At 71.3% G+C, this 112,199-nt stretch carries 106 protein-coding genes (1 of these 106 running past the window's edge); 63 read left to right on the forward strand and 43 right to left on the reverse strand.

Annotated elements, in window-relative coordinates:
* Positions 1–19: 19 nt before the first annotated feature.
* The 3 genes from KAG51_RS05085 to KAG51_RS05095 are packed head-to-tail and all read right to left on the reverse strand — an operon-like array spanning position 20 to position 2,551.
* The gene (locus KAG51_RS05085; RefSeq protein WP_290581312.1) at positions 20–604 is read right to left on the reverse strand and encodes a cob(I)yrinic acid a,c-diamide adenosyltransferase; all 585 of its coding nucleotides are present in this window, start codon (positions 602–604) and stop codon (positions 20–22) included.
* Positions 605–638: 34 nt separating this feature from the next.
* Positions 639–1,367, reverse strand: a complete 729-nt coding sequence (locus KAG51_RS05090) for a CbiX/SirB N-terminal domain-containing protein (RefSeq protein WP_290581314.1) — start codon at positions 1,365–1,367, stop codon at positions 639–641.
* Entirely contained in the window at positions 1,364–2,551 is a 1,188-nt protein-coding gene (locus tag KAG51_RS05095) for a uroporphyrinogen-III synthase (protein WP_290581316.1), read from the reverse strand. The genes KAG51_RS05090 and KAG51_RS05095 overlap by 4 nt, the downstream gene beginning before the upstream one ends.
* A 360-nt stretch (positions 2,552–2,911) precedes the next feature.
* Here KAG51_RS05095 and KAG51_RS05100 point away from each other — a divergent pair, with 360 nt between their 5' ends.
* On the forward strand, positions 2,912–4,885 hold the full coding sequence (locus KAG51_RS05100) for a methylmalonyl-CoA mutase family protein (protein ID WP_290581318.1): 1,974 nt from the start codon (positions 2,912–2,914) through the stop codon (positions 4,883–4,885).
* A 22-nt stretch (positions 4,886–4,907) separates the two neighbouring features.
* Here KAG51_RS05100 and KAG51_RS05105 read toward each other — a convergent pair whose 3' ends face one another.
* Both KAG51_RS05105 and KAG51_RS05110 read right to left on the reverse strand, forming a co-directional pair.
* Positions 4,908–5,684 (reverse strand): isocitrate lyase/phosphoenolpyruvate mutase family protein, encoded by a 777-nt coding sequence (locus KAG51_RS05105; protein WP_290581320.1) that lies wholly within the window; start codon positions 5,682–5,684, stop codon positions 4,908–4,910.
* 170 nt (positions 5,685–5,854) lie between these two features.
* Positions 5,855–6,046, reverse strand: coding sequence for a hypothetical protein (locus tag KAG51_RS05110; protein WP_290581321.1), 192 nt, complete (start codon positions 6,044–6,046; stop codon positions 5,855–5,857).
* Between the two features lie 56 nt (positions 6,047–6,102).
* Between KAG51_RS05110 and KAG51_RS05115 the strand changes: the two genes are divergently transcribed.
* Positions 6,103–6,627, forward strand: a complete 525-nt coding sequence (locus tag KAG51_RS05115) for a ferritin (RefSeq protein WP_290581323.1) — start codon at positions 6,103–6,105, stop codon at positions 6,625–6,627.
* Positions 6,628–6,720: 93 nt separating this feature from the next.
* Here KAG51_RS05115 and KAG51_RS05120 read toward each other — a convergent pair whose 3' ends face one another.
* Positions 6,721–7,164 (reverse strand): hypothetical protein, encoded by a 444-nt coding sequence (locus KAG51_RS05120; protein WP_290581325.1) that lies wholly within the window; start codon positions 7,162–7,164, stop codon positions 6,721–6,723.
* Positions 7,165–7,281: 117 nt separating this feature from the next.
* Between KAG51_RS05120 and KAG51_RS05125 the strand changes: the two genes are divergently transcribed.
* Positions 7,282–7,650 carry a DUF2834 domain-containing protein gene (locus KAG51_RS05125; RefSeq protein ID WP_290581327.1) on the forward strand — a complete coding sequence of 123 codons (369 nt, stop codon included), beginning with the start codon at positions 7,282–7,284 and terminating at the stop codon, positions 7,648–7,650.
* 33 nt (positions 7,651–7,683) lie between these two features.
* On the opposite strand, the gene nucS is transcribed toward KAG51_RS05125, so the two are convergent.
* Together nucS and KAG51_RS05135 are read right to left on the reverse strand one after the other, a co-directional pair.
* Complete coding sequence (nucS, locus tag KAG51_RS05130) at positions 7,684–8,361, reverse strand: endonuclease NucS (protein ID WP_290581328.1); 678 nt, start codon at positions 8,359–8,361, stop codon at positions 7,684–7,686.
* Between the two features lie 13 nt (positions 8,362–8,374).
* Positions 8,375–8,782, reverse strand: coding sequence for a hypothetical protein (locus KAG51_RS05135; protein WP_290581330.1), 408 nt, complete (start codon positions 8,780–8,782; stop codon positions 8,375–8,377).
* A gap of 97 nt (positions 8,783–8,879) precedes the next feature.
* On the opposite strand from KAG51_RS05135, the gene KAG51_RS05140 reads away from it, so the two are divergent.
* From KAG51_RS05140 to KAG51_RS05150, 3 genes are all read left to right on the forward strand, one after another.
* A complete protein-coding gene (locus KAG51_RS05140; RefSeq protein WP_290581332.1) occupies positions 8,880–10,052 on the forward strand; it encodes a 3-hydroxyacyl-CoA dehydrogenase family protein in 1,173 nt (390 codons plus the stop codon).
* Between the two features lie 87 nt (positions 10,053–10,139).
* Positions 10,140–10,517, forward strand: coding sequence for a hypothetical protein (locus tag KAG51_RS05145; RefSeq protein ID WP_290581334.1), 378 nt, complete (start codon positions 10,140–10,142; stop codon positions 10,515–10,517).
* A 9-nt stretch (positions 10,518–10,526) separates the two neighbouring features.
* A complete protein-coding gene (locus KAG51_RS05150; protein WP_290581336.1) occupies positions 10,527–10,790 on the forward strand; it encodes a hypothetical protein in 264 nt (87 codons plus the stop codon).
* Between the two features lie 25 nt (positions 10,791–10,815).
* Here the strand turns inward: KAG51_RS05150 and KAG51_RS05155 are convergent, their stop codons facing one another.
* The 3 genes from KAG51_RS05155 to mce all read right to left on the reverse strand — a co-directional run bounded on the left by KAG51_RS05155 (position 10,816) and on the right by mce (position 14,012).
* A complete protein-coding gene (locus tag KAG51_RS05155; protein WP_290581338.1) occupies positions 10,816–12,006 on the reverse strand; it encodes a DivIVA domain-containing protein in 1,191 nt (396 codons plus the stop codon).
* 115 nt (positions 12,007–12,121) lie between these two features.
* Positions 12,122–13,462 carry a crotonyl-CoA carboxylase/reductase gene (gene ccrA / locus KAG51_RS05160; protein WP_290581340.1) on the reverse strand — a complete coding sequence of 447 codons (1,341 nt, stop codon included), beginning with the start codon at positions 13,460–13,462 and terminating at the stop codon, positions 12,122–12,124.
* A gap of 94 nt (positions 13,463–13,556) precedes the next feature.
* The gene (mce, locus tag KAG51_RS05165) at positions 13,557–14,012 is read right to left on the reverse strand and encodes a methylmalonyl-CoA epimerase (RefSeq protein WP_290581342.1); all 456 of its coding nucleotides are present in this window, start codon (positions 14,010–14,012) and stop codon (positions 13,557–13,559) included.
* A gap of 176 nt (positions 14,013–14,188) precedes the next feature.
* Here mce and KAG51_RS05170 point away from each other — a divergent pair, with 176 nt between their 5' ends.
* The 7 genes from KAG51_RS05170 (at position 14,189) to KAG51_RS05200 (ending at position 20,104) form a co-directional block, all read left to right on the forward strand.
* Entirely contained in the window at positions 14,189–15,379 is a 1,191-nt protein-coding gene (locus tag KAG51_RS05170; RefSeq protein WP_290581344.1) for an acetyl-CoA C-acetyltransferase, read from the forward strand.
* A gap of 31 nt (positions 15,380–15,410) precedes the next feature.
* Positions 15,411–16,373 (forward strand): methylmalonyl Co-A mutase-associated GTPase MeaB, encoded by a 963-nt coding sequence (meaB, locus tag KAG51_RS05175; RefSeq protein ID WP_290581346.1) that lies wholly within the window; start codon positions 15,411–15,413, stop codon positions 16,371–16,373.
* A gap of 81 nt (positions 16,374–16,454) precedes the next feature.
* Positions 16,455–16,610, forward strand: a complete 156-nt coding sequence (locus KAG51_RS05180) for a hypothetical protein (RefSeq protein WP_290581348.1) — start codon at positions 16,455–16,457, stop codon at positions 16,608–16,610.
* Between the two features lie 10 nt (positions 16,611–16,620).
* The gene (locus tag KAG51_RS05185; protein WP_290581350.1) at positions 16,621–17,169 is read left to right on the forward strand and encodes a PH domain-containing protein; all 549 of its coding nucleotides are present in this window, start codon (positions 16,621–16,623) and stop codon (positions 17,167–17,169) included.
* Between the two features lie 9 nt (positions 17,170–17,178).
* Positions 17,179–18,081 (forward strand): tetratricopeptide repeat protein, encoded by a 903-nt coding sequence (locus KAG51_RS05190; RefSeq protein ID WP_290581351.1) that lies wholly within the window; start codon positions 17,179–17,181, stop codon positions 18,079–18,081.
* A gap of 122 nt (positions 18,082–18,203) precedes the next feature.
* Positions 18,204–19,169 carry a hypothetical protein gene (locus KAG51_RS05195; protein WP_290581353.1) on the forward strand — a complete coding sequence of 322 codons (966 nt, stop codon included), beginning with the start codon at positions 18,204–18,206 and terminating at the stop codon, positions 19,167–19,169.
* Positions 19,166–20,104 (forward strand): hypothetical protein, encoded by a 939-nt coding sequence (locus KAG51_RS05200; RefSeq protein WP_290581355.1) that lies wholly within the window; start codon positions 19,166–19,168, stop codon positions 20,102–20,104. The genes KAG51_RS05195 and KAG51_RS05200 overlap by 4 nt, the downstream gene beginning before the upstream one ends.
* 297 nt (positions 20,105–20,401) lie before the next feature.
* Here the strand turns inward: KAG51_RS05200 and KAG51_RS05205 are convergent, their stop codons facing one another.
* Positions 20,402–21,268: an NUDIX hydrolase gene (locus KAG51_RS05205; protein WP_290581357.1), complete on the reverse strand. Its 867-nt coding sequence runs from the start codon at positions 21,266–21,268 to the stop codon at positions 20,402–20,404.
* 150 nt (positions 21,269–21,418) lie between these two features.
* Here KAG51_RS05205 and KAG51_RS05210 point away from each other — a divergent pair, with 150 nt between their 5' ends.
* From KAG51_RS05210 to KAG51_RS05250, 9 genes are all read left to right on the forward strand, one after another.
* A complete protein-coding gene (locus KAG51_RS05210) occupies positions 21,419–22,198 on the forward strand; it encodes an enoyl-CoA hydratase-related protein (protein ID WP_290581359.1) in 780 nt (259 codons plus the stop codon).
* A 118-nt stretch (positions 22,199–22,316) separates the two neighbouring features.
* Complete coding sequence (locus KAG51_RS05215; protein ID WP_290581361.1) at positions 22,317–24,911, forward strand: hypothetical protein; 2,595 nt, start codon at positions 22,317–22,319, stop codon at positions 24,909–24,911.
* Positions 24,856–26,379, forward strand: coding sequence for a hypothetical protein (locus KAG51_RS05220; RefSeq protein ID WP_290581363.1), 1,524 nt, complete (start codon positions 24,856–24,858; stop codon positions 26,377–26,379). Before KAG51_RS05215 ends, KAG51_RS05220 begins: the two co-directional genes overlap by 56 nt.
* Positions 26,380–26,578: 199 nt before the next feature.
* The gene (locus KAG51_RS05225) at positions 26,579–27,358 is read left to right on the forward strand and encodes an electron transfer flavoprotein subunit beta/FixA family protein (RefSeq protein WP_290581365.1); all 780 of its coding nucleotides are present in this window, start codon (positions 26,579–26,581) and stop codon (positions 27,356–27,358) included.
* Positions 27,359–27,371: 13 nt separating this feature from the next.
* The gene (locus tag KAG51_RS05230) at positions 27,372–28,319 is read left to right on the forward strand and encodes an electron transfer flavoprotein subunit alpha/FixB family protein (protein ID WP_290581367.1); all 948 of its coding nucleotides are present in this window, start codon (positions 27,372–27,374) and stop codon (positions 28,317–28,319) included.
* Between the two features lie 227 nt (positions 28,320–28,546).
* Positions 28,547–30,169 carry an ABC transporter substrate-binding protein gene (locus tag KAG51_RS05235; RefSeq protein ID WP_290581369.1) on the forward strand — a complete coding sequence of 541 codons (1,623 nt, stop codon included), beginning with the start codon at positions 28,547–28,549 and terminating at the stop codon, positions 30,167–30,169.
* Positions 30,170–30,300: 131 nt separating this feature from the next.
* Positions 30,301–31,233 (forward strand): ABC transporter permease, encoded by a 933-nt coding sequence (locus KAG51_RS05240; protein WP_290581371.1) that lies wholly within the window; start codon positions 30,301–30,303, stop codon positions 31,231–31,233.
* On the forward strand, positions 31,226–32,218 hold the full coding sequence (locus KAG51_RS05245) for an ABC transporter permease (RefSeq protein WP_290581373.1): 993 nt from the start codon (positions 31,226–31,228) through the stop codon (positions 32,216–32,218). The genes KAG51_RS05240 and KAG51_RS05245 overlap by 8 nt, the downstream gene beginning before the upstream one ends.
* Positions 32,215–33,990, forward strand: a complete 1,776-nt coding sequence (locus KAG51_RS05250; protein ID WP_290581375.1) for an ABC transporter ATP-binding protein — start codon at positions 32,215–32,217, stop codon at positions 33,988–33,990. The genes KAG51_RS05245 and KAG51_RS05250 overlap by 4 nt, the downstream gene beginning before the upstream one ends.
* Before the next feature lie 75 nt (positions 33,991–34,065).
* Here KAG51_RS05250 and KAG51_RS05255 read toward each other — a convergent pair whose 3' ends face one another.
* Positions 34,066–35,766, reverse strand: a complete 1,701-nt coding sequence (locus tag KAG51_RS05255; RefSeq protein WP_290581377.1) for a BCCT family transporter — start codon at positions 35,764–35,766, stop codon at positions 34,066–34,068.
* A gap of 153 nt (positions 35,767–35,919) precedes the next feature.
* Here KAG51_RS05255 and KAG51_RS05260 point away from each other — a divergent pair, with 153 nt between their 5' ends.
* The 3 genes from KAG51_RS05260 to KAG51_RS05270 are packed head-to-tail and all read left to right on the forward strand — an operon-like array spanning position 35,920 to position 41,713.
* Positions 35,920–36,642 (forward strand): hypothetical protein, encoded by a 723-nt coding sequence (locus KAG51_RS05260; RefSeq protein WP_290581379.1) that lies wholly within the window; start codon positions 35,920–35,922, stop codon positions 36,640–36,642.
* The gene (locus KAG51_RS05265; protein WP_290581381.1) at positions 36,639–38,198 is read left to right on the forward strand and encodes a DNA polymerase Y family protein; all 1,560 of its coding nucleotides are present in this window, start codon (positions 36,639–36,641) and stop codon (positions 38,196–38,198) included. The genes KAG51_RS05260 and KAG51_RS05265 overlap by 4 nt, the downstream gene beginning before the upstream one ends.
* Before the next feature lie 29 nt (positions 38,199–38,227).
* A complete protein-coding gene (locus KAG51_RS05270; RefSeq protein WP_290581383.1) occupies positions 38,228–41,713 on the forward strand; it encodes an error-prone DNA polymerase in 3,486 nt (1,161 codons plus the stop codon).
* 116 nt (positions 41,714–41,829) lie between these two features.
* Here the strand turns inward: KAG51_RS05270 and KAG51_RS05275 are convergent, their stop codons facing one another.
* From KAG51_RS05275 to KAG51_RS05290, 4 genes are all read right to left on the reverse strand, one after another.
* Positions 41,830–42,969 (reverse strand): GNAT family N-acetyltransferase, encoded by a 1,140-nt coding sequence (locus tag KAG51_RS05275; protein ID WP_290581385.1) that lies wholly within the window; start codon positions 42,967–42,969, stop codon positions 41,830–41,832.
* Between the two features lie 70 nt (positions 42,970–43,039).
* Positions 43,040–44,671 (reverse strand): MFS transporter, encoded by a 1,632-nt coding sequence (locus KAG51_RS05280; protein WP_290581387.1) that lies wholly within the window; start codon positions 44,669–44,671, stop codon positions 43,040–43,042.
* Positions 44,668–45,282 (reverse strand): TetR/AcrR family transcriptional regulator, encoded by a 615-nt coding sequence (locus KAG51_RS05285; protein WP_290581389.1) that lies wholly within the window; start codon positions 45,280–45,282, stop codon positions 44,668–44,670. The genes KAG51_RS05280 and KAG51_RS05285 overlap by 4 nt, the downstream gene beginning before the upstream one ends.
* A gap of 146 nt (positions 45,283–45,428) precedes the next feature.
* A complete protein-coding gene (locus KAG51_RS05290; RefSeq protein ID WP_290581391.1) occupies positions 45,429–46,820 on the reverse strand; it encodes a metallophosphoesterase family protein in 1,392 nt (463 codons plus the stop codon).
* Between the two features lie 147 nt (positions 46,821–46,967).
* On the opposite strand from KAG51_RS05290, the gene KAG51_RS05295 reads away from it, so the two are divergent.
* The 13 genes from KAG51_RS05295 to KAG51_RS05355 all read left to right on the forward strand — a co-directional run bounded on the left by KAG51_RS05295 (position 46,968) and on the right by KAG51_RS05355 (position 60,652).
* Entirely contained in the window at positions 46,968–47,687 is a 720-nt protein-coding gene (locus KAG51_RS05295) for an NUDIX domain-containing protein (RefSeq protein ID WP_290581393.1), read from the forward strand.
* Positions 47,684–48,976 (forward strand): quinolinate synthase NadA, encoded by a 1,293-nt coding sequence (gene nadA, locus KAG51_RS05300; protein WP_290581396.1) that lies wholly within the window; start codon positions 47,684–47,686, stop codon positions 48,974–48,976. Before KAG51_RS05295 ends, nadA begins: the two co-directional genes overlap by 4 nt.
* Positions 48,977–48,985: 9 nt before the next feature.
* The gene (gene nadB / locus KAG51_RS05305) at positions 48,986–50,512 is read left to right on the forward strand and encodes an L-aspartate oxidase (RefSeq protein WP_290581397.1); all 1,527 of its coding nucleotides are present in this window, start codon (positions 48,986–48,988) and stop codon (positions 50,510–50,512) included.
* On the forward strand, positions 50,505–51,350 hold the full coding sequence (gene nadC, locus KAG51_RS05310; protein ID WP_290581399.1) for a carboxylating nicotinate-nucleotide diphosphorylase: 846 nt from the start codon (positions 50,505–50,507) through the stop codon (positions 51,348–51,350). Before nadB ends, nadC begins: the two co-directional genes overlap by 8 nt.
* A 33-nt stretch (positions 51,351–51,383) precedes the next feature.
* Positions 51,384–52,496, forward strand: a complete 1,113-nt coding sequence (locus tag KAG51_RS05315; RefSeq protein WP_290581400.1) for a cysteine desulfurase family protein — start codon at positions 51,384–51,386, stop codon at positions 52,494–52,496.
* A 38-nt stretch (positions 52,497–52,534) separates the two neighbouring features.
* Positions 52,535–53,758, forward strand: coding sequence for a cysteine desulfurase family protein (locus tag KAG51_RS05320; protein ID WP_290581401.1), 1,224 nt, complete (start codon positions 52,535–52,537; stop codon positions 53,756–53,758).
* 8 nt (positions 53,759–53,766) lie between these two features.
* Complete coding sequence (mnmA, locus tag KAG51_RS05325) at positions 53,767–54,861, forward strand: tRNA 2-thiouridine(34) synthase MnmA (RefSeq protein WP_290581650.1); 1,095 nt, start codon at positions 53,767–53,769, stop codon at positions 54,859–54,861.
* Positions 54,858–55,943 (forward strand): FAD-dependent oxidoreductase, encoded by a 1,086-nt coding sequence (locus KAG51_RS05330; RefSeq protein WP_290581402.1) that lies wholly within the window; start codon positions 54,858–54,860, stop codon positions 55,941–55,943. Before mnmA ends, KAG51_RS05330 begins: the two co-directional genes overlap by 4 nt.
* A gap of 62 nt (positions 55,944–56,005) precedes the next feature.
* Positions 56,006–56,971: a methionine synthase gene (locus tag KAG51_RS05335; RefSeq protein ID WP_290581403.1), complete on the forward strand. Its 966-nt coding sequence runs from the start codon at positions 56,006–56,008 to the stop codon at positions 56,969–56,971.
* 9 nt (positions 56,972–56,980) lie between these two features.
* Positions 56,981–59,389, forward strand: a complete 2,409-nt coding sequence (gene ligA, locus KAG51_RS05340) for an NAD-dependent DNA ligase LigA (RefSeq protein ID WP_290581404.1) — start codon at positions 56,981–56,983, stop codon at positions 59,387–59,389.
* A gap of 1 nt (position 59,390) precedes the next feature.
* On the forward strand, positions 59,391–59,633 hold the full coding sequence (locus KAG51_RS05345) for a DUF1272 domain-containing protein (protein ID WP_290581405.1): 243 nt from the start codon (positions 59,391–59,393) through the stop codon (positions 59,631–59,633).
* Positions 59,633–60,178, forward strand: coding sequence for a DinB family protein (locus KAG51_RS05350; RefSeq protein WP_290581406.1), 546 nt, complete (start codon positions 59,633–59,635; stop codon positions 60,176–60,178). Before KAG51_RS05345 ends, KAG51_RS05350 begins: the two co-directional genes overlap by 1 nt.
* A 42-nt stretch (positions 60,179–60,220) precedes the next feature.
* Positions 60,221–60,652 (forward strand): hypothetical protein, encoded by a 432-nt coding sequence (locus tag KAG51_RS05355; RefSeq protein ID WP_290581407.1) that lies wholly within the window; start codon positions 60,221–60,223, stop codon positions 60,650–60,652.
* A gap of 18 nt (positions 60,653–60,670) precedes the next feature.
* Here KAG51_RS05355 and ppk2 read toward each other — a convergent pair whose 3' ends face one another.
* Positions 60,671–61,567 carry a polyphosphate kinase 2 gene (ppk2, locus tag KAG51_RS05360; RefSeq protein ID WP_290581408.1) on the reverse strand — a complete coding sequence of 299 codons (897 nt, stop codon included), beginning with the start codon at positions 61,565–61,567 and terminating at the stop codon, positions 60,671–60,673.
* 103 nt (positions 61,568–61,670) lie between these two features.
* Between ppk2 and gatC the strand changes: the two genes are divergently transcribed.
* Genes gatC through gatB form a run of 3 tightly spaced genes read left to right on the forward strand, consistent with a single transcriptional unit; the run spans position 61,671 to position 64,959 of the window.
* Complete coding sequence (gene gatC, locus KAG51_RS05365) at positions 61,671–61,982, forward strand: Asp-tRNA(Asn)/Glu-tRNA(Gln) amidotransferase subunit GatC (RefSeq protein ID WP_290581409.1); 312 nt, start codon at positions 61,671–61,673, stop codon at positions 61,980–61,982.
* Positions 61,979–63,457, forward strand: a complete 1,479-nt coding sequence (gene gatA, locus KAG51_RS05370; RefSeq protein WP_290581410.1) for an Asp-tRNA(Asn)/Glu-tRNA(Gln) amidotransferase subunit GatA — start codon at positions 61,979–61,981, stop codon at positions 63,455–63,457. The genes gatC and gatA overlap by 4 nt, the downstream gene beginning before the upstream one ends.
* Positions 63,454–64,959, forward strand: coding sequence for an Asp-tRNA(Asn)/Glu-tRNA(Gln) amidotransferase subunit GatB (gatB, locus tag KAG51_RS05375; RefSeq protein WP_290581411.1), 1,506 nt, complete (start codon positions 63,454–63,456; stop codon positions 64,957–64,959). Before gatA ends, gatB begins: the two co-directional genes overlap by 4 nt.
* Here the strand turns inward: gatB and KAG51_RS05380 are convergent.
* A complete protein-coding gene (locus tag KAG51_RS05380; protein ID WP_290581412.1) occupies positions 64,952–65,830 on the reverse strand; it encodes an alpha/beta hydrolase in 879 nt (292 codons plus the stop codon). The two genes, gatB and KAG51_RS05380, sit on opposite strands and share 8 nt — an antisense overlap.
* A 52-nt stretch (positions 65,831–65,882) precedes the next feature.
* Here KAG51_RS05380 and KAG51_RS05385 point away from each other — a divergent pair, with 52 nt between their 5' ends.
* Positions 65,883–66,857, forward strand: coding sequence for a patatin-like phospholipase family protein (locus KAG51_RS05385; RefSeq protein WP_290581413.1), 975 nt, complete (start codon positions 65,883–65,885; stop codon positions 66,855–66,857).
* Between the two features lie 10 nt (positions 66,858–66,867).
* Here KAG51_RS05385 and KAG51_RS05390 read toward each other — a convergent pair whose 3' ends face one another.
* Positions 66,868–67,716 (reverse strand): hypothetical protein, encoded by an 849-nt coding sequence (locus KAG51_RS05390; RefSeq protein ID WP_290581414.1) that lies wholly within the window; start codon positions 67,714–67,716, stop codon positions 66,868–66,870.
* A 55-nt stretch (positions 67,717–67,771) separates the two neighbouring features.
* Between KAG51_RS05390 and KAG51_RS05395 the strand changes: the two genes are divergently transcribed.
* Positions 67,772–68,431 (forward strand): SatD family protein, encoded by a 660-nt coding sequence (locus KAG51_RS05395; RefSeq protein WP_290581415.1) that lies wholly within the window; start codon positions 67,772–67,774, stop codon positions 68,429–68,431.
* A 7-nt stretch (positions 68,432–68,438) separates the two neighbouring features.
* Here the strand turns inward: KAG51_RS05395 and KAG51_RS05400 are convergent, their stop codons facing one another.
* Positions 68,439–68,852 (reverse strand): Pycsar system effector family protein, encoded by a 414-nt coding sequence (locus KAG51_RS05400; protein ID WP_290581652.1) that lies wholly within the window; start codon positions 68,850–68,852, stop codon positions 68,439–68,441.
* A 207-nt stretch (positions 68,853–69,059) separates the two neighbouring features.
* On the opposite strand from KAG51_RS05400, the gene KAG51_RS05405 reads away from it, so the two are divergent.
* The 3 genes from KAG51_RS05405 to KAG51_RS05415 are packed head-to-tail and all read left to right on the forward strand — an operon-like array spanning position 69,060 to position 72,816.
* On the forward strand, positions 69,060–69,644 hold the full coding sequence (locus KAG51_RS05405) for a hypothetical protein (RefSeq protein WP_290581416.1): 585 nt from the start codon (positions 69,060–69,062) through the stop codon (positions 69,642–69,644).
* A 9-nt stretch (positions 69,645–69,653) separates the two neighbouring features.
* Entirely contained in the window at positions 69,654–71,354 is a 1,701-nt protein-coding gene (gene ilvD, locus KAG51_RS05410; protein WP_290581417.1) for a dihydroxy-acid dehydratase, read from the forward strand.
* Between the two features lie 34 nt (positions 71,355–71,388).
* Complete coding sequence (locus KAG51_RS05415) at positions 71,389–72,816, forward strand: SDR family NAD(P)-dependent oxidoreductase (protein ID WP_290581418.1); 1,428 nt, start codon at positions 71,389–71,391, stop codon at positions 72,814–72,816.
* A gap of 79 nt (positions 72,817–72,895) precedes the next feature.
* Here KAG51_RS05415 and KAG51_RS05420 read toward each other — a convergent pair whose 3' ends face one another.
* From KAG51_RS05420 to KAG51_RS05440, 5 genes are all read right to left on the reverse strand, one after another.
* Positions 72,896–73,204, reverse strand: a complete 309-nt coding sequence (locus KAG51_RS05420; protein ID WP_290581420.1) for a hypothetical protein — start codon at positions 73,202–73,204, stop codon at positions 72,896–72,898.
* A gap of 102 nt (positions 73,205–73,306) precedes the next feature.
* The gene (locus KAG51_RS05425; RefSeq protein WP_290581422.1) at positions 73,307–73,612 is read right to left on the reverse strand and encodes a hypothetical protein; all 306 of its coding nucleotides are present in this window, start codon (positions 73,610–73,612) and stop codon (positions 73,307–73,309) included.
* Positions 73,613–73,685: 73 nt separating this feature from the next.
* The gene (locus KAG51_RS05430) at positions 73,686–73,997 is read right to left on the reverse strand and encodes a hypothetical protein (protein ID WP_290581424.1); all 312 of its coding nucleotides are present in this window, start codon (positions 73,995–73,997) and stop codon (positions 73,686–73,688) included.
* 124 nt (positions 73,998–74,121) lie between these two features.
* Positions 74,122–74,427, reverse strand: a complete 306-nt coding sequence (locus tag KAG51_RS05435) for a hypothetical protein (protein ID WP_290581426.1) — start codon at positions 74,425–74,427, stop codon at positions 74,122–74,124.
* Between the two features lie 87 nt (positions 74,428–74,514).
* Positions 74,515–74,817 carry a hypothetical protein gene (locus KAG51_RS05440; protein WP_290581428.1) on the reverse strand — a complete coding sequence of 101 codons (303 nt, stop codon included), beginning with the start codon at positions 74,815–74,817 and terminating at the stop codon, positions 74,515–74,517.
* Between the two features lie 268 nt (positions 74,818–75,085).
* Here KAG51_RS05440 and KAG51_RS05445 point away from each other — a divergent pair, with 268 nt between their 5' ends.
* From KAG51_RS05445 to ilvC, 3 genes are read left to right on the forward strand one after another with little or no spacing between them, the layout of a single operon-like run.
* Positions 75,086–76,882 (forward strand): acetolactate synthase large subunit, encoded by a 1,797-nt coding sequence (locus KAG51_RS05445; RefSeq protein ID WP_290581430.1) that lies wholly within the window; start codon positions 75,086–75,088, stop codon positions 76,880–76,882.
* Positions 76,879–77,412 carry an acetolactate synthase small subunit gene (gene ilvN / locus KAG51_RS05450; protein ID WP_290581432.1) on the forward strand — a complete coding sequence of 178 codons (534 nt, stop codon included), beginning with the start codon at positions 76,879–76,881 and terminating at the stop codon, positions 77,410–77,412. The genes KAG51_RS05445 and ilvN overlap by 4 nt, the downstream gene beginning before the upstream one ends.
* Before the next feature lie 26 nt (positions 77,413–77,438).
* Positions 77,439–78,464 carry a ketol-acid reductoisomerase gene (ilvC, locus tag KAG51_RS05455; protein WP_290581434.1) on the forward strand — a complete coding sequence of 342 codons (1,026 nt, stop codon included), beginning with the start codon at positions 77,439–77,441 and terminating at the stop codon, positions 78,462–78,464.
* A gap of 225 nt (positions 78,465–78,689) precedes the next feature.
* Here the strand turns inward: ilvC and KAG51_RS05460 are convergent, their stop codons facing one another.
* Positions 78,690–80,132 carry a PLP-dependent aminotransferase family protein gene (locus KAG51_RS05460; protein ID WP_290581436.1) on the reverse strand — a complete coding sequence of 481 codons (1,443 nt, stop codon included), beginning with the start codon at positions 80,130–80,132 and terminating at the stop codon, positions 78,690–78,692.
* Between the two features lie 60 nt (positions 80,133–80,192).
* Here KAG51_RS05460 and KAG51_RS05465 point away from each other — a divergent pair, with 60 nt between their 5' ends.
* Positions 80,193–80,333 (forward strand): hypothetical protein, encoded by a 141-nt coding sequence (locus KAG51_RS05465; RefSeq protein ID WP_290581438.1) that lies wholly within the window; start codon positions 80,193–80,195, stop codon positions 80,331–80,333.
* Between the two features lie 590 nt (positions 80,334–80,923).
* Here the strand turns inward: KAG51_RS05465 and KAG51_RS05470 are convergent.
* Positions 80,924–81,487, reverse strand: coding sequence for a class I SAM-dependent methyltransferase (locus KAG51_RS05470; RefSeq protein WP_290581439.1), 564 nt, complete (start codon positions 81,485–81,487; stop codon positions 80,924–80,926).
* Positions 81,488–81,984: 497 nt separating this feature from the next.
* On the opposite strand from KAG51_RS05470, the gene KAG51_RS05475 reads away from it, so the two are divergent.
* Entirely contained in the window at positions 81,985–83,064 is a 1,080-nt protein-coding gene (locus KAG51_RS05475; protein WP_290581440.1) for a 3-isopropylmalate dehydrogenase, read from the forward strand.
* Positions 83,065–83,110: 46 nt separating this feature from the next.
* The gene (locus KAG51_RS05480) at positions 83,111–84,205 is read left to right on the forward strand and encodes a branched-chain amino acid aminotransferase (RefSeq protein ID WP_290581442.1); all 1,095 of its coding nucleotides are present in this window, start codon (positions 83,111–83,113) and stop codon (positions 84,203–84,205) included.
* An 18-nt stretch (positions 84,206–84,223) separates the two neighbouring features.
* Here the strand turns inward: KAG51_RS05480 and KAG51_RS05485 are convergent, their stop codons facing one another.
* Both KAG51_RS05485 and KAG51_RS05490 read right to left on the reverse strand, forming a co-directional pair.
* Positions 84,224–84,667: a hypothetical protein gene (locus KAG51_RS05485; protein ID WP_290581444.1), complete on the reverse strand. Its 444-nt coding sequence runs from the start codon at positions 84,665–84,667 to the stop codon at positions 84,224–84,226.
* Positions 84,668–84,694: 27 nt separating this feature from the next.
* Positions 84,695–85,705: a zinc-binding alcohol dehydrogenase family protein gene (locus tag KAG51_RS05490; RefSeq protein ID WP_290581446.1), complete on the reverse strand. Its 1,011-nt coding sequence runs from the start codon at positions 85,703–85,705 to the stop codon at positions 84,695–84,697.
* Positions 85,706–85,855: 150 nt separating this feature from the next.
* Here KAG51_RS05490 and aspA point away from each other — a divergent pair, with 150 nt between their 5' ends.
* Positions 85,856–87,289, forward strand: coding sequence for an aspartate ammonia-lyase (aspA, locus tag KAG51_RS05495; RefSeq protein WP_290581448.1), 1,434 nt, complete (start codon positions 85,856–85,858; stop codon positions 87,287–87,289).
* Here the strand turns inward: aspA and KAG51_RS05500 are convergent.
* Positions 87,282–87,977, reverse strand: coding sequence for a hypothetical protein (locus tag KAG51_RS05500; RefSeq protein WP_290581450.1), 696 nt, complete (start codon positions 87,975–87,977; stop codon positions 87,282–87,284). The two genes, aspA and KAG51_RS05500, sit on opposite strands and share 8 nt — an antisense overlap.
* A 174-nt stretch (positions 87,978–88,151) precedes the next feature.
* Between KAG51_RS05500 and cimA the strand changes: the two genes are divergently transcribed.
* From cimA to KAG51_RS05515, 3 genes are all read left to right on the forward strand, one after another.
* Positions 88,152–89,756 carry a citramalate synthase gene (gene cimA / locus KAG51_RS05505; protein ID WP_290581452.1) on the forward strand — a complete coding sequence of 535 codons (1,605 nt, stop codon included), beginning with the start codon at positions 88,152–88,154 and terminating at the stop codon, positions 89,754–89,756.
* 21 nt (positions 89,757–89,777) lie between these two features.
* Complete coding sequence (locus tag KAG51_RS05510; RefSeq protein WP_290581454.1) at positions 89,778–90,530, forward strand: hypothetical protein; 753 nt, start codon at positions 89,778–89,780, stop codon at positions 90,528–90,530.
* An 80-nt stretch (positions 90,531–90,610) separates the two neighbouring features.
* Positions 90,611–91,429 carry a hypothetical protein gene (locus tag KAG51_RS05515; RefSeq protein ID WP_290581456.1) on the forward strand — a complete coding sequence of 273 codons (819 nt, stop codon included), beginning with the start codon at positions 90,611–90,613 and terminating at the stop codon, positions 91,427–91,429.
* A gap of 5 nt (positions 91,430–91,434) precedes the next feature.
* On the opposite strand, the gene KAG51_RS05520 is transcribed toward KAG51_RS05515, so the two are convergent.
* From KAG51_RS05520 to KAG51_RS05550, 7 genes are all read right to left on the reverse strand, one after another.
* Complete coding sequence (locus KAG51_RS05520) at positions 91,435–91,872, reverse strand: GNAT family N-acetyltransferase (RefSeq protein ID WP_290581458.1); 438 nt, start codon at positions 91,870–91,872, stop codon at positions 91,435–91,437.
* A gap of 100 nt (positions 91,873–91,972) precedes the next feature.
* Positions 91,973–92,401 carry a hypothetical protein gene (locus KAG51_RS05525; RefSeq protein ID WP_290581460.1) on the reverse strand — a complete coding sequence of 143 codons (429 nt, stop codon included), beginning with the start codon at positions 92,399–92,401 and terminating at the stop codon, positions 91,973–91,975.
* 9 nt (positions 92,402–92,410) lie between these two features.
* The gene (locus tag KAG51_RS05530; protein ID WP_290581462.1) at positions 92,411–93,343 is read right to left on the reverse strand and encodes a 3-methyladenine DNA glycosylase; all 933 of its coding nucleotides are present in this window, start codon (positions 93,341–93,343) and stop codon (positions 92,411–92,413) included.
* A 10-nt stretch (positions 93,344–93,353) separates the two neighbouring features.
* Positions 93,354–93,743, reverse strand: a complete 390-nt coding sequence (locus KAG51_RS05535; protein ID WP_290581464.1) for a Fur family transcriptional regulator — start codon at positions 93,741–93,743, stop codon at positions 93,354–93,356.
* A gap of 14 nt (positions 93,744–93,757) precedes the next feature.
* Positions 93,758–94,600, reverse strand: coding sequence for a metal ABC transporter permease (locus KAG51_RS05540; protein WP_290581466.1), 843 nt, complete (start codon positions 94,598–94,600; stop codon positions 93,758–93,760).
* A complete protein-coding gene (locus KAG51_RS05545; protein WP_290581468.1) occupies positions 94,600–95,349 on the reverse strand; it encodes a metal ABC transporter ATP-binding protein in 750 nt (249 codons plus the stop codon). Before KAG51_RS05545 ends, KAG51_RS05540 begins: the two co-directional genes overlap by 1 nt.
* A 62-nt stretch (positions 95,350–95,411) precedes the next feature.
* Positions 95,412–96,386, reverse strand: coding sequence for a metal ABC transporter substrate-binding protein (locus KAG51_RS05550; RefSeq protein ID WP_290581470.1), 975 nt, complete (start codon positions 96,384–96,386; stop codon positions 95,412–95,414).
* Positions 96,387–96,537: 151 nt separating this feature from the next.
* Here KAG51_RS05550 and KAG51_RS05555 point away from each other — a divergent pair, with 151 nt between their 5' ends.
* From KAG51_RS05555 to dusB, 3 genes are read left to right on the forward strand one after another with little or no spacing between them, the layout of a single operon-like run.
* Positions 96,538–97,941: a glycine--tRNA ligase gene (locus tag KAG51_RS05555; protein WP_290581472.1), complete on the forward strand. Its 1,404-nt coding sequence runs from the start codon at positions 96,538–96,540 to the stop codon at positions 97,939–97,941.
* Between the two features lie 25 nt (positions 97,942–97,966).
* Positions 97,967–98,554 (forward strand): hypothetical protein, encoded by a 588-nt coding sequence (locus tag KAG51_RS05560; RefSeq protein WP_290581474.1) that lies wholly within the window; start codon positions 97,967–97,969, stop codon positions 98,552–98,554.
* A 45-nt stretch (positions 98,555–98,599) separates the two neighbouring features.
* The gene (dusB, locus tag KAG51_RS05565; RefSeq protein WP_290581476.1) at positions 98,600–99,742 is read left to right on the forward strand and encodes a tRNA dihydrouridine synthase DusB; all 1,143 of its coding nucleotides are present in this window, start codon (positions 98,600–98,602) and stop codon (positions 99,740–99,742) included.
* Positions 99,743–99,753: 11 nt separating this feature from the next.
* Here the strand turns inward: dusB and KAG51_RS05570 are convergent, their stop codons facing one another.
* The 5 genes from KAG51_RS05570 to KAG51_RS05590 are packed head-to-tail and all read right to left on the reverse strand — an operon-like array spanning position 99,754 to position 107,079.
* A complete protein-coding gene (locus tag KAG51_RS05570) occupies positions 99,754–100,245 on the reverse strand; it encodes a carbonic anhydrase (RefSeq protein WP_290581478.1) in 492 nt (163 codons plus the stop codon).
* Positions 100,246–100,278: 33 nt separating this feature from the next.
* Complete coding sequence (locus tag KAG51_RS05575; protein ID WP_290581480.1) at positions 100,279–102,138, reverse strand: LTA synthase family protein; 1,860 nt, start codon at positions 102,136–102,138, stop codon at positions 100,279–100,281.
* 10 nt (positions 102,139–102,148) lie between these two features.
* Complete coding sequence (locus KAG51_RS05580) at positions 102,149–103,891, reverse strand: MFS transporter (protein WP_290581482.1); 1,743 nt, start codon at positions 103,889–103,891, stop codon at positions 102,149–102,151.
* Between the two features lie 10 nt (positions 103,892–103,901).
* A complete protein-coding gene (locus KAG51_RS05585; RefSeq protein WP_290581484.1) occupies positions 103,902–104,612 on the reverse strand; it encodes an LppX_LprAFG lipoprotein in 711 nt (236 codons plus the stop codon).
* Between the two features lie 4 nt (positions 104,613–104,616).
* Positions 104,617–107,079 (reverse strand): DNA topoisomerase (ATP-hydrolyzing), encoded by a 2,463-nt coding sequence (locus KAG51_RS05590; RefSeq protein WP_290581486.1) that lies wholly within the window; start codon positions 107,077–107,079, stop codon positions 104,617–104,619.
* A gap of 136 nt (positions 107,080–107,215) precedes the next feature.
* Here KAG51_RS05590 and KAG51_RS05595 point away from each other — a divergent pair, with 136 nt between their 5' ends.
* The 4 genes in view from KAG51_RS05595 to KAG51_RS05610 are tightly spaced (at most 18 nt apart) and all read left to right on the forward strand, a layout consistent with a single transcriptional unit that may run on beyond the window.
* A complete protein-coding gene (locus KAG51_RS05595) occupies positions 107,216–109,924 on the forward strand; it encodes a bifunctional GNAT family N-acetyltransferase/acetate--CoA ligase family protein (RefSeq protein WP_290581488.1) in 2,709 nt (902 codons plus the stop codon).
* Positions 109,924–110,499 carry a DUF5998 family protein gene (locus KAG51_RS05600; protein WP_290581490.1) on the forward strand — a complete coding sequence of 192 codons (576 nt, stop codon included), beginning with the start codon at positions 109,924–109,926 and terminating at the stop codon, positions 110,497–110,499. Before KAG51_RS05595 ends, KAG51_RS05600 begins: the two co-directional genes overlap by 1 nt.
* Positions 110,500–110,517: 18 nt before the next feature.
* Entirely contained in the window at positions 110,518–111,591 is a 1,074-nt protein-coding gene (locus tag KAG51_RS05605) for a nucleotide pyrophosphatase/phosphodiesterase family protein (protein WP_290581493.1), read from the forward strand.
* 7 nt (positions 111,592–111,598) lie between these two features.
* Positions 111,599–112,199, forward strand: the 5' portion of a protein-coding gene (locus KAG51_RS05610) for a thymidine kinase (protein ID WP_290581495.1). The gene runs 53 nt beyond the window's last position; only the first 601 of its 654 coding nucleotides appear in the window; the start codon lies at positions 111,599–111,601; its stop codon lies beyond the right edge, outside the window.

Raw genomic sequence — 112,199 nt, forward strand, 5'->3', positions numbered from 1 at the left:
ACCTCATGACCGGTTACACCTAGGCCTGACGTTCACCACCGGGCACCCACAGCACGTCGCCCGTGCCCGCCGCGTGATTGGCGACGCGACCGAGGATGAACAGCAGGTCGCTCAGCCGGTTGAGGTATTTCGCCGTGAGCGCGTTCATCGTGTCGCCGTGCTGGTCGATCGCGGCCCACGCGGCGCGTTCGGCGCGGCGGGTCACGGTGCGGGCGACGTGCAGCTGAGCGGCCGCACGGGTGCCACCGGGCAGGATGAACGAGCGAAGCTTCTCGACCCGATCGTTGTACGTGTCGCACCACTGCTCGAGGCGCTCGACGTAGTCGGGCTCGATCCGCAGCGGCGGGTACTCGGGATCGTCGACGACGGGCGCGCCCAGGTCGGCGCCCACGTCGAACAGGTCGTTCTGCACGCGCGTCAGGACCGCCGTGACGTCCTCGGGCAGCTCGCCGAGCGAGAGCGCGACACCGATCTGGCTGTTGGCCTCGTCGACGTCGGCGTACGCCACCAGGCGCAGGTCGTTCTTCGAGGTGCGACTCATGTCGACCAGTGCGGTCGTGCCGTCGTCGCCGGTCCGGGTGTATATCCGCGTGAGGTTGACCATGGGGTGACTGTAGAGCGTCGATGCGCGAGCCGGCTCAGTGGCGGCGTGCACCCTTGAAGGTCGAGGGCGCCCCCCAGCTCAGCGTGCGTGCGGCTCGCTCGAAGCGCCGCACGACCAGGTCGACGACCTCGCGCTCGGGGGACGGACTGAGCAGGGGCGCCGTGACGAGATCAGCGCCCACGTCCTGCAACAGGTTCTGGAAGTACCCCGGCGCGAGCAGGTAGGACGCGACGACGACGCGGCGGGCGCCGTCGCGGCGCGCTGCCGCGACGACCTCGGCCGCGGGTGTGCCGAACCGGCCGAGGTGGCCGACCCGGACCGGCCCGTTCCAGTGGCGCCGCAGCAACGCGGCGGCTGCGTCGACGTCCTGCAGCGCCCGCGGGTCGCTCGAACCCGACCCGGCGAGCACGACGACGTCGTCCTGCGTGGCGCCGACGTCGCGCAGACGGCGCCCCCCGAGGTCCGCGAGCGTCGCCTCGGGCCCGAGCGGACGGGCCACGACGGCAGCCGGGTGCTCGGTGACGGCCTCGCTGATGTCATGGTGGAGGTGGTACCCGCCCGAGAGCAGCAACGGCACGACCACGGCGGGGCGACGCAGGCTGGCGAGCACCCGCCCGAGGCGGTGCTCCTCGACGTCGACGACGGACTCGTGCACCTCGAACGGACTGGCGGCCCTCCGCACGGCGGCGGCGACACGGCGGATGACCTCCTGGCCGGCCGGGTCGGCGGTCCCATGGCTGCACAGGACCAGGGCGGGGTTCATCGCGGCGTCTCCGCATCGAGCCCGGAGTCCGGCCCGGACTCGGGTCCGGCGTCGAGGACGTCGAGCCGGTAGCCGCGCTTGACGACGGTGCGGATGGGGGCGCCGGGGCCCATGGCCTCGCGCACCCGGGCGATCGCGACCTCGGCGTTGTGGGGGTCGATCGAGTCGCCCGGGAGGGCGGTCAGGATCTCGCCTCGCGACACGACGGCTCCCGGGTCTGCGCTGAGACGCCGCATGACGCACACGCCCGTGGGGGACAGCGGGACGAGCTCATGGTCGATCGTGACCGACGTGGCATGCACCCGGAGCCGTCCGGCGGGGGTGAGGACCCCGCTGCCCTCGTGGCCGAGGTGGACGATCATGGCGCGGACCAGGGCGCCCAGTCGCCCGCGATCCGGCACCAGGGGGGTGAACCCGGCACGCTGTAACGGCTCAGCCGTGACGGGGCCGACCGCCGCGAGCGACAACCGGCCCTCGCGGTGGAGAGCGATCGTGGCGTCCCGGGCGTCGAGATCGCGCACGGCCGAGAGCCAGGCCGACGCGCCAGGAGCGGACGTGAAAGCCACGGCGTCGTACGCGCCGCCCGCGGTGTCGCGCACCGCGCGCTCCACCGCGGCGGGATCCGGGGGCGGGCCCCAGCGGTAGATCACGAGGCTCGTGACCTGCGCGCCGCCCTCGACCAGCACGTCCTCGAGGCCGTCGTCGCCAGCGCCGTGGTGCTGGATCACGATCCGGGTGCCCTGGACGCCTTCGGCCCGGAGGAATTCGCCGATCTCCGCGGACGTCTCGGACTCGGCCACCCAGTCGGCGATCAGGCCCACGGTCTGGAGCGCCCCCCGTGCCTTCGGGCCGCGGGCGACCAGGCGCACCTGTCCCAGGGCCGCGAGCAGCTCCTCGGCGAGGTTGGCGGCCTCCGCGGTCTCCCACCAGCCGCGGAATCCGATACCGGTCGTGATGACGACGATGCCCGGCGGGTTCGCGATGAGCTCACGAGTGCGCGCGAGCAGCGTCTCCTCGTCGAAGTGGGACTGCACCCCGAGCGTCGCGGCGACGTCGACCTCGGCGCCCCGTCTCGCCAGGGCGAGCGCCAGGTCGGTCGCGCGGCGCTGGGCCGTCACGAGGATCCGGGTGCCAGTCAGCACCATGCCGCTCGGCGTGCTGGTGCGACTGCCGGAGTGGTTCATCGCGACCGCACCTCCACGATGTCGTCGATGGGGCGCGACTTCCGAGCGCCGAACGTCTCTCGAGGGTAGTCGAGCACCCGGTCGGCACCGCGCGACGCACAGCATCGCCCCCCAGAGCACGAGGACAAGGCGCAAGGCATCGGGGTCCTCCGCGAGTTCGGTTCAGCACGCGTCGCCGGGCAGCGACGGCCCCGACGTTAGGAGGGCCCCGTTACCGCGGGCGATCCGCGAGAGACGCGCTCCGTTACGTCCTTCTCTCAGCCCTGGAGGCTTCGTTGTGAGAAGTCGCAGACGGGGTGGGGTGACTGGCATCACGCGCGCCCGGTGTCCGTTCCGTTTACCGCGCGGTAATCTGCCCCCATGTCTGACAAGCCCTGGGTGATGCGCACCTACGCTGGCCACAGCTCCGCGGCCGAGTCCAACGCGCTGTATCGCAAGAACCTCGCCAAGGGGCAGACCGGGCTCTCGGTCGCCTTCGACCTGCCCACGCAGACCGGCTACGACCCCGACCACGAGCTCAGCCGTGGCGAGGTCGGCAAGGTCGGCGTGCCGATCCCGCACTTGGGCTCGATGCGCCGCCTCTTCCAGGACATTCCCCTGGAGGAGATGAACACCTCCATGACGATCAACGCCACCGCGATGTGGCTGCTCGCGATGTACCAGGTGGCCGCCGAGGAGCAGGGCGCTCCGCCGGAGAGCCTGGCCGGCACGACGCAGAACGACATCATCAAGGAGTACCTGTCGCGCGGCACCTACGTGTTCCCGCCGGAGGCCTCCCTGCGGCTCACGACCGACATGATCGCGTACACGGTCAACCACATCCCGAAGTGGAACCCGCTCAACATCTGCAGCTACCACCTGCAGGAGGCGGGCGCCACGCCCGTGCAGGAGCTCGCGTTCGCGCTGAGCACCGCGATCGCCGTGCTGGACTCGGTCAAGGACTCCGGGCAGGTCGACGAGGCCGACTTCGAGAAGGTCGTCGGCCGCATCTCGTTCTTCGTCAACGCCGGGGTGCGGTTCATCGAGGAGACGTGCAAGATGCGCGCCTTCGGACAGCTCTGGGAGGAGATCACGCGCGACCGCTACGGCGTGAGCGACCCCAAGATGCGCCGGTTCCGCTATGGCGTGCAGGTCAACTCGCTGGGTCTGACCGAGGCGCAGCCCGAGAACAACGTGCAGCGCATCGTGCTCGAGATGCTCGGCGTCACGCTCAGCAAGAACGCCCGCGCCCGCGCGGTCCAGCTGCCGGCCTGGAACGAGGCCCTCGGTCTGCCGCGCCCCTGGGACCAGCAGTGGTCGCTGCGCCTGCAGCAGGTCCTGGCCTTCGAGTCGGACCTGCTGGAGTACGAGGACATCTTCGAGGGCAGCCACGTCATCGAGGCCAAGGTCGCCGAGCTCGTCGAGGGCGCCAAGGCCGAGATCGACCGCGTCCAGGCCATGGGCGGCGCCGTCGCCGCGGTCGAGACCGGCTACATGAAGCAGGCCCTGGTCTCCTCGCACGCCGAGCGCCGCTCGCGCATCGAGGCCGGTGAGCTCAAGGTCGTCGGCGTCAACTCCTACACCGAGACCGAGCCCTCGCCGCTGACGGCCGACCTCGATGGCGCCATCATGGCCGCCGACCCGAAGGCCGAGGCCAATGCCGTCGCTGACGTCCAGCAGTGGCGCAGCGAGCAGGACCGTGCCGCGGTCGAGGAGGCCCTCGAGCGCCTGGCCGCCGAGGCCAAGACCACGACCAACCTGATGGAGGCCACGCTCGCCGCCGTGCGCGCGGGCGCGACGGTCGGGGAGTGGGCGCACACGCTCCGGGGCGTGTTCGGCGAGTACCGCGCCCCCACGGGAGTCTCGGGCGTCGTCGGCGTGGCCGAGGCTGGAGCCGAGCTCACAGCGGTCCGCGAGAAGGTCGCGCGCACGGGCGAGGAGCTGGGCGGTCGCCTGCGCTTCCTCGTCGGCAAGCCGGGCCTGGACGGCCACTCCAACGGCGCCGAGCAGGTCGCGGTCCGGGCGCGTGACGCGGGCTTCGAGGTCATCTACCAGGGCATCCGGCTGACGCCGTCGCAGATCGTGGCGGCCGCGGTGGCCGAGGACGTCGACGTCGTGGGCCTGTCGATCCTGTCGGGCTCGCACATGGAGCTCGTGCCCGACGTGCAGAAGGGCCTGGCGGAGGCGGGGCTGACCAACGTGCCGATCATCGTCGGTGGCATCATCCCGGACTCCGACGGGCGCCGGCTCGAGGAGTCCGGCATCGCCGCGGTCTTCACGCCCAAGGACTTCGGGATCACCGACATCATGGACCGTGTCGTGGACGAGATCCGCAAGGCCAACGGCCTCGACTGACCCCGCCCCCCGCCACGGCGGCTCAGTTCAGGACGCGGAAGTTCCCGGGCAGGCCGCCGCCGGCCACGACGTCCCTCGTCAGGTCCTGCAGCGCCATGAGCGCCACCGACTGCGAGAACGGGCCGTACGACACCCGGGCGACGCCCAGCTCGGCCTGGCGGGCCAGCGGGATGGATCCGGGGTAGCCGATCGTCGTGAGCCGCTGCGGGCCGTAGGCCTCCACGAGGCGGGAGACGTCGTCCTCCGACAGCGGGCCCGGCACGAACACGACCGGGGCGCCCACGTCGAGGAAGGCCTTGCCGCGCTCGATCGCGTCGGCGATGACCTCGTCGTGGTCGCGGTCGCCGGCCTTGGCCACGACGTCGGTCCGGGCGTTGAGCACGAAGGGGATGCCGGCGGCCTCGCCGGCCTTCACGACGGCCTCGACCGCGGCGACGGCCTCGGCCAGCGGCTTGACCTGGTCCTCCAGGTTGGCGCCGACGATGCCGACGTCGATGGCCTTGCGGGTCGTCTCACCCGGGTCGCCGTAGCCCGCCTCGAGGTCGGCCGTGACCGGCAGGTCGGTCGCCGCAGCGATGCGGCCCACGGCCTCGATCATCAGGTCGACGGGGATGTTCTCGCCGTCCTCGTAGCCGTACATCGCGGCGATCGAGTGGCTGGCGGTGGCGAGCGCCTCGATGCCGTCGACCTCGGACACGACCCGGGCCGAGATCGCGTCCCAGACGTTGACGACGGTCAGGAGCTCGGGGGAGGAGTGCAGGTCGAGGAGGCGGCGGGCGCTCGCGGCGATATCGGTCATGGCATGACGGTAACGCGGGCGACCACGCGCTGCACGGGACCGGCCAAGGCAAGCCGAACCTTCACGAGGTCAGCCATTCCTTGCTGGAATCGCAGGCTTCTGTCGGACTAGGCTCGACGTGTCGCCGAGTGCACGGCTGGCCGGCGGCCACGGGACGAGGAGGTGGACGATCAGGCAGCGAGCTTCGAGCCCGACGTGCGGGACTTGCCCTTCGAGACCTTGACGAGCTTGCGCTTCTTGACGGTGTAGCCCTCCGGGAGCGTGCCGTCCTTCATCATCTGGATCGGGCACCTCTTGCACCGCGGCTTGCTCACGCAGCACTTGTCCTTGGGCTTCTTGCCCTTCTTGCCCTTCTTCCCCACCGCCTCACCGTACACCGCACGGTCGAGGTCGAACCCCTTCGGAAAGGACCACGATCATGGCTTCTCCCGCCTTCGTCGCACGACTCAACGAGCAGCTCGGCTACGAGTTCGGTGCCCACCAGCAGTACGTCGCGATCGCCGCGTACTACGACGCGCTCACGATGCCCCAGATGGCCGGCCTCTTCTACCAGCAGGCCACCGAGGAGCGCGACCACGCGATGATGATGATCCAGTACCTGCTCGACGCCGACGCCGAGATCCGCATCCCGGCCCTGGAGGCGCCCGAGATGAGCTTCGCCGACGTCATCGCGCCCGTGAAGCTCGCGCTCGACCAGGAGAAGCGGGTCACCGACCAGATCAACGAGCTCACGCGCATCGCCCGGGACGAGAACGACTTCGCCTCGGACCAGTTCATGCAGTGGTTCGTCAAGGAGCAGGTCGAGGAGGTCGCGAAGATGAGCGATCTCCTGGCTGTCGTGACCCGTTCGGCGAGCGACTACGAGCGCATCGAGGACTGGGTCGCCCGCGAGGACAGCGGTGCCGGCGAGGACCCGACGGCGCCCCGCCGAGCCGGCGCCTGACCCACCCCGCCGCCGCGGGCGGTGACCTGGCGTCCGTTCCCGCCAGGGATTCGGACGCCAGGTCGCCGTCCGCGGGCGTGAACGGGCCGTATCTCACCGCTCAGGCGGGGCGAGGCGGTCGAACGTGAGGTCCATCCAGGAGAGCCACTCGCCCTCGACCTGACGCTCCCACCGTGCGCACATCTGGTCGGTGCCGTGATCGGTGCGCAGCCAGCTGCGCACCCCGACGCCGTGCACCAGGAGCAGGCCCGGCTCCTCCAGCGTCAGACGCATCGTGTTGGGCCTCGGCGCGGTCTCGAACGCGACCATCTGCCACCCGCCCTCAGCGTGCTCGCCCCCGATGACCTCGTGGGTCAGGGCCCGATGGTGCTCACCCATCGCGACGTCGACGTCGTGCGCGATCCATGTGCCGCCGGGCAGCAGCGTGTAGGTATCGGTGCCGGCGATCTCGACGACGACCGGTCCGTGCTCGTCGAGCACCTGCCCGGACGTGCGCCAGTGGCCCAGGACCGCGTGGAGGGGAGTCAGGTCGATCATGGCCCCAGACAACGCGATGCTCCGGACCCGCGCAACCGTCCTTCGCCGGAACCAGGACGGGGCGGAGGAGGCGAACTAGACTCCGGGCCCAGACCCAGCGATCACCCGGAGTGCACCATGGCCCCTGTCCGTGTCGGCTACACCCTCATCGCCGTCGTCGGCGTCGGCTTCGCCCTGGCGTTCGCCGGCATCGTCATCCCTGCTCTGGTCCGCGACGGTGGCGACGTCGTCGGCGGGCTGGCGGCCGGATTCGTCAACCCGTACTCGAGCGGGTACTCACTCGACGTCCTCTGCTGCTGGGCCGTGCTCGCGCTCTGGGTCCTCGTGGACCGCCGCGAGCTGCGGGTGCGGCACGGCTGGGTGTGCCTCGTCTTGGGCATCGTCCCCGGCGTCGCGACTGGTTTCGCGGCCTATCTGCTCCTGCGGCACTCCGCGTCGTCGGCTCGTGACCGTGGCGATTCCGCCCTCGACGCGTCTGCTGCCTGAGCCGAGCTCCGCCGGTCCGAGGGGCGCCCGCGCTCAGAACAGGCGAAGGCTCGGGTCGTCGATGCCGCGGAGGGCGTCGTAGTCGACGACGACGCACTCGATGCCGCGATCGGTCGCCAGGGTGCGGGCCTGGGGCTTGATCTCCTGCGCCGCGAAGATGCCGCGGACCGGCCGCAGCTGCGGGTCGCGGTTCATGAGCTCGAGGTAGCGCGTCAGCTGCTCGACGCCGTCGATGTCGCCGCGCCGTTTGATCTCGACCGCGACCGCTGCACCGCCCGCGTCGCGACACAGCAGGTCGACGGGTCCGATCGCCGTCATGAACTCCCGGCGCACGAGGCTCATGCCGTCGCCGAACGTGGTCGTGTGCTCGGCCAGGAGTTCCTGGAGGTGCTTCTCGACCCCGTCCTTCTGCAGACCCGGATCGATCCCGAGGTCGTGCGCGGAGTCGTGCAGGACCTCCTCGATGCGGATCCGCAGGGTGTCGTCGGACTTGGTGGCCGAGACGGTCCACTCCGCGACCCCGTCGTCGGCGACCCCCTCGCGCAACGAGCACGGAGGGCTCATCCAGTTGAGCGGCTTGTAGGAGCCGCCGTCGGAGTGGATCAGCACCGACCCGTCCGACTTGACCATGATGAGACGGGTGGCGAGCGGCAGGTGCGCGGTGAGGCGGCCGGCATAGTCGACCTGGCACCGCGCGACGACGAGTCGCATCAGGCGTCCCGCCTCACCTGCGGGTGAGCGTGCCGAGGTCGAACACGAGCCCCTCGGGGGTGACCTCGCCGACCAGGTCGTTGCCGTCCAGGCCCGCGAAGGTCACGACCCCGTCCTGCAGCGTGTAGGTGCCGGTGAGGAAGTCGACGTTGCCCTGGAAGTCCCAGGTGAAGGTGCCGTCGGCCTGGAAGTGGGCGGTCCAGTCGGCGGCGTCGTCGCGCCACGTGCCGACCAGGTCGGAGGCGGTCTCCGGGACGTCCGACGTCGGGCTCGCGGTGGGCGTGGGCTCGCCGGGCTCGGCCGACGTCGTCGCCGACGGGCTGGGCGTGGAGTCCGGCTCGGAGCCCTCCTCCCCGCACGCTGTCAGCACGAGGCACGCGGCCAGTGCCGCGCCGATGGTCCAGACCTGTGTTCGTGACAACTTCCGCTCCCTGTCGATCAGTACGTCGGCACCCTGTCCCTCAGGCCGAAAACACACGCTAGTGTGTCACGACCCCTCACGTTACCCAGGAGTAGACATGCAGGAGATCGTCGATCGTCTGACCGCCTCGGACCCCGGGTCCGAGACCGCGCGGACCCTCGTCCTTCCGTACCTCAACCACGCCGCGACGATGCTCGAGAGCGGCTACGCGACCCGCGCCGACATCGACGCCGGCATGCGCTTCGGCTGCGGCTACCCCGTCGGCCCCATCGCCCTGATCGAGGGTCTTGGCGCGCAGACCGTGATCGACGGGCTCACCGAGCTGCACGCGAAGACCGGCGATCCCCTGCACGTCCCCGCCCCGATCCTGTCGGACCTGGCGGGCGCCGCGGGCGAGGCCGAGACCACGCCGCAGCTGCGTCACGACGTCACGCGCATCGGCGTCGTCGGCACCGGCACGATGGCGTCCGGGATCGTGCAGGTCTTCGCGCAGGCCGGCTACGGCGTCACGTACGTGGGCCGCTCGCAGGACAAGCTCGACGCCGTCGTCGGGTACATCACCAAGAACCTCGACCGGGCCGTGGCCAAGGGCAAGCTCGACGAGGACGGCAAGTCGTCGGTGCTCGAGCGCCTGACCGGGTCGACCGAGCGCGAGGCGCTGGGGGGCGTCGACGTCGTGGTCGAGGCCATCGCCGAGGACCTCGAGATCAAGCGGGAGCTCTTCCGCGACCTCGACCGCATCGCCAAGCCCGGTGCGATCCTGGCCACCACGACGTCCTCGCTGTCGATCGCCGACCTGGCGGCCCAGACCGGTCGTCCGGGCGACGTCGTGGGCATCCACTTCTTCAATCCCGCGCCGATCATGAAGCTCGTCGAGGTCGTGTCGGCCGAGACGACCTCGCCCGAGGTCGCCGAGACGGCCAAGGCCCTGAGCCTGAACGTGGGCAAGCACCCGGTCTCCTGCGGCGACCGGGCCGGATTCATCGTCAACGCCCTGCTGTTCCCGTACCTCAACGACGCGATCAAGCTGCACGAGGACGGCGGCGGCTCGCTGGAAGAGATCGACACCGCGATCAAGGACAACGCGAAGCTCCCGATGGGGCCGTTCGAGCTGCTCGACGTCGTGGGCAACGACGTGTCCCTCGCGATCGAGCAGACGCTGTTCGGCGCGTTCGGTCACCAGGGCTGGGCGCCCGCGTCCACGCTGGAGAAGCTCGTCGCCGAGGGCAAGCTGGGTCGCAAGACCAAGGCGGGCTTCCACACGTACTGAGTCCAGCCGCGACACCCGCGACGAGGCCGGTAACCCCAGGGGTGCCGGCCTCGTTGTCGTGTCTGGGGGAGGACAGGACGGTGGCCGGTGTCGACGCTTCGCCGGATCGCGACGTGGGTACGTCGCGCGACCTGGGCGGTCACCGCCGCAGCGGTCGTGATCGCCGTCGCCGTCGCGATGTTCGACGCCGGGCGTCACTCGGCGGGCGACCGCGAGCTGACGGTCTCGCCGGCCGGTGACCGCGACCTCGTGGCGGCCGCCGTGGCCGACGTCGAGGCTCAGGGCCTGCGCTGTACGCGTGCTCCCTCGCTGGCCGACGGCATCGTGTTCGAGCGGCTCGACGGCACGGTCGCGCTGATCTCCTTCGACGAGGCGCTCGTCCAGGCGCGGTCCGGGGCTGGCTGGGTGCGCTGGTACTGCTCCTGGGCCGGGCAGGCCCCGGTGGGGCCGCAGGGCGCCGCCTAGGATCGAGAGGTGCCCCGTCGTCGCCCGCCCCGCCCCGTGGGACGTCGACTCGTGGTCGACCAGACGACCGAGGTGCGGGCCGGGCGCGAGTGGCACGTCCGGCGCCTGACCGGAGCGACCTCCGGCAAGACGTACACGTGCCCCGGGTGCCACCGCCCGGTGCCGGCCGGCACGGGCCACGTCGTGGTCTGGCCGGTCGTCGCGGCGCTTCTCAGCGCGTCCGCGCTCGACGAGCGCCGGCACTGGCACACCGCGTGCTGGGCGCGCGCCTGAGGCGCGCTCCCAGCACGGTGGGTCGTCAGTCCTGCTGCGCCTCGGGGCGGTCGGTCTCGGGATCGGCCACCTCGTCGACCGCGGCGACGTCGTCGCGGTCGCTGGTCTCGGAGACCGAGCCGTCGTCGGCACCGGACTGCTGCGACTCGGCCGCGTCCGACTCTGACGCCGCGGTCGCGGCCGAGGGCGCGAAGGTCGCGACGATGTCGCGCAGCTGACCCATCTGCGACACGATCCCGTCGCGCTTGCGCTCCAGGTCGGCGACCTCCTCGCGCAGCGAGCGGGTGTGGCGCTCGACCTCGGTCGTGGTCGTGACGCGCACGTTGTCGGCCTCGGCGGTCGCCTGCGCGACGATGTTGCCCGCCTCGGTGCGAGCGTTCTCGATGAGCTGGGCAGCCTCCCGGCTGGCGTCGTCACGCGACTTCGCGGCGTTGGCCAGCACCTCGCGGGAGCGGTCGTCGGCGGCCTGGGCCCGGGCCTCGGCGTCCGCGACGAGCTTGGACGTCTTGGCCACGGCGCTCTCGTGGTTCTCCGAGGCCTCGCGTGCCAGACGCTCCTTCTCGACCGCCAGCACGCGGCGTGCCTCGGAGACCTCACGGTCGGCGGCGGCCCGGGCCTGCTCGACCTCCCGGGTCGCGGTGAGGCGCATGGACTCGGCGTCCTGCTCGGCCGCGACGCGGAGCCGCTCGGCCTCGCGCTCGGCCTGGTCGCGCAGGTCGGCGGCGTAGGACTGGGCCTCGGCGTTCTTGGTCTCGGCCTCGTCGAGCAGCGCCTTGCGCTTGGTCTCGATCTCGCTGGTGGTGCGCGAGCGCAGCTCCTCGCTCTCCTGCTTGGCGGCGGCGACCATGAGGGTCGCGTCCTCGCGCGCCTTGGTGAGCGTCTCGTCGGCCTCGCGGCGGGCCTTGGCCCGGACCTCCTCGGCCTCCTGCTCGGCCAGGCCGAGCAGCTGCGCGGCGTGATTGCCCAGGCCCGTGTAGGTCGGGCGCTCGACAGCCTCCACACGGTCCTTGAGCTGCTCGAGCTGCTGGGTCAGCTCGGCGTTCTTGCGGTTGGCGTCCTGCACGGCCTTGGCGGCCTTGGACAGCTCGGCCGACTGCGAGCGCACCCACGCGTCGACGGCGTCCGGGTCGTACCCACCTCGTCGCGCGGGCGGGAACGAGGCCGACGACGGCGACTTGGCGGCATCGAAGATCGACAATCCGGACTGATCGGACATGGAAGTTCCTCGCAGGTGGGACGACAGGTGGCAGGCAGGTCCCACTCTACCGACGACGGAGGGCGTGGCCCACGGCCACGCCCTCCGACAAGAGCTGCTGGATCGAGCGTCTGGCTCAGATGCCCCGGAAGCGGTTGATCTCGGTCAGGTGCTTCTCGCGCATCTCCGTGTCGCGGACACCGAGGCCCTCCTCCGGGGCCAGGGCGAGCACGCCGACCTTGCCCTGGTGGAGGTTGTGGTGGACGTCGAGCGACGCCTGGCCGACGTCCTCCAGCTTGTACGTGCGCGAGAGCGTCGGGTGGATCTTGCCCTGCGCGATGAGGCGGTTGGCCTCGTAGGCCTCGCGGTAGTTCGCGAAGTGGCTCGAGACGATCCGCTTGAGGTTCATCCAGAGGTAGCGGTTGTCGTACTCGTGCATGAAGCCCGTGGTCGACGCGCAGGTCGTGATGGTGCCGCCCTTGCGAGTCACGTAGACCGAGGCGCCGAAGGTCTCGCGGCCCGGGTGCTCGAAGACGATGTCGATGTCCTCGCCGCCGGTGAGCTCACGGATCTTCTTGCCGAGACGCTGCCACTCCTTGGGGTTCTGCCGGGTGTTGTCCTCGTTCCAGAACTTCCAGTTCTCCTCGGAACGGTTGATGACGTGCTCGGCGCCCATGCTGCGGACGATCTTGGCCTTCTCCTCGTTGGAGACGACGCAGATCGGGTTGGCGCCTCCGTTGAGCGCGTACTGCGTGGCGAAGCCGCCCAGGCCGCCCGAGGCGCCCCAGATCAGGACGTTGTCGCCCTGCTTCATGTTGCCGCCGTTCTTCGACACGAGCTGGCGGTACGCGGTCGCGTTGACCAGGCCGGGGGAGGCGGCCTCCTCCCACGTGAGGTGGTCAGGCTTGGGCAGCAGCTGGTTCGCCTTGACCAGCGCGATGTGCGCGAGACCGCCGAAGTTGGTCTCGAAGCCCCAGATGCGCTGCTCGGTGTCCATCATGGTGTCGTCGTGACCGTCGGGCGACTCCAGCTCGACCGACAGGCAGTGCGCGACGACCTCCTGGCCCGGCTTCCACTTCGTGACGCCGTCACCGGTCTTGAGCACCACGCCGGCCAGATCGGATCCGACGACGTGGTACGGCAGGTCGTGGCGCTTCGTCAGCGGCGAGAGGCGGCCGTAACGCTCCAGGAAGCCGAACGTCGAGACGGGCTCGAAGATCGAGGTCCACACCGTGTTGTAGTTGATCGCGCTCGCCATGACCGCGACGTAGGCCTCGCCCGGGCCGAGCTCGGGCAGGGCGACGTCCTCGATGTGGATCGACTTGCGGGGGTCCTTGTCGCGCGAGGCGACACCCTCGAACATGTCGACCTCGTCCTTGTGGACGGTTGCGGCCTTGTAGTGGTCGGGAATCTCGAGGTTCGCGAAGTCGTCGGCCGCGGTGTCGCCGGCCATGATCGCGTCCAGGATGTGCTGCACGAAGAGCCTCCAAGGGTCGTGTAGGTCGCGGCGATGTTACCCGCGGGAAACATGGTGCGCCACGGAGTGAGGTGTGACGCGGGTCTCGCTGGGGTCAGTGACCGCCGTCGCCGGCAGGCTCGACGAGCTCGACGAGCACGCCACCGGCGTCCTTCGGGTGCACGAAGTTGACCCGGCTTCCGCCCGTGCCGTTGCGTGCCTCGTCGTACAGCAGGCGCGCGCCGCGCTCGCGGAGCGTGGCCGAGACGGCGTCGAGGTCGCTCACCCGGTAGGCGAGCTGCTGGATGCCCTGGCCGTTCTTGGCCAGGAACTTGCCGATCGTGGTGTCGGGGGACAGGGGCGAGAGCAGCTGGATGAAGGAGCCGGAGTCGCCGACGGCGAGCATCGCCTCGCGCACGCCCTGCTCCTCGTTGGTCTCCTCGTGGACGGACTCCAGCCCGAACAGCGAGGAGTAGAACGTGATCGCCTCGTCGAGGTCGGGCACGGCGATGCCGACGTGGTCGATCGCGATCAGCAGGTGTGCGGGGACAAGGGGGTCAGTCGCAGACATGGGGGCAGCGTAGAGCAGATCGTCGCGCCCGCCCGGAGGACCCTGGACCGGACGCGAGCCTCGCGTCGGGTGATCCGGGCCACGTCGGGGTCGACGGCACGTTACCTCTGGGTAAAGTGGCGGCACCGTCTCCCGGGACCGCCTCGCAGGGAGACCGCCTTCAAAGGAGCTCATCCATGACTCAGACCGTGATCGTCGCAGGGGCCCGCACCCCGATCGGCCGCCTCCTCGGCGGACTCAAGACCCTGTCCGGATCCGACCTCGGCGGCGTCGCCATCAAGGGCGCCCTGGAGAAGGCCGGCATCACCGGCGACCAGGTCGACTACGTCATCATGGGCCAGGTCCTGGGTGCCGGCGCCGGGCAGGTTCCCGCGCGCCAGGCGGCCGAGAAGGGCGGCATCCCGCTCGGCGTCCCCGCGCTCACGGTCAACAAGGTCTGCCTGTCGGGCATCCACGCCATCACGCTGGCCGACGCGCTGATCCAGTCGGGGCAGTACGACGTCATCGTGGCCGGTGGCCAGGAGTCCATGACGCAGGCGCCGCACCTCCTCACGGGCTCGCGCGAGGGCTTCAAGTACGGCAAGACCACGATGCTCGACCACATGGAGTACGACGGCCTGTGGGACGCCATCACCAACCAGGCGATGGGGTCGCTCACCGAGGAGCGCAACGCCGGTGTCGAGACGTTCTCGCGCGAGGAGCAGGACGCGTTCGGTGCGCGGTCGCACCAGCTCGCCGCCACGGCTCAGAAGAACGGCGTCTTCGACGACGAGATCGTTCCGGTCGAGATCCCGCAGCGCAAGGGTGACCCGGTCGTGGTCAGCGCCGACGAGGGCGTGCGCGGCGACACGACCGCCGAGTCGCTGGGCAAGCTGCGTCCGGCGTTCTCGAAGGAGGGCACCATCACGGCCGGCACCGCCAGCCAGATCTCCGACGGCGCCTGCGCGGTCGTGGTGATGAGCAAGGCCAAGGCCGAGGAGCTCGGCCTGCCGATCCTGGCCGAGATCGTGTCGCACGGCAACGTCGCCGGACCGGACTCGACGCTGCAGGACCAGCCGGCGAACGCGATCGCCGCGGCTCTGGAGAAGACCGACCTGTCGGCCTCGGACCTCGACCTCGTCGAGCTCAATGAGGCCTTCGCGGCGGTCGGCCTGGCCTCGACCAAGAAGCTCGGCGTCTCCGAGGACATCGTCAACGTCAACGGTGGTGCGATCTCCCTGGGCCACCCGATCGGCATGAGCGGCGCACGCGTGGTCCTGCACCTGGCGCTCGAGCTCAAGCGTCGCGGTGGCGGCGTCGGTGCGGCGGCCCTGTGCGGCGGCGGCGGTCAGGGCGACGCCCTGGTCATCCGCGTGCCGCAGTCCTGATCGCGCTGTCCTGACGTCGGTCGGTCGAAGCATGCGCCGTGACGACGACGTCTCCACGCTCGTCGAGGCGGCACGAGGCGACGGCCCGGGCAAGGCCCGGGCCGTCGCCCGCCTGATCTCGCTGGTCGAGGTCGACTCCCCGAAGCTCCGGGAGGTCGCCCGGCAGCTCGTGCCGCACACGGGCGCCGCCCACGTCGTGGGCCTGACGGGCTCTCCGGGCGTCGGCAAGTCGACCTCGACCTCGGCCCTGGTCACGGCACTGCGGGCCTCCGGGCGCACCGTGGGTGTCCTTGCGGTGGATCCGTCGTCGCCGTTCAGCGGCGGGGCGTTGCTGGGCGACCGCATCCGCATGTCCGACCACGCGACCGATCCGGGGGTCATGATCCGGTCGATGGCCAGCCGCGGACACCTGGGCGGTCTGGCCGCTGCCGCACCCCAGGCCCTGCGAGTCCTGGACGCGGCCGGGTGCGACGTCGTGCTGGTCGAGACCGTGGGGGTCGGTCAGTCGGAGGTCGAGATCGCCGGGCTGGCCGACACGTGCCTGGTCCTGCTCGCGCCCGGCATGGGCGACGGCATCCAGGCCGCCAAGGCCGGCATCCTGGAGATCGGCGACGTGTTCTGCGTCAACAAGGCCGACCGCGACGGCGCCACTACGACGCGTCGGGAGCTGCGCGGGATGCTGTCGATGACCGAGCGCGCCGACGGGGCCTGGAAGCCGCCCATCGTGCTCACGGTCGCCACGACCGGCGACGGTGTCGAGGAGCTGCTCGCCGAGGTCGACGGGCACCGCCGGCATCTCGAGACGTCGGGGGAGGGCCGGCGCCGACGCCTCGCCCGGGCCCGGCGCGAGATCGAGGCGATCGCCCTCGGCGAGGTCACCCGGCGTTTCGGGCACCTGTCGGGCGACGCCCGTCTCGACGGGCTCGCGGCCGACGTGCTTGGTGGCACGACCGACCCGTACCGCGCCGCTGAGGTCGTGCTCGACCAGATCTGAACCACACCCGGGCGTGGGCGGCCCCCGCTTCGGCGCGCCTCCCTCGTGCTCCTGCGCCGATGGCCTAGAAATGAGTCCGTGGTGAAGAAGGCACTGGTGCTGCTCGTCTGCGGGTTCGCGCTCTACTACCTGCTGACCGCGCCGGCCGAGGCGGCCGACGCGGTCGAGGGCGCGTTCAACGCCGTGATCGATGCCTTCGGCAACGTGGGGGTCTTCGTCCAGGAGCTCTTCGAGTAGCGGGCCGTCCATGATCCGAGCGCTGGCCGAGCGCGTCCCCGAGCAGCAGGTGGAGCGTCACCTGCTGGCCGACGAGGGTGAGCACATCGTCGACCTCGTCCGTCATCACGGCATCGTCTACGCCCTGCCGAGCGTCGAGCTGATCGGCGTCGCGACCCTCTGGCTGCTGGCCCTGTTCGGTCCCATCTCCTGGGGCTGGGTCTTCCTGCTGGCCTCGGTCGTCCTGCTGGCCCACGCGCTGTTCGTGACGGCCCGCGAGCGGCGTGACGTCTTCGTGATCACCAACATGCGCGTGTTCCGCGCCTCCGGCGTGTTCAACGTCAAGATCGCGACGATGCCGATCACGCGCATTCTGGACATCACGGTCGACAAGCCGCTGCTCGGGCGCCTGATGGGCTACGGCCACTTCGTGTTCGAGTCGGCCGCCCAGGCCCAGGGGCTGCGTGACATCCGGTTCATCGGCGACCCCGACGGCCGAGACCTGACGATCCAGCGGGTCGTGCAGCGAGCTGGCTTGCGAGGGCCGCGCGGCGGAGTGCCGCCTCACCACCTTCTCTAGGATGGAGGCATGAGCTTCTCTCGTCCAGGTGCCCTTGACCTGTCTGCCCTCGCCCGCCCCGCCGGTGGTGCGGCACCGGGTGCGTCGTCGACCGGTGGCTGGGTCGTCGACGCGACGGAGGCCGACTTCCAGCAGGTCGCCCTCGAGGCCTCGCTCCAGCACCTGGTGGTGCTGAGCCTGTGGTCGCCGCGGGCCCGCGAGAGCGCCGACTTCAACGCGCGGCTCGGCGCCGCGGCCAACGCCTACGACGGGCAGCTGCTGCTCGTGCAGGTCGACGTCGACGCGAACCCGGGCATCGCCCAGGCCCTCGGGGCCCAGGCGGTGCCGCTCGTGGTCGGACTGGTCAAGGGTCAGCCCGTGCCGCTGTTCCAGAGCGCGGTCCCCGACGACCAGATCCGTGGCTACTTCGACGAGCTCATCCGGCTGGGCGCCGAGCACGGGGTCACCGGGCGTGCGCCGGCCCCCGGTGACGCGGCCCCGGCGCCGGAGGAGCCCGAGGACGACCCGCGCTTCGCGCCGGCCGACGCCGCCTTCAACGCCGGCGACCTCGACGGGGCGATCGCGGCCTACGAGAAGCTCGCGGCGCAGAGCCCGGGCGACGCCGAGGTCGCCGAGCGGCTGGCCGGAGTGCGCCTCATGGCCCGCACCCAGGGTGTCGACCTGCAGCAGGCCCGTGCCGCGGCCGCCGATGCGCCCGCCGACGTCGAGGCCCAGCTGCTCGTCGCTGATCTCGACGTGAGCGGTGGGCACGTCGACGACGCCTTCGACCGGCTGATCCAGCTCGTGGCGCGCACGGCCGAGTCCGACCGGGACCGCGTGCGTGAGCGGCTTCTCGAGCTGTTCACCGTGGTCGGCGGCGACGACCCCCGCGTCGCGACGGCCCGGCGTCGCCTCGCGACCGCTCTGTACTGACCCTCGGACCGGCCGGTTCTCGGCGCGACCGCGAGTCGCCCGCCGCGGGGTCTGGACGCCGGTAGTGTCGGCCGGGCGGTCCAGCACGGGCGGACCGCGATGCGGGAGGGACGGTGCGCGCGATGCGGCGCAGGATCGGTGCGTGGGCACTCACGGTGCTCGGCGTGCTCGTGGCCCTCGTGGGTCTCGCGGTGATGGTCGTCCTCGGGCCCGACGGCCGGGTGACGACAGGCCCGCACGCGATCGACACCGACACCGCTGCCGTCGTGACCGCGCCGGGGGCCGTGCGGTTCGTCGGGGTGCAGGTCGACCTGCTCGTGGAGGTGCCGATCGACAAGCCCGTGTTCGTCGGTGTGGGTAACACCGTCGACGTCCAGGACTACCTCCAGGACACCGCGCGCGTCGAGATCACGTCCTACGCCGCGCCGTGGACGATCCAGACCCGGGACGTCGAGGGGGAGCCGAATCTCCCGTCGGCGCCCACGGCACTGGACTGGTGGGTCGTCTCGCAGGCGGGTCTCGGGGGAGCCGACATCAGCCTGACGCTGCCCGACGAGCCCGTCTCGGTCGCGGTGGTCGCGGTCGGTTCGACGAATCTCTCGGGGCTCGAGGTCACGATGGCCTACGGGATCCGCGGTGGGTTCGGGCGCGGCGCCGGGATCGCGCTGCTCGGGATCGGGCTGGCGTGGTTCGGTGTCCTGCTGCGCCGGCGGCACCTGTGGCGAGAGCCCGACCATGACGAGGACGCCGAGTTCGTGGAGGAGGTCGAGGTCTTCGTGTACGTCGACGAGCACGGCGTGGAGCACGAGATCGATCCCGCCGAGCTCGAGGGCTTCGAGATCGTCGACGAGGAAGAGATTCTGGAGGGGGCCGAGGCCGAGGCCGACGACGGTGCAGACGAGGCCGCTGACGTGGCCGTCGACGAGCCCGTCGACGAGCCCGCACCCGGAGGCGGAGCGTCGGCCGAGCTCCCTCGGCCGGTGTACGTCTGGATCGACGACGACGGGGTGGAGCACGAGGTGGGCGAGGACGAGCTGCACGAGTTCGAGATCGCCCCGGACGACGAGCCCGAGGACGGCCCGCGATGAGGCCGGTTCGTGTCGTGATGGCCCTCGTCGTGGGCCTCACCCTGGCGGCGTGCGCGATACCGCACCAGCGCGACGACACCGGTGCCAGCAAGCTGGCGATCGAGGAGGCGGGCGTCGACGCCGTCTACGCGCGCTATCGCGAGGTCTACAACGCCGCAGTCGACATCGACTCCGCGCAGCCGTTGTCGGTCGTGGAGCGCGGCAGCGTCCTGGACATCGACACCGCGGCCTTCCAGGTCGAGGGCGGTGCCGTCCGCACGACGCTGCGGGCGGACGAGGTCGCGATCCCGCGGTTCAAGGCCTACCCCCTCTGGTTCATGGCGGTCGCCTCGACCGAGGACGGCGCCGAGCGTCGGGTCCAGGTCTTCAGCCGCATGAGCTCGGTCGACACCTGGACGCTCGTCGCGAGCCCCCGGATCGTCGCCGAGGCCACGCTGCCGAAGCTGCGGGCCAGTGGTGACGCGAACGCGCTCGCCGTCGCCCCGGACGACGATCGCGGCATGGTCCTGTCTCCGCAAGCGGCGGTGGACGCGTACGTCGCGTCGCTCTCGGCGCTCCCGGAGGCGGCCGGTGACGACGTGGCGGGCGACGACGCCTTCCTGCAGCAGATGCGCGACGCGTTCGCGCAGAACCAGCAGCTCGCGGACGTCGAGTTCAGCCAGGCGTGGGGCGCCGATCCCGTGGAGCACGCGATCCGGACGTCCGACGGCGGTGCACTCGTGTTCGCGACGCTGCATCGCGCCGACCAGTTCCAGGTCACCCCAGGCCGCAGCGTGACCTATCCCGACGGGACGGTGCAGAGGGCGCTCGCGCCGGAGGGCATCGTCGGCAGCGGAACGGTCCGGTTCGACCACCAGGTGCTCCTGCTGGTGCCACCGGGCAACGGCGAGATCCGCGTCCTGGGTCAGTTCGGTGGTGTCGTGGCGGTGGAGTAGGGCGCGCGACTCGTTCCTCGTCGCTCCACCGGCTCGTTCCTCGCCGGTGCCGGGCTTCGCCCGGGCGCCTGCCTCGCTTCGCTCGGCACGTGGATCTGCGGGGGCCGGGCTTCGCCTGGGCGCCTGCCTCGCTTCGCTCGGCCCGTGGATCTGCGGGTGCCGGGCTACGCCCGGGCGCCTGCCTCGCTTCGCTCGGCCCGTGGATCTGCGGGTGCCGGGCTACGCCCGGGCGCCTGCCTCGCCTGCGGCTCGGCCCGTCGATCCACGGGTGGCCGGCAGTGTGTGCGCCTGACCGGCTCACTCGGGGGCCAGCGGTGCCTCGCGGTAGCTGGCGACTCCGGCGGCCACCGAGGCGAGCACCTCCGTGGCCGCAGCGGTGGCCTTCTCGCCGATCGTCGCGACGTCGCACCAGTGGACGCCCGCGATCTCGGTCGGCTGGAGGGTCATGTCCGACGTGATGGACTCGTCGGCGACCCCGAGGTCGAACAGGAAGATGCAGGCGTCGTCCCAGCCCCGCCAGGCGGGCAGCCAGCTCACCGTGACGAGGTCTCCGACCTCGACGTCGAGCCCGAGCTCCTCGAGCAGCTCGCGGCGCAGCCCGACCGCCGGGGACTCGCCGACCTCGACGACACCCCCGGGCAGGTCCCACTCCTGCTTGTAGGTCAGCTCGCACAACAGGACCCGGCCCTCCTGGTCGCGCCAGAGGCCCTGGGCGATGACGCGCTTGGTCGGCAGTCCGGCGTTCAGGATCGCGATGAAGCCGTCACGGGACCGCGCGGGCGGATCGGTGGCCAGTCGGGCCATCAGCACGCGGTCCGGCTCGCCGTGCGGGCCGCGCAGGAGCCCTTCGCGCCGTAGTCCGCAGATCGACGCCGCTCGCACGTCGGTGCTGCGCTCCACCGGGATCCGGGCCTCGACCCGCCCGGCCCCGAGCTCGCCGAGCACGTGGTCGACCGCCAGCCCGACGGCGTGCAGCGCCCACCGCAGGGCGGAGTCGCCGGAGCCGACGTTCCAGCGCACCGACCACGTCGAGCGCGACTCCTGGCGCAGCGCGACCGAGCCGACTCGTTCGCCGTCCGCCCACACGCTGTAGCCGTCGAACTCGGCCTGGGAGCGCTCAGGGCGCAGGGTGACGGTGTCGTCGGCGATCTCGCGTGCGTCCATGCCTGCCTCTCGTGCGGCCCCCCGGTCGCGGGCCCCGACCACCGTACGCGGTCACGTCGGTGCGCCCCTATGCTCGGCGACATCGACGAGGCGGGCCACCCGGGCCGCGACGTGAGAAGCGGCCAGAGGGCCGCGGGCGAGGAGACTGACGTGGGAGAGTTCGTGCGGCTCGAGGTTGCCGACGGGGTGGGGACGATCCGCCTGGACCGACCGAAGATGAATGCGCTCGACGCGCAGGTGCAGCGTGAGCTGATCGAGGTCAGCCGCGAGGCCGACACGCGCGACGACGTGGCCGCGGTGGTCCTCCACGGCGGCGAGCGGGTCTTCGCCGCCGGCGCCGACGTCAAGGAGATGGCGGAGATGTCCTACCAGGAGATGGTGCGACACGCCCACCTCCTGCAGGAGTTCACCCGAGCCGTCGCGGCCATCGGCAAGCCCACGGTCTCCGCGATCACGGGATTCGCCCTCGGCGGAGGCTGCGAGCTCGCCCTGGCGACCGATCTGCGCTTCGCTGCCGACGGCGCCAAGCTGGGTCAGCCCGAGATCCTGCTGGGGATCATCCCCGGCGCGGGGGGCACGCAGCGCCTGGCCCGCCTGGTGGGTCCTGCCACCGCCAAGGACCTGATCTACACGGGACGTTTCGTCGACGCCCAGGAGGCGCTCGCGATCGGCCTGGTCGATCGTGTGCTCCCCGCGGACGAGGTCTACTCCGCGGCGGTCGCGTGGGCGGCGCAGTTCGTGGGGGGCGCGTCCCTGGCCCTGCGCGCGGCCAAGGCGGCTGTCGATCGCGGGCTCGAGGTCGACCTGCAGTCGGGGCTGGAGATCGAACGCGTGGAGTTCACCGGCCTGTTCGCGACCGACGATCGCACGGCGGGAATGACCTCGTTCGTCGAGAATGGACCCGGGAAGGCGACTTTCACCGGCCGCTGAGCTGCGTCGACCGGCCCCGATGCGTCCGCGGTCTGCCTGAAATGTGCGTGGACGCTAGTGACACTTGAGGCATACTGATGCGGACGTGACCCATCATGGCCCGCGAGGAAAGGGAGTCATGAGCGACTCAGACGAGAAGCCGACCACCGGGAGTGCTCCCTCCGACCCCTTGCGGGTCGCGGCGGACATGATCGACGACTCCGGTGACGAACGTGCTTCCGCCGGCTCGTCGGGCTCCGACGGTCGGCCGATGACGGCGCGGGAGCGTCGTGCTGCGGCCAAGGCTGCGCGTCTGGAGGCGGCGAAGCGCCGTCGCGACGAGCGCGCGGCTCGCCGCTCGTCCGACGACGCGACCTCCGAGACCGCCGACGCGTCGGCACCGACCGAGGCCACCTCCGGCCGGCCCGAGGACGCCTCGGCCACCGCGGAGCCGCAGACCCTGGCCCAGAAGCTCGACGCCGCTCGACGGGCCGCAGCGGAGCGTGCTGAGGTGCCCGAGCGCAGCGACCAGGCAGAGCCCGGCGACGAGGCAGAGCGCGAGACCGTGGCTGAGCGCAGCGACGCGGGCGAGTCGACCCGCGAGCTGAGCCGCGACGAGATCGCCGAGGAGATCCAGCGAGGTCAGGAGCCCGAGGCGGCGACGTCTCGCGAAGCGGCGTCCGATCCGCTGGGGGATGCCGAAGAGCCGCGGGAGTCGGTCTTCGGTCGCCTGTGGAGCGCCGCCACGGCCGGCGAGCTCGCTGCCGACGACGCCAAGACCCCCGAGCCCGCGAAGACCGCCGAGCCTGAGCCTGAGCCGGTGGCTGAGGTCGCCCCTGAGCCTGAGCCGGTGGCTGAGTCCGTGCCGGAGCCTGAGCCGGAGTCCGTGCCCGAGCCGGTGGCTGAGGTCGCCCCTGAGCCTGAGCCTGAGCCGGTGGCCGAGGTCGCGCCCGAGCCGGAGCCGGAGTCCGAGCCCGAGCCGGTGGCTGAGGTCGCCCCTGAGCCTGAGCCTGCGCCGGTGGCCGAGGTCGCGCCCGACCCGGAGCCCGTGGCCGAGACGGCCGCTGCGTCGTTCGCGACGCCGGAGCCGGTGCCGACAGCGGTCAGCCAGACCTTCGCCGAGAAGCTTGCCGCCGCGAGTGCCGCGGCGCAGGGCCGGGTGGCCGCCGCGCGCGCCGAGGCCGCGCGCCTCATGGAGGAGGCCGCCCGTGAGCGCGCCGATCTCGAGGCGCGTCTGGAGGCCGACGAGACCCGGCAGCGCGAGATCGCCGCCCAGAAGCTGCAGGCTGCCGAGCAGGCTGCCGAGGAACGCGTCGCCGCGGCGCGCGCCGAGGCGGAGCGGGTCAACCGCGACATCCAGAGCGAACGTGCTGCGGCTGCCGCGCGCATCGCGCAGCTCCAGCGCGAGTCCGACGAACGTGTCGCCGCCGCCAAGGCCGACGCCGAACGCGCCGCTGCAGCCCGGATCGCCGAGGCCGAGGCCGAGGCTTACCGGCTCGTGCAGGCCGCCGAGGAGGAGGCGGCCCGCAACACCGAGAAGCGCATTGCCGAGGCCGAGGCCGAGGCCGAGCGTGCGGCGCAGGAGCGGCTCCAGGCGGCTGAGGCCGACGCCGAGCGGCGGATCCAGGCCGCTCAGGCCAAGGCCGACGACGTCGCACGTCAGGCGGCCCAGGAGCGCGAGGCAGCCAGGGCCCAGCTCGCGGCCGAGCGTGAGGACGCCGACCGGCGCCTGGCCGAGGTCAAGGCGGAGGCCGAGACGATCGTGCGCGACGCCGAGGAGACCTCGGCCAACCACATCGCTGCGGCCAAGGGTGAGGCCGAGAAGTACGCGCAGGAGGTCGCGGCCGAGCGGGTCGCGATCGCGGTTCGTGTGGCTGACGCGGAGCGCGCAGCCGAGGAGAAGCTCGTCGCGGCCAAGGTCGAGGCCGAGCGGCTCGCCTCGGAGGCGGCCGCGCGTCACGAGGCGGCGGCGGGCGAGCTCGCCCGCGAGCGCGACGAGGCCAAGGCTCTTGTCGCCTCGGCCGAGGCGCAGGCGCGTCGTCTGGCCGAGGAGGCCGAGGCCCAGCGGGTCGAGGCCGCCCAGCGTCTCGCCGATGCCGAGCGGGTCGCGGAGGAGCGGGTGCGCCTGGCGCAGGCCGAGGCCGAGCGGGTCGCCGCGGAGGCGGCCGAGGCCGCTCGGGTCGCGGCCCAGGCACGGGCCGAGGCCGAGCGGCAGCAGCAGCTCGCCGCCGAGGAGGCACGCCGGGACGCCGAGCACCAGGTCGCCGAGGCCGAGCGCTCCGCCGCCGAGAAGGTCGCTGCTGCCCAGGAGGAGGCGCGCCGTGTCGCGGCCGCGGCCGAGGCCGAGTCGCAGCGACGGATCGCCGAGGCGCAGGCGGAGGCCGAGCGGGTCACGGCGACGTCGAAGCGCGAGGCCCAGGAGCGGCTCAGCCAGGCCGTGGCCGCCGCCCGCGAGGCCGCCGAGCAGAAGCTGCAGGAGGCTGAGCGCACCGCGATGGAGTGGGTCGCCGCCGCCGAGGCCGAGGCCGAGCGAGTCGCCCAGGAGCACATCGTGATGGCGAACCAGGCCGCCAGAGGCACGCCACTCGCACCCTCCGCGCCGACGGCGTCAGAGTTCGTCGACGACGGCCAGGACGAAGCCGACGACGACTCGGACGAATCGCTCCAGGAGGTGAGCGGTGAGTCGGGAGCCCTTGCCTCCCCGACCAGAAAAAGAGTCGTCCGACGTAAGTGAGCAGGTTCGGGAACCGTCCGGCACGGGCGATCCCGAGCGACGGACCGCCGACCGCCCGGTCGTCGGCACGAGTCCGCTGCAGCGTGCTCTCGCCGGTCTGACGACCGCGGGGGAGTGGGCGGCGCAGGCCGAGGCCGAGGAGCGCGCGAACGCCGAGACAGAGGCCGACGCGGCCCCGGTCGAGCTCGAGCCGGATCTCGACGCCGACGCGGAGCAGGCGCAGGCGCAGGCGCAGCCCGACGAGGGCGACGGCCACGCCGACTCGTCGCCGCGCGAGCGCGCACGCCGGCTCAAGGCCGAGGCGCGCGCGGCGCGGCGGGCCGAGAAGCTGGAGCGTCGTGCTGCGCGCCGAGCGGCCACGCAGGCTCCGGAGGCGGAGGTCGAGCCCGCTGCGGGGAGCGGCGACGCACACCCCGAGGTGGTCCCGGTCGCCTCGGGCGACACCGAGCCGTCGCAGGGCGACGTGGACCCGGCGATCGGCGACGACACCGCGCCGCTCTCGCCCGCCGACGGTCGTACGGGCACCCGGTCGCGCCGGGCTGTGGCGAAGCAGGCGCGCCAGGCAGCGGCCTTGGAGCGCCGCCGCGCCCGGGCGGAGGCGAAGGCGCGGCGTGCCGGACGCGGCGAGGGCGCTCTCGAGGCGCCCCCCACGGACGTGTTCGAGGACCCGACCGCTCGGGACGCCGACGAGATCGACCGCGAGCTGGCTGACGACGAGGTCGTGACCGAGCTCGCCGCCGCGGCCGCGGCCGAGGAGCGGCTCGAGGCCGAGCAGCAGGAGGCTGAACGACTCGAGGCCGAGCGGCTGGAGGCCGAGCGACTCGAGGCCGAACGGCTCATCGCCGAGGAGCGTGCGGCCGAGCGCCGTGCCGCCGAGGAGGCCGAGATCGAGCGGGCCGAGGCCGAGCGGGCCGAGGCCGAGGAGCGACGCGCCGCGGAGCAGGCCGCCGACGACCCCGAGGTCGACTGGGAGGACGTCGAGCGACGCGCGACCGAGGCGGCCGTGGCCGTCTCGGCACGGGCGAGTGCGCGCGAGCGCAAGGCCCAGGACCGCCAGCGCAAGATCGAGGCCAAGGCGGCCGCCCGGGTCGAGAAGGACCGCGCGCGCCACGCGTCCCCCGACCTGGACGACGTGCCGGAGCCGCCCGACGTGGTCCGTTCCGCCGGGAAGGGATCGGTCCTGACCGTCGTGGCGGCGGTCGTGAGCGCAGCGGGCCTGATCCTGTCGGTCGTGCTCGCCGTGGGCGCCATGCTCGCCGCGCTCGGCATCGACTCCGGGACCCTGTACTCGATCGTCTCGGCGATCTGCGACGCGCTGACTGCCCCGCTGGCCGGGTTCGTCGACTTCTCGGGCTCCAACGCCGCCCAGAAGGAAGCGCTGGTCGCGTGGGGGCTCGGCTCGATCGTGTACCTGGCGATCGGGCTCGGCGCCCAGTCGCTGCTGCGTTCGCGCGCCGACGACGACTGAGCGCGGCGCTCGCGGTGTGACGCAGTCGATGCCGGTTCCCGGTCGCCCCGAATGCTACGAGTAGGTAACATGCAAGTTGCTGAGGGTCGCCTCACTGCAGCTCGTCGCGCAGTGGCACAGTGTCCTCAGGTGCCACCGAACGGTGGCCACGACGCCGATCCCGGCGCCGTGATTCCCGAACCTTCCAGGAGGGTCCCCCGTGACCAAGATCGTTGTTGCGGTCAAGTACGTCCCGGATGCGACGGCCGACCGCACCTTCACGTCCGACAACACCGTCGACCGTGAGGGTGTCGACGGGCTGTTGTCCGAGCTGGACGAGTACGCGGTCGAGCAGGCGCTGCAGGTCGTCGAGGCCGGCGAGGGCGAGGTCACGGTCGTGACCGTCGGCCCCGATGACGCCGCCGACGCCGTGCGCAAGGCGTTGCAGATGGGTGCCGACGCCGGCGTCCACGTCGTCGACGACTCCATCGCCGGGTCCGACGCGTTCGCGACGTCGCTCGTGCTCGCCAAGGCCATCGAGAAGCTCGAGTACGACCTGGTGTTCTTCGGCATGGCCTCCACCGACGCCGGCATGGGTGTCGTCCCGACGCTCGTGGCCGCGCGCCTCGGCCTGCCGGCCGTGACGTTCGCCTCCGAGGTCACGGTCGACGGCGACACCGTCAAGATCCGCCGCGACGGCGACGCCGCGACGCAGGAGATCGAGGCCACCGGCAAGATCGTCGTCTCGGTCACCGACCAGACCGGTGAGGCCCGCTACCCGTCCTTCAAGGGCATCATGGCGGCCAAGAAGAAGCCGATCGACGAGTGGTCGCTGGCCGACCTGGGCGTCGAGGCCTCCGAGGTCGGCCAGGACAACGCCTGGACCGCCGTGGAGTCCTACGAGCCCCGCCCGCCGCGCACCGCCGGCGAGATCGTGACCGACGAGGGCGACGGCGGCACCAAGCTCGTCGAGTTCCTCGCCTCCAAGAAGTTCGTCTGAAAGGGAACGGGACATGTCTGAAGTTCTCGTGCTGATCGACGCCCCCGAGGGCAAGGTCACCAAGCCGTCGCTGGAGCTCCTCACGCTGGCTCGCCGCATCGGTGAGCCGTCGGCCGTCGTGTTCGGCTCCGAGGTCCCCTCGCAGCTCGCCGAGTACGGCGCGGAGAAGGTCTACCAGCTCGACGACGCCGTCTACGGCGAGTACCTCGTGGCCCCCAAGGCCGAGGCGCTCACGCAGCTCGTCGCCGACAAGAGCCCGGCCGCGCTGCTCGTGCCCGCCACGACCGAGGGCAAGGAGATCGGCGCTCGCGTGGCGCTGGCCACCGAGTCCGGCCTGATCACCGACGCGGTCGACGTCACCGTCGCCGGCGACACGGTCACCACCACCCAGAGCGTCTTCGCCGGCAACTTCACCGTTGACGCGAAGGTCACCCAGGGTGCGCCGGTCATCGCCGTCAAGCCGAACTCGACCTCCCCGGAGGCCGCGTCGGCCGCCGGCACGGTCGAGGCCGTCTCGTTCGACGTCACCGACGCGGGCAAGGGTGCCAAGATCACCTCCAGCAAGCCCAAGGAGGCCTCGGGCCGTCCGGAGCTGACCGAGGCCGCGATCGTGGTCTCGGGCGGCCGTGGCACCGGTGGCGACTTCTCCGAGGTCGAGGCGCTCGCCGACAGCCTCGGTGCCGCCGTCGGCGCCTCGCGCGCCGCGGTCGACTCCGGCTGGTACCCGCACTCGTTCCAGGTGGGCCAGACCGGCAAGGTCGTCTCGCCGCAGCTGTACGTCGCCAACGGCATCTCCGGGGCGATCCAGCACCGCGCCGGCATGCAGACGTCCAAGACCATCGTCGCGGTCAACAAGGACGAGGAGGCGCCGATCTTCGAGCTCGTCGACTTCGGCGTCGTGGGTGACCTCAAGACGGTGCTGCCGCAGGCCACCGAGGCCATCGTCGCGCGCAAGGGCTGATCGGCCCGCCGACACCGCTCGATCCCCGACCCCCGGACCCTCGTGGTCCGGGGGTCGGGTCGTGTCCGGAGTGTGGCGAGGTCAGGCGATGGCCCCGGGTAGTTCGGTGTCGATTTGATGAAGTAGCCCGTCGGGACTATGGCTCGCTGGCTCCTTGGTGATACTCATGATGGATTCATCGGCTGTCCTGCGCTACCGCGCGGGTCACCCATCAACAGGAGGAATGGATGCGACTCACACGACGAGTTCGCCTCGCGGGCGTGGCACTGGCCGCAAGCGCGCTGGTGCTGTCCGCGTGCGGCGGTTCTGACGACGACAGTGGAGAGGCCACCGACGCGATCATCTCGGTCAACGGCTCTGAGCCGGAGAACCCGCTGATCCCGACGGCCACCAACGAGACCGGCGGCGGCAACCCGATCCAGAACCTCTTCGCGGGTCTGGTGTCCTACAACGCCGACGGCTCCACGACCAACGAGGTCGCCGAGTCGATCGAGAGCGACGACGCCACGCTCTGGACCGTCACGCTCAACGACGGCTGGACCTTCACCGACGGCTCGCCGGTCACCGCCGAGTCGTTCGTCAACGCGTGGAACTACGGCGCCGACCCGGCCAACGCTCAGCTCAACGCCTACTTCTTCTACCCGATCGAGGGCACCAACGACGAGGGCAACACCCCCGAGGGCGTCTCCACGATCTCGGGCCTGACGGTCGTCGACGACACGACCTTCACGATCAAGCTGAAGAAGCCGGAGTCGGACTTCCCGCTGCGCCTCGGCTACTCGGCCTACTTCCCGCTGCCCGAGGCGGCGTTCGGCCCCGACGGCAAGATCACGTCGGAGTACGGCGAGCGGCCCATCGGCAACGGCCCCTACATGCTGTCGGACTCGGGCTGGGAGCACGACGTCCAGATCTCGATGGTCACCAACCCCGACTACGACGGGGCGCGCAACCCGGCCAACGGTGGCCTGACCTTCAAGTTCTACGCCGACCTCGACGCGGCCTACACCGACCTCGTGGGCGGGGACCTCGACGTCCTGGACACCGTTCCGGACTCGGCGCTCGCGACCTTCGAGTCCGATGACGTCCAGGCGTTCAACGAGGCGGGCTCGGTCTTCCAGTCCTTCACGATCCCCGAGAGCCTCCCGCACTTCTCGGGCGAGGAGGGCAAGCTGCGCCGTCAGGCCATCTCCTACGCGATCAACCGTGAGGAAGTCACCGACAAGATCTTCGACGGCACCCGCACGCCGGCCGAGGACTTCACGGCGCCCGTGCTGGACGGCTGGACCGCAGACGTCGAGGGCAACGAGGTCCTGAGCTTCGACGAGACCAAGGCTCAGGAGCTGTGGGCCGAGGCCGACGCGATCAGCCCGTGGACCGGATCGTTCCAGATCGCGTACAACACCGACGGTGGCCACAAGGCCTGGGTCGACGCGACCACGAACCAGATCAAGAACGCCCTGGGCATCGACTCTTCCGGCGCCCCGTACGCGACGTTCGACGAGCTCCGCGCCAAGGTGAACGACAAGACGATCACCACGGCGTTCCGCACCGGTTGGCAGGCGGACTACCCGTCGATGCTGAACTACCTCGGGCCGCTGTACGGCACGGGCGCGGGTTCCAACGATGGCGACTACTCCAACCCGGAGTTCGACGCGACCATCGCCGACGCGGCCTCCACCGAGGGTGACGACCGCTACTCGCTGATCGAGGACGCGCAGGCGATCCTGTTCACCGACCTCCCGGCGATCCCGCTGTGGTACTCCAACATCGCGGCAGCGGCGGCCACGGACGTCGACAACGTCGAGTTCACCTGGCAGAACCTGCCCGACTACTACAAGATCACCAAGTAGTAGACCTGGCGACCCGGGCTTCCCGAGGGGCAGCGTCTCCGCTGCCCCCGGGAGGCCCGGGCGTCGTGTGCTGTGCCGATCGGTCTCGTCGAGCCGGTCGCCGTCGGTAGCTCTGGCCCTAGGGAGGCGCCATGGGGTGGTACATCCTCAAGCGGATCGTCCAGACGATCCCCGTCATCGTCTTTGCGACGCTGATCATCTATGCCTTGGTCTTCCTGCGCCCAGGCGATCCTGTCCTGAACCTGTTCGGTGACAAGCCGGTCTCGGAGGCCACCAGGGCCACGATCGAGTCGCAGTACAACCTCGACAAGCCGTTCATCGTGCAGTGGCTGCTCTTCCTCAAGGGGGCGGTGACCTTCGACTTCGGCACCTCCTTCTCCGGCCAGCCCGTCATCGACCAGATCCAGCGGGCCTTCCCCGTCTCGGTGACCCTGGCCCTCATGGCGGTCGCCTTCGAGGCGGTGTTCGCGATCATCATCGGCACCTACGCGGGAATTCGCCGCGGCGGCTGGTTCGACGGTGTCTCGCTCGTCGTGTCGCTCGTGATCGTCGCCGTGCCGATCTTCGTGATCGGCTTCCTGTTCCAGATCTTCATCGGCATCAAGGCCGGCATCGACTGGCTTCCCGCCACGGTCGGAGGCGACTGGACCGTCACGGACCTCATCATGCCAGCGATCGTCCTCGGGCTCACGTCCCTCGCGTTCGCGATGCGGCTGACCCGCGGTTCGGTGTCGGAGAACCTCGCGGCCGACCACGTGCGCACCGCTCGCGCCAAGGGGCTGTCGGAGGGCAAGGTCGTGCGCAACCACGTCCTGCGCAACTCCTTGATCCCGGTCGTGACCTTCCTGGGCGCCGACCTCGGCACCCTGATGGCCGGCGCCATCGTGACCGAGGGCATCTTCAACATTCCCGGCATCGGCGGGCTGGCCTACAGTGCGATCCTCAAGGGCGAGAGCCCGACGATCGTCTCGGTCGTGACCTTGATGGTGCTGATCTACGTCGTCATGAGCCTGCTCGTCGACCTCCTGTACGCCTGGCTCGATCCGAGGATCCGTTATGCCTGAGAACACTCCGCGCCGCTCCACGCCGCGTCCCGGTCAGGAGCGGTTCGTCGCTCCGGTCGAGGACACCCCGCTCGCGGCGATCGACAACGTCGACATCGACGTCGCCCCCGAGAGCCAGTGGAAGGAGGCCTGGAAGCGCATGCGGCGCAGTCCGTTGTTCTGGACCTCCTTGACCATCCTGGCCTTCTTGGCGGTCATGATCGCGTTCCCGCGGCTGTTCACCGACGCCGATCCGCGCTACGCGCAGCTCTCCGACAGCCTCGAGCCGGCTCGCCCGGGCCACCCGTTCGGCTTCACCAAGCAGGGAGCGGATGTCTGGGCCCGCACGGTGTACGGCGCGCGCGCGTCCGTCGCCGTCGGAGTGCTGACCACGATCATCTTCGTCCTGGTCGGCGTCGTCACCGGCGCGGTGGCCGCCTATTACGGCAAGTTCGCCGACACGGTCATCTCGCGTACGAGCGACATCTTCTTCTCGATCCCCCTGCTCCTGGGCTGCATCGTGGTCGTCTCGGTCATCAACAACACGTGGCCGGATCGTGGATTCTGGGGGGCGGTCATGGTCATCGTCCTGGCGTTGTCGTTGTTCGCCTGGCCCCAGATCACCCGCCAGATGCGTGCCGCAGTGCTCGAGGTCAAGAATCTCGAGTTCGTCGACGCCGCACGGGCCATCGGTGCTTCGAGCCGCGCCAACCTCATCCGCCACATCGTGCCGAACGCGATCGGCCCGGTCATCGTCACGGCCACGATCTCCCTGGGCGTGTTCATCGTCTCCGAGGCGACCCTGTCGTTCCTCGGACTTGGCCTTCCCGGGAGCGTCATGTCCTGGGGCAACGACATCGCCGCCGCGGAGGTGCAGATCCGCTCGGGCGAGCACCTGCGCGTGCTGGCCGTGCCGTCGGTGGCCCTGGCCGTCACGGTGCTCGGCTTCATCCTGCTCGGTGAGTCCGTGCGAGAGGCCCTCGACCCGAAGGCGAGGAAGAAGTGAACGCCGCCACCACCGCGGGGTCGGCCCCGCTGCTCCAGATCCGCGATCTCGACGTCGCATTCCGCAACGAGAAGAAGCAGCCCGTCCCGGCGGTCCGTGGGGCGAACCTCACGGTCTACGAGGGACAGACCGTCGCGATCGTCGGGGAGTCGGGGTCGGGCAAGTCGACCACGGCCCACGCGATCATCGGGCTCCTCCCCGGAACGGGCCACGTCACCGGGGGAGAGATCCTGTTCGAGGGCCAGGACATCGCCCAGGCGCGCAAGCAGGACATCGTCGCGCTGCGCGGCTCCTCGATCGGGCTCGTCCCGCAGGACCCGATGTCCAACCTCAACCCGCTCTGGAAGGTGGGACACCAGATCAAGGAGGCCCTCGTCGCCAACGGGGTCGCCACCGGCAAGGCCGCCGACGCCCGCGTCGTGGAGCTGCTCGAGGAGGCGGGCCTGCCCGACGCCGCGCGCCGGGCGCAGCAGTACCCGCACGAGTTCTCCGGCGGCATGCGCCAGCGCGCGCTGATCGCGATGGGCCTCGCTGCGCGCCCCAAGCTCCTGATCGCCGACGAGCCCACGAGCGCGCTCGACGTGACGGTCCAGAAGCAGATCCTCGACCACCTCGACACCCTGACCGACGAGCTCGGGGTCGCCGTGCTGCTCATCACCCACGACCTCGGGCTGGCGGCCGAGCGGGCCGACCACCTGGTCGTGATGTACAAGGGCCAGATCGTCGAGTCCGGTCCCGCACTCGAGATCCTCCAGGACCCGCACCACCCCTACACCCAGCGGCTGGTCGCCTCGGCTCCGTCCCTGGCCTCCCAGCGCCTGTCGTCGGGCAAGCAGCGCAGTGAGGTGCGCGAGGCCGCTCACAAGCAGGCCCGGCACGGTGGCGGCGAGTCGGCCGCGGTCCCGGCGGACGTCGGTCGGGCCAGCGACGACGTCATCGAGGTCGAGGGTCTCACCAAGGTCTTCACGTTGCCGGGCAAGGGACCGTTCGGCAAGACGGACTTCGTCGCCGTCGATGACCTGAGCTTCTCGCTCCGGCGTGGCACCACGACCGCCATCGTGGGCGAGTCCGGGTCCGGCAAGTCCACCGTGGCCCGCATGGTGCTCGGCCTGCTCGAGCCGACCTCGGGCACCGTGAAGCTCGATGGCGTCGACGTGGCGGGGGTGCGCCGCAAGGAGGATCGTCTCCGTCTGCGCCGCACGATGCAGCCGGTCTTCCAGAATCCGTACGCCTCACTGGACCCCTTGTTCACGATCTACCGCTCGATCGAGGAGCCACTGCGGGTCCACGGGATCGGTACCGAGAAGGAGCGCGAGGGCCGGATCCGCGACCTGCTCGAGAAGGTCTCGCTGCCGACCAGCGTCATGCGGAGGTTCCCGCACGAGCTGTCCGGTGGCCAGCGCCAGCGCGTCGCGATCGCGCGCGCGCTGGCACTCGAGCCGGAGGTCGTGATCTGCGACGAGGCGGTCTCCGCGCTCGACGTCCTGGTCCAGGCGCAGATCCTGACGCTGCTCAACGACCTCCAGGCCGAGCTGGGCCTCAGCTACCTGTTCATCACCCACGACCTCGCGGTGGTGCGGCAGATCGCCGACGACGTGCTCGTGATGCAGAACGGGCGGGTCGTCGAGGCCGCATCGGTCGAGCAGGTCTTCAGTGCGCCGCAGCAGGAGTACACACGACTGCTGCTCGAGGCGATTCCGGGAGCGTCGATCCCGCTCGGTGTGGTCGAGGCGGGCGGTTCCTCGGCCGCCAGGATCGATCTCGACGACTGACGACTGACGACTGACGCACGAGGGGCCGTGAACCAGAGATCTGGTCCACGGCCCCTCGTGCGTCGTCGGGTGCGCCTAGCCTTGCGGCTTGCCCGACCCTGACTCGTCGAGCGCGCGGTTGATCCGGTCGTCGACCGGGTCTCCCAGGTGGTCGTCGAAGTTGCCGACGAGCTCCTCGGTGACGTGCTCGGTCAGCTCGGCCCGCCACTCCCGCTCGCGAGCCCGACGCGCGAGGCGCGTGATCTCGCGGTGCTCGGCCTTGAGTGCCTTGTAGGTCGCGACGGCCATGGCGATCATGACCACGCTGAACGGCACGGCCGTCAGGATGGCCCCGGTCTGCAGGGCACTCAGGCCACCGGCCAGGAGCAGGCCGATCGCCACTGCGCCCTCGAGCACGGCCCACATGATGCGGCTCCACCGCGGCGGCTCGGGGTCGCCCCCGGAGGCCAGCATGTCGACCACGAGTGAGCCGGAGTCGGACGACGTGATGAAGAAGATCGTCACCAGGATGATCGCGATGCCCGAGAGCAGGCCGCCTGCCGGCAGACCGTCGAGCAGCTCGAAGAGCACGTTCTCGGGGCTGCCGCCCGCGAGGTCGCCGTCCTGCATCTCGCGCATGATCGCGGTGCCGCCGAGCACCGTGAACCACAGGGCGGTCACGAGCGTCGGCACCAGAAGCACGCCGGCGACGAACTCGCGGATCGTGCGACCGCGCGAGATGCGCGCGATGAAGACACCGACGAACGGCGCCCAGCTGATCCACCATCCCCAGTAGAACGTGGTCCAGGCCGCCTGGAAGGCGGGTCCGCCCTCGATGACCGCGCCGGTCTCGAAGCTCAGCGGGACGATGTTGGCGAGGTAGTTGCCGATGTTCTGCACGAAGTCACGCAGCAGGAACAGGGTGGGTCCGAGGGCCGCGACGAGCACCAGGAAGATCCCGGCGAGCGTCAGGTTGGCGTTGGAGAGCCACTTGATGCCCTTGCCGACGCCCGAGACGACCGAGATGGTGGCGGCCGCCGTGATCGCGACGATCACGATGACGCGGATCGTGTCAGTCGGCTCGTCGACCAGACCCAGCTGCGCCATGCCGGCGGTGATCTGCTGGACGCCGAGTCCGAGCGAGGTCGCGACACCGGCGACGGTGCCCACGACGGCGATGACGTCGACCGCGTCGCCGAGACGACCCTTGACCCGGTCGCCGAAGATCGGCTCGAGGGTCCAGCGCAGCGAGACCGAGCGGCCCTTGCGGTGGATCGCGTAGGCCATGGCCAGGCCGACCACGACGTAGATGGACCAGGCGTGGAAGCCCCAGTGCAGGAAGACCTGCGTCATGGCGGCGTTCGCCAGGTCGGCGTCGCCGCCCTCGACCCCCGGCTTCGGGTCGGCGAAGAAGGTCAGGGGTTCGGCCGCACCCCAGAAGACCAGTCCGATGCCCATGCCCGCGGCGAACAGCATCGCGAACCAGGCCTTGAGGCTGAACTCGGGGTCCTCGCCGTCCTTGCCGAGGGTGATGTCGCCGAAGCGGCCGACCCCCATCCAGATGGCGAAGATCACGAAGCCGCTGACCGCCAGCGTGTAGTACCAGCCGATGCCCGAGATGACATTGGACTGGGCTGAGGCCAGGAGGTCACCGGTTGCATCGGGGAAGAAGATGCTGAAGAGGACGACGGCCAGCAGAATGCCTGCTGAGGGGAAGAAGACCCAGGGGGCTACCGAGGAGAACCGTGACTCTCCTCCGGGCCCCGAGGAGGCCTTTTCGGCCGTTGGGGTGGCCATGAAAACTCCTTACATGTAGTCATGTCGAGCCCTACGACCATGCCAGCCTTGATGAGTTGACGCAAAAGCACGGTCCCGGCAGGGTGCCCCCGCTGGGTCGCGTGAGGAGTTCCTGGACTTGACCGGATCGAACACCTGTTCGATCATGGTCGAATGGACCTGGACGAGCTCAGACGACGTGTCGCTCGACTCGAGGGACGCCCCGTCGACACGGCCACGATCCCGGTCCACCCCGCGCTCGCGGGGCTGCTCACGCCCCGGGTCGGTGGGGTGTACGGCGTCGATGCCGCGAGCCTCGCCCTGACCTTGGCCTCGGGCCCCTCGGCGGCGGGAGCATGGCTCGGAGTCGTGCAGTGCCCGGACCTCGGGCTCGTCGCGGCCCAGGAGGCGGGCATCGACACCGACCGCCTGGTCATGGTGCCGGATGCGGCCGAGCTCTGGTGGGAGGTCGTGGCGGCCCTCGTCGACTCGCTCGCCCTCGTCGTGGTGCGCCCCCCGGCCCGGGTCTCGGCGCGTGACGCCGCCCGGCTGGCGGCGCGGCTGCGCGCCCGGCAGTGCGTGCTCGTCGTGTGGGGGGAGTGGCCCCGCTGCGACGGTCGTCTGTCTCTCGTCTCGTCGCAGTGGTCGGGGGTCGGTCACGGTCACGGTCACCTGCGGTCGCGACGCGCCGTCATCGAGGCGCGCACCGACGTCGCGATCTCGCGACGACGTGAGGTCTGGCTGCCCGGCGACACCGGCGGAGGTGCCGGGCCGTGGGCGGCGAAGGAGACAGGCGGGGATGCCGGGCCGTGGGCGGCACAGGAGACAGCCGGGGATGCCGGGCCGTGGGCGACAGGCGAGACCACCGAGCTGCAGCTCCTGCGGGGTGCCTCGTGAGGACCCTCGTCGTGTGGTGCCCCGACTGGCCCGTCGTGGCCGCGGGACTGCCCGCCACGGTTCCTGCGGCGGTGCTGGCCGGAGGTGAGGTGCTGGCCTGCTCGCCGGCGGCCCGGGCCGCCGGGGTCCGTCGCGGCATGCGCCGCCGCGACGCCCAGGCGCGCTGTCCCGAGCTTCGCCTCGTCGACCGTGCGCCCCAGGTCGAGGCGCACCGCTTCGACGAGGTCCTCGAGGCGCTCGAGGAGCTCACGCCGGGGGTCGCTCCCATCCGCCCGGGCCTGTGCGCGCTGCGGGTGCCGCCGCGCTACTACGGGGGTGAGCGCGAGACCGCGGCTGTCCTGGCCGAGCGGGTCGTCGAGCTGGGGGTCTGGGACGTCCGGTGCGGCATCGCCGACGGCGTCTTCGCGGCTGAGCACGCGGCGCGCCGGGCCTTGACCCAGGACGTCTGGATCGTGCCGCCCGGCGGATCGGCCGACTTCGTCGGTGAGCTCGGCATCGACGTCGTCGAGGACGTCGCGCTCGCCGATCTCCTGCGCCGGCTGGGCGTGCGCACGCTCGGGTCGTTCGCGCGGCTCGCTCCCGGTGACGTGCGCACCCGCTTCGGCGACACCGGGGCTCTGCTGCACCGACTCGCCCGGGGTGAGGACCCGCAGCCCGTGGCCCGTCGGCAGGCGCCGCCCGACCTCGTCACCGGCACGGCGTTCGAGCCGCCGCTGGAGACTTCCGAGGCTGCCGTCTTCAGCCTGCGCACCACGGCCGAGCAGTGTGTCGAGACACTCGCCCAGCACGGACTCGTGGTCACGGCGGTGCGCATCGAGGTCGACTCCGATGGCACCACGGTCCAGGCCCGTACCTGGCGCCACCCCGCCTGGTTCGACGCCCCGGCGCTCCTGGACCGCCTGCGCTGGCAGCTCGCTGCGGCAGGCCCGGCAGGGGGGCGGGGAGATGGGCACGGGGTCCCGGGCGCTGGGCGGGGAGATGAGTACGCACAGGGCATCGGCGCGGTCCGGTTCGTGCCCGAGGAGACCTCGAGCGTGGGCGAGCACGCCGACACCCTGTTCGGCGCGGGGCACGACGCCCAGGTCGAGGGCGGGGCGGCCCGGGTCCAGGCGCTGGTGGGTCCCGAGGCGGTGCAGGTGCTGCGTCCGCAGGGCGGGCGGAGTCCGGGCGACCAGGTGCACGCGGCGCCGTGGGGCGAGCGGGTCCCGGTCGCCCGCCCCGCCGAGCGCCCGTGGCCCGGTCAGATCCCCGCCCCCGCACCGGCCACGGTCTTCGCCTCGCCGAGCCAGGCCGCGGTCGCGGGTGCGGAGGGCCAGCGGGTCCTGGTCACCGCGCGGGGCGCGGTCTCGGCCGTCCCGTCGCGGTTCCGGGTCTCAGCGGCCGAGCCGTGGCAACAGGTGGCGGCCTGGGCCGGTCCGTGGCCTGTCGACGAGCGGTGGTGGGACGAGGCGAGCGCGCGCCGCGTCGCCCGCTTCCAGGTCGTGGGCGTCGACGGTCGCGCCTGGCTGCTGGTCCTCGACGGCGACACCTGGTTCACCGAGGCTCGCTATGACTGAGTCACCCTGGCCAGCAAGTCAGTGCTGACATGGGCTGGAACAACCCCGACCTGCCGTGGGGCGAGCTCGAGCGACGCCTCAGCGGGCGCACCGCGTCGGGCACGCCGATCAGCCCGGCGGGGGCGCCGGGCCCTGGACGGCTGAATCATGACGACGTCGTCCGCGACGCCCCGATGTCGCGGCCGCGACGTCGGCCGCCGGAGCGCACGATCGAGCGGCTCAGCAGCACGGTGCCCTACGCCGAGCTGCACGTGCACAGCAGCTTCAGCTTCCTCGACGGCGCCAGCGATCCCGACGCCCTGGTCGAGGAGGCCGTACGCCTCGGCCTGGAGGCCCTGGCCCTGACCGATCACGACGGCTTCGCCGGGGCGCCGGCGTTCGCCGAGGCGGCGCAGCTGCACGGCCTGCGCACGATCTACGGCGCCGAGCTCTCGCTCGACCTGCAGCGACCGCAGAATGGCGTGCCCGACCCGGAGGGTACCCACCTGCTCGTGCTGGCTCGCGGCGCCGAGGGGTACCACCGACTCGCGGGCGCCATGACCGAGGCGCACCTGGGCGGCGACGACAAGGGGCGTCCGGCCTACGACCTGGACGACCTGACCGACCGGGGTCGCGACCACTGGGTCGTCCTGACGGGCTGTCGCAAGGGCGCCGTGCGCACCGAGCTCGCCACCGGGGGGCCGGCTGCGGCCGAGCGGGCGCTCCTGGACCTCGTCGACCGGTTCGGACGCGAGGGCGTCGTGGTCGAGCTCACCGACCACGGGATGCCGGGCGACTCGGCCCGCAACGACGTCCTCGCCGGTCTGGCCGCGCGGCACGGCCTGGCGGTCGTGGCCACGCAGGCCGTGCACCACGCCACGCCCGAGGGTGGCCGGCTCGCCGCGGCGATGGCGGCGGTGCGCGCGCGGCGCAGCCTGGCCGAGGTCGACGGCTGGCTGCCGCCGTCGGGCACGGCGTACCTGCGCTCCGGTGAGGAGATGGCGACGCAGTTCGCCCGGTACCCCGGCGCGGTCGCCACCTCGGTACGTCTGGCCCAGGAGCTTGCCTTCGACCTGCGCGCCGTCACCCCACGCCTCCCGGTCGTCACCCCCCAGGGCCTCACCGATCGCCAGTACCTGCGCCGGCTCGCCGACGAGGGCATCGCCGCGCGGTACGCTCACATCCCCGAGATCGCGAAGGCGCGCATCGACCGCGAGCTCGCCGTCATCGCCGAGAAGGGCTTCGAGGGCTACTTCCTGATCGTCCACGGCATCGTCACCGAGGCGAGGCAGCGCGGCATCCTGTGCCAGGGGCGGGGCTCGTCGGCCAACTCTGCGCTCTGCTACGCGCTCGGCATCACGGCGGTCGACTCGATCTTCTTCGACCTGCCGTTCGAGCGGTTCCTCGCGGCCACGCGGGAGGAGGAGCCCGACATCGACGTCGACTTCGACTCCGATCGTCGCGAGGAGATCATCCAGTGGGTCTACGACACCTACGGTCGCCGCAACGCCGCCCAGGTCGCCAACGTCATCACGTACCGGCCCCGCTCGGCGGTGCGCGACGCGGCCAAGGCGCTCGGCTACTCCACGGGCCAGCAGGACGCCTTCTCGGCCCAGGTCGAGCGGTGGCGCGAGATCGACACCGACGCGGCCCTGCCGGCGCCGGTGCGTGACCTCGCCCAGCAGCTGCTCGGGCGCCCCCGCCACCTCGGCATCCACTCCGGCGGCATGATCCTGACCGAGCGGCCCGTCGGGGAGGTGTGCCCCATCGAGCGGGCGCGCATGGCCGATCGCACGGTGCTGCAGTGGGACAAGGACGCCTGCGAGTGGATGGGGCTGGTCAAGTTCGACCTGCTCGGCCTCGGCATGCTCGGCGCCCTCGACCACTGCTTCCGGTTGGTCGAGCGGCACCTGGGGGAGTCGTGGGGCCTCGACACGATCCCCAAGGACGAGGCCGGCGTGTACGACATGCTCTGCCGGGCCGACAGCGTCGGGGTCTTCCAGGTCGAGAGCCGTGCCCAGATCGGCACCCTGCCGCGCCTGCGTCCGCGCCGGTACTACGACCTCGCGATCGAGATCGCCCTGATCCGCCCCGGGCCCATCCAGGGCGGTGCGGTGCACCCGTACATCCGCCGGGCCACGGGGCACGAGACCGTCACGTACCCCCACCCGGCCGTCGAGCCCGTGCTGCGGCGCACCCTCGGGGTGCCGCTGTTCCAGGAGCAGCTCATGCAGATGGCCATGGTGCTGGGCGACTGCACGGGCGACGAGGCCGACCTCCTGCGGCGGGCCATGGGGTCCAAGCGCGGTATCGAGCGCATCGAGTCGCTCGAGGCGCGCCTGTTCGAGGGCATGGCCGACAAGGGCATCGTGGGGGAGGAGGCCGAGGCGATCTACGTCATGATCAAGTCGTTCGCCGACTTCGGCTTCGCCGAGAGCCACGCCCTGAGCTTCGCGCTGCTGGTGTACGCCAGCAGCTGGCTCAAGCTGCACCATCCCGCGGCGTTCCTCGCGGCGCTGCTGCGCAACCAGCCCATGGGGTTCTACTCACCGGCCTCCCTCGTGGGTGACGCGCGACGTCACGGGGTCGAGACCTTGCGTCCCGACATCGCCCGGTCGGCAGCCCAGGCCGAGCTGGAGCCGCTGGTCGCGGGCGTCACGGGGGTCACCGGCCTCGCGCAGTGCGCCGAGCGCGAGCAGCCCACGCCGGGGCCGTTCGACCCGCACGGTCCCGATCCCACGGTTTCGCACCGCCGCGACGGTCACTTCGCAGTGCGGCTCGGGCTCGACAGCGTGCGGGGCATCGGCCTCGAGGTGGCTCACCGGATCGTCGCTGCGCGGGCAGAGCGGCCGTTCGCCGACATGGCCGACGTCGCCCGGCGCACGGGGCTGTCGGCGGCGCAGATGGAGGCACTGGCCACCGCCGGGGCGTTCGACGGCTTCGGCCTGAGCCGGCGGCAGGCGCTCTGGAACGCGGGCTTCACCGACGCGCCCGACATGCTGCCGGGCACCGGCGCGTGGTCGCCCCCACCGAGCCTGCCCGACCTCTCGGCCGTCGAGGAGACCCTGGCCGACCAGTGGGCCACCCGCATCACGCCCGATCGACATCCGATGGAGCACCTGCGCGAGCTGCTGGCCGCCGAGGGGGTGCGGTCGGTCGGCGAGGTGCTCGCCGCGCGGCCCGACGGGGCCTCGGTCACCGGCGGGCAGGTCGAGTCCGGTCGCCGGGTCTGGGTCGCCGGGCTCGTGACGCACCGTCAGCGTCCGGGCACGGCAGGCGGTGTCACGTTCCTCAACCTCGAGGACGAGACCGGCATGCTCAACGTCGTCGTGTTCGGTTCGGTCTGGGAGCGGCACAAGCGGATCTTCCGGTCGGCTGCCGGCGTCGTGATCCGCGGCGTCGTGGAGGTCACCGACGACCGGGTCGTCAACCTCGTCGCCGAGGTCGTCGACCGCATCGAGACCCGCTACCCGAGCGCGGCGCGGGCGGGGGCGGGGCCGTTGTCGGTGCGGCACAGGAGCAGGGACTTCCAGTAGGGCGCGCGACTCGTCCCTCGTCGCACCACCGGCTCGTTCCTCACCGGTGCCGGGCTTCGCCCGGGCGCCTGCCTCGCCTCCGGCTCGGCCCGTGGTCACTGCCGGTGCTCGGTGCCTCAATAGTAGTTGGCGATCGCGGGGCGCGGCCCGGCGGACAGGGCGTCCCAGGCCGCGTCGTCGGTGTCGTCGCCCGTGAGGTGGCCGAGCCGGCGCAGGGTGCGGGAGTCGGACCTGCCGAACAAGGTCTGCACGAGCGCGGTGTCGTCGAACGTGCGCGAGGCCGACGCGGTCGGGGCCACCTCGAGTCGGCCACCGGCCGCCGCGGCCACGTAGGCCCGGTCGTGCCAGACGAACGGCAGCTCAGAACGCAGGGCGGGTGACGGTGCGAGCGACGCCAGCACCTGCACGTCCAGCACCTTGACCATGTAGCTGTACCGGCGGCGCACCCGGGAGTCGTCCGAGCGCAGCAGGCCGGTCCAGGTGTCGGCCGTGCTGTCGGTGATGACGGTCGTGGGTGTCACCGAGGCGAACGACCCGAGCGTCTGCAGCAGGCCCACGAGACTGGCCCGGTCGAGCGCGACGAGCTGTCGCACCGTCAGCACGGCGTCGGGTCCGTAACCCGTGCCCCGGTGCCAGGCGGCGAATCCCGACACGACGCCGGGGGTCGACTCGGCGACCGTCACGCCCGTCGTCTCGTCGGTGTACGCCGCCGCCTGGTCGGGAAAGGAGATGCCGTCGCGGGTCAGGGGTCCGCGGTGCTGCTGGGCCCAGGCGGTGTAGGTCGCGGCGATGGCGGGGACGTCCTCGGTGGTGGCCCGCCGCACCGGCGCGGCGTCACCGCGCACGGCCAGCACGTGCGTCGGCACCACGATCTCGTCGAGATCGGCGACGGGGGCGTAGCCCAGGCTGCGATAGATGCCGGTCGAGGTCGGGTACAGGCCGCTCAGCAGCGCGCCGCGGTCGCGCGCCGCACCCAGCATGCTCTCGAACAGGGGACGCAGGTGGCCGCCCCCGCGGTGCTCGGCCGGCACCGTGATGCCGGCGATGCCGGCGGTCGTGACCCGGGAGCTCCCGATCCAGGTCTCGAACTCGCGATCGATCCCCAGTGCGGCGAGCCCCCCGTCGGACTCGACCTGCCACACGTGGCGGCCCGCGCTGGGCGGGCTCTCGTCCTCACCGACGCCGAACGCCTCGACCCAGTGCGGCTTCAGCGACGGCCAGTCGATCACGTCGACGGGGGCGACACGCGTAGTCATGCCCCCATCCTGCACCGACGCCCTCCCGCCGGCCGTGGGGCCAGGAGGAGGGCGTCGGTGCAGGAGAGGCTCAGTGGATCGCGACGCCCTCCAGCTCGTCGGCGTGGAGATCGGCGTGCTTGGTGTTCATGAACACCCAGACCAGCGCGGAGGCCGAGAAGATCATGAAGGCGCCGATCAGGAACGCCTGGGCGGCGCCTGCGGTGAACGCCGCCTGGCCCACGACCTCCTCGATCGCCTTCTGCGCCGATGCCGGCGGCGGGGTGCCGCCCATCGACTGCAGGGCGGCGCCGATGCTCTCGGCCTTGTCGCGCGTGAAGTGCACCGCGGCCGTCGAGAGGGCGGCCAGGCCGACGGCGCCGCCGACCTGCTGCATCGTGTTGAGCACGCCGGAACCGATGCCCGAGTCCTCGGCCGGGATGCCGTGCACGGCGACCAGGGTCATCGTGACGAAGTTCAGGCCCATGCCGAAGGCCATCGTGACGATGAACGGAGCGATCTTGATCCAGAAGTCGATGTCGCTCGCGAAGCTGGCGTTGCCGGTGGCGACCGCCACGATGTTCGCGGGGCTGTCGTCGACCGCGATGCGCGAGAACATCAGCAGCGAGAAGCCCGAGATCAGGGTGCCGGTGCCCACGAGGTACCGCGGGTCGAGGCGGACGATGAGGTTCGACGCCAGCGTCGCGCCGCCGATCATGCCGACCGTGAAGGGCAGGAACGCCAGTCCCGTGTGCAGGGGCGACCATCCCGACACGTTCTGCAGGACGAGCGACATGAAGAAGAACATCGCGAACATCGCGGCCGGGGTGATGAACATCGTCGCGAAGGCGATCGACCGCGCGCGATCGGCGAACAGGCTCAAGGGCATGAGCGGGTTGCGCACTGAGCGCTCGACCAGGACGAAGGCCACCAGGAGGGCGGCGCCGGCGGCCAGGGCGAGGATCGTGAACGGGTCGTCCCAGCCGTGGGCCGCCTCGCCGGCCCGGGAGAATCCGTAGACCAGCGAGACGATGCCGACCGTGCCGATGGCGGCGCCGGGGACGTCGAGCGCCACGCGGCGCGGCTTGCTCTCGTCGAGGTAGCGGGGCGCGAGGAAGGCGGCGACCAGACCGATCGGCACGTTGATCAGGAAGGTCAGGCGCCAGCCCTGGATCGTGTCGCTCTCGATCCCGGTGAGCCAGCCGCCGAGCACCAGACCGAACGCCGCGCCGATGCCGGCCAGGGCCGCGAAGATCGAGAACGCGCGATTGCGCTGCGGACCCGCGGGGAAGGTCGTGGTGATCAGCGCCAGGGCCGCGGGGGAGGCCAGGGCGGCACCGAGGCCCTGCAGGGCTCGGGACGACAGCAGCATGGCCTCGTTCTGGGCCAGGCCGCCGAGCGACGAGGCCACGACGAACAGCACCAGGCCGATCATGAAGACGCGGCGCCGCCCGAACTGGTCGCCGAGGCGGCCACCCAGGAGCAGCAGGCCGCCGAAGGCGAGCGCGTAGCCCGTCACGACCCACTGCAGGTTGTTCTGGCCGATGCCGAGGTCGGTGCCGATGTACGGCAGGGCGATGTTGGCGATCGTGGCGTCGAGCACGACCATGAGCTGCGCCATGCAGATCACGACGAGGGCGATGCCGAGGTTCTTGTGGGTCGCGGTCGACGTCGTGGGAGGGTCGGCCTCCGCCATGGTGTCGTCGGGCGGCATGGTGGTCATGCGTTCTCCTGGAGCAGTGAGGGCCGCAGGGCGGCCGGGAGGATGATCTGGTCGACGACGGCCGTGATGGCCTCGACGTCCGTGGGGAGTCCGAGCAGGAACTCGCGGTGCAGGATGATGCCGGCGAGCGCGGGGGCCACGAGCTCGACATCGATCCCGTCGCGCAGCTCGCCGCGTGCGGCGGCACGCCGGTAGATCTCTCGGGACCGGGCGATCTTCGGGCCGATGAAGCGCTCGCGGAAACCCGCCGCGAACTCCTCGTCGTGGCCCAGTGCCGTGACGATGCTGCTGAAGACGGCCGTGAGACGCGGATCGGTCAGCCGGTTCTGGCCACAGTGCATCGCCAGCAGGTCGCCCCGGAGGGAGCCGGTGTCGAGCTCGCCGGCCGGCGGGTCCTTGAGGGCCAGCAGCGCCTCGAGGACGAGCGTCGCCTTGCTGGACCAGAGCCGGTAGAGCGTGGCCTTGGACGCCCTGGCGGCCTGGGCCACGGCGTCCATCGTCAGACGGTCGTAGCCGACCTCCGCGAGCACGTCGATCGTGGCGTCGAGGATCTCGAGCTCACGGTCGCCCGTGACCCGGGGCCGGGTCTGTGGGTCGTCGGCCGGTACCACAGGGGTGACCTCCTGAGCTCTCGATGGTACGAAACTGTTTCGTACCATCGATGAGAGTACGGGATCGTTTCATCCGGTGGCAAGATCCGATCAGGTGCGACCTGCGTCACGTGCCTGGAGCCGCGGTATCTCGCCCCGTGTGGGCCCTAGCGCGGGACGAAGGGCCGGCCGTCGACGGCCTTCGTGACCGTGACGGTGTCCAGGAGCTCGCCGGGCGCCAGGCCCTGCGGCAACGGGCCGGTGCCGACGCCGGAGTCGTCGATCGTGGCGACGTAGGAGCTGTAGACCAGGCGGTCGCCCTCGACGCGCACCGCTTGGTAGGTCGAGATCTTGTCGGCGGCCGCATCGCGAACCGCGTCGTTGATCGTCCAGTTGTTGCGGCCCGCGGGGTCGAGGTCGTAGTACTTGTCGCCTGCGTTGGCCACGACGTACGTCGGGCCGGAATAGCCGCCGGCGACGTCGTTCTCGGCCAGGTGGCCGCGGGCGTAGGCGTGGTCGTGGCCCTGCAGCACGAGGTCGACGCCGTACTGCTCCAGCAGCGGCAGGAAGGCCGTGCGCTGTGCCAGGTTGTCGCGCAGCTTCGCCGCCGAGAACATCGGCTGGTGGATCGTCACGACGGTCCACGTCCGTGGGTTGTCGGCGAGCTGCTGCTCGAGCCAGGCCGCCTGCAGGGCGCCGAGGCCGTCGTCAGTCGGGTCGCTCGGGCCGCCGGTGATGGAGCCGTCGAGGGTGATGAAGCGGACGTCGCCGACGTCGACGCGGTACGTGAGGTCGTCCTGGCCCTCGGGGCCGTTGCGGGGGTACTGCACGTGGCTGCGGTAGCGCACCGTCTGCTCGTCGCCGTAGTGCTCGTGGTTGCCGGCCACGGTCAGGAAGCTGCGTGTCGAGGCCCAGGGGGCGACGGCCTCGAACCACTGCTCCCACTGGTGGTCGTCGTTGCCGTCGTTGACCTGGTCGCCCGCCGTGAGTGCGATCCGTGCGTCCGGGTACTGGGCGAAGGCCTGGTCCACGGTGCTCGACCAGCCCGCATCGAGTCCCCACTGCGCGTCGCCGAAGTACAGGAAGGTCCACGGGTCCGTGCTGTCGGCCGCCGGCGCCGTGGTGAACGTCGTCCAGGGGGAGAAGTCGTCGTCGTGTCCGACGCGGTACGTGTAGGCGGTCGACGGCTCCAGGTCGGTCAGGGTCGCACTGTGGTGCCGGGCCGACAGCCGCGAGTTCGGAAGTCGCTCGGCGACGCTGGCGTCGGCCTCGACCGTCCTGACCTGGTCCGGATCGTCGGCAGGCGCCACCTGCACCTCGCCCTCCTGCGTGGCCTCGTCCGTACGCCACGTGACGGTCTGGCTCGTCGCGGTGTCGGCCGCAGGACTCAGGATGATGCGGTCGGGGGAGGCCGTGGCGGTGCCGTCGTCGGCCGGCGGCACGTCGCTGCCGGCTCCGGTCCGGACGGCGACGACGGCCACGATCGCGATGGCCGACGCGGCAGCGAGGAGGAGTCGGCGCGCCAGCGGGCGACCCAGGACGTTCGGCAGGGCGGACACGTGGTGATCGTCGGTCGACGTCCGGGCGAACCGGTGAACGGCGCCTCGCGGGGCCGGTGTCGAGCGGGTGAACACGTGTCGACCGACTTAGTGTTGCCCTGACCCTAAGTAGGGGTTAAGGTCGATTGCACCTGAAGGAGGTGACGCATGACGCTCCAGTCCGACCTCAGCCGTGATGGCGAGGCGGGGGAGACCGACGACCGGGTCTCGCTCGCGGTCTCGACCGTGATCTTCGCGCTGCGCCCTCACCCCGCCACCGGGAGCCCCACGATCTGGTTGCCGCTCGTGCGGCGCATCCGCGAGCCGTTCGAGGGTCGCTGGGCCCTGCCCGGCGGCCCGCTCGAGCCGCACGAGGACCTGGCCTCGTCGGCCCGTCACACGCTCGAGCGCACGACCGGCCTGACCCCCAACCACCTCGAGCAGCTGTACGCCTTCGGCCGGGTCGATCGTTCGCCCGACCGGGTCGTCTCGATCGTGTACTGGGCCCTGGTGCGTGCCGAGGAGGACGCCCAGGTCGTGCCGATCCCCAACGTCGAGTGGTTCGTCGCCGACGAGGTGGCGGGGCTCGCCTTCGACCACGACGACATCGTCGAGTACGCCCTCACCCGCCTGCGCGCCAAGATCACGTACTCACCGATCGCCTACGGCTTCCTCCCCGACGAGTTCACCCTCGCGCAGCTGCGTGAGGTGTACGAGGCGGTCCTCGGGCGTCCGCTCGACCCCGCGAACTTCCGTCGCCAGATGCGCGGCCGGCTCCAGGCCACGGGTCGATGTCTGGAGGGCCTGAGCCATCGCCCGCCGGCGCTGTACCGGCACGACCCCACCTCGTCCCGCACGACCCTGACCTTCGAAAGGGAGTCCCGATGACCACCTTCTCCGTCGACGAGCTCATCACGACCACGCCGGAGTCGAGCTGCGACGCCGACCTCGCGTCCGGGCCCTGGGCCTTCGACCTCACGCCGGGCTACGGGCCCGGGGCGTCCGAGGACGACGTGATCCCCGACCCCGTCGTGCGTCCGGGCCAGCTGCCGGTCGCGTACCAGCGCATGGACGAGGCCGAGCTGCACGCGCGCATCACCGCTGCCAAGCAGGCCCTGGGCGACAAGCTCGTGATCCTCGGGCACTTCTACCAGCGCGACGAGGTCGTCCAGCACGCCGACTTCGTGGGCGACTCCTTCCAGCTCGCGAACGCGGCCCTCACCCGGCCCGACGCGGAGACGATCGTGTTCTGCGGCGTGCACTTCATGGCCGAGACCGCCGACATCCTGGCGCGGTCCGAGCAGCACGTGATCCTGCCCAATCTCGCGGCCGGCTGCTCCATGGCCGACATGGCCGACGAGGAGTCGGTCGAGGCGGCCTGGGAGGAGCTCATGGAGCTCTACGCCGACGAGGACGCGGCGTCCGGCGCGGGTGCCGGGCCTGGGGCGGCTGATGGCAAGGCTTCGGTCATCCCGGTCACGTACATGAACTCCTCGGCGGCGCTCAAGGCGTTCTGCGGCCGGCACGGCGGCATCGTGTGCACGTCGTCGAACGCCGCGACGGTGCTCGAGTGGGCCTTCGAGCGGGGGCGCCGGGTGCTGTTCTTCCCCGACCAGCACCTCGGGCGCAACACCGGCAAGGCCATGGGCGTCCCGCTGGAGCAGATGCCGATGATCAATCCCCGCAAGCCGGGTCTGGGCGTCGACGCCCAGGAGCTGCGGGACGCTCGTGTGCTGCTGTGGCCGGGCTTCTGCTCGGTGCACAAGCGGTTCACGGTGGCCCAGATCGAGCAGGCGCGGGCCGAGCACCCGGGCGTCAAGGTCGTGGTGCACCCCGAGAGTCCCATGCCGGTCGTCGACGCCGCCGATGCGGCCGGGTCGACTGACTTCATCCGCAAGTTCGTCGCGGCCAGCGAGCCTGGCGACGTCATCGCGATCGGCACCGAGATCAACCTGGTCAACCGGCTCGCCGCCGAGCACCCGGACCGCACGATCTTCTGCCTCGACCCGGTCATCTGCCCGTGCTCCACGATGTACCGGATCCACCCTGGCTACCTCGCGTGGGTGCTCGACGGTCTGGTCGAGGGCGAGGTCCGCAACGAGATCGTGGTCGCCGACGACGTGGCCACGCACGCCAAGGTCGCGCTCGAGCGCATGCTCGCCGCGCTCCCGAAGTAGGGGGATCGCATGACCCATCTCCTGGTGGTCGGCAGCGGTGTCGCCGGGCTCACCGCGGCACTGGACGCCGACGGACGCCCCGGCGTCGAGGTCACGCTGCTGACGAAGGCCACGCTCGAGTCGTCCAACACCTGGTTCGCGCAGGGCGGGGTCGCGGTCGTGACCTCGAGCGACGACACGGTCGGCGAGCACGTGGCCGACACCCTGGCCGCGGGCGCCGGGCTGTCCGACGACGAGGCCGTCGAGGTGCTGTGCGCCGAGGGCCCCGAGGCCGTGCAGCACCTGATCGAGCGTGGCGTGCTGTTCGACGTGCACGACGGCGTGCTCGCCCGCGGGCTGGAGGCCGCCCACTCGCACGAGCGCATCCTGCACGCCGGCGGCGACGCCACGGGGGCCGCCATCGCAGCGGCGCTGATTGCTCGCCTGCGCGACTCCTCGGTCGAGGTCCGCGAGAACACGACCGCCGTCGATCTCGTGGTCGAGCGCGGTCGGGTCGTGGGCGTCACGCTGCTGGGCGGTGAGCGGATCGACGCCGATGCCGTCGTGCTGGCCACGGGAGGGGCGGGCCAGCTGTACCCCTACACGACCAATCCGGCCGTGGCCACGGGCGACGGTCTGGCGATGGCCCTGCGCGCGGGCGCGGTGGCGGCCGACCTGGAGTTCTACCAGTTCCACCCGACGTCTCTGGCGGCCCCGGGCAACCACCTGGTCTCGGAGGCCGTGCGCGGTGAGGGCGCGGTCCTGATCGACGCCGACGGCCGCCGGTTCATGCGGGCCGTCCACCCTGACGCCGAGCTCGCGCCCCGCGACGTCGTGGCCCGGGGCATCGCCGCGCAGATGGCGCGGCAGGGCGGCCGGCCCGTGCGGCTCGACGCCACGGCCCTCGGGGCCGAGTTCCTCGCGAAGCGGTTCCCGACGATCGACGCCGCAGTCCGGGCGCGCGGCTTCGACTGGGGTCACGATCCGATCCCCGTCACGCCGGCCGCCCACTACTTCATGGGCGGGGTCCGCACCGACCTGTGGGCACGCACGTCGCTGCCGGGACTCTTCGCGGTCGGTGAGGTCGCCTGCAACGGGCTCCACGGCGCCAACCGTCTGGCCTCCAACTCGCTGCTCGAGGGGGCCGTCTACGGCCGCCGGGTCGTCGACGCGGCCCTGGACCCGGCCGGGGTTCCTGACCACGTCTTCGACGAGGAGTGGGCCGAGCCGCAGGTCGTGCGGCTGCCGGCCGGCGGGGTGCTCTCGAGCCGGGCCGACCTGCAGCAGCTGATGTGGGACGCGGCTGGTCTCACCCGCGACGGCTCCGGGCTGACGGCCGCGGCCGCGGAGCTCGAGCGCTGGGCCGTGCCGGTGGCCACCGACGCGAAGTCGGCCGAGGACGCGAACCTCCGGGTCGTGGCGCAGGCCGTCGTCGCGAGCGCACTCGCCCGCCGGGAGTCGCGCGGGGGACACTTCCGCAGCGACTTCCCCGAGCCCGGTGCGGGGCCCGGGGTGCACAGCACGGTCGCGGCCGACGGGGGGCAGCAGCGTGCTTGAACCGTCCCAGATCCGCCCCGTCGTCATCGCCGCCCTCGCCGAGGACGCGCCGTCCGGCGACGTGACGTCGCAGGTGTTCGTGCCGGCCGACGCGCGCGCCACGGCGGACGTCGTCGCCCGCGAGCCCGGCGTCGTGGCCGGCGTCCAGGTGCTCGAGGTCGTCTTCGCCGAGGTCGACCCCGCGGTCGAGGTCGCCCTCCACGTGAGCGACGGCGCGAGGTTCGACACCGGCGACGTGCTCGCGACGGTGAGCGGTCCGGCGCGCGCGATCCTGCGCGGCGAGCGGATCGCCCTGAACCTGCTGCAGCGGATGAGCGGCATCGCCACGCTCACGGCCGAGCACGTCGCCGCGGTCGCCCACACCGGCGCCCGGGTCGTCGACACCCGCAAGACCACGCCGGGCCTGCGCGTTCTCGAGCGCCATGCGGTGCGCTGCGGCGGTGGGCACAACCACCGCTTCTCCCTGTCCGACGCGGTCATGGCCAAGGACAACCACCTCGCGCTGACCCGCGACGTGACAGCGGCCATCCGGGCTGCGCGGGCCCAGATCCCGCACACGATGCACCTCGAGGTCGAGGTCGACGACCTGAGCCAGATCGAGCCCGTGCTCGCCGGTGGTGTCGACACGATCATGCTCGACAACTTCACGCTCGACGACCTGCGCACGGGCGTCGAGCTCGTCGCCGGCCGCGCGATCGTCGAGGCCAGCGGCGGGGTGCGCCTCGACACGATCGGGGCGATCGCCGAGACCGGCGTCGACGTCATCAGCGTCGGTGCCCTGACGCACGGGGTGCGGGCCCTCGATCTCGGTCTCGACCTGAGGATCGAGGGTGGCTAGCCCGGGCACGGCTTCCGGGGTGCGGGCGACTCCATGAGCACGCTCTACCTGGACGAGGCCGCGACGACTCCGGTCCGGCGCGACGTGCTCGAGGCGATGTGGCCGTACCTCACCGGGACGTTCGGCAACCCGTCGAGCGCGCACGAGGTCGGCGACCTCGCCCGGCGCGCGCTGGAGGACGCACGCCGCGACGTCGCGACCTTCCTCGGTGCGCGACCGGGGGAGATCACCTTCACGTCCGGCGGCACCGAGTCCGACAACGCGGCGGTCAAGGGTCTGGCCCTGGCCTCGAGCCGCGGACGGCACGTCGTCGTGAGCGCGATCGAGCACCCGGCCGTGCTGGAGTCCGCTGACTGGTTGGCCCGTCAGGGGTTCGACGTCACCGAGCTCGGCGTCGACGAGCTCGGTCGGGTCTCGCCCGAGGAGCTCGCCGCCGCGCTGCGCGACGACACGGCCGTCGTCAGCGTCCAGCTCGCGAGCAACGAGGTCGGCACGGTGCAGGACGTCGCGACGCTGTCGGCCGTCGCCGCCGAGCGGGGGGTGCCGTTCCACACCGACGCGGTCCAGGCCGCCGGATGGCTCGACCTCGACGTCACGCGCCTGGGGGTGCAGGCGCTCAGCCTCTCGGGCCACAAGCTGGGTGCGCCCAAGGGGGTCGGGGTGCTCTTCGTCGCGCGCCGCGCCCCGTTCGAGCCCCTGCTGCACGGAGGCGGGCAGGAGGGCGGGCGTCGCTCCGGCACCGAGAACGTCGCGTCGGCGGTCGGTCTGGCCGCCGCCGTGCGAGCCCCTCGTCCTGCCGCGGCCGAGGTCGCCGCGCTGCGCGACCGGTTCGTCGAGCAGGTGCTCGGGGGAGCGCCCCGTGCGCGGCTCACAGGTCATCCCACGCACCGCCTGCCCGGCAGTGCCTCGTTCGTCTTCCCGGGCCGTTCGGGGGAGTCGATCCTGCTCGACCTCGAGCGGCGGGGGGTCGTGGTCTCCAGCGGCTCGGCCTGCCACGCCGGCAGCGACGACCCCAGTCACGTGCTGATCGCGATGGGTCTGGACCGCGAGGTCGCCCAGACCGCCGTGCGCTTCACGTTCGGCGCTGCCGTGACCGCGGAGCAGCTCGACCAGGCGGCGCGCGCCGTGGCCGAGGTCTGTGCGTGATCTCGGGGCGTGAACCCGCGGTCTACGCTGGAACGATCATGAGTGACCCCAATTCGGAGCAGCGCCGTCCCGAGACGCACCCACCGGTGTACCTGGACCACGCCGCGACCACACCGATGGTCCCGGAGGCGATCGCGGTGCTGACCGAGCAGCTCGGGCGCACGGGCAACCCGTCCTCGCTGCACGCCTCGGGCCGCGCGGCGCGCCGCGTCGTCGAGGAGTCGCGCGAGCTCATCGCCGAGCGGCTCGGCGCGCGCCCGAGCGAGGTCGTGCTCACCTCGGGCGGTACCGAGGCCAACAATCTCGCGATCAAGGGCCTCTACTGGTCGCGCCACGCCCAGGACCCGGCGCGGCGCCGGCTCCTGTTCAGCGCGATCGAGCACCACGCGCTGCTCGACCCGGTCACCTGGCTCGGCAAGGAGCAGGGGGCCGACATCGTCACCACGGGAGTCGATCAGGACGGTGTCCTTCGGCTGGACGACCTGCGTGACTCGATCGAGGGCGACCCGCGGTCCGTCGCGGCGATCACCACGATGTGGGCCAACAACGAGATGGGATCGATCCAGCCGGTCACCGAGGTCGTCGCGCTGGCGCGCCCGCACGGGATCCCCGTGCACAGCGACGCCGTGCAGGCCGCAGGTCACCTGCCGATCGACTTCGGGTCCAGCGGTCTGGACGCCATGACCGTCACGGCACACAAGCTCGGCGGCCCGATCGGGGTCGGTGCGCTGCTCGCGGTCCGCGAGCTCGACCTCATGCCCCTGCTGCACGGCGGTGGGCAGGAGCGCGACGTCCGGTCAGGCACGCTCGGCGCCCCGCTCGTGGCCGCGTTCGCCGCCGCGGTCGACGTCGCGGTGCGTGCGCGGGAGTCCGAGGCCCTGCGTCTCGAGGCGCTTCGCGCACGTCTGGTCGCCGGCATCACCCGTCTCGTGCCGGACGCCGTGGTCAACGGACCTGCCGAGCCTGAGGGCCGCCTTCCGCACATCGCCCACGTGACGTTCCCCGGCTGCGACGGCGACGCGATGCTGATGCTGCTCGACGCCCACGGCGTCGAGGTCTCCACCGGGTCGGCCTGCACCGCCGGCGTGCCGCAGCCCAGCCACGTCCTGCTCGCGATGGGGTACGACGAGGACGCCGCGGGCGGGTCGTTGCGCTTCAGCCTCGGACACACCACGACCGCCGACGACGTCGATCGCGTCCTGGCCGTGCTCCCTGAGGTGCACACCCGGGCGAGCGCGGCCCGGGCGCTGAGGCTGCGATGACGGCCCCGCTGCGGCTCGTGGCGGCGATGTCCGGCGGCGTCGACTCCGCGGTGGCCGCGGCCCGGGCGGTCGACGCGGGCCACGAGGTCACGGGCGTGCACCTGGCCCTGAGTCGCAACCCCAAGTCGTACCGGTCGGGAGCCCGCGGGTGCTGCTCGATCGAGGACGCAGGCGACGCGCGTCGGGCCGCCGACGCCATCGGCATCCCGTTCTACGTCTGGGACATGAGCGACGAGTTCGCCGAGGCGGTCGTCGACGACTTCGTCAGCGAGTACGAGGCCGGACGCACGCCCAACCCCTGCCTGCGGTGCAACGAGAAGATCAAGTTCGCGGCCGTGCTCGAGCGGGCCGTGGCCCTGGGCTTCGACGGCGTCGTGACGGGCCACTACGCCCAGGTGCGCACGGGCGACGAGGGACTCGTCGAGATGCACCGCGCGGTCGACATGGCCAAGGACCAGAGCTACGTCCTCGGCGTGCTGACCCAGGAGCAGCTGCGCCGCTCCCACTTCCCGCTGGGCGACTCCGCCAAGCCCGACGTCCGCCGCGAGGCCGAGGCCCGGGGCCTGCAGGTCGCGAGCAAGCCCGACAGCCACGACATCTGCTTCGTCGCCGACGGGGACAACGCGGGGTGGCTGTCGGAGAAGATCGGCCCGCGTCCCGGCACGATCGTCGACGAGTCCGGCGAGGTTCTGCGGGAGCACGACGGCGCCTACGCGTTCACGATCGGGCAGCGTCGTGGCCTGCGGCTCGGGGTGCCGGCCGACGACGGCAAGCCGCGCTTCGTGCTCGACATCGAACCCGTCTCCGGCACCGTCACGGTGGGCCCGCGTGAGCAGCTCCTCGTCGACGCCCTGGACGGGGTCTCGCCGCTGTGGTGCACCTCGGCCCCCACGGGTGAGATCGACTGCACCGTGCAGCTGCGCGCCCACGGGGCCGAGCACCGAGCCCGCGTGTCGGTCGAGGCCGAGGTGGTCCACGTCGAGCTGCTCGACCCGGCCGAGGGCATCGCCCCGGGCCAGGCCTGCGTCGTCTACGACGGCACGCGCGTCGTCGGCTCCGCCACGATCTCCCGGACGCGGCGGCGGTCCTCGAGCCCCGCGTGAGCCAGGTCGTGGAGCCACCCCTCGACAGCGTCGTGATCGGGGCGGGCCAGGCGGGTCTGTCCTCCTCGTTCCACCTGCGCAGGCTCGGCGTCGAGCACGTCGTGCTCGACGCCGATGCCGCGCCCGGCGGTGCCTGGCGGCACCGCTGGGACGCCCTCACGATGGCCGACGTCCACGGCGTGGCCGACCTGCCGGACGCGCCACGTCCCCCGGCCCAGGGGCCGGAACGCGCCAACGAGTTCGTGCCGGCGTACTTCGCGGCCTACGAGCGCGAGCACGCGCTGCCGGTCGTGCGTCCGGCCGTCGTCGAGCACGTGCGCCAGGACACCGCCGACCCGGCCCTGCTGCTCGTCGAGGTCCGGCTCGGCGACGAGCCACGGTCGTGGCGCGCTCGCACGCTCGTCAACGCGAGCGGCACGTGGCGGCGGCCGTTCGTGCCGCGGTACCCCGGCCAGGAGACCTTCGCGGGGGAGCAGCTGCACACCGTCGCGTATCCCGGACCTGAGCACTTCCGGAGCAAGCGCGTCCTCGTCGTGGGCGGAGGCGCGTCGGCGGTGCAGTTCCTCGGCGCGCTGCGGCCGGTCACGGACACCCTCTGGGTGACGCGGCGCGAGCCCGTCTGGCGCACGGAGAAGTTCGATCCCGAGGCGGGGCGGGAGGCCGTCGCGATGGTGGCCGAGCGCGTGCGTCAGGGGCTGCCGCCGCGCAGCGTCGTCAGCGTCACGGGTCTGATGCTGCGTCCGCAGGAGGCCGAGGCGCAGCGGCTGGGCGCCTACCGGCGGCTGCCGATGTTCGAGCGCGTCGAGCCGGGCGGCGTGCGGTGGGCCGACGGCACGTTCGAGGCGGTCGACGTGATCCTGTGGGCCACCGGGTTCCGTCCCGACGTCGAGCACCTGGCCCCGCTCCACCTGCGCTCACCGCGCGGGGGCATCCAGCTGGGGTCCACCGCCGCGACCGCGACGGAGTCGGTTGTCGACCCTCGGGTGCAGCTCGTCGGCTACGGGCCATCGGCCTCGACGATCGGCGCCAACCGGGCGGGCCGCACCGCCGCGGTCGCCGTGCGCCGCCACCTCCGCGCCTGACCCCTCCCCGCCTGACCCCTCCGCCCGGCGGACGGAGGGGAAGCGACCCCTAGGGTGAGGCCATGCGCGCCACGGGAGTCGGGTCGGTTCCGGGCGAGGACTTTCGCGAGTGGGCCAAGGTCTCGCTCGGCGGACTCGACGTCGCGTTCGTGCCCGAGCTGCCCGCCCGCGGCGTCCAGGCACAGATGATCGGTCGGTCGCTCGCGCTGCTCGACGGCCTCGACGCCGACCTGCAACCGGCCGGCTGGCGGATCGGCGTCGGGTCCGGTCGCGACCACCGCCTGGCGCAGTCGCTCCTCGCCCAGGACCTGGACGCTCTGGAGGAGCTCGGGTCCGATCACACCGGCCCCCTGAAGCAGCAGCTCGCCGGCCCGTGGACCCTGGCGGCCACGGTCGAGCTGGCCCGCGGCGAGAAGGTCCTGGTCGACCACGGTGCCCGACGCGACCTGGCCGAGTCCCTCGCGGCCGGGTTGGCGGAGCACCTCACGGACCTGAGCCGGCGGTTCCCGAAGGCACAGCTCCTCGTGCAGGTCGACGAGCCCGCGCTGCCCGCCGTGCTCGACGCCGGCATCCCGACGGCCAGCGGCTTCGGCCGGCACCGCACGATCCACCCGCCGGAAGCCGATGCGCACCTGCGGCTCCTGACCGAGGTCGTCCGCGAGGCGGGCGCCACGCCGGTCGCGCACGTCTGCGCCGACGACGTCCCGGTCGCGCTCCTGCACGCCGCCGGGTTCGCGGCGGTCGGCTTCGACCTGGCGCGGACGCCGCCGAGCGACGCCTGGGGCGAGGCGTTCGAGGCGGGGCTGGACCTGTGGATGGGGGTCGTCCCGTCGCTCGACCCGGCGCAGGTGCCCACGTCGTCGGTGATGATCGGTCGGGTCGACGCCTTCCTCGGCCGTCTCGGGTTCGACGAGGAGATCGCCGATCCCCGCGTCGTCGTGAGCCCGTCCTGCGGGCTCGCGGGAGCCACGGCGACGTGGGCGCGGACAGCGCTCGCACTCGCGGCGAACGTCGGTGCGCGCCACTAGTCTCGGACCATGAGTCCACGGAAGAAGGGCGCCGCGGAAGCGTCCCCCACGGTGTCTCAGACCCCGGGGCCGGAGCAGGCCCTCCAGATCAGTCTCGACGAGGCCAAGGTGGAGGTGCAGGCGCTCGTCGAGCGCATCGAGGAGGCCCGCGACGCGTACTACGGGCGCAACGCCTCGCTCGTCGACGACGCCACGTACGACGCCGACATGCAGCGGCTCGAGGCGCTCGAGCGGCTGTTCCCGGCGCTGCAGGGTCAGGACTCGCCCACGCAGCGGGTCGGTAGCGCCGCCAGCTCCGAGCTGCCTCCCATCGAGCACGCCGAGCGCATGCTGAGCCTCGACAACGTGTTCTCGCCCGATGAGCTGCGCGCCTGGTGCGCCAAGACCGAGGCCGCCACGGCCCGCACGGTCGCGTGGCTCACCGAGGCCAAGATCGACGGTCTGGCCATCTCCCTGCGCTACGAGCACGGTCGGCTCGTCACGGCGGCCACCCGCGGCGACGGGCGCATCGGCGAGGACGTCACCACCAACGCGGTCAAGCTCGCCGACCTGCCCGAGCGGCTCTCGGGCGAGGGCCACCCGCCCCTGGTCGAGGTGCGCGGCGAGGTCTTCATCGGGGTCGAGGCATTCCGGCGCCTCAACGCGCTGCAGGCCGACCTGCGCGAGCGGGCCACGGCCGACGCCACGGCCCGGGGCGTCGACCGCGAGCGGGCCGAGATCAGTGCCGGACGCCGGTTCCCGGCCTTCGCCAATCCCCGCAACGCGGCCAGCGGCGGACTGCGTCAGCTCCTGCACAAGAAGTCGGGCCTGGAGCTCGAGGCCGGGCTTGCGCGCATCGAGGCCCTGTCGCTCTACGTCCACGGCATCGGCGCCTGGCCCGACCCACCAGTCCAGGCCCAGAGCGAGATCTACGACCTGCTGGGGTCGTGGGGCCTGCCCATCAGCCCCAACAGCCGGGTCTACTCCGGAGTCGATGACGTCGTCGACCGCATCACCGAGCTGGGCGAGGGCCGGCACTCGATCGTGCACGAGATCGACGGCGTCGTCGTCAAGGTCGACCAGCTCGCGATGCACGACGAGCTGGGTCAGACGAGCCGGGCACCGCGGTGGGCCATCGCCTACAAGTACCCGCCCGAGGAGGTCCAGACCACGCTGCTCGACATCATCGTCTCGGTCGGGCGCACGGGGCGGGCCACGCCCTACGCGCAGATGGAGCCCGTACTCGTCGCCGGCAGCGTCGTGCGCCAGGCGACTCTGCACAACAAGGACGTCGTGCGCGAGAAGGGCGTCCTGATCGGCGACACCGTCGTGCTCCGTAAGGCCGGCGACGTGATCCCCGAGGTCCTCGGCCCGGTGGTGGAGCTGCGCGACGGCACCGAACGCGAGTTCGAGATGCCGAAGAACTGTCCCGAGTGCGACACCGAGCTGCGCCCCATGAAGGAGGGCGACATCGACCTGCGCTGCCCCAACGCGCAGTCGTGCCCCGCCCAGGTGCGCGGCCGGGTCGAGCACATTGGTTCCCGCGGTGCCCTCGACATCGACGCGCTCGGCGAGGTCACGGCCGCTGCCCTCACCCAGCCGACGCGTCCCGAGGTCCCGCCCCTCGTCACCGAGGCCGCCCTCTTCGCCCTGGGCGCGCGCGACCTGTTCGGCATCGACGTCGCGGTGCGCGATCCCGAGACCGGGCTCCCGCGGCTAGGCGACGACGGCACCACCGACACCCGTGCCCCGTTCCGCCGGCTCCGCAAGAAGGACGACTCACCGTTCGATCCTGAGGGGGAGTTCGACGGCGACGAGACGCACATCCTGTCGATGCAGGCTCTCAAGCTGCTCGACGAGCTCGAGAAGGCCAAGACCAAGGATTTGTGGCGTTTCCTCGTCGCCCTCAACATCCGGCACGTCGGCCCGGTGGCCGCGCGGGCCCTGGCCCAGCACTTCGGGTCGTTGAAGGCCATCGAGGAGGCCTCGGTCGAGGAGCTGTCGGCGGTCGACGGCGTCGGTGGCATCATCGCCGAGTCCGTCAAGGCCTGGCTCGAGGTCGACTGGCACGTCGAGATCCTCAGCCGCTGGCGCGAGGCCGGCGTGCCGTTCGAGATCCCCGGTCATCCCGGACCCGGGCAGGCTGAGACCGGCGGAGTGCTCGACGGCCTCACGATCGTCGTCACCGGCTCGCTCGAGAGCTACACGCGTGACTCCGTCAAGGAGGCCATCATCAGCCGCGGCGGCAAGGCGGCCGGATCGGTCAGCAAGAAGACCGACTACGTCGTGGTGGGGGAGAACGCCGGCTCCAAGGCCGACAAGGCGGAGCAGCTCGGCGTCCCGATCCTCGACGAGGCGGGTTTCCAGAAGCTGCTCGACGAGGGTCCGCCCGCACCGGCCGAGCCCGAGGCGAGCGACGACGGGGCCGCGGAGTCCTGACGTGCTCGAGATCCGCCCGAGCTGCGAGTGCTGTGACCGCGAGCTCGACCCGGAGTCGACCGACGTCCTGATCTGCTCCTTCGAGTGCACGTGGTGTCGCGACTGCGCCGAGAACGTGCTGCACGGCGTGTGTCCCAACTGCGGGGGTGAGCTCGTGCGCCGGCCCGTGCCGTCGCCGTCGCGACTGGCCGCGGGACGCGTGTCCACGGTGCGCGTGCGGTCCGACACCTGCGGGTCGCACTGATGGCCGGGGTGTGGGTCACCCAGGGTCCTGATCCGCGCGACGGCGAGCAGCCGGTCGGCGAGAAGGCCACGTACGCCGACTACCTGCGGATCTACCGGCACACGCTCGCGTTGAAGTGCGAGGAGCTCACACCGCAGCAGCTTGCCACCCGTAGCGTCCCGCCCAGCCCGATGAGCCTGCTGGGCCTCGTGCGACACCTGGCGAGTGTCGAGCAGTTCTGGTTCGCGCAGGTGGGGCTGGGTCTGGAGGAGCCCCAACCGTTCCGCGACGCGGAGGTGGCCGATCTCGAATTTGTCGGTGCCGAGCCCACGGACGCCTGCGTCGCCGAGGCCTTCGACCGATGGCGTGCCGAGATCTCCCGGGCCGAGGAGTGGCTCGCCCAGGTGCCGGAGTCCGAGCTCGGCCGTGAGCTGGTCATCCGTCGCCGGGGCGATGAGCTCGTCACGATCCGCGACCTCCTGGTGCACATGATCGAGGAGTACGCCCGCCACTGCGGCCACGCCGATCTCCTCCGAGAGGCCATCGACGGTCGCACGGGTCAGTAGGGACCGTAGCCAGGTTCCGCCGCAGCGAGGCACGATGGCCGCATGGTCGAGACCAGGGCTCCGCTGCGCGGCACTCGCACGATCCTGCTGGTCGTCGCCGCAGCCGTGGTGGTGTCGGTCGTGCACTACGTCGACAACTACGTGAACTACGCCGACTACCCCGTCCCGGGCCCTGACGCGTCGGTCCCGGCGCCGAGCGACACCGTGATCGGACTGGCCTGGTTCGTGTTCACCGCCGCCGGCGCCTGGGGCGTCTGGAACCTGCTGCGCGGTCGCGTCGTGCCCGCCGTCGTCGGGCTGGCGTTCTACTCGGTCAGCGGGTTGATCGGCATCGGTCACTACACCGTCCCCGGTGCCCTGGACATGCCGCTGTGGCGTCAGGCCCACGTCGTGGCCGACATCGCCCTCGGTGTCACGATCCTGGTGCTGGCCGCACGCTTGTTCGTCCAGAACCGCGCCCGCGCCCGCGCCTGACCTGCGGCGGCCCGCCCGTCAGTCGACGTCGGCGTCGTCGGGGTCGAAGAGGTCGGCGGCCGCGCCGACGATCAGCGGGTCGGGCGTGCGCACGACCTCGTGGTCCTTGCCGGGGTAGTCGAAGCGGTGCAGCACGTGGCGCATGGCCTCGAGGCGAGCCCGCTTCTTGTCGTTGCTCTTCACGACGGTCCACGGCGAGTGCTTGGTGTCGGTCTTGCGGAACATCGCCTCCTTGGCCTGCGTGTAGGCGTCCCACTTGTCGAGCGAGGCGAGGTCCATCGGCGAGAGCTTCCACTGCCGCACGGGGTCGATCTGGCGGATCGTGAAGCGGGTCAGCTGCTCGGCGCGCGAGACCGAGAACCAGAACTTCACGACGTGGATGCCGTCATTCACGAGCATCTTCTCGAACGCCGGAGCCTGCCGGAGGAACTCGGTGTACTGGTCCGGCGTGCAGAAGCCCATGACGCGCTCGACCCCCGCGCGGTTGTACCAGGAGCGGTCGAAGAAGACGAGCTCCCCGGCGCTCGGCAGGTGCTCGACGTAGCGCTGCAGGTACCACTGGCTCTGCTCACGGTCGGTCGGCTTGACGAGCGCGACGACCCGGGCTCCACGCGGGTTCAGGTGCTCCGTGAAGCGCTTGATCGTGCCGCCCTTGCCGGCCGCGTCACGGCCCTCGAACACGAGCACGATGCGCTGGCCGGTGTCCTTGACCCAGCTCTGCAGCTTGATCAGCTCGATCTGCAGGAGCCGCTTCTCGAGGTCGTACGTCGTGCGGTCGAGCCGCTCGTCGTACGGGTAGCCCTCCCGCCAGGTGTCGATCGGCAGGCCGGCGGGGTCCAGCAGGCGGGGGTCGTCGTCGTCGGAGTCGTCGACGCTGAATCCGTCGAGCCGGTCGATCTGCAGGGTCTCGGGCACGCAGGGAGGGTAGGAGTGTCAGGTGAACGGCCGGTGACGCGTCAGGTGACGCCTCGGGTGTCACTAGGATGGCGCGGTACTGACCCCTCGACCCAGGAGACGCATGTCGTCGCCCCTCTCGCGTGAGGACGTCGCCCACCTGGCGAGCCTCGCCCGCATCAGCCTCAGTGTCGCCGAGCTCGACCGGCTCGGCGCCGAGCTGCCCGCCATCCTCGACCACGTCGCCGCCGTGCAGGGCGTCGTCGAGTCGGCCGGCGCCGATGTCGCACCCATGAGCCACCCGGCGCCGATCACCAACGTGTTCCGGGCCGACGAGCCGAGTCCCGGCCTGTCGCGCGACGACGCGCTCGCCGGCGCCCCGGCGAGCGAGGAGGACCGCTTCCTGGTCCCGAAGATCCTGGGGGAGGAGGCATGACCACGCGCCTTCACGCCGCGGACCTCGCGGCCCAGCTCGCCGACGGCTCCGTCACCTCGGTCGAGGCCACCCAGGCGCAGCTCGACCGCATCGCCGCGGTCGACGGTGACCTCAACGCCTTCCTGCACGTCGATGCCGAAGGCGCCCTGGCGACGGCGGCCGACGTCGACGCGCGCCGCGCCGCGGGGGAGACCCTGCCGACGCTCGCGGGCGTGCCGATCGCGGTCAAGGACCTCATCAACACGGCGGGCCAGCCCACGACGGCGGGCTCGAAGATCCTCGAGGGCTGGGTCCCGCCGTACGACGCGACGGTCGTCGGGCGCCTGCGCGCTGCCGGCCTGCCGATCCTTGGCAAGACCAACCTCGACGAGTTCGCGATGGGCTCGTCGAACGAGCACTCGGCCTACGGTCCCGCCCGCAACCCGTGGGACACCAGCCGCATCCCGGGCGGGTCGAGCGGTGGCTCGGCCGCCGCGGTGGCCGCGTTCGAGGCGCCCCTGGCCCTCGGCACCGACACGGGCGGCTCGATCCGCCAGCCCGGCGCCATGACCGGCATCGTCGGCGTGAAGCCCACGTACGGCGGGGTCTCCCGCTACGGCGTGATCGCGATGGCCAGCAGCCTCGACCAGGTCGGCCCGATGGCCCGGTCGGTCCTCGACGCGGCGCTGCTGCACGAGGTCGTCGCCGGCCACGACCCCCGCGACTCCACCAGCATCGACGCTCCCGTGCCGTCGGTCGTCGAGGCCGCCCGCCGCGGCGACGTCGCCGGGCTGCGCATCGGCGTCGTCCGCGAGTTCGCCGGGGAGGGCTTCCAGCCCGGCGTGCAGCGCCGGTTCGACGAGGCCGTCGCGAAGCTCGCCGACGCCGGTGCCGAGATCGTCGAGGTCTCCTGCCCGAGCTTCACCCACGGCATCGCCGCCTACTACCTGGTGATGCCGAGCGAAGTGTCCAGCAACCTGGCCCGCTTCGACGCGATGCGGTACGGCCTGCGGGTCTCGCCCGAGGGCAACCCGTCGCCCTCGGCCGAGCAGGTCATGGCGGCCACCCGCGACGCCGGCCTCGGCGACGAGGTCAAGCGGCGCATCATCCTGGGCACGTACGCGCTCTCGAGCGGCTACTACGACGCCTACTACGGCTCGGCCCAGAAGGTCCGCACGCTGATCGCGCAGGACTTCAACACCGCGTTCGCCCAGGTCGACGTGCTGTTCTCGCCCACCGCACCCACCACGGCGTGGCGACTCGGCGAGAAGTCCGACGACCCGCTCGCGATGTACCTCGAGGACGTCTGCACGATCCCGGCCAACCTCGCGGGAGTGCCCGGCATCAGCGTGCCGATCGGTCTGGCCGACGACTCCGGCCTGCCGGTCGGCGGGCAGTTCCTCGCCCCGGCGCAGGCCGACGACCGTCTCTACAACGCGGGTGCCGCGCTCGAGCGCCTCGTGCCCGCCCCCGTCCTCGAGGAGGTCGTCCGATGAGCACGCAGACCAAGACCCCGCTGGTGCCGTTCGACGAGGCGCTGACGCGCTACGAGCCGGTCATGGGCCTGGAGGTCCACGTCGAGCTCGGCACGAACACCAAGATGTTCTGCGGCTGCGCCACGGAGTTCGGCGCCGAGCCGAACACCCAGGTGTGCCCGGTCTGCCTGGGCCTGCCCGGCGCGCTTCCGGTGGTCAACGCCAAGGCCGTCGAGTCGGCCATCCGCATCGGCCTCGCGCTCAACTGCGAGATCGCCGAGTGGTGCCGGTTCGCGCGCAAGAACTACTTCTACCCGGACCAGCCGAAGAACTTCCAGACGTCGCAGTACGACGAGCCCATCGCGTTCGACGGCTACACCGACGTGGAGGTGGACGGCGAGGTCTACCGCATCGAGATCGAGCGCGCGCACATGGAGGAGGACACCGGCAAGAGCCTTCACGTGGGTGGCGCGACGGGCCGCATCCACGGCGCCGACCACTCGCTGCTCGACTACAACCGCGCCGGCATCCCGCTGATCGAGATCGTGACGCGCACGATCGAGGTGCCCGGCGACAAGGCGCCCCTGGTCGCGCGGGCGTACGTCAACCAGCTGCGCGACCTGATGGTCGCGCTCGGCGTGTCCGACGCCCGGATGGACCAGGGATCGCTGCGCGCCGACGTCAACCTGTCGCTCCGGCCCGCGGGCACCACCGCGCTGGGCACCCGCAGCGAGACCAAGAACGTCAACTCGTTCCGGTCGGTCGAGCGGGCCGTCCGCTACGAGGTCGGTCGTCACGCCGGCATCCTCGACGCGGGGCAGAAGGTCGTGCAGGAGACCCGGCACTTCCACGAGTCCGACGGCACGACCTCGCCCGGCCGTGAGAAGTCCGACGCGGAGGACTACCGCTACTTCCCGGAGCCGGACCTCGCTCCCGTCGCACCGTCGCGCGCGTGGGTCGAGGAGCTGCGCGGCACGCTGCCCGAGCCCCCGTCGGAGCGTCGCAAGCGCCTGCAGGCCGAGTGGGACTTCTCCGACCTCGACATGCGCGACACCATCGGGGCCGGAGCCCTGGAGCTCGTGGCGGCGACCGTCGCGGCGGGCGCGGCTCCCCAGGCAGCGCGCAAGTGGTGGCTCGGTGAGCTCGCCCGTCGCTCCAACGACACCGGAGTCGACCTGGCCGACCTGCCGATCACCCCCGAGCAGGTCGCGGGCATCCAGGCCCTGATCGACGCCGGTCGACTCAACGACAAGCTCGCGCGCGACGTCTTCGACGGCGTTCTCGCCGGCGAGGGCACGCCCGAGGAGGTCGTCGCGTCCCGCGGGCTCGAGCTCGTGTCCGACGACGGCGCGCTCGGCGAGGCCGTCGACCAGGCGATCGCGGCCAATCCCGACGTCGCCGACAAGATCCGTGACGGCAAGGTGCAGGCCGCCGGCGCCCTGATCGGCGCGGTCATGAAGCAGATGCGCGGTCAGGCGGACGCCGGACGCGTGCGGGAGCTGATCCTCGAGAGGCTCAGCTGACGCGCTCGAGGAGCCACTCGAGCTCCTCGAGCACGACGTCCGGCCGCTCGATCGGCAGGAAGTGGGTGCCCTCGACGACCCGGTAGCGCGCACGGGGGATCCGCTCGGCCGCCGAGCGCATGGCGCCGGCGCCTGCGAGCAGGTCCTTCGTGCCGGCCACGAGCGTCGTGGGCGCCGTGATCTGCGAGAGGGAGACGCGGTCGTGCCGCGCTGCCTCGAGCGCCAGCTGGGCGTACCAGGCGGGGTGGGCGGTGAAGAACTCCTGCACGACGGCCTGGAGCACCGTGTCGTCGGCGCTGGGAGCGAACACCCGGGCCATCTTGAGCAGGTTGACCGAGAACCGCGTCCAGGGGATCCGGCTCGTGACGGGTGCGAGGCCGTGCCCGGTCACGGTGGAGATCCTGGCCAGGCCCACCATCAGGTTCTGTGCCACGACCGGCGGGATCTTCCACGGCTCGAGCATCGTCGAGAAGGTGGCGCCGGGGACCCCGCAGACCGCGAGGATCCCGGCGACCCGGTCGGGGTGGCGGACGGCGAACTCGAAGGCGACGTTGACCCCGATCGACCAGCCGACGACGACGGCTGACTCGACGCCGGCGGCGTCCAGGACGGCGGTCATGTCCTCCAGGTGGGCGTCCATGTCGACCCGTCCCGTGTCGGGGCGTTCGGATCCGCCGATGCCACGGTGGTTCCACCCCAGCACCTGCAGGCCGTTGTCGGGCTGCAGGAGCGCAGGCCAGGCGTACGGGTTGGTGCCGAGTCCGTTCGAGATCAGGACGGCCGGGCCGGTCCCGCCGTTGCCCCAGGCGCGCAGCATCGTGCCGTCCGCGCTGCGGACGTCGTGGAAACGGACGAGGGCGGGCTGGATCACGCCAGCATCCTGTCACGCGGTCGCGCCCGCGGCACGGCTCTAGAGTCGGGTCATGAGCGAGGAACGTCGGTCGGCCGATCTCGTGCTCGAGGGCGGAGGGGTCAAGGGCATCGCCCTGGTGGGCGCCGCCGTGGCCCTGGACGAGGTCGGGTGGCGGTTCGAGCGGGTCGCCGGGTCGTCGGCGGGCGCGGTCGTGGGCGCGGTGATCGCCGCGATGCAGCGCGCAGGGGAGCCGCTGGCGCGGGCCGACGAGATCATGCGCACGCTCGACTACACGCAGATGCAGGACCGTCGTCCGGGGCTGCGCTGGCTCCAGTGGTGGCCGCGCGCTGCGGACGCGTGGGGGATCTTGTTCCACCTCGGCATGCACCCGGGCACGTACCTGACGCAGTGGCTCCGCGGGGTGCTGGCCGACCTGGGGGTGCGGACGTTCGGCGACCTCGTGCTCGACCCGCTCGCCAGCGACCCGCGGCAGCGCTACCGGCTCGTCGTCTCCACGAGCGACCTCTCGCGGCAGCGGGTCCTGCGCGTGCCGTGGGACCTGCCCTCGTACGGGCTGGTGGCCGACGACCTGGAGGTGGCGGTGGCCGTGCGCGCGTCGGCCGGCATCCCGTTCCTGTTCGAGCCCGTGCGCCTGCGCGGGGCGTACGGCGAGTCGACCCTGGCCGACGGCTCCTTGCTCGAGACCTTTCCGGTCGCGGCATTCGACCGTGACGACGACGCCGCACCTCGCTGGCCCACGATCGGCGTGCGGCTGAGCTCGCCGGCGAGCGAGCGTGCCCCGGCGGTGCCGGTCACAGGGCCGATCTCGCTGCTGCGCAGCCTGATCCACACGACGGTCGACTCGACCCAGATCCGCCACGTCGACGACCCGCGAGACGCCGAGCGCACGATCTTCGCGAAGCCACGCGGCGTCGGGTGGACCGACTTCGACCTGACCCCCGCCCAGCAGCAGTCGCTCTACGACGACGGCTACGCCGCGGCGAGGCGATGGATCGCGCGGCGGCCGGAGGGGCCCGCCGCGTGAGGCCGTGGGCTCAGAGCGTCCGGAGCACGGCCTCGAGCACCCGGTCGGCGCCGACGTCGGTGTGCTCGAGGAAGAACGACGGCTCGGTCAGCTCGAGCTCCATGAGTCGCAGCGTGCCGCCGGAGTCGGTCACGACGTCGACCCGGGCATAGAGCAGATCCGTCCCGAGAATCTTCGTCGCCACGGAGACCACGCGCTCGGCGAACACCACCTGCTCGGCCGACGGCTCCCGGGCGCGGATGTCCTCCTTCAGCTCGGGGAGCTCTCGGGGATCGTCGCCCGTCGTGAGCAGCGCGCCCTTGCGGAAGGCATGGGAGTACCGCCCCCCGAACAGCAGGATCCCGGTCTCTCCCTCGCTGTCGACCGCGTCGACGTACGGCTGGGTCATGGTGGGTCGGCCCGCGTCGAGCAGCGAGCGGCCGTGCTGGAGCGCGCGCTCGGGGTCGGCCCAGCGGGCCGTGTCGGCCGAACCCGCCGAGATCGTCGGCTTGACCACCCACTCGCGCGCTGGGGGAAGGTCCTGCGCGCGATCGACCGACCAGGCCGTGGGCACGATCGCGACGCCGGCCGCCTCCAGCTCCCGCAGGTAGGTCTTGTCGGTGTTCCAGCGCAGCACGGGCGCAGGATTGGCCAGGCGGGGCACCGCCGCGGCCCAGGCCAGGAACTCCGCGCGGCGCGGGACGTAGTCCCAGCACGACCGCACGACGACGAGGTCGAAGGCCTCCCAGTCGACGGCGGGATCGTCCCAGACGACGACCTCGCTCGTCGTGCCGGCACGGTCGGCCGCAGCGGCCAGCAGCGGGAGATCGGCGTCGCCGGCCGCGAATGCGGCCCCCGACGCCCAGGCGATGCGCGTCATGGTGCTGATGGTGTCACAAGAAAATCTGTCTTACGTGAAGGTATAAACTTCAGTTATGCCTGAGGCTGAACTGAAGGACCCGACGGTGCGGGTGGCCGTCATTGTCGATCTCGTCGGGTCGCGGAAGTATCCGGACAGGGCATGGGTGCATGCGGCGTTCACCACGGCGATGGACGAGGTCAACCAGCGCGTCCGTCCCGATCAGCGTATGGCGCCGACGCTCGGTGACGAGGCCCAAGCGCGCTACTACTCCGTGGGCGCCGCGCTGCGGGCCACGCTCTTGATGCGGTTGGTGCTACCGGACGGTTTGGACTGCCGGGCAGGAGTCGGTGTCGGCGCGGTCACACACCTCGGCACTGGCGCGGCCGGACTGATCCAAGACGGACCGGGCTGGTGGGCCGCCAGGGACGCAATCAACGAGGCCAAGGCGCGGGAGGTGGGTCGCGACCGCACCCTGCGTACGTGGTACGCCCGTGCGCCGCTTGCCGCGGAGTACCCGCGGTCCCGGCACGTCAACGCTCTCCTTCTCGTGCGCGACGAGATCGTGACGACAATGCAGGCGCGTTCGCGTCGCCTTCTTCTCGGGCTGCTGGATGGTTCTAGCCAGGTCGAGCTTGCCGAGCGTGAAGGCATCAGCCCGTCTGCCGTATCTCAGAACCTGCGACGGTCCGGCGCATACGCTGTGGCCCACTCGCAGGAGTCGTTCGACTCCTAGTCCAGACTCAGGCCTGGCCGGCCAGGCTGGCCACCACGAAGCACGGCGCTGCCGCGGCGGCGAGTCGCATCGCGACACGCACCCACCAGTACTTCCGAGCGACGATGTGGGACAGCTCAAACATTTGGTGCCGCGTGCGATCGGACAGTCTGGGCGGCTGCGCGTCCAAGGCCTCGGCCATGGCCCCCGGCGTCGGGAAGGCGGCGATGTGACCCCAGTAGTGGAGATCGCCGGGAGCGTCCGGAACGGTGTAGCGAGGCCAGACGGCCGAGCCGGCCGCCCCGACCGATCCGAGGGCGAGCGCGGCTCCTACAGTCCAAGACGCGACGCCCAGTCCCGAAAGGTCCTGAGGCGTCCAATCACGAGCGATCAATCCGCCGAGCAGGGCTCCGAATCCGATACCTAGGACTGCTAGCACCATGGAGGCCTTGTGGTCAGCGGCGCCGACCTCGCGGCGTGCCTCGGCCAGAATGACTAGCTCCACGTCGCGCGGATTGTCATCTCCGTGGTGAGTCACAGCGGCGACGCTAGCGCATCTACCTGGATACCATCATGCTAAGAGCATTGAGAATACAGTATCAATGCTCTAGCATTGATTACTGAAAACCAATGACAGAAGGTTGCTATCGTGTTTGCCATCACGGTTGACCAGCGGAGAAGTCGCACGTCGACCGACCGGGTCCCTGGGCTACTGCGCCAGCTCAACACTCTCGACCTCACACGCAGGTTCGAACGCACCGCCGGTGACGAGGTGCAGGGACTCTGTGCCGAGGGAGCCATGGTTGTCGAGGTGATCGGCCACCTCGTGAGTGATCAGGGCTGGTGGGTCGGCATCGGTGTCGGCAGGGTCGAGCAGCCACTTCCCCATTCAGTTCGCGAGAGTCGCGGACCAGCGCTGATCGCTGCCAGGGCCGCGGTCGAACGAGCCCATCGGGAACCGTCCGGGCTCGCTGTGGACGGCGAGGCGGGCGGTCCGGCTCGGGATGCTGAGACGCTCCTTCAGGTGCTGGCGCGACTGAGACAGGCTCGTACCCCTGAGGGTCGCGAGGCCGTGAACATGATGAGCCACGAAGTCACCCAGGCGAAAGCGGCACGCGCGCTGGGGATCTCGGCCCAAGCCATGAGCCGTCGACTGAGAGTTGCCCAGTGGCCCGAGGATGTCCGGGTCGCCGAGCTTGCCGGGCGCCTGCTCGACGCCGCGGCCGCCGCGTAATCTGTCCCCATGGCCGACGATCGCCCCACGAACTCCACCACGCCCGACATCAAGCCCCGCAGTCGCGACGTCACCGACGGACTCAAGGCCACGGCATCGCGCGGCATGCTGCGCGCCGTGGGCATGGGTGACGACGACTGGGTCAAGCCCCAGATCGGTGTGGCCTCGAGCTGGAACGAGATCACCCCGTGCAACCTGCCGCTGGACCGGCTGGCCAAGAGCGTCAAGGTCGGGGTCCACGCGGGCGGCGGCTATCCGCTCGAGTTCGGCACGATCAGCGTCTCCGACGGCATCTCGATGGGTCACGAGGGCATGCACTTCTCGCTCGTGAGCCGCGAGGTCATCGCCGACTCGGTCGAGACCGTCATGATGGCCGAGCGGCTCGACGGCTCGGTCCTGCTGGCCGGGTGCGACAAGAGCCTGCCCGGCATGCTCATGGCGGCGGCGCGACTCGACCTCGCCAGTGTGTTCCTCTATGCGGGCTCGATCATGCCGGGCAACGTCGATGGCAAGGACGTCACGATCATCGACGCCTTCGAGGCCGTCGGTGCGTGCATGCGCGGTCTGATGAGCCGCGAGCAGGTCGACAAGATCGAGCGGGCCATCTGCCCCGGCGAGGGCGCGTGCGGCGGCATGTACACGGCCAACACGATGGCGTCGGCCGCCGAGGCCCTGGGCATGAGCCTTCCGGGCTCGGCCGCGCCTCCCGGGCCCGACAAGCGCCGCGACGGCTTCGCGGAGGAGTCCGGCAAGGCCGTCGTCGAGATGCTGCGTCGCGGCATCACGGCGCGTCAGATCCTGACCAAGGAGGCCTTCGAGAACGCCATCACGGTCGTCATGGCCCTCGGCGGCTCGACCAACGCCGTCCTGCACCTGCTGGCGATCGCGCGGGAGGCCGAGGTCGACCTGACGCTCGAGGACTTCAGCCGCATCGGCGACAAGGTGCCGCACCTGGGCGACCTGAAGCCCTTCGGCCGCTACGTCATGAACGACGTCGACAAGGTCGGCGGCATCCCGGTCATCATGAAGGCCCTGCTCGACGCCGGCCTGATGCACGGCGACTGCCTGACGGTCACGGGCCGGACGATGGCCGAGAACCTCGCCCACATCGAGCTGGGCCTCGACGGCGACATCATCCGTCCCCTGGAGAAGCCGATCCACCGCACGGGTGGCCTGACGATCCTGCACGGCTCGCTCGCGCCGGAGGGAGCCGTCGTCAAGAGCGCCGGCTTCGACTCGGACGTCTTCCGCGGCACGGCCCGCGTCTTCGACGGCGAGCAGGCGGCGATGGAGGCGCTCGAGGACGGCACCATCACCGCGGGCGACGTCGTCGTCATCCGCTACGAGGGTCCCAAGGGCGGCCCGGGCATGCGCGAGATGCTTGCGATCACCGGAGCCATCAAGGGCGCCGGCCTCGGCAAGGACGTCCTGCTGCTGACCGATGGTCGCTTCTCCGGAGGCACCACGGGGCTGTGCGTCGGCCACGTCGCCCCGGAGGCGGTCGACGGTGGACCGATCGCCTTCGTGCGCGACGGCGACCCGATCACCCTCGACGTCGCCAACAAGCTCCTCGAGGTCGAGATCGATCCCGACGAGCTCGCCGCCCGCAAGGTCGGCTGGGAGCCCCTGCCGCCGAAGTACACGACCGGGGTGCTCGCGAAGTACCGCAAGCTCGTGAGCTCGGCGGCCCACGGCGCCATCACCGGCTGACCGGCGCCCCGCGCGCGGCGCATAGAATTCGCCGGTGCCCGACTTCACCGACGACGATCTCGTGACGGCCCTGCGTGTCCTGGGCCAGGCCGGATCCCTTCCCGAGGACGATCCGTCCTACGTCGCCCTGCGCCGCGCGACGGGGGGCTTCTTCAAGGCCGCCAAGCGTGAGCGTCGCAAGGCCAAGCGCGACGAGGTCAACGCCGCCGACCGGGCCGTCATCGAGCTCACCGCCACGGGGTCGGCGAGCCGGATCGACGACGAGACCGCCGGCATCCCGCTGGTCTCGAACGCGCGCGGCGCCACGGCGGGGGAGCTGCTCGTGCCGCGGGGCTGCTACATGTGCAAGCAGAAGTACACGACGGTCGACGCGTTCTACCACCAGCTCTGCCCGGCGTGCGCGGCGTTCAGCCACGGCAAGCGGGACGCCCGCACCGACCTGACCGGCCGCCGGGCCCTGCTGACCGGGGGGCGCGCCAAGATCGGCATGTACATCGCGCTGCGCCTGCTGCGCGACGGGGCGCACCTCACGATCACGACCCGGTTCCCGCGTGACGCGGTGCGCCGCTTCACCCAGATGCCCGACTCGCCCGAGTGGCTGCACCGGCTCAAGGTCGTCGGGATCGACCTGCGTGACCCCGCCCAGGTCATCGGCCTGGCCGACGACGTCGCCGCGGCCGGTCCGCTCGACATCCTGATCAACAACGCGGCCCAGACCGTCAAGCGTCAGCCGGGCGCCTACTCGGCGATCGCCGACGCCGAGTCCGCGCCGTTGCCGGCCGGATCGCCCGTGGAGCTCGTGACGTTCGGCCACACGAGCGACGCGCATCCCGCGTCGCTCGTCGGCTCGGTCTCGGCCCACCCGGTGCTGGCGGGGGACACCGCGACCGCCGACGCCCTGACGTCGCTGGCACTCACCGCAGGCTCGGCCGACGTCGACCGCATCGACGCCGGCGGCCTGCTCCCCGACGTCGTCGACACCAACAGCTGGGTGCAGACGGTCTCGGAGGTCGACGCCCTGGAGCTGCTCGAGGTGCAGCTGTGCAACAGCGTCGCGCCGTTCATCCTCGTCAGTCGGCTCCGGCCGGCCATGGCAGCGGCTGCGGCCCGGCGCAAGTACGTCGTCAACGTCTCGGCGATGGAGGGCCAGTTCGGTCGCCGGTACAAGGGGGCCGGTCACCCGCACACCAACATGGCCAAGGCTGCGCTCAACATGCTGACCCGCACGAGCGCCGAGGAGATGCTTCAGAGCGACGGCATCTTGATGACCGCGGTCGACACCGGCTGGATCACCGACGAGCGGCCGTACACGACCAAGGTGCGCCTGGCCGACGAGGGCTTCAAGGCGCCGCTCGACCTGGTCGACGGCGCCGCGCGCGTGTACGACCCCGTCGTGCGCGGCGAGGCCGGCGAGGACCTGTTCGGCGTCTTCCTGAAGGACTACGCCCCGTCGCCCTGGTGAGGTGAGGCCCTGGCGAGGTGACGACGAGGGGCCCGGTCACCACGCCAGTGGTGTCCGGGCCCCTCGTCGTCGACCGGCGTCAGCCGCCGATGCACTCCGCCAGCTCGGTGGAGAGCGACTCGATGGCGTCCTCGTCCTGCTGGGACGGGTCGTAGTCCTCGTCGCCGTCGACGATCGCCTGCAGCGCCTCGTCGGAGAGGTCGGAGTCGGCGTACGCCTCGGCCACGCAGTCGACCTGCTCGTCAGTCGCGTCCGCACTGCTGAAGTCGTCGTCGCTCTTGAACGCGTTCGCGATGTCGTCGGCGGACGGACGGTCGCCGCCGCCACCGCATGCCGCAGTGAACGCGAGCATCGAGACGGCAGCCGTGGCCGCCAGGGTCTTCTTCATCGGATTCCCTTCGTCGGTCGCGGCTCGATGCCGCGCACGGTCATTCAATCGGGTTGACCGCCACGAGGCGAATCACGAGACCGCGTCTGCGGAGGCCGGACCTCAGCCGGTGATGCAGGCCTCGAGGTCGTCGCTGACCTCGCGGAACGCGTCGGCGTCGTCCTGGGGCACCGCGGCGACGCCGGTGACGTCGATGTCGCCATCGACGATCTTGTTCAGGGTGTCGTCGGAGATGTCGGACGCCTCGACCTTCTCGGCGATGCAGTCGGCGGACTCCTCCGTGATGCCGAGCGACTCACCCTGCTCGAGGATCGAGTCGCTGAGCTGGTCGACGCTCGGGCGGCCGGCGCCGCACGCCGAGGTCAGGACGATGACGGAGACGGCAGTGGCCGTCATGAGCTTCTTCATGGTGACTCCAGGTTCGTGGCGCGGCGACTGCCGCGGGCTTGGTGGCGGTCGAGAGGTCCGGATGCGGCCTGGCTCAGCCGGTGATGCAGGCGATGACGTCGTCGGTGATGGCCTTCCAGGCGTCGATGTCGTCCTGCGGCATCTCCACAGTGAAACCGGTCAGGTCGATCTCGCCGTCGGCGATGTCCTTGACCGTGCCGTTCGACATGTCGGAGCCGTGGACCTCGTCGGCCATGCACTCGGCGGCGCTCGCGTCGATCGGGATGGTGTCGGACGACTGCGACTCGAACTGCTCGGCGAGAGCCGACTTGCTGGGACGATCGGCACCGCAGGCCGACGTCAAGACGAGGACGGAGACGGCAGCGGCCGTCATGAGCTTCTTCATGGTGACTCCCAGGCTCGGGGCGCGGACGCTTGCCGCGCTCCGCGCCAGTCAATCGGATCGCGACGGCTGGCGCGATAGGGACCCCTCCCCATCGGCGCTCAGCCGTCGCTGTGGCGCGACGCGATCAGCTGGTGACGCACTCCGCCAGGTCGGTGCTGAGGTCCCGGAGCGTGTCGGCCTCCTCGTCGGAGCCCTCGTAGTCCTCGTCGCCGTCGACGATGGCCTGGAGCGTCTCGTCGGACAGGTCGGAGTCGACGAGCTTCTCGGCGGCGCAGTCGGCCTGGTCATCCTCGAGCACGGTGGGGAAGACGCTGTCCTCGCTCGTCAGAGCCGCTGACACCTCGTCGACCGACGGGCGGCCTCCGCCGCCGCACGCCGTGGTGAACACGAGCAACGCGGCCGAAGCAGACACGGCCATGAACTTCTTCATCTGGTCAAACCCCCTGAATCAGGTTGCGACGCCCTGTCGCGCGACCCCATTCAAGCGGTCCCGGGAGCTTCCCGCGAACGGGGGACGTCAGACGGCGCAGTCCGCCAGCACCTGCACCTGGGCGCGGGCCAAGGTCGAGGACGCCTCGTCGGACAGCTCCGCCTGCGGATCGGCGTCGGCCACGACCTGCAGGTCGGCGTCGGACAGGTCCGACGCCACGAGGATCTTCGCGGCGCACTCGGCCTGCTGCTCGGCCACGGGAAAGTGCGAGCCGCTCGCGGTGAGACCGGCCTGGACGTCCTCGACGGCCGGACGTCCCCCGGAGCAGGCCGTGAGGAGCAGGAGCGGGACGAGAGTGGCGCCGACCAGGCGGGCGCGGGACGAGACCATGGGGGCATCGTAGGTCTGGCGCGGTCCTCGGGGGAGGCGATCGGTCGCACCGGCATTCCACATCGTGGTACCGGGCGTCTCGCAACTTGACCACGCCCGAGAGCCGGGACACACTGGTCGCGTGCACGCGCTCCTGCTCGTATCCGTATGACGTGACCGCCCCTCGCGGGCGCACGTCTCCCTCGTCTGCCGTTTCGGCCGAGGGGTTTTTTTATGTGACACGACACGCGGACACCACACCCCCCGCACGACCGAAAAGGGACACAGCATGACGGGCCAGACGAACCTCTCGTCGATCGAGACGAGCACGCCCACGCTGACCGGGGCCCAGAGCCTCGTCCGCGCTCTCGAGAACGCCGGCGTCGAGGTCATCTTCGGCATTCCCGGCGGAGCGATCCTCCCGGCGTACGACCCCCTGTTCGACTCCTCGATCCGCCACATCCTGGTGCGTCACGAGCAGGGCGCGGGTCACGCGGCCCAGGGCTACGCGGCGGCCTCCGGGCGCGTAGGTGTCTGCATGGCCACCTCCGGGCCCGGAGCCACCAACCTCGTCACGGCCATCGCCGACGCCTACATGGACTCCGTCCCGATCGTCGCGATCACGGGTCAGGTCTCCTCCAACCTGATCGGCACCGACGGCTTCCAGGAGGCCGACATCCGCGGCATCACGATGCCGATCACCAAGCACAGCTACCTCGTGACCGACGCGTCCGAGATCCCGCGCGTCATCGCCGAGGCGTTCCACATCGCCGGCACGGGCCGCCCTGGGCCGGTCCTGGTCGACATCGCCAAGGACGCGCTGCAGGCGACCACGACGTTCGACTGGCCCCACGAGCTCGCGCTGCCCGGCTACCGGCCCACGACACACCCGCACGGCAAGCAGGTCCGCGAGGCCGCCCGGCTCCTGGTCGACGCCGAGCGTCCCGTGCTGTACGTCGGCGGCGGAGTCATCAAGGCCGAGGCCTCCGCGGAGCTGCTGCGCCTCGCCGAGACGTACAACATCCCGGTCGTCACGACCCTGATGGCGCGCGGCGCCTTCCCCGACAGCCACGAGCTGCACCTGGGCATGCCCGGCATGCACGGCACGGTCGCCGCGGTGGCCGCGCTGCAGCGGGCCGACCTCCTGGTCAGCCTCGGCGCCCGGTTCGACGACCGGGTGACGGGCAACCTCGACTCCTTCGCGCCGCTGGCCAAGGTCATCCACGCCGACATCGACCCGGCCGAGATCTCCAAGAACCGCCACGCCGACGTCCCGATCGTGGGCGACTGCCGCGAGGTCATCAGCGACCTCCTCGTGGTCCTGGGCGCTCTGGCCGAGGACGGCGAGAAGGGCGACTACGCCGCCTGGTGCCAGCAGATGGGCTCGGTCAAGGCCAAGTACCCCGTCGGCTACGACGCGCCGGCCGAGGGCCTCGCTCCGCAGACCGTGATCGAGCGGATCAGTGCCATCGCAGGCCCCGAGGCGGTCTACGCCGCGGGCGTCGGCCAGCACCAGATGTGGGCCGCTCACTACGTCGACTACGAGCGTCCGCGGCAGTGGCTCAACTCCGGCGGCGCCGGCACGATGGGCTACGCCGTCCCCGCGGCGATGGGCGCGCAGGTCGCCGATCCCGACCGGGTCGTGTGGGCCATCGACGGCGACGGCTGCTTCCAGATGACCAACCAGGAGCTCGCGACGTGCGCGCTCGAGGGCATCCCGATCAAGGTCGCGGTCATCAACAACTCCTCCCTCGGCATGGTGCGGCAGTGGCAGACGCTCTTCTACGAAGGCCGCTACTCCAACACCGACCTCAACACCGGTCCGGAGAGCATCGGTGCCCGCCGCATCCCGGACTTCGTCAAGCTCGCCGACGCCTACGGGTGCGTCGGACTGCGCTGCGACTCGGTCGAGGACCTCGACGCGACGATCGAGAAGGCCATGGCCATCACCGATCGTCCGGTCGTGATCGACTTCGTGGTCGAGCGCGACGCGATGGTCTGGCCCATGGTCGCCGCCGGCACGAGCAACGACGCCATCAAGATCGCGCGTGACCTCGCGCCCGAGTGGGAAGCAGATGACCTGTGACAACTCAGCACACGCTGTCGGTGCTCGTCGAGAACACCCCGGGTGTCCTCGCGCGCGTCTCGAGCCTGTTCATGCGCCGCGGCTTCAACATCGAGTCGCTCGCGGTCGGTCCCACCGAGATTCCCGAGATCAGCCGCATGACGATCGTCGTCAACGTCGACGAGCTGCCGCTCGAGCAGGTCACGAAGCAGCTCAACAAGCTCGTCAACGTGCTCAAGATCGTCGAGCTCGACTCTGACTCCGCGGTCGAGCGCGAGCTCATGCTGATCAAGGTCAAGACCGATCCCGCCACCCGGGGCCAGGTGCTCGAGACCGTCCAGCTCTTCCGCGCCAAGGTCGTCGACGTCTCCACCGACGCCGTCACGATCGAGGCCACCGGCGACTCCGGCAAGCTCACCGCGATGCTCAAGGTGCTCGAGCCCTTCGGCATCCGCGAGATCGCCCAGTCCGGTCGCGTCGCGATCGGCCGAGGCGCCCGTTCCATCACCGATCGCAGCCTGCGCGCCGTCCCCGGCACCCAGGCCGGCTGAACCACCCCACCCAAGGAGAGATTCTCGTGCCCGAGCTGTTCTACGACGACAATGCCGACCTGTCGATCATCCAGGGCCGCAATGTCGCGGTCATCGGCTACGGAAGCCAGGGCCACGCCCACGCGCTCAACCTTCGCGACTCCGGTGTCGACGTCCGCGTCGGCCTGAAGGAGGGCTCGAAGAGCCGCGCCAAGGCCGAGGCCGAGGGCCTGCGGGTCCTGGGTGTCGCCGAGGCCGTGGAGGAGGCCGACGTCGTCGTGATCCTCACGCCCGACCAGGTCCAGCGCACGGTCTACGCCGAGGACATCGCGCCGAACCTCGTGGCCGGTGACGCCCTGGTGTTCGGCCACGGCTTCAACATCCGCTTCGGCTACATCCAGGCGCCCGAGGGCGTCGACGTCGTGCTGGTCGCGCCGAAGGCTCCCGGCCACACGGTTCGCCGTGAGTTCGTGGCCGGACGCGGCATCCCCGACATCATCGGTGTCGAGCAGGACGCCACGGGCAAGGCGTGGGACCTCGCGCTCTCGTACGCCAAGGCGATCGGCGGCACCCGGGCCGGCGTCATCAAGACGACCTTCACCGAGGAGACCGAGACCGATCTCTTCGGTGAGCAGGCCGTGCTGTGCGGCGGCATGTCCCACCTGGTCCAGGCGGGCTTCGAGACCCTGACCGAGGCCGGCTACCAGCCGGAGATCGCCTACTTCGAGGTGCTGCACGAGCTCAAGCTCATCGTCGACCTGATGTGGGAGGGCGGCATCGCCAAGCAGCGGTGGAGCATCTCCGACACCGCCGAGTACGGCGACTACGTCTCCGGTCCGCGGGTCATCGACGGCTCGGTCAAGGAGCGCATGAAGGAGGTCCTCGCCGACATCCAGTCGGGGGCCTTCGCCGAGCGCTTCATCGCCGACCAGGACAACGGCGGCACGGAGTTCCTCGAGCTCCGCGAGAAGGAGGCCGGTCACGCGATCGAGGCCACCGGCAAGGCTCTGCGCTCGCACTTCGCGTGGAAGCAGACCGACACCGACTACGTCGAGGGCTCCGCTGCTCGCTGAGCACTCACCGCACCGCTCCGCTGGGAGCGACGCTCCGGGTTCGCACCGGGCGTCGCTCCCAGCGGCGTTTCTGCCAGGTGGACGCAATCTGAGGGTTCGTGGTGGCCGGAGGCTCGAGTCTGAGGGTTTGCGGGTGCCCGGGAACCCTCAGGCCCTCAGACTGCTCGCGCCAGCCACCACGATCCCTCAGATTCGGTCCCCACGAACCGGGGTGGCCGGTGGGCCTTACGCGATCAGGTCGATCGACGTCCCGCGTGAGAGGGAGGCGGCCCGGCCGTCCTGGACGTCGTCGAGGGCGAGCCGCAGCCGGGCGACGCCCTCGGTCAGGCGCTCGGGGGAGTGGGCGTAGGGCAGGCGCAGGTGCCGCTCGCCGGCGGTGCCGCCCTGCGAGAAGAACCGCGGCCCCGGCGTGAGGAGCAGCCCCCGGCGCTCGGCGGCCGCACACAGGCGGGTCGAGAGTCGCCCGGGCAGCGTGACCCACAGGTTCAGACCGCCGGCCGGGCACGGAGCGGAGATCTCCGGGACGTGCGTGGCGAGCTCGGCGAGCAGGTGGTCGCGGCCCGTCCGCAGTGCAGCCCGCCCGGCCGCCGCGGTCTGGCCGCCATCGGTCAGGAGCTCGGCGAAGACCATCTGGTCGAAGGCCGACGAGCTCAGGTCGTCGATCATGCGGGCCTGCACCAGGCTCATGACCAGGTGGCGGGGCACGCGCATCCAGCCGACCCGCAACCCGCCCCAGAACGGCTTCGACGACGACCCCAGGACGACGGCGGAGGGGTCGAGCGCGGCGAGGCTGGGCGGGAGATCGATGCCGTCCAGATTCACCTCGCGCATCGACTCGTCGATGATCGCCGTCACGCCGTGGCGACGCAGCTCGTGGGCCCAGCGCTCGCGCTCCTCACCCGACATCACGGCGGCGGTCGGGTTGTGGAAGTCCGGGATCAGGTACGCGAGCGCGTGGCGACCCGCGGCCAGGGTCGTGGTCATCGCCTCGGTGTCCCACGGGGAGTCGCCGACGGGCAGTGCCGAGAGCCGGCCGCCGGCCGCCACGAGGGCGTCGTGCGCGTGCGGGTAGCTGCTGCCCTCGACCATGACCCGGTCGCCGCGGGAGAGCAGGGTCCGCGCGAGCAGCGAGATCGCCCCCATGGCACCGCTCGTGACGATGATCTGACCCGGATCGGTCGGCAGGCCGCGGTCGCTGTAGTACTGCGCCAGGAGCTCGCGGAGCACCGGGAGGCCGTCGGGCAGGTACCCGCTCGTGGCCAGCAGGCCCGGGAGCTTCTCGCAGGCCCGTTCGAAGGCCCGCGCCATGCCCGGGGGACCGACGGGTGCCGAGTAGGTGAAGGCCAACGTGTCGGTGTCGCTGTGCATGCCGATCAGAGTGCTGGCCGAGGAGGCCTGCATCGGGAGCGCGATCGTGCTGCCCGAACCGCGACGGGACTCGACCAGGCCGGCGTCCCGGAGCTCGGCGTAGACCCGCGTCGTGGTGGTGCGACTCACCCCGAGGGCCGAGGCGAGCTCGCGCTCGCTCGGCAGGCGGGCGCCGTCGGCCAGCCGGCCGTCCATCGCGGCCACGCGGATGCGGTCGCTGATCTCGAGGTAGGCCGGTCCGTCGTCGTCGAGCTCGCCGATGACGGCGGCGAGGCGGCGCGCGGAGATCACGACTGTCATAAGTCCACCCTCCCCCAATTGGATATGGTGTGCAAGGCCAATCTGTTCGACGATGGATCCATGTTGATCATTCTCGCGCTGCTGGCACTCCTCGTCTGGGCGACCTGGCGCACCGTGGTCCTGGTCCGTAGCGACGGGCTCGGAGACGTCCCGCCGCCGCGGAGCCACGACCACGAGTGGGTGGCCCCGTGGCGCGCCTGATCCCCACGAGCACCGCCGGACGCTTCGTCCGGCTCCTGATCGGCCTGTGGCTCTACGGCGCCACGATGGGATTCCTGGTGGAGGCCGGTCTCGGACTCGATCCGTGGGACGTGTTCCACGAGGGCGTCACCGAGATCGTGCCGCTGACGTTCGGCCAGGTCGTGATCCTGACCGGCGCCGTGGTGATGCTGGCGTGGATCCCGTTGCGGCAGCGCCCCGGCATCGGGACGGTGCTCAACGTCGTGCTGATCGGCGTCGCGGCCGACGTCACGCTGGCGTGGCTGCCGACTCCCGACCACCTCGGGGTGCAGATCTCCTTCCTGGCGATCGGCATCGTGGGCAACGGCCTCGCCGGGGCGCTCTACATCGGTGCGGACTTCGGCACCGGGCCGCGCGACGGGCTCTGGAGCGGCCTGGTGCGCATCACGGGGCTCAGCATCCGCGTCGTCCGCACCTCGCTCGAGGTCACCGTGCTCGCGGTCGGTTTCGCGCTCGGCGGCACGGTCGGGATCGGCACCGTCCTGTACGCGCTGCTGATCGGCCCGATCGTGCAGCTCTTCCTGGGTCTGCTCGACGGATCCGGGCCGAGGTCAACGGCGTGTGGCGATGACGAGGCTGGCGTCGGCGTCGATGAGCAGCTCGACGGCGACGAACCGCTCGTCGGTCAGCCACTGCTCGCGGACCGTGTCGACCTGGCCGTCGACGATCGGCGGCCAGTGCGCTGACGCCGTGAAGTCGTCGAGAACGGCGATGCCGCCGGGCTCGAGGAGCGCCGCGAGGTGGTCGATCTCGGCCATGACCTCGCGGACGTCGACGAAGATCAGCGAGAACGGCGCGTACTGCTCGAGCGTGGTCCAGTCGCCGGAGACGATGTCGACGTTCGGGACGCTGCTGAAGATCTCCTGGACGTCCTCGGCCAGCGACGGGTCGAGCTCCGCGCTGACGATGCGGGTTCCCTCGGCGGCGCCGCTCGACAGCCACGCCGAGCCGACGCCGGTGCCCGTGCCGAGCTCGGCCAAGGTGCCGGAGCGTGCCGCCGCCAGCGTCGCGAGCAGCCGCCCCGTCTCGTGCCGGGTCGAGGTGATGAATCCGCGTTGGCGGGCCAGGTCGAGGGTGCGTCCGACCAGGGCCGGGACGTCGAACGGAGAGGACACGGGTGTCAGTCTTTCACGCGGGACGGGCCTGGCCCGCCACGCCGCCACGCCGGTCGTTACCGATCGGTAGCCAGGACGAGGACCGGTGGGGTAGAGTCCCTGCCATGCGGAAGCAGCTCGTATCCATCGCTTGCCGCGGCAGGGTCTCCTAAAGGGCCGACTTCCTGCCGCGGAGTTCCAGCGTTGGCCCGCTGAACCGCTGCAGGATCGCATCGATCGCCACCCTGATCTGCTCCTTCTCGCGTCGGTCACCCCGACGAAGTGGTTCCGCGGACCAGCTGTCTGCACGACCGCTGACCATCAGAACCGAGAAGGAGCTTCATCATGCCTGGACCTGTGATCGAGTGGGGACCTGCCCACCTGCGCGACGACGCGAGCGAGATGCTGGACGCCCTGGCCGACGCCGACCGTCCCGACGACAACTGACGACCCGAACGGCGACCGATGGGTGAGACGCCGGTTTCAGCATCTGAGACCGCTCGTCCTAGGATGACCTCATGACGCAGACGTACAACCTCGCGATCGTTCCCGGCGACGGCATCGGCCCGGAAGTCACCGACCAGGCCCTCCAGGTCCTCGACCAGGTGGCCGGCCGGCACGACCTGTCCTTCGCCCGGACCGAGTACGACCTCGGTGCACGGCGGTGGCACGCGACGGGCGAGACGCTGCCCGACGGCGTCCTCGAGGAGATTCGCGGCCAGGACGCGATCCTCCTCGGGGCCGTCGGCGATCCGAGCGTGCCGTCAGGCGTGCTCGAGCGGGGCCTGCTGCTGAAGCTGCGCTTCGAGCTCGACCACTACGTCAACCTGCGACCGTCGACCCTGTTCCCGGGGGTGCCGACCCCGCTGGCCGAGCACGTCACGGGGCGCGGCCCCATCGACTTCGTCGTGGTCCGCGAGGGCACCGAAGGCCCGTACGTGGGCAACGGTGGCGCGATCCGGGTCGGCACGCCGCAGGAGGTCGCCACCGAGGTCAGCCTCAACACGGCCTTCGGAGTCGAGCGCGTCGTGCGCGACGCCTTCGCGCGGGCTCAGGCCCGGGCGCGCCGCAAGCTCACGCTCGTGCACAAGAACAATGTGCTCGTGCACGCGGGCCACCTGTGGAGCCGCACGGTCGACGCCGTCGCGGCGGAGTTCCCCCAGGTCAGTGTCGACTACCTGCACGTCGACGCCGCCACGATCTTCCTGGCCACCGACCCGGCCCGCTTCGACGTCATCGTCACCGACAACCTGTTCGGCGACATCCTGACCGACCTCGCCGCCGCGATCACCGGTGGCATCGGCCTCGCAGCCAGCGGCAACGTCAACCCCGACCGCACGACGCCCAGCATGTTCGAGCCGGTGCACGGCTCGGCGCCGGACATCGCCGGCCAGGGCAAGGCCGATCCCACGGCCGCCATCTTGTCGGCCGGGCTCCTCCTGGAGCACCTGGGGCACCCGGAGGCGGCGGCCGAGATCAGCGCGGCCGTCGAGGCCGACATCGCCAGCCGGTCGGGCGCCGCAGGTGCCCCGCGCACGACGCAGGAGGTGGGGGAGGCCATCGGTTCGCTGCTGGCCGCGGGCGTACCGGTGGGCTGACCGTCCACCCTGTCCCACCCTCGTCGAAAGCACTACCGTGAACTCCATGACCACCACGCCGTTCGCCAGCACGTTCACCTCGAACACCGCCGCGCGCACGGACGCCGAACGATCGGCGATCCTCGCCGACCCCGGGTTCGGCAACCACTTCACCGACCACATGTTCCTGGCCGAGTGGACCCCCGACGGCGGCTGGCAGGACGGCCGGGTGGTCCCGTACGGCCCGCTGCTCCTCGATCCGGCCACCGCCGTCCTGCACTACGCGCAGGAGATCTTCGAGGGACTCAAGGCGTACGCGCACGCCGACGGATCGGTGTGGGGCTTCCGGCCGGAGGCCAACGCCGACCGGCTCGCCCGCTCGGCCCACCGGCTCGCCCTGCCGGAGCTGCCGCAGGACTGGTTCCTCGGGTCGATCCGCGAGCTCGTGACCGCCGACCGCGCCTGGGTGCCGACCGGTGAGGAGCGCAGCCTGTACCTGCGTCCCTTCATGTTCGCCTCCGAGGTCTTCCTGGGAGTGCGCCCCTCGCAGCACGTGACCTACTCGGTCATCGCGTCGCCGGCGGGCGCCTACTTCAAGGCCGGTCTCAAGCCGGTCGACATCTGGCTCTCCGAGACGTTCACGCGCGCGGGGGCCGGAGGCACGGGCGCGGCCAAGTGCGGTGGCAACTACGCCGCCAGCCTGCTGCCGCAGCAGGAGGCCTTCGCTCACGGCTGCGAGCAGGTCGCCTTCCTGGACTCGGTCGAGAACCGGTGGGTCGAGGAGCTCGGTGGCATGAACCTGTACTTCGTGCAGTCCGACGGCTCCATCGTCACCCCGGAGCTCAGCGGCTCGATCCTCGAGGGCATCACCCGCGACTCGATCATGACCCTGGCCCGCGACCTCGGCCATGAGGTCGTCGAGCGCAAGGTCTCGATCGAGGAGTGGCGCGAGGGCGTCGCGAGCGGCCAGATCTCCGAGGTCTTCGCCTGCGGGACCGCGGCCGTGGTCACGCCCGTCGGCCGGCTGGCCTGGGACGGTGGCGAGGTCGACAGCGCCAAGGGTGAGATCGGCAAGGTCACGGCCGAGCTGCGCTCGGCGCTGGTCGACATCCAGTACGGACGCGCCGAGGACCGCCACGGCTGGATGACCCGGCTCGTCTGAGCCGGTGGTCGTGGCGCCTCAGGCGCCGTCCGGACCGACCGGGTCGGAGACGTCGCTGGAGAGATCGACCACGAGCCAGCGATTGCTGTCCTTCTCGAGCTCGTACACGGAGGTGTGCTCGTACTGCTCCGCCTCGCCGTCCACGTCGTAGGACTGGGTGACGTCCACCGAGACCGTGGCCTCGCGGTCGTCGTGCTCGACGATCTCGAGGTCGTCGATCTCCAGGGCGAACGACTCGTCGTCGTAGCCCTGGTCCTCGGCCGCCTCCCGCGCGTCGTCGAGGGCGTCCTCACAGTCCTTGACCGTGTCGAGATCGGTGATCGGGTGGGCGATGAGGACCTCGCAGTCCTCGGCGTTCGGGGCCTCGACGAACGACTCCAGGGCCACGTCCGGAGCCTGGGGGTCGCCGTCGGGGCCGGGTCCCGTCTCGGAGTTCGCGTCCGACGACCCGAGGGCCAGCACGACCGCTCCCGCTGGCCCGGGGCGTCGTCAGTCCTCGCGTGCCACGACCACCTTGCCGATGACGTGGCCGTCCTCGACGAGGCGGTGCGCCTCGCGCAGCTGCGCCGCGTCGATCGGCGTGAGGGTCGTGGTGATGGTGGAGCGGAAGGTCCCCGCATCGACGAGTCGCGCGACCTCGGTCAGGATCTCGTGCTGGCGGACCTGGTCGGCGCCACCCTGGAGGGGACGGGTGAACATGAGCTCCCAGTGCCACGACAGGCTCTTGGACTTGAACGCCCGGACGTCCAGCGACGACGGATCGTCGATCGCGACGACGGCTCCGAACGGCCGGAGCAGGTCGGCGAACGTCTCGACCATGCCCTCGGAGTGTGCGGTGAAGATCCAGTCGACGCCGTCGGGGGCGATGCTGCCGACACCTGCGGCGAGGTCGTCACGGTGGTTCACCACGTGGTCGGCTCCGAGCGACCGCACCCAGGCCTCGCCCTCGGGGTGTGAGGCCGTCGCGATGACCGCGACCTGAGGGAGCAGGTGCTCGACGATCTGGAGCATGATCGAGCCGACGCCGCCCGTCGCACCCACCACGAGCAGGGTCCCGCTCGAGTCCGGCGTCAGTCGCAGCTTGTCGAACAGCGACTCCCACGCCGTGATGGCCGTGAGCGGCAGGGCCGCGGCCTCGGTGAATGACAGGGTCGCGGGCTTGGGGCCGACGATGCGCTCGTCGACCAGGTGCAGCGCGGCGTTGCTGCCGGGACGGCTGATGTCGCCGGCGTACCAGACCTCGTCGCCCGGCTGGAAGAGCGTCACGGCCCGACCGACGTCGCGCACGATGCCGCTGGCGTCGAAGCCGAGCACTCGCTCGCCGTCGGGGTCGCCGCCGAGGCGGACCTTGACGTCCACGGGGTTGACCGAGACCGCGCGGACGTCGACCACGAGGTCGTGCGGGCCGGGCGAGGGGGCGTCCAGCACGACGTCGACGAGCGCCTCCGGGTCGGTGGCGGGCAGGGAGCGTGTGAAGGCGACGGCGGTGTTGGGGATCATGGCTCCAGCCTGCGCGACGGCGTCAAGCGCGGCTCGTCCAGTCGTGGCCAGCCGAGCGACAGGCCGGGAGCTCCGGCACGCACGGACGGGCTCCGTGACGACCCCGTGTGGGGTCGACGGGTCGAGTGCGACGTGTGATTCGATCGGACTATGACCCACCTCACATCCGATGCGCCTGCGACGCGCCTCGAGCACGACCTGATCGGGGAGCGCCCGGTGCCGGCGGAGGTCTACTGGGGCGTGCACACCCTTCGCGCCCTGGAGAACTTCCCCATCACCGGCATCCCGATCTCCGAGAGTCCGTACCTCGTGGAGGCGTTGGCCTCGGTCAAGGAGGCCGCCGCGCTCGCGAACCATCAGCTCGGTCTGCTCGACGACACACGGTTCGGCGCGATCCGCGACGCCTGCGAGGAGATCAGGGCCGGGCAGTGGCACGACCAGTTCGTGGTCGACGTGATCCAGGGCGGCGCGGGCACCTCGACCAACATGAACGCCAACGAGGTCATCGCGAACCGGGCCCTGGAGATCCTGGGGCACGCCAAGGGCGACCATCACGTGCTGCATCCCAACGAGCACGTCAACCTCAGCCAGTCGACCAACGACGTCTACCCGACGGCCGTCAAGATCTCGATGATCCTGGCCGCGCGCGACCTGCTGAGCGCGATGGCCCGCCTCGAGGACTCGTTCGCCCGCAAGGCGCTGGAGTTCCACGACGTGCTGAAGATGGGGCGCACGCAGCTGCAGGACGCGGTGCCGATGACGCTCGGCCAGGAGTTCGGGACGTACGCCCAGATGCTCGCCGAGGACCGCGCCCGCCTGTCGGAGGCCGTCGCGCTGCTCCACGAGATCAACCTCGGCGCCACCGCGATCGGCACGATGCTCAACGCACCGTCGGGCTACGTGCAGATCGCCTGCACGCACCTGCGCGACATCACGGGCCTCCCGCTCGAGACGGCGGTCGACCTGATCGAGGCGACCCAGGACTGCGGCGCCTTCGTGCAGGTGTCCGGCACGCTCAAGCGGGTCGCGGTCAAGCTCGGCAAGATCTGCAACGACCTGCGACTGCTGTCGTCCGGTCCACGGGCCGGCCTGGGGGAGATCAACCTGCCGGCGGTGCAGGCGGGGTCGAGCATCATGCCCGGCAAGGTCAATCCCGTGATCCCCGAGGTCGTCAACCAGGTGGCCTTCCAGATCATCGGCCACGACGTGACGGTGTCGATGGCGGCCGAGGCCGGACAGCTGCAGCTCAACGCCTTCGAGCCGGTGATCTGCTTCTCGCTGGCGGCCGGGATCTCGCGGCTCGAGCAGGCCGTCGTGGTCCTGGCCGAACGCTGCGTCGACGGCATCACGGCGAACGTGGGCCACCTACGGGCCGAGGTCGAGCGATCGATCGGCCTGGTGACGGCCCTGAACCCCTTCATCGGCTACGAGGCGGCTACCCTCGTCGCGAAGGAGGCGTTGGCGACGGGCCGGGGCGTCGCCGAGCTCGTACTCGAGAAGGGGCTCCTGCCCCCGGAACAGCTGCAGCGGATCCTGCGGCCCGAGACCTTGGCCAATCTGGGACCCAAGCCGCCCGTCAGGTGAAGAGGGCGACGGCGTCGCCGTCGATCGAGACGATGAGCTCGCCGGCCGCGAGTCCGATCGTGACCTCGACCCCGTAGCCGTCCGGCGTCCCGTCGGGTCGCGGCGGTGCCGGCTCGCCGAGCGCCTCGGCGACGTCGGCCAGGGTCACGGTGGCCGGACCGACCGGGTCGTGCTCGGGCCACTCGGCGAGCAGGCGGTGGGCCAGGCCGGTCAGCACCGCGAGCGTCGCGGGCAGCGCCGCGAAGGAGACGTCGGCGCAGCGCAGCTCGGGCAGGCCGAAGGTCGCCAGACCGTGGGAGACGACGTCTGACCCGCTGGCCTGCACGCCGTCGACGTCGAGCGCGACCCACTGACGCGGGGCGCGAGGATCGGTCTGGTCGACCGTGTGGGTCACGAGGCGAGGCACGGCGAGGTCGATGACCACGCCGTCGTGCTGGCTCGCCAGCGTGAGTGCCTCCAGCCGGGCGGCCACCGCGTCGGCCTGGGCCGTTGCGACGGGGCCCGACCGGTGCAGGACCCGGGCGTGCGGGCGGGCCTCGAACGCCGCCAGCTGTTCGGCGTCGGCGCCGAAGCGCCGCAGCAGCGCCACGGAGGGCAGCGGTACCGGCACCGGCTCGACCGGATCGAGCGGCGCCGCGGTCGCGACCGCGTGGACGCTGTGGCGGAGCTCGGGCACAGGCACGGTCATCGGTTCGGTCCCGTCTTGGCAAGCATCGCGTCGAAGTCTAGACTCAGGAACTGTGACGAGCCCCATGATCACGGCCGTGATCATCATTGCCGGGCGCGCCGGGTCCTGACCGACAGGAACCAGCGCGCTGCCTCCCGATCCCCGGGGGGCTTTTTTGTTGCCACGAGGAACACCATGACCGCCACCCCCGATGCCCGATTCCACGTCTACGACACGACGATGCGCGACGGCGCGCAGCAGGAGGGGCTCAACCTCTCCGTGCAGGACAAGATGCACATCGCGCGCCACCTCGACGACCTCGGCGTGGGGTACATCGAGGGCGGGTGGCCCGGCTCGAACCCCAAGGACACCGAGTTCTTCGCGCTGGCGGCCAAGGAGCTCGAGCTGCGGCACGCAACGCTGGCGGCGTTCGGTGCGACGCGACGCGCCGGCGCGGTGGCCGCCGACGACCCGCTCGTCGCGGCCCTGCGCGAGTCGGGCGCCTCGGTCGTGACCCTCGTGGCCAAGAGCCACGACCGTCATGTGGAGCTGGCCCTGCGCACGACGCTGGAGGAGAACCTGGCGATGGTGCGCGACACGGTCTCGCACCTGCGCGCGGAAGGGCAGCGCGTGTTCGTCGACCTGGAGCACTTCTTCGACGGGTACCTCGCCAACCGCGCCTACGCCCTGGAGGTCGTCAGCGCGGCGACGGAGGCCGGTGCCGAGGTGGCGGTCCTGTGCGACACCAACGGCGGCATGCTGCCGCACCAGGTCACCGACGTCGTCGGCGACGTGCTCGCCGCGACGGGCGCACGACTGGGCATCCACGCGCACAACGACACCGGGTGCGCCGTCGCGAACTCGATGGCGGCGGTCCTGGCCGGTGTCACGCACGTGCAGGGCTGCCTCAACGGGTACGGGGAGCGCACCGGCAACGCCGATCTCGTGACGTGCATCGCGAACCTCGAGCTCAAGCTCGGCCGGCCGGTCCTGCCGGAGGGACGGCTCGCGGAGGCCACCCGGATCGCGCACGCGGTCTCGGAGATCACGAACTACCCGCCCCTGGCGCGGCAGCCGTACACGGGCGTCTCGTCCTTCGCCCACAAGGCGGGGCTGCATGCGAGTGCGATCCGTGTCGACCCTGATCTCTACCAGCACATCGACCCCGCCCTCGTCGGCAACGACATGCGCCTGCTGGTCTCGGAGATGGCCGGCCGTGCCACGATCGAGCTCAAGGGCCGCGAGCTCGGCTTCGACCTGGCCGACGACCCCGCACGCCTGGCGCGCCTGACCGACCGGGTCAAGGAGCTCGAGCAGTCCGGCTACACCTTCGAGGCGGCCGACGCCTCCTTCGAGCTCCTCCTGGTCGAGGAGGTCGAGGGCACACGGCCGCGCTACTTCGACGTCGAGTCCTGGCGGGTCATCGCCGAGTCGAGCAGCCCGCGCGAGGGGGCCGTGGCCGAGGCCACCGTCAAGATCGTGGCGGGCGGCCAGCGCCTGGCGGTCATCGGTGAGGGCAACGGTCCGGTCAACGCGCTCGACCACGCCCTGCGGCAGGCGATCGAGCAGGTGTACCCCGACGTCGTGCAGTTCCACCTCACGGACTTCCGGGTCCGGATCCTCGACCAGGGCCACGGCACCGACGCCGTGACCCGCGTACTGATCGAGACCTCCGACGGCAAGGACACCTGGGTCACGGTCGGCGTCGGTGCCAACATGATCGAGGCCTCCTGGATCGCGCTGACCGACGCCCTGACCTACGGTCTGCGCGCGCACGGAGTGGCCCCCACAGGCTCGTGACCCGGCAGACGTGAGACGACCGTGAGGAAGTGGCGCAGGCTCGCGATCGTCCTGCCGGTGATCGTGACGATCGTGATCGTCGCGGCCGTCGGTGGGCTGGTGATCATCGAGCAGCAGCGGCAGGTCCGAGCCGCTGACGAGGCCGATGCGGTGGCGGCCGAGTTCGTCGAGCAGGTCGATCGCTACCGCAGCGAGCTGGCCGAGATCGTGGTCGCCGGTCGCGACGGGCCGGCTCCTGACCTGCAGGCCCAGGTGCAGGCCCGGATCGACGACCCGCCGCGGCTGCCCGTGATCGGGGGCGAGGGGGCCGAGCTGTCGGGGGACTACCGCGACGCCCAGTACCTCGAGGCGACGCTCGTCGACCCGTACGTCGAGCTGGTCGACGTGCTGGGACGGGTCGCCGTGGCGCGGGACTTCATCGCGGCCGCCGACGCGGCCCTGGCCCTGCGCATCGACACGATTACGGGATCGTCGACGATTCGCGACACCGCGGTCGTCGAGCGTGAGGTGATCCCGGCGTACGAGGGTGCCCTGGCCGATCTCGAGGCCGCTCCGGTGCCGGGTGGGCAGGAGGAGCTCGCGCGCTCCGTCACGGCCGCGGTGCAGAACGTCATCGACCAGTGCGAGCTGCTGCTGGCCTTCGCGGCGCTGGGACAGAACTACTCGTTCAGCTACGGCGAGCAGCTGGCGGTCGCGGCCGAGGCCGTCCGCCTGTACGGGCTCACGGTCGACTCCGAGCTCGCGGCTGCGGTCGACGCCGTCCTGCCGACCTGAGGGACGTGCCGCGACCGGGAGCAGTCCCCGAACGGCCCGAACAAGTTGACACCGCCTGGCCCCGCGGCCACGGTTCTGCCATGAGCAAGCGAGCGACGATCATCCTGCTGTCGGTCCTCGGTGTGCTCGTCGTCGCAGCCATCGCCGTCACGACGGTGGTCCTGGTGATCCACCAGAACCACAAGAACGACGTCGCCGCGGCTGACCGCGTGGCCGCCGACTACCTCCAGGAGGTCGCGACCTTCCGCGCGGACCAGGCGACCTCGATCGGCGAGGAGCTGTCGGACTACGAGTCCGCCCTGGAGGCGATCGGCGAGGCGAAGGACGCCGTCCCGTCGATCGGCGACGCACCGGAGTACGGTCGCGAGAACTCCGGCGACTACGCCGCGGCCGCGAAGGTCGAGGCCGACATCGCCGGTGACCTCGACGCCCTGGATTCGCTCGCCCAGGAGGGGATGGACGCCGTCGAGTTCCAGGACGCCGTCGAGGTGGCGCTCGATCGCGGCACGCCGTCCGAGCTGCTGGGCACCGGCCCGTTCTCGAGCGGGCAGCCCGTGCGCGACGGGACGATCCCGGCCATGCAGGGTGTCAAGGACACCTTCGAGGCCGTCGAGGTGCCCGAGGGGTACGAGGAGACTGCGGAGCTCACGTCCGCCGCGCTGCAGCACGTGCTCGACAACTTGAACCAGATGGCTGCCTCGCTCGACGGCGGAGAGTCGTACTACTTCGAGTTCGCCGAGCAGTACAACGCCGCCGAGACCGCCCTCGACGAGGTCGAGTCGGCGCAGTCAGACGCGCTGGTAGCCGCAGTCGAGGCCTTCGGCGCCGGCGACGACCTCCCCGACTCGAGCGATCCACGGGATCGTCGCAGCGAGGACCCGGACGAGATCGAGAGCTGACCGGCTCAGGCCGGGTCGCGCCTCATCGGGACGTGATCGATGCCGGCCTCGACGTAGGGCTCGCCGTCCTGCACGAAGCCGAAGCTGGCATACCAGTCGTGCAGGTAGGCCTGCGCGCCCAGGACGATCGGTGCGCGCCCCCAGTGCCGGAGGACCTCGCGCAGGAGGCTGCCGGACAACCCGGCTCCCCGGGCGTCGCGCCGGGTGCACACCCGGCCCACGTGCCGCACGCCGTCAGGGGTGACGTACGTGCGCAGGTAGCTCGTGATGCCGCGGTCGTCGGCGAACCACAGGTGCGACGTGGTCGACTCGAGGTCGATCGCATCGGGATCGGCGTCCTCGCAGCGCTGCTCGACGTTGAACACGAGGTCGCGGATGGTCCAGATCGCGTGCACCTCGGCGCCGGTCAGGGACGGGCCGTCGGTGAGGTGGGGGCTCGACACCCGCTCAGCCTACGGCGCGCCGTGGCGCGGTGGTGCTCAGCCGGCGAGGAGGTCGTCGCGGACCTCCCACGCACTCGTGCAGGTCGGTCAGGGCTCGCGATCAGCTCGCGACGACGACCGGTTCGTACTCGTACGGCCCGGGGCAGCCGCCGAAGCGTTCCTGCGCGGCCGAGATCGGGATCTCGTGCTCGGCGTCGTGGAGAACACGGTCGCCGTCGAGGACGACGACCCGGAGCACCGTGCCCCCCGGCATGCTCTCGAACGTGCGCCAGGGGTCGATCTGCTGGACCGACCAGTCGCCGGACGCCGGCCGCGCCACGGGATGCGGTGTGCAGCCGGTCTCGAAGCAGGCGCGGACCTCTGCTCCCGGCGGCAGCGGGTCGACGAAGTCCACGACGGCCGGGCCGCCGTAGGTGTACGCGATGGCGGGGCACACCTGACCGCCGAGGCTGCACGCGGACAGCAGGGCGAGCAGCAGGACCGTACCGGGCAGGAGCGACCTGAGCCGGAAGCGTCGGGTGCGGCGCATCGCCCCAGTCTAGGAGCGCCGGACGCCGGCTGCGGATGGATCGGGGTCGACCCCAGGTCGGGCGACAGGTCGGTCGGCGGTCGCGCCCTCACGCTCGAGCAGGTCCGTGACGTGCCCCAGGAGTCGCAGGCGCAGGGGAGTGGCGAGCTCGGCGAGGCGCCGCTGCTCGCGCACGTAGTCGGCCTTGCCGTCGGCCGTCTCGACGGGGATCGGAATCAGCCCGAGGTCGGTGACGTCGTACGGCGACGCCCGCATGTCGACCCGCCGGGCGTCGAGCGCGAGCTCGAAGGCGTCGAGCACGATCGTGCTCTCGACGAACGGCACGAGCCGGAATGCCAGGCGATACAGGTCCATCGTGACGTGTACGCAGCCGGGCTGCTCGAATCGCAGCTGGTCGTCGCGGGTCAGGGGGTGAGCGTTCAGCGGAGCGGACTCGGATGTGAAGAACCGGAAGGCGTCGACGTGGGTGCACTGCAGGGAGTGCGAACGGACGACCTCGTCGGTGCCGGCGGCACCGAGGCGCAGCGGCTGGCCTGCGTGCCGGCGCTGCTCGGCCGCTCCGTGCACCATGGCCCACTCGTGCAGGCCGAAGCAGCTCCAGCGCGGCTCGGTGTCACGCGTGCGGGTCAGCAGTGCCTGCGTCCACCGCAGGCCCGGGAGGCGGCGCTCCAGCCGAGCCGGGTCGACTCGCGAGACGGACCCGTCGGTCCGGTAGGCGCCGAGCGCCGCGTGCTCGGGCGCGTCGACGAGCCCGATGCCGAGACCAGGGTGCCAGCGCGCGAGCGCGCCCGGTGAGAAGTTGTAGTACTCGAACAGGAAGTCCTCGACCGGGTGGTCCTCGCCGGCGGCGCGGCGCCGCAGGTGCGGGGTCGTCCACTGCTCCGCCCGCTCGCGGTGCGCCTGCGCCCGAGGCAGCCACTCGCGGCGCGCGAGAACGGTCACCGGACCGGGCTCACGGCGTGCAGTCGCCGCAGGTCCCGAAGATCTCGAGCGTGTGGGCGACGTCGACGAAGCCGTGCTCGGCCGCGATCGCGTCGGCCCAGCGCTCGACCGTGGGACCCGCGACCTCGACCGTGCGGCCGCACGCCCGGCACACGAGGTGGTGATGGTGTCCCGTGCTGCACTGGCGGTACAGCGTCTCGCCGTCGTCGTTGCGCAGGGCGTCGATCTCGGCGGAGTCGCTGAGAGCCTGCAGGTTGCGGTAGACCGTGGACAGGCCGACCGACTCGCCGCGATGACGGAGCAGGTCGTGGATCTCCTGCGCGCTCGCGAAACCGTCGAGATCCTCCAGGATCGCGGCGACGGCGCGACGCTGGCGGGTGTTGCGGGGGGTGGTGACCATGCTGACGATCCTCCTCAGCCCAACTCTAGTGGGCGCCTTCGCCAGCGCCCGGTCAGTGTCATGACCCCGCGTGCCGCGGCGAGCACGGCGAAGCAGAGCATCGCTGTGAGGACGATCGTCGGACCGGGCTGGGTGTCGATCTCGAAGCTGGCGATGACGCCGACGATCGCGGCGAGGAGTCCGAGCCCCATCGCCAGCAGGTGCGTGGCGCGGAAGCTGCGGGCCACCTGCTGCGCGGCCGCGACCGGCACGACCATCAGGGCGGAGACCAGCAACAGACCCACCGTCCGCATCGCGACCGTGATCGTGACCGCGGCGAGGACCGCGATGAGGATCCCGTACCACCGGACGGGCACCCCGCTGACCCGGGCGTGCTCCTCGTCCTGACACACCGCGAACAGCTGCGGCGTCGCGGCCAGCACGACGACGAGGACGATGCCGCCCAGGATCGCGATGACCGTGAGGTCGTCGGGGGAGACCGTGACGATCGAGCCGAACAAGTAGCTGTTGAGCGTCGCGGCGCTGTCGCCCGCCAGGTTGATCAGCATGACGCCGGCGGCGATGCCTCCGTAGAACAGCATCGCGAGGGCGACGTCGCCCGACGTGCGGGCGTAGGTGCGCATGAGCTCGATCGCGAGCGCGCCGAGCGTCGCGGCGATGACGGCGGTCAGCACGGGTGCCGTGCCGGTGAGCAGTCCTAGCGCCACTCCGGTCAGCGCGACGTGGCCGATGCCGTCGCCGAGCAGGGCGAGACGACGCTGCACCAGGAACGTGCCGATCGCGGGCGCGGTGAGACCGGTGACCACGGCGGCGGCGAGCGCGTAGCGCATGAACGGGTAGTCGAGCAGCTCCAGCACTACAGCACTCCCTCGTGCGGGAGCGGTTCCAGACGCCGGGGCTCTCCTGTGTGCGGGTGGTGGTGGACGTGCTCGCTGGGCGCGGTGTCAGGCGGTCCGTCGAAGGCCACGCGGCCGTGGTCGATCACGACGGCCCGGTCGACGACGGGAGCCAGGGGACCGAGGTCGTGCTCGACCAGCAGGACCGACGTGCCCGCCTCGACGAGCTCCTCGACCGTCCGAGCGAGCGCCTGGCCCGACGCGGCGTCGACGCCGGCCAACGGTTCGTCCATGACGAGCAGGTCGGGCTGCGTGGCCAGCGCGCGGGCGATCAGCGTCCGCTGGTGCTGTCCGCCGGAGAGCTCGGTCACGGGGCGGCGGCGCAGCTCCGTGAGGCCGACCAGCTCGATCGCCCGGTCGGCGGCCTCGCGGTCGGCGCGGCGCGCCGGACCGACCAGACGACGCCGCGCGAGGCGACCGCTCAGGACCACCTCGCGCACCGTGGCGGGCACGCCGGCGGCGTTGGAGCTGCGCTGCGGCACGTATCCGAGTCGGGACCGGTCGCGGAAGCGTTCGAGCGGGGTGCCGAAGAGCTCGACCGTGCCGGCCCGGCGCGGGACCAGCCCGATCGTGGCCCGGACCAGCGTCGACTTGCCCGAGCCGTTGGCGCCGAGCACCGCGACCACCTCGCCGCGCGCGATCGTCAGGTCGGCCTCCGCCAGGACGGGTCGTCCGCCGAGCTCGACCGTGACGCCACGGGCCCAGAGCACGGGTGTCTCGGCGTCGCGTGTCGGCGCGGGGTGCGGGGGAACCGGGCCCGTCGGCTCGGGGGTCACTGGCACCTGTTGGCCTCCCGGATCGCGTCGAGGTTGGTGCGCATGAGCGACAGGTAGTCCTGGTCGGCGGTGGCGTCGCTGAGACCCTCGATCGGGTCGAGGATAGCCGTGGTGGCGCCGGTCGTGCTCGCCACGGTCTCGGCGACGGCCGGGTCGACGAGCTGCTCGGTGAAGATCGTCGTCACGCCCTGAGACGTCACAAGATCGCTGATCTCGGCGAGCTGGGCCGACGTGGGCTCCGCACTCGGCTCGAGCCCGGCGATCGGGACCTGGGTCAGGTCGTAGGCGTCGGCGAGATAGGCGAAGGCGGCGTGGGCCGTCACGATCGTGCGGATCTCACAGGTCTGCAGACCGACGGTGTACTCCGCGTCGAGCGCCTGGAGGTCGCTCACGAGGGCGGCGGCATTGGCGTCGTAGTCGTCGGCGTGGTCGGGGTCGAGCTCGGCGAGCGTGTCGCCGATCGCGCCTGCCGCGAGCTCCATGCGGTGCGGATCGAGCCAGAAGTGCGGGTCGACGCCCCCGTGGTCGTGGCCGTCGTGGTCGTGGCCCTCGTCGTCGGCGTGGTCGTGGTCGTGACCCTCGTCGTCCCCGTGGTCGTGGTCGTGACCCTCGTCGTCGGCCTCGAGCAGGTCGACGACGCCGGCCAGGTCCAGGGTCGTGCCCTCGGCTCGGTCGGCCTGGTCCACGGCCGCGTCGACCGCGGCCTGGAACGCGTCGACGTAGACCACGAGATCGGCCGACTGGACGTCGGCGACCTGGCGAGGGGTCAGCTCGAGGTCGTGCGGCTCGCCACCGGGCCGGGTCAGGTTCTCGACGGCGTAGTGGTCGCCGGCGACCCGCTCCACGAGGAACTGGAACGGGTAGGCCGACGTGACGACGGTCGGACCGGCGTCGGCCGACCCGCTCGAGCCGCACGCGACCAGAAGAGGGGACAGCAGGATGGCAGGGGCGATCAGGGCGGTACGACGCATGACCCCATCGTTCCCGCGGATGGGAACCATTGTCAAATTGATGGCACGTGCCACTGGTCACGCCGGCCTCGCTACGCTGGCCCGATCCACGGGAGCGGTCCGTCACGACGGCCGCGCGACCCGCCGACATCCAGCCGGGAGAACTGCATCCATGCCTGCGTCCACGATCGACACCGTCACCAGCCTCTGCAAGCGTCGAGGCTTCGTCTACCAGTGCGGTGAGATCTACGGCGGCACCAAGTCCGCGTGGGACTACGGACCCCTCGGCGTCGAGCTCAAGGAGAACATCAAGCGCCAGTGGTGGCGCTCGATGGTCCAGGGTCGCGACGACGTCGTCGGCCTGGACTCCTCGGTCATCCTCCCCACGCGGGTGTGGGAGGCGTCCGGCCACCTCGCGGCCTTCGTGGACCCCCTGGTGGAGTGCCTCAGCTGCCACCGCCGCTACCGGCAGGACCACCTGCAGGAGGCCTACGCCGAGAAGAAGTCGAAGCCGGGCCAGCCGGAGATCGACCCCGACACCGTGACGATGGACCTCATCGCGTGCGCCAACTGCGGCACCAAGGGTCAGTGGACCGAGCCGCGCATGTTCAACGGCCTGCTCAAGACCTACCTCGGCCCCGTCGAGTCCGAGGAGGGCCTGCACTACCTGCGGCCCGAGACCGCCCAGGGCATCTTCGTGAACTTCGGCCAGGTCATGACCAGCGCACGCAAGAAGCCGCCGTTCGGCATCGGCCAGATCGGCAAGAGCTTTCGCAACGAGATCACGCCGGGCAACTTCATCTTCCGCACGCGCGAGTTCGAGCAGATGGAGATGGAGTTCTTCGTCAAGCCCGGTGAGGACGAGCAGTGGCACGAGTACTGGCTCGCCGAGCGCATGGGCTGGTACACGGGCCTGGGCGTCACGCCCGACAACCTCCGGTTCTACGAGCACGCCGCCGAGAAGCTCTCGCACTATTCCAAGCGCACCGTCGACATCGAGTACCGCTTCGGCTTCCAGGGCTCGGAGTGGGGCGAGCTCGAGGGTGTGGCCAACCGCACCGACTTCGACCTGTCGACGCACAGCCAGCACTCCGGCAGCGAGCTCTCGTACCACGACCAGGCCACGGGCGAGCGGTGGACGCCGTACGTCATCGAGCCCGCAGCGGGGGTCAACCGCTCGATGATGGCCTTCCTGGTCGACGCGTACGCCGAGGACGAGGCACCCAACACCAAGGGCGGCGTCGACGTGCGCACCGTGCTGCGCCTCGACCACCGGCTCGCGCCGGTCAAGGCCGCGGTCCTGCCGCTGTCGCGCAACGAGGCACTGTCGCCGGCGGCGCGTGACCTCGCCGCGGAGCTGCGCGGGTACTGGAACGTCGACTTCGACGACGCCCAGGCGATCGGGCGCCGCTACCGCCGCCAGGACGAGATCGGGACCCCGTTCTGCATCACGGTCGACTTCGAGACGCTCGAGGACCAGGCGGTCACGATCCGGGAGCGCGACACGATGCAGCAGGAGCGGGTCGCCCTCAGCCAGGTTCGTGACTGGCTTGCGGCGCGCCTGCCCGGCTGCTGACCCCTCACGGGGTGAGAATCTCGGCGTGATCTCGTCGCGCCGCCGTCTCAGTCTCGTCCTGTGCGCCCTTGCGCTGCTCGTCTCGGTGACCGCCTGCGGCGGGGAGGACGACCCGGAGCCGGTCTCGTCGGTACCGGCGGGTTTCGAGGTGCCCGACGGGGTCACGGTCACCAAGCCCGGCACGACCCGCAAGCCCGGGGAGACGGCGACCGTCGTCTACCAGGTCGACGAGCAGGCCGCGAGCGCGATCACGGTCACGATCGCCGACGTGCGCAAGGGCGTCATCGAGGACTTCCGGTTCTTCTCCTTGACGCCCGACCAGCTGGTCTCGTCACCGTTCTACGTCGACCTCACGGTCGTCAACGAGGGCCCCGCTGGACTCGGAGGTGCCGCCCTGCCGGTCTTCGCCCGCGACGACACCGACATGCTGCTGCCGCCGACGCCGATCGTCGGCAGCTTCGCTCCCTGCCCCAGCGGACAGCTGCCGGAGAGCTTCCTGCCCGGCGAGACTGCGAACCTGTGCCTGGTGTACCTGGTGCCGGCGGGCCAGGCGCTGGTCTCGGTCGACCTGCAGCCCGACGGCGACGACTCGACGATCACCTGGTCGCCGTGAGCGGCGGCGACAGATCCGCTTAGCGTGGTTTGAGACAATCGGAGGATGAGCACCTCGACCATGGCGGCGCCTCTGCGTCTGGGCGACCTCGAGGTCGCCGTGCCCGTCGTGCTCGCGCCCATGGCTGGCGTCACGAACGCCGCGTTCCGCCAGCTCTGCGCCGAGCAGGGAGCCGGGCTGTACGTGTGCGAGATGATCACCTCCCGCGGCATCGTCGAGGGTGACCGCACGAGCCTGTCGATGCTGACCTTCTCCGGCGCCGAGTCGGTCCGGTCCGTGCAGCTCTACGGGATCGACCCCGACATCATCGGGCGGGCCGTGTCGATCCTGTGCGACGAGCACGGCGTCCAGCACGTCGACCTGAACTTCGGCTGTCCGGTGCCCAAGGTCACCCGCAAGGGCGGCGGCGCCGCGCTGCCGTGGAAGGCGGGCCTGCTGGGTCGCATCCTGGAGTCCGCGGTCGGGGCGGCCGCTCCGTACGGCGTGCCCGTCACGATGAAGACGCGCAAGGGCATCGACGACGACCACCTGACGTACCTCGACGCGGGCCGGATCGCGGCCGACACCGGGTGCGCCGCGATCGCGCTGCACGGGCGGACGGCGATCCAGCACTACTCCGGTCACGCCGACTGGGACGCGATCGGGGAGCTCAAGGCCGCCACCTCGATCCCGGTGCTCGGCAACGGCGACGTGTGGGAGGCGGCCGACGCGGTGCGGATGATGGCGCAGACCGGGTGCGACGGCGTCGTCGTCGGTCGTGGCTGTCTCGGCCGCCCGTGGCTCTTCCGCGATCTCGCCGCTGCCCTCACGGGGCGTGAGGTGCTCACGACTCCGAACCTCGGTGAGGTCACGGCGGTCATGCGTCGTCACGCAGAGCTGCTCGGACGATGGATGGGCGAGGAACGGGGCTGCATCGAGTTCCGCAAGCACGTCGCCTGGTACCTCAAGGGGTTCGCTGCGGGCTCAGCCGTCCGCAGCCGTCTCGGCAAGGTCTCGTCGTACGCGGCCCTCGACGAGCTCCTGGCCGACCTCGACCCGCAGGAACCGTTCCCGGTCTCCGAGCTCGGCCGCCCCCGGGGCCGCCAGGGCACCCCCAAGCGGGTCGTCGTGCCGGAGGGCTGGCTCGACTCGCGCGAGGTCGACGGCGAGCTCGACCCCGCGGCGGAGGACGCGACCTCCGGGGGCTGACGACGTCTGGCTCAGACGACGGGGCGCAGCAGTCCGGTGTCGACGTCGTAGACGAAGCCGCCGACCTCCAGGTCGTCCGGCACCAGCGGGTGGCTCTCGATCTTGTGCACGTCGGCGCGGATCGTGGCCTCCTGGTCGGTGATCGCGCCGAGCGTCATCCAGCTCGCGTCTGTGCCGGTGGCGGTGCCGACCCGGGCCTGCAGCTCCTCCTCGGGTGCCGAGGCCATCGCGCAGCGGGTGTGCTGTACCACGAGCACCCGTCGCACCTGCAGGAGCGTGACGCCCAGCACGACGGCCACGAGGACCTGGTCGGTCACGCGGCCACCCGGGTTGCGCAGGATCTTGGCGTCACCGGCCTCCAGGCCGATCATGCGCAGCGGATCGATGCGCGAGTCCATGCAGGTCACCATCGCGACCCCGGCACGAGCGATGCCGTCGAAGCCACCGTGGTGGAAGTCGTCGGCATAGGTCCGGTTCGCGGCGAGAAGGTCGTCAAAAGCCATGCGGGCAGATTATCGGGAGCGCCGGGCGTGTGCTCACGGAACCCAGTCGTACCAGAGCGGATCGATGCCAAAGCCCTCGCCGACCGAGAAGTCGTACTGCACGAGCTCGAAGTCCTCGAGCACCTGGCGCTGCTCCGAGGTGAGGTCCTGATCGTCCAGGAGCTGCCCGTCGCGTGTGACGATGACGCCGCGACCGACCGAGCCCACGACGTCCTGCACGTGCTGGAGGAGGCGGTAGTACGGCGGGAGCGGAGCGCCGATCATCTCGGCGGCGAGGGGCAGCAGCGAGGTCGCGTCGACGACCCCGAGGTCGCGGCCCGGGTCGAGGACCTCGGTGTTCGACCAGAGCAGCACGGGGGTCAGGAGGGTCTCGACCGGCTCGTTCGCCTCGCGCAGCGAGCTGGGGAGGACCGGCGGGTAGTGATCGCCGTAGTACACGACGACCGTGGGGCGCTCCCGGGTCGAGACCTCGCTCAGGAACTCTTCCAGGGCGAGGTCGCTGAGCTCGACGCCGCGGATCCAGGTGGCCAGGTGGATCTGTTGGTCGCCCTCGCCGATGAGCCCCTCGATCGTCGGCAGGCCTTCGTACCAGGCGAAGAACGGGCTGTGGTTCTGGATCGTCACGAGGTTGACCAGCGTCGGGTCGGTCGCATCGTCCAGGACGTCGAGGGTCGCGTCGAACGCGTCTGCGTCGGAGATGTAGGGGTTGCCCTCGAGCGGCGTCGCCGAGGTGAAGTCCCGCCTCTCCTGGAACTGCGAGAACTGCAGCGTGTCGTACACCGAACGACGTTGGTACAGGTCGCCGCTGTACGGGTGCACGGCGACGGCGTCGGAGCCGTGCGACCTCAGCCAGCCCACGGCCGAGGGAAATTTCGAGCGTCCGGCGACGACCGACTGGTACGGAGAGAAGATCTGCGGCTCGATCAGGCCGATCGACTGGCCCGTGAGCACCTGGAACTCCATCGTCGAGGTGCCCGTGCCGTAGTAGGAGCTGACCGTCTGGCCGGACCATCCCTCGAGACCCCGAGCGCGCAGGTGCGCCAGCGGATCGCGGTCGATCGTGAGACCGGCGAGACGGGTCGGGTCGGCCACGCTCTCCGACAGCACCACGACGAGGTCGACGTCGGCGAGGGTCGTGCCGTCAGGATCGGGGCGGTCCTGGCTGTACCGGGCGACGATCTCCTCGATCCGCTCGCGGCTGTAGTCGGGCGGGGGCTGCATCACCAGGGTCGGGACATTGGTCAGGAAGCCAGCCACGAAGCCGTTCTGGAGGTAGTTCTCGAGCTGTCCCCAGGCGCAGCAGCCGATGCGCTCGGGCTCGTACCACGCTCGCAGACGATTGTCCGGACGGTTGAAGTCGACCGCGGTCGCCGTCGCCAGCGCCAGCACCGGGGCGAGCGCGAGGCTCACAATGCGGCGCCGACGGCGTTCGGAGTCGGAGGCAGTGCGCACGTGCCGGCGCCGACGGTGGTCGAGCCAGGCGGCGACCGCGACCGCCGCGACTGCACCGAGCAGCGGGACGACGATCGTGGCGGTCTGGGTCTGCGTGGCCAGGAACTCCGGGCTGGTGGCGAAGGCCAGGTCGGTCGGGAGCAGCGGAACCCCGAGGACCGCGAGCTTCTCGACCTGGGCGACGTGGCCCGCCACGGCCAGGCCGAGCACGAGCGCCAGCACGAGCCAGCGCTGACGGGTGACGACCATCAGCAGGCTCAGGAGGACCCACACCAGGGCCAGCCCGACGAGATCGTCGAACACCCCGCGTGGCTCCAGACCCCGTTGCACGGCTTCGCGGTTGATCGAGGAGCCGAGCAGGCGCACGGCGAGGTAGGTCGCCACTGCGGCGAGCAGGACGTCGGTGGCGCTGCTCCGACGCAGCACGGGGAACCACGACACCAACGCAATACTAACGAGTGCTGCGGCGCAGGACGACGAGAGCCAGGACTGCCGCGGCGAGCGCGAGCACCGCCGCGGCAGCGAACACGGTGTGCAGCTGGGCGATCCCGGCCTCCAGCACGAGGTCGTCGTACGCGCGGCAGCGGGTGGTTCTGCCGCAGACGTCCGCGGGGGAGTCGATGCCGCCGGCCTCGGCGTAGAACGATTTCAGCCCGAGCGTCGTCAGCGCGGAGATCCCGATCAGCATGCCGACCATGCGCGCGACCACGAGCAGCGCGCTGGCGACGCCGTGGACGGCATCGGCGGTGTGCTCCAGGAGCGCCGCGTTGACCGGAGCGATCGCCAGGCCGAAGCCGAGGCCGCCCACGACGAGCGACAACGTCTCGACCGGCGACTCCAGGGACGTGGTGCTCCAGGTCGACATGTGCCAGAACGCGCCCGCCGAGAGGAGCATCGCGACCGCGGTGAGGGGAGCCGGCGAGACGCGACGGAGCAGCCAGCCGCCCAGCACGGCGCCGATCGGAAGGGCCACGAGGAACCGGACGAGCACGAGCGCCGCGTCGAGCTGGGAGTCGCGGTGCACCGTCAGCCGGGCGAACAGGGGAATGTCGACCAGGGCTGCGATCAGGGAGCCACCGATCAGGAAGGAGACCGCGACGGCGCCCCACGCCTGGCGCGCGGTCAGGGCTGCACGGGGGATCAGCGGCCGACGGGCCGTGCGCTGCCGCAGCACGAACGCCACGACCGCGACCGCCCCGACCGACAGGAGCACGGGTGCGTCCTCGGAGATCGCGTGCTGCTCCGGGTCGGCCGAGGCGAACGAGACGATCACGGTGCCGAGGGCGACGGCCATGAGCGTCGCGCCGACGAGGTCGACCTCGCGCGCCACCGCTGGCCAGGCGCGCACGGCGAGCAGGGGACGACGGGCCGTGACCTCGCGCAGCACGAAGACCAGGAGGAACGCGTAGAGCGCCAGCGCCAGCGGTGTGAGCCAGCGTGAGTCGCCCACGACCGGGATGAAGGCCAGCCCGGACGTGATGCCGCGGGTCAGCGAGTCCGGCTCGAGCAGCACGACGACCAGGAGTGCGAGCGCCGCCAGTGCCAGGACGGCCCCGACCCAGTCGCGGTGGCCCACGGGTGTCTCGGAGGACTTGAGCGTCTCGGTGCCCGCCGTGTCGCCCCCGCGCAGGCTCAGGATCGCCGCGCCGATCAGGGCGCCCACGGCGGCGTTGAGCCAGAAGATGTCGCGCCAGTCGCCGACGGCGAGGACCACCGCACCGTAGAGCGGACCCAGGACGCTGCCGAGCTCCTGCACGGCTCCGACGACTCCGAGGGGCAGGCCGCGGCGTTCAGGCGGCCAGGCATCGGCGACGAGCGCGAGGGTCGGCGGGATCAGACCGCCGCCGCCGAGACCCTGGATGAATCGTCCGGCCACCATCGACTCCAGGTCGTAGGCGGCCGCCGTGACGATCGATCCGATCGCGAAGACCACGAGGCAGCCGGTCAGGACCGGCAGGCGTCCGCGGACGTCGGCGATGCGGCCGATCAGCGGCAGCACCGCGACGTAGCCCAGCAGGAAGCCCGAGACGACCGGTGCGGCACGCTGCAGCTCGTCGATGTCCAGGCCGACCGACGCCATCATGTCGGGCAGGGCCAGGACGACGACGTAGGTGTCGGCCGCGGCGAACCCGATCGCGACGGCGGCGAGGGTCAGCAGGCCCCGGGTGGCGACCCGGACCGCGGCTTCGGTCATCGCGTGCCGCTCACGCTCCGCCGGTGCGGGTGGGAGGCTCGATGACGGGCGACTCGTCGGAGGCGGCGACCGTGACGACGTAGGTCACCTCGTCGGACCCGGGGTAGAACACGCCGGTCAAGGTGAGGTCGTGGACCTCGTCGTCGTCGGTCAGGCGGACGACGACCTCCACGTCGGTGTCGGGATCGGCGGAGGGGATCAGCGCGGCGACCCGCTCACCCGGGACCGTGCCGGAGATCGCGGTGAGCACGGTCTCGCCGTCGCGCTCCTGGCTCGTCGCCTCGACCTCGACGTCGCTCAGCAGCGCGACCACGCCCTCGCCGGGCACGCCGATCAACGTGGCCGGGTCGGGTGCGCCGTAGTCGGCCGGGTCGATCGTGAAGAAGTCCGGCGAGAACCCCGGCTTGGCCCACAGCTGCCCGTCGACCGCGACCACCTCGGCCGAGAAGCTCGTGCCACCGGCTGCGATCGTGACGTCGCCCTCGAAGGCCGGCGTCCGGTTGCCGAAACCCTTGGCGGACTCCAGTCCCTGCACCCCGCTGGGCAGCGTGCCGTCGACCGCGATCGAGAAATCGAGGCGCTCGGCCTGCCCCAGGGTCTCGGCCGCGGTGTCGAGCCGCGTTGCCGCGGTGTCGGGGTCGACGGCGTCGTCCGATCCGGTGCAGCCGGCCAGCAGCACGGGGATCAGCAGGCCGAGGAGGGCGAGTCGGGGTGAGCGCACGACGTCAGTCTGACACGGGCACGAGCCCACCCGCAGGTCCAGCGACGGCTAGGACGGGTTGGTCCAGCGGGGTGCCGGAGCCGTCGCGACGGGGATCGATCTCGGGCAGCGGCACGGGCGACCCGCTCGCGGCGCACGCCAGCGGTGCGCCGTCGCCGACCCACGCCACCACGAGGGCGTCCTCGCCCCGCAGGAGCCGTTGGCAGCGCACGCCGCCGGTGGCCCGGCCCTTGGCCGGGTAGGCCGACAACGGCGTGACCTTGGCCGATCCCGTCTCGGTGCCGGGCAGGGCGTCGCTGCTGCCGGCGATCGTGACGACATGGGCCTGCTCGGGGTCACGCACGGCCCCGAAGGCGACGACCCGCTGGCCGGCCGCGAGCTTGACGCCCGCGACACCGCCGCCGCTGCGCCCCTGCGGGCGGACGAGGTCGGCACCGAAGTGCAGCAGCTGGGCGTCGGACGTGACGAATGCGAGCTCCTCGCGTCCCGTGACGAGGTCGACGGCCCCGACGATCTCGTCACCCTCGCCCAGGCTGACGACCTCCCACTCGTCGCGACCCTTGAGGTGGTCGGGACGGACCCGCTTGACCGTGCCCTGGCGGGTGCCCAGCGCCAGGCCGGGCTGGTCGTCGCCGAAGGTCATCAGGGTCACGATCCGCGCACCCGTGCTGATGAGCTCGCCGACGGGAACCCCGCCCTGCACCGAGGGTGCACCCGCGGTGGGCGGCAGTGCCGGGAGGTCGAGCACGGAGACCCGGCGGACGATGCCGTCGCTGGTGAGGATGCCGACCTGCCCGCGGGCGGTCGTGCGCACCGCCGCCACGACGACGTCGTGCGCGGCGCGGGACTCCACGGGGCCGGGATGCGTCGCGTCGGCGGTGCGGGCCAGCAGGCCGGTGGCCGAGAGCAGGGCCCAGCACGGGTCGTCGGCGACCTCGACGGGGGTGGCCGCGGTGACCGTCTGCCCGGCCGAGGCCAGCAGGATCGTGCGGCGCGGGGTGCCGAACTGCTTCGCGATCGCGGCGAGCTCGTCGCCCACGACCGACCGGAGCAGGGTCTCGTCGGCGAGGATCGCGTCGAGCTCCTCGATCGTGCGACGCAGCTCGGCGATCTCGTTCTCGACGGCGATGCGGTCGTAGCGGGTGAGGCGGCCGAGCGTGAGGTTGAGGATGTACTCCGCCTGCTCGGTCGACAGGTCGAACACGGTCATGAGGCGATCACGGGCCTCACCGCGGTTCTCGCTGCTGCGGATCAGCTGGATGACCTCGTCGATGTCGACCAGCGCGAGCAGCAGTCCCTCGAGCAGGTGCAGACGCGCCGCGGCCTTGGCGCGGCGGAAGCCCGTGCGCCGGCGGACGACGTCGAAGCGGTGCTGGAGGTAGACCTCGAGCATCTCCTTCAGCCCGAGCGTGCGCGGCTGGCCGTCGACCAGCGCGACGGCATTGATGCCGAAGGAGGTCTCGAGCGGCGTCATCTTGTACAGCTGCTCGAGGATCGCCTCGGGCACGAACCCGTTCTTGACCTCGATCACGATCTCGAGCCCGGAGTGCCGGTCCGACAGATTCTTGAGATCGGCGATGCCCTGCAGCTTCTTGGACTGCACGAGCTTCTTGACGGCTTCGATGACCTTCTCCGGGCCGACGTTGTACGGCAGCTCGGTGATGACGACGGCCTTGCGGCGCCCGACCTGCTCGATGCGGGCCGTGGCGCGCATGCGGAACGAGCCGTTGCCGGTGGCGTACGCGTCGCGGACCCCGTCGAGGCCGATGATCTTGCCGCCGGTGGGCAGGTCGGGGCCGGGCACGAAGCGCATCAGGTCGTCGAGAGAGGCGGTGGGGTGCGCGATCAGGTGCCGGCAGGCCTGCACGACCTCGACCAGGTTGTGCGGCGCGATGTTGGTGGCCATGCCGACGGCGATGCCCGAGGCGCCGTTGACGAGCAGGTTGGGCAGGGCGGCCGGCAGCACGACCGGCTCGGTCTCACGGCCGTCGTAGTTGGGCCGGAAGTCGACCGTGTCCTCCTCGATGGAGGCGGTCATGGCCTCGGCGGCCGGGTCCATGCGGCACTCGGTGTAGCGCATCGCGGCCGGCGGGTCGTCGGGTGAGCCGAAGTTGCCGTGGCCGTCGATCAGCGGGAGCCGCAGCGACCAGTGCTGGACGAGCCGGACGAGGGCGTCGTAGATCGCGCTGTCACCGTGCGGGTGCAGGCGGCCCATGACCTCACCGACGGGACGGGCCGACTTGACGTGGCCACGGTCGCTGCGCAGCCCCATCTCGTCCATCGTGTAGAGGATGCGGCGCTGCACGGGCTTGAGGCCGTCACGCGCGTCGGGCAGCGCCCGCGAGTAGATGACCGAGTACGAGTACTCCAGGAAGCTCGACCGCATCTCCTCGCGGATATCGGTGTCGACGATGTGCTCCTCGAAGTCGTCCTCGACCTCGGTGCCCGTGCTCGTCCTGCGTGCCATGCCGTCCTTCCCACTGCCGTCCCGCGGCTCGGGACCGCCCACCATTGTGGCGGTCGCCGCCGACCGGGCGGCAGGTGCCACGCCGGGCGGCTCCGGTGCGAGTCCTGCGGGGCGACGCAGGCGGTAGATTGACCGTGTGACCGACGCGCCCGAAGTGGAGGACCTGCACCCGGTTCCCGAGTGGGAGGCCGACGTCCTGCTGCGCGACGGCCGCGTGGCCCAGCTGCGCCCCATCGTCGCGGCCGACTCCGACGAGTTCATCGCGTTCTACGACCGGGTCTCGGAGGAGTCGAAGTACTTCCGGTTCTTCGCGCCGTACCCCACGCTCTCGGCCCGCGACGTCCGGCGCTTCACGGTCGTCGACCACGACCGGCGGGTCGCCTTCGTCATGACGCTGCACGGCCAGATCATCGCGGTCGGACGCTACGACGCCACGAGCGACGACGAGGCCGAGGTCGCGTTCCTCGTCGAGGACGCGCACCAGGGCCGCGGCATCGGACAGCTCCTGCTGGAGCACCTCGCGCAGGCCGGTCGCGAGCGCGGGCTCCAGCGCTTCCACGCCGAGGTGCTGCCGAGCAACAGCCGCATGCTCCAGGTCTTCCGGGAGATGGGCTACTCGCTCACGGCCGAGCTCGCCGACGGCGTGCAGCAGCTGACCTTCCCCCTCGACGCCACCGACACCGCCGTGGGGGTCATGCGGGCCCGCGAGCAGCGGGCCGAGGCGGCGTCGATCGCCCGCATCTTCGACGCCCGCAGCATCGCCGTGATCGGCGCGAGCCGGCGGCAGGACTCGATCGGCCAGGCGATGGTGCGCAATCTCGTGCTGGGTGACTACTCCGGCGCGGTCTACGCCGTCAACAGCAGCGCGGAGGCCGTGTCGGGCCTGCCGGCGTACGCCTCGGTGCAGGACATCCCCAACGAGGTCGAGATCGCGATCGTCGCGGTGCCCGCCGAGTCCGTCACGGACGTCGTGCTCGACTGCGCGGCCAAGGGCGTGCACGGCCTGGTCGTGATCTCGGCCGGCTTCGCCGAGGAGGGAGCCGAGGGACGCAAGCGACAGCGGGCTCTGCTCGGGCTCTGCCGGTCCTACGGCCTGCGCCTGATCGGCCCGAACTGCCTGGGCGTCATCAACACGGCCCCGCACCGCCAGCTCAACGCCTCGCTCTCGCCGGCGATGCCGCCGCAGGGCCGTGTGGGCTTCTTCTGTCAGTCCGGAGCCCTGGGCACGGCGATCCTGGAGTCGGTCTCGCGTCGTGGCCTCGGACTCTCGACCTTCGTGTCGGCCGGCAACCGCGCCGACGTGTCGGGCAACGATCTGCTCCAGTTCTGGCAGGAGGACGACGCGACCGAGGTCGTCCTGCTGTACCTGGAGTCGATCGGCAACCCGCGCAAGTTCTCGCGCATCGCGCGACGGGTCGCGGCCACCAAGCCGATCGTGGCGGTGAAGTCGGGGCGCTCGACGCAGGGCGTGCCCGTCGGGCACACGGTGCGCCGCAGCTCCGCGCCGCAGGCCGCGGTCGACGCGATGTTTCGCCAGGCGGGGGTCATCCAGGTCGACACGCTCGACGAGATGTTCGACGTCGCGCAGGTCCTGGCCCACCAGCCGCTGCCGCGCGGCAACCGGGTCGCGATCGTCGGCAACTCCGACGCCATGGCCCTGCTCGTCGCCGACGCCGGAAGCGCCGCGGGCCTGGAGGTCCTCAAGCCCGTCTCGCTCGGCGCGTCCGCCGACGCGGAGGACTTCGAGGCCGCGATCGAGAACGCCCTGGCCAATCCGCTGGTCGACGCGCTCGTCGTGGTCTACATCCCCCCGCTCAACACCAGCGGCGAGGAGGTCGCCGACGTGCTGGCCGCGATCGGCGAGCAGTCCGACAAGCCCATCGTGTCGACGTTCCTCGGCAGCGAGGGCGTCCCCGAGCTGCTGCGTGTGCCCGATGTCGCCGGCGGCGCGGCCGGTCGCGGATCGGTGCCGTCCTACTCAGCGCCGGAGTCCGCCGTCCGGGCGCTCGCCCGCGTCGTCAACTACGCCGAGTGGGCCTCTCGCGAGCACGGTGACTTCGCCCAGTTCGACGACATCCGCGCCGGTGACGCCCGGGCCCTGATCGACCAGGTGCTCGAGCTCGCGCCGCGCGGCGCGGTGCTGTCGACCGAGCAGGTGCACGCGCTGCTCGACTGCTACGGCATCGACATGTGGACCTGGATCAACGTGCACGACGCCGACGAGGCGGTCGTGGCGGGGGAGCAGCTCGGCTGGGACGTCGTCCTCAAGGCCGGCAGCGAGCACCTGCGGGCCCGACCCGACCTGGCCCACATCTGGCGTTCGATCACCTCGGCCGACGACATGCGTCGCGCGTGGGCCGAGATGTCGCGCTGGTCCGGGGTCCGCTCCGACACCCGCTTCTACGTGCAGCGCACGGTCTCCGACGGCGTGCCCCTGGCCTTCAGCGCCTCGGAGGACGGCCTGTTCGGGCCGCTGGTGTCGTTCGGGCTGTCCGGTGCGCCGAGCGAGCTGCTCGGCGACCGGACTTACGGCATCCCGCCGCTGACCGACGTCGACGTCTCGACCATGGTCACCGATCTGCGGGCCGCCCCGCTGCTGTTCGGCTACCGCGGTTCCGACCCGGTCGACGTCCCCCGCATCCACGACGTGCTGCTGCGCATCGCGGCGCTCAAGGACGACCTCCCGGAGGTCTCCGAGCTCGACCTGGAGCCCGTGGTCGTCCGCTCCGACGGCATCACGGTGCTGAGCGCGCGGGCCAAGGTCGTGCCCACCCAGGACCGCCGTGGCGAGTGGTACGCCCGTCGACTCAACCCGGCCGGTGCGCTGGGCGATACGCTGGCGTGATGGCCCACGACCGCACCGGCGAGCTGTACGCCGCGATCTCCCGCAGCGGCTACTACCCGGACATCGTCGCCGACGGCCTGCGTGACGCTCTCGCGGGCGAGGAGGTCTGGGCGTTCGTCGCGCACCACGAGCCGACCTTCGACCGCGACGAGATCCGCCGGCACATGACGGTCCTGGTCGTGACCGACACCCGGGTCGTGCTCCTGCACACCGACGAGCACCCGCCGGACGATCTCGTGCCGCGTCCCTACACCTCCACGACCTCCGAGGCCGTCGGTCTCGATCGCATCGCGTCGGTCGTCGTGACCCGCATCGTCTCGACCGCCGGCAAGCTCGAAGAGGCCGTGCTGACGATCGGCTGGGGCGCGGTCTCGCGCGTCGACCTGGAGCCTGCGCGCTGCGACGACCCGGACTGCGAGGCCGACCACGGCTACACCGGGTCGGTCAGCAGCGACGACTTCTCCCTGCGGCTGGCCAGCGCCGGTGACGGAGGACAGGCCGTCGAGCAGCTGCTCGAGTTCGCCCGCCACCTCTCCGCGGTCACCTCTCGCCCCTCGGCCCTCGGCCGCGGCTGACCCGCCTTGACCAGCCCGGTGACCGCGCGCATCCACGACTTCTGGCCCTCGGTGGGTGCGGCGATGGGCGTCGACGGACTCGTCGACGTCGTGGGGCTGCCACCCGCTCGGGGCTACGTGCTCTTCCTGGTCGACGGGCTCGGGGAGGTCAACCTCCGCGAGCACGCGCAGCACGCCCCGTTCCTCAGCGGTCTCGACGCCGTGCCAGACGTCCGCAGCAACGTGCCGTCCACGACCGTCACGAGCCTGACCTCGTTGGGAACCGGCGTCAGGCCCGGCCAGCACGGGGTGGCGGGCTACACCGTCCGGGTGCCCGAGACGGGGGAGCGGCTCAACTCGATCCAGTGGGACCAGCCGCTCGACCCGCGCGCCTGGCAGGCGCATCCCATGGTGCTGGCCCAGATGGCTCGGGCGGGCGTCGCGGTCGCCGCGGTCAACGAGGCGCGCTTCGCCGGATCGGGCCTGACCGCGTGCAGCCAGCGTGACGTGCCGTACCACGGCGTGACCTCCACCTGGGAGCGTCACGACGTGCTGCTCGACCTGGCGGAGGCGGCCGGTCGACCGGCCGTGTACGCCTACGAGTCCCATCTCGATCACACGGGCCACCAGCACGGGTGCACCTCGCCGCAGTGGCGCGACGAACTGAGCCGCGTCGACACGGACCTCGCCCGTCTGCGGGCCGATCTTCCCGAGGACGTGCGGCTCCTGATCACGGCCGATCACGGCATGATCGACCTGCCCCGTGACGGACGGTTCGACGTCGACGAGCACCCGCGCCTGCTCGACGGTGTCGAGCTGATCGCCGGGGAGGCCCGCTTCCGCCACCTGCACACCGCGACGCCCGAGCTCGTGGCCGACCGGTGGCGCGAGGAGCTCGGTGACCGCGCCGAGGTCCGGCTGCGGGCCGAGTGCGAGGAGTGGTTCGGGCCGCTCGACCCTGCCGTGGCCGGCCGCTTCGGCGACGTCGTCGTGGCGGCTCGTGGTGACTTCGCCGTCTTCAGCTCCCGCGAGTTCGCCCGGGAGATGGAGATGGTCGGCTTCCACGGCTCCACGAGCGAGACCGAGACCCGGATCCCCCTGCTGATCGGATGAGGGCGACATGGCTGACCTGACGTTCTACTCCGGCACGATGGACTCCGGCAAGAGCACGCTCGCGCTGCAGGTCGATCACAACCATCGGGCGCGGGCCCGGCAGGGCCGCGTGTTCACCTCGCGCGACCGGGCCGGCGAGGGCGTCATCTCGAGCCGCCTCGGGCTGTCGGTGGAGGCCATCGAGGTCGACGCGGACTTCGACTTCTGGGGCTATGTCGTCCACGAGCTCACGCACGCGCAACGGATCGACTACATCGTGGCCGACGAGGCGCAGTTCTACACGTCGCACCAGATCGACACCCTGGCCCGGATCGCCGACGAGCTCGACATCGACGTGTTCTGCTTCGGCATCCTGACCGACTTCCGGACGCGGCTCTTCGAGGGCTCGGCGCGGCTCGTGGAGCTGGCCGACCGTGTCATGACCCTGCAGGTCGAGACGCTGTGCTGGTGCGGCTCGCGCGCGACGCACAACGCACGTACCGAGAACGGGATCATGGTCACCGAGGGCGACGTCATCGTGGTGGGGGACGTCGACGACCCGGACCGTCCTGCCCCGCAGATCGGGTACGAGGTGCTTTGCCGGCGCCACCACCGCCGCCGCATGACCG

Source organism: Aeromicrobium sp., assembly GCF_023146395.1.
Classification (GTDB): domain Bacteria; phylum Actinomycetota; class Actinomycetes; order Propionibacteriales; family Nocardioidaceae; genus Aeromicrobium.

Excerpts from the sequence above, each read along its gene's own strand:
- KAG51_RS05085 (WP_290581312.1), bottom strand. The coding sequence starts at position 604 with ATGGTCAACCTCACGCGGATATACACCCGGACCGGCGACGACGGCACG.
- KAG51_RS05090 (WP_290581314.1), bottom strand. The coding sequence starts at position 1,367 with ATGAACCCCGCCCTGGTCCTGTGCAGCCATGGGACCGCCGACCCGGCC.
- KAG51_RS05095 (WP_290581316.1), bottom strand. The coding sequence starts at position 2,551 with ATGAACCACTCCGGCAGTCGCACCAGCACGCCGAGCGGCATGGTGCTG.
- KAG51_RS05100 (WP_290581318.1), top strand. The coding sequence starts at position 2,912 with ATGTCTGACAAGCCCTGGGTGATGCGCACCTACGCTGGCCACAGCTCC.
- KAG51_RS05105 (WP_290581320.1), bottom strand. The coding sequence starts at position 5,684 with ATGACCGATATCGCCGCGAGCGCCCGCCGCCTCCTCGACCTGCACTCC.
- KAG51_RS05115 (WP_290581323.1), top strand. The coding sequence starts at position 6,103 with ATGGCTTCTCCCGCCTTCGTCGCACGACTCAACGAGCAGCTCGGCTAC.
- KAG51_RS05120 (WP_290581325.1), bottom strand. The coding sequence starts at position 7,164 with ATGATCGACCTGACTCCCCTCCACGCGGTCCTGGGCCACTGGCGCACG.
- KAG51_RS05125 (WP_290581327.1), top strand. The coding sequence starts at position 7,282 with ATGGCCCCTGTCCGTGTCGGCTACACCCTCATCGCCGTCGTCGGCGTC.
- nucS (WP_290581328.1), bottom strand. The coding sequence starts at position 8,361 with ATGCGACTCGTCGTCGCGCGGTGCCAGGTCGACTATGCCGGCCGCCTC.
- KAG51_RS05140 (WP_290581332.1), top strand. The coding sequence starts at position 8,880 with ATGCAGGAGATCGTCGATCGTCTGACCGCCTCGGACCCCGGGTCCGAG.
- KAG51_RS05155 (WP_290581338.1), bottom strand. The coding sequence starts at position 12,006 with ATGTCCGATCAGTCCGGATTGTCGATCTTCGATGCCGCCAAGTCGCCG.
- mce (WP_290581342.1), bottom strand. The coding sequence starts at position 14,012 with ATGTCTGCGACTGACCCCCTTGTCCCCGCACACCTGCTGATCGCGATC.
- KAG51_RS05170 (WP_290581344.1), top strand. The coding sequence starts at position 14,189 with ATGACTCAGACCGTGATCGTCGCAGGGGCCCGCACCCCGATCGGCCGC.
- meaB (WP_290581346.1), top strand. The coding sequence starts at position 15,411 with ATGCGCCGTGACGACGACGTCTCCACGCTCGTCGAGGCGGCACGAGGC.
- KAG51_RS05185 (WP_290581350.1), top strand. The coding sequence starts at position 16,621 with ATGATCCGAGCGCTGGCCGAGCGCGTCCCCGAGCAGCAGGTGGAGCGT.
- KAG51_RS05190 (WP_290581351.1), top strand. The coding sequence starts at position 17,179 with ATGAGCTTCTCTCGTCCAGGTGCCCTTGACCTGTCTGCCCTCGCCCGC.
- KAG51_RS05195 (WP_290581353.1), top strand. The coding sequence starts at position 18,204 with ATGCGGCGCAGGATCGGTGCGTGGGCACTCACGGTGCTCGGCGTGCTC.
- KAG51_RS05200 (WP_290581355.1), top strand. The coding sequence starts at position 19,166 with ATGAGGCCGGTTCGTGTCGTGATGGCCCTCGTCGTGGGCCTCACCCTG.
- KAG51_RS05205 (WP_290581357.1), bottom strand. The coding sequence starts at position 21,268 with ATGGACGCACGCGAGATCGCCGACGACACCGTCACCCTGCGCCCTGAG.
- KAG51_RS05215 (WP_290581361.1), top strand. The coding sequence starts at position 22,317 with ATGAGCGACTCAGACGAGAAGCCGACCACCGGGAGTGCTCCCTCCGAC.
- KAG51_RS05230 (WP_290581367.1), top strand. The coding sequence starts at position 27,372 with ATGTCTGAAGTTCTCGTGCTGATCGACGCCCCCGAGGGCAAGGTCACC.
- KAG51_RS05235 (WP_290581369.1), top strand. The coding sequence starts at position 28,547 with ATGCGACTCACACGACGAGTTCGCCTCGCGGGCGTGGCACTGGCCGCA.
- KAG51_RS05240 (WP_290581371.1), top strand. The coding sequence starts at position 30,301 with ATGGGGTGGTACATCCTCAAGCGGATCGTCCAGACGATCCCCGTCATC.
- KAG51_RS05245 (WP_290581373.1), top strand. The coding sequence starts at position 31,226 with ATGCCTGAGAACACTCCGCGCCGCTCCACGCCGCGTCCCGGTCAGGAG.
- KAG51_RS05255 (WP_290581377.1), bottom strand. The coding sequence starts at position 35,766 with ATGGCCACCCCAACGGCCGAAAAGGCCTCCTCGGGGCCCGGAGGAGAG.
- KAG51_RS05260 (WP_290581379.1), top strand. The coding sequence starts at position 35,920 with ATGGACCTGGACGAGCTCAGACGACGTGTCGCTCGACTCGAGGGACGC.
- KAG51_RS05270 (WP_290581383.1), top strand. The coding sequence starts at position 38,228 with ATGGGCTGGAACAACCCCGACCTGCCGTGGGGCGAGCTCGAGCGACGC.
- KAG51_RS05275 (WP_290581385.1), bottom strand. The coding sequence starts at position 42,969 with ATGACTACGCGTGTCGCCCCCGTCGACGTGATCGACTGGCCGTCGCTG.
- KAG51_RS05280 (WP_290581387.1), bottom strand. The coding sequence starts at position 44,671 with ATGACCACCATGCCGCCCGACGACACCATGGCGGAGGCCGACCCTCCC.
- KAG51_RS05295 (WP_290581393.1), top strand. The coding sequence starts at position 46,968 with ATGACGCTCCAGTCCGACCTCAGCCGTGATGGCGAGGCGGGGGAGACC.
- nadA (WP_290581396.1), top strand. The coding sequence starts at position 47,684 with ATGACCACCTTCTCCGTCGACGAGCTCATCACGACCACGCCGGAGTCG.
- nadB (WP_290581397.1), top strand. The coding sequence starts at position 48,986 with ATGACCCATCTCCTGGTGGTCGGCAGCGGTGTCGCCGGGCTCACCGCG.
- KAG51_RS05315 (WP_290581400.1), top strand. The coding sequence starts at position 51,384 with ATGAGCACGCTCTACCTGGACGAGGCCGCGACGACTCCGGTCCGGCGC.
- KAG51_RS05320 (WP_290581401.1), top strand. The coding sequence starts at position 52,535 with ATGAGTGACCCCAATTCGGAGCAGCGCCGTCCCGAGACGCACCCACCG.
- KAG51_RS05335 (WP_290581403.1), top strand. The coding sequence starts at position 56,006 with ATGCGCGCCACGGGAGTCGGGTCGGTTCCGGGCGAGGACTTTCGCGAG.
- ligA (WP_290581404.1), top strand. The coding sequence starts at position 56,981 with ATGAGTCCACGGAAGAAGGGCGCCGCGGAAGCGTCCCCCACGGTGTCT.
- KAG51_RS05350 (WP_290581406.1), top strand. The coding sequence starts at position 59,633 with ATGGCCGGGGTGTGGGTCACCCAGGGTCCTGATCCGCGCGACGGCGAG.
- KAG51_RS05355 (WP_290581407.1), top strand. The coding sequence starts at position 60,221 with ATGGTCGAGACCAGGGCTCCGCTGCGCGGCACTCGCACGATCCTGCTG.
- gatC (WP_290581409.1), top strand. The coding sequence starts at position 61,671 with ATGTCGTCGCCCCTCTCGCGTGAGGACGTCGCCCACCTGGCGAGCCTC.
- gatA (WP_290581410.1), top strand. The coding sequence starts at position 61,979 with ATGACCACGCGCCTTCACGCCGCGGACCTCGCGGCCCAGCTCGCCGAC.
- gatB (WP_290581411.1), top strand. The coding sequence starts at position 63,454 with ATGAGCACGCAGACCAAGACCCCGCTGGTGCCGTTCGACGAGGCGCTG.
- KAG51_RS05385 (WP_290581413.1), top strand. The coding sequence starts at position 65,883 with ATGAGCGAGGAACGTCGGTCGGCCGATCTCGTGCTCGAGGGCGGAGGG.
- KAG51_RS05390 (WP_290581414.1), bottom strand. The coding sequence starts at position 67,716 with ATGACGCGCATCGCCTGGGCGTCGGGGGCCGCATTCGCGGCCGGCGAC.
- KAG51_RS05395 (WP_290581415.1), top strand. The coding sequence starts at position 67,772 with ATGCCTGAGGCTGAACTGAAGGACCCGACGGTGCGGGTGGCCGTCATT.
- KAG51_RS05400 (WP_290581652.1), bottom strand. The coding sequence starts at position 68,852 with ATGGTGCTAGCAGTCCTAGGTATCGGATTCGGAGCCCTGCTCGGCGGA.
- ilvD (WP_290581417.1), top strand. The coding sequence starts at position 69,654 with ATGGCCGACGATCGCCCCACGAACTCCACCACGCCCGACATCAAGCCC.
- KAG51_RS05420 (WP_290581420.1), bottom strand. The coding sequence starts at position 73,204 with ATGAAGAAGACCCTGGCGGCCACGGCTGCCGTCTCGATGCTCGCGTTC.
- KAG51_RS05425 (WP_290581422.1), bottom strand. The coding sequence starts at position 73,612 with ATGAAGAAGCTCATGACGGCCACTGCCGTCTCCGTCATCGTCCTGACC.
- KAG51_RS05430 (WP_290581424.1), bottom strand. The coding sequence starts at position 73,997 with ATGAAGAAGCTCATGACGGCCGCTGCCGTCTCCGTCCTCGTCTTGACG.
- KAG51_RS05435 (WP_290581426.1), bottom strand. The coding sequence starts at position 74,427 with ATGAAGAAGTTCATGGCCGTGTCTGCTTCGGCCGCGTTGCTCGTGTTC.
- KAG51_RS05440 (WP_290581428.1), bottom strand. The coding sequence starts at position 74,817 with ATGGTCTCGTCCCGCGCCCGCCTGGTCGGCGCCACTCTCGTCCCGCTC.
- KAG51_RS05445 (WP_290581430.1), top strand. The coding sequence starts at position 75,086 with ATGACGGGCCAGACGAACCTCTCGTCGATCGAGACGAGCACGCCCACG.
- KAG51_RS05460 (WP_290581436.1), bottom strand. The coding sequence starts at position 80,132 with ATGACAGTCGTGATCTCCGCGCGCCGCCTCGCCGCCGTCATCGGCGAG.
- KAG51_RS05465 (WP_290581438.1), top strand. The coding sequence starts at position 80,193 with ATGTTGATCATTCTCGCGCTGCTGGCACTCCTCGTCTGGGCGACCTGG.
- KAG51_RS05475 (WP_290581440.1), top strand. The coding sequence starts at position 81,985 with ATGACGCAGACGTACAACCTCGCGATCGTTCCCGGCGACGGCATCGGC.
- KAG51_RS05480 (WP_290581442.1), top strand. The coding sequence starts at position 83,111 with ATGACCACCACGCCGTTCGCCAGCACGTTCACCTCGAACACCGCCGCG.
- KAG51_RS05490 (WP_290581446.1), bottom strand. The coding sequence starts at position 85,705 with ATGATCCCCAACACCGCCGTCGCCTTCACACGCTCCCTGCCCGCCACC.
- aspA (WP_290581448.1), top strand. The coding sequence starts at position 85,856 with ATGACCCACCTCACATCCGATGCGCCTGCGACGCGCCTCGAGCACGAC.
- KAG51_RS05500 (WP_290581450.1), bottom strand. The coding sequence starts at position 87,977 with ATGACCGTGCCTGTGCCCGAGCTCCGCCACAGCGTCCACGCGGTCGCG.
- cimA (WP_290581452.1), top strand. The coding sequence starts at position 88,152 with ATGACCGCCACCCCCGATGCCCGATTCCACGTCTACGACACGACGATG.
- KAG51_RS05515 (WP_290581456.1), top strand. The coding sequence starts at position 90,611 with ATGAGCAAGCGAGCGACGATCATCCTGCTGTCGGTCCTCGGTGTGCTC.
- KAG51_RS05525 (WP_290581460.1), bottom strand. The coding sequence starts at position 92,401 with ATGCGCCGCACCCGACGCTTCCGGCTCAGGTCGCTCCTGCCCGGTACG.
- KAG51_RS05535 (WP_290581464.1), bottom strand. The coding sequence starts at position 93,743 with ATGGTCACCACCCCCCGCAACACCCGCCAGCGTCGCGCCGTCGCCGCG.
- KAG51_RS05550 (WP_290581470.1), bottom strand. The coding sequence starts at position 96,386 with ATGCGTCGTACCGCCCTGATCGCCCCTGCCATCCTGCTGTCCCCTCTT.
- KAG51_RS05555 (WP_290581472.1), top strand. The coding sequence starts at position 96,538 with ATGCCTGCGTCCACGATCGACACCGTCACCAGCCTCTGCAAGCGTCGA.
- dusB (WP_290581476.1), top strand. The coding sequence starts at position 98,600 with ATGAGCACCTCGACCATGGCGGCGCCTCTGCGTCTGGGCGACCTCGAG.
- KAG51_RS05570 (WP_290581478.1), bottom strand. The coding sequence starts at position 100,245 with ATGGCTTTTGACGACCTTCTCGCCGCGAACCGGACCTATGCCGACGAC.
- KAG51_RS05580 (WP_290581482.1), bottom strand. The coding sequence starts at position 103,891 with ATGACCGAAGCCGCGGTCCGGGTCGCCACCCGGGGCCTGCTGACCCTC.
- KAG51_RS05590 (WP_290581486.1), bottom strand. The coding sequence starts at position 107,079 with ATGGCACGCAGGACGAGCACGGGCACCGAGGTCGAGGACGACTTCGAG.
- KAG51_RS05600 (WP_290581490.1), top strand. The coding sequence starts at position 109,924 with ATGGCCCACGACCGCACCGGCGAGCTGTACGCCGCGATCTCCCGCAGC.